Below are 115343 nucleotides of genomic sequence, written 5' to 3' on the forward strand. Positions count from 1 at the left end.
ACCGCGTCCACACCCGGCATCGCAAGCGCCGCGCTCGCATCAATCCCCGTCACCTTCGCATGCGCATGCGGAGACCGGACAAAGGCCGCGTGACCCATCCCCGGAAGAACCATGTCGTCCGTATAACGGCCCTTGCCGGTTATGAAGCGCTTGTCTTCCTTGCGAAGCGCACGTGCGCCAATCCCCTCTATCGCCATCTTCTCTCTCCCAAAACCTAAATCCGGAAACCCTCACCGGCCATCAGCGCCCGCTCCTCCAGAGCTGCTCCGGCCTGCCGGTCCCCGCGTCGCAAAAACCCGGAAAAACCGTGCTCAGAACAAACCCAAAGACCCTATTCGGCCGCCTGCGCCATACCCGCCATCTGGTCCGACGCCGCCTTGATCGCCTTCACAATGTTGTGGTAGCCCGTGCACCGGCAGATGTTGCCCTCAAGCTCATCACGGATCGTCGCCTCGTCCAGGTTGCCCGCACCGTGACGGTTGATCATATCAACCGCGCTCATGATCATCCCCGGCGTGCAGAAACCGCACTGAAGACCGTGATGCTCACGGAAGGCTGCCTGAACAGGATGAAGCGAAGCCGCAGACCCGATCCCCTCAAGCGTCACAACCTCAGAACCGGCCGCCTGCGCAGCCAGCATCGTGCACGACTTGACCGCCTTCCCGTCAACATGAACAACACACGCACCGCACTGCGACGTGTCACACCCAACATGCGTCCCAGTCAGACCCCGGACATCACGGATGAAAGATACAAGCAACGTCCGGTCCTCAACATCAGCGGATACAGACTTGCCATTCAAAACAAGCGATACAGTCGACATAAATTCATCTCCCTCGTCAAAGCAGCAATGCGTGGTTGCGTCCTGTTTGTTTTCCTTAAGCGCCCCTCGCCAGTTCTTGTGGCAAGACCATCATCAAATCAATCTGTTGCACGTGGGTCAACTTGCAAGGGCCAGCACCAGAATAAGCACTCCCAAAAGCGCCAGGCCCCAGACCAACGGTCCGCCAAAGGCATTGCGCCCCGCGGCAACCTCCAGATTTTCCTCCGCCTTTTGCAACGTTTCCTCGACCGCGTGCTCGGCCTCCTCGATGGCGTGAAGAACTTCTCCCGGCGCCTCTTCGATCGCTATTCTCTTGGCTTCTTCCGCGACACCGGCATCAAGTTCGTCATCCGCCGAAGCGTCTTCCACCGTAGCGTTTTCCACGCTCGGTTCAGGAGTGCCTCCGACCATTTCGGTAAACTTGCTGAAGAAGTCTTCCGCCATCTTTTTCGCGCTTGAATCCACCAGGCGGCTGCCGAGCTGTGCCAGCTTGCCGCCGACCTGGGCCTTGGCTTCGTAGGTGAGCACGGTTTCCTCACCCTCTTCCGACAGCTTGACGTCCGCCGAGCCCTTGGCAAACCCGGCAACGCCGCCCTTTCCTTCACCCACGATCGTGTAGCTCTCCGGCGCGTTGATGTTCTCGAGCGTCACGGCGCCCTTGAACTTGGCCTTGACCGGTCCGATCTTCGCTGTCACCGAAGCGTTCATTTCCGTGTCGGATGTCTTTTCCAGGCTCTCACAGCCGGGTATGCACGCCTTCAGAACTTCGGGATCATTCAGAGCCTGCCAGACAGCTTCTCTTTTTGCCGGAATACGGTGCGTGCCGTTCATGTCCATCGTGTTTCTCCCTTTCTGCCTTGGCGCAGCCGCAACAGTGGCCGATCGCGCCTGGCGCGTGCAAGCAGTACGCGGATCAGCTCGCATCGCTATGAGAGCCTGCATTGCTTCGAATTTCAATCACTTATCGAGCGAATTACGGAAAAGGCGGCCGCGCGCGCACCGCCTGGCACACCAATCGCCTGCAATCGAAACGAATTCACCGGGATTCTGATTGTCTCAATTCATCCCGTCGCCAGACCCGGACCTTTTGCGCCACTGATGAAGCTGTCCAGGTCCGAACTGGGAAGCGGCTTTGCAAAGAAATATCCCTGAAGAAAGTCACACTGCAATTCCTGCATGATCTTCCTCTGGTCGGCCGTTTCGACACCTTCCGCCGTTATGCTCAAATCGAGTGCCTTGGCGACGGCGATAATCGACCTGACAACCGCCAATGCGTCCGGGTCCTGCTCCATGTTCATGATGAAGCTGCGGTCGATCTTGATCCCGTCCAGCGGCAATTTGCGGAGATAGCTGAAGGACGAATATCCCGTTCCGAAATCATCTATCACCACTTTCGCGCCCTTGTTCCTCAGCCAGGTCAGGAGAGAAAGGGTAACCTGATCGTTGTTCACGAAGAGGCCTTCGGTGACTTCAAACACCAGCCGGTCGAAACCCAGACCGGCCGCAGCCGCGGCGTCCTCGATATCCTTGTAGATCCGGCTGGCCTGCACCTGCCTCGGAGACAGGTTGACATTCAATCTGACGCGATTGGAAAGACCGCGCAGCCCGCTGAATTCTTCAAAGGCGGACCGGAACATCCAGGCGCCGATTTCGATGATCAGCCCGCTTGTCTCCGCGGCCTCGATCATGCGGGTGGTGTTCAACGTCCCGCCCGATGCGGTGCGAAAGCGCATGAGGGCCTCGAACGAAGCAATGCTCTGGTCCGACGCCTGCATGATCGGCTGGTAGTTGAGCGAGAACTCTGCCTGCGCTCCCTTGCCTGTGAGAAGAGAGGCGAGCCGCAATCGCTCGAGCGCCGCTTCCTGCATCAGCGGGTGGAAAACCGCGTGATTTGTAAGCCCTTTCTGCCGGACATCATTCAGCGCAATCGAGGCATGACGCACGATGTCCTCGGCACTGCGCCCGGCCTCGTCCGCCTTTGCGATCCCGCATCTGAGTTTCAGCGAAATCTGGTTTTCGTCGATTGCAATCGGTTCCTGGAAGGCGTCCTCGATCCTTGTGACGATGTCCGGTATTCGGACGCTTGCGCCCCCTTTCAGAAGGATAAGGAATTCGTCCTTTTCCTTTCGAGCAATCGCCAGCGCATCTGGAAATGTCTGCGAAAGCCGGTTCCCGGTCTGTTTCAGAACTGCTCCGGCCTTTTCGTCTCCAATACCATCGACGATGAACCGGAAACGCTGGATGTCACAATGAAGCACAAGCAGAGCGCGTTCGGCGGCGGCCTGGCTCTGGAACGCCTCGACAAAGCCGGAAAAAGTCGATTGTCCGGTGGTGCGATCGACGTAGGCAAGGTTGCGAATATGTTCCAGTAGACCGGTCTTCTCGTAGCCCAGGGCGACATTGGACATGAACAGGCGAATAATCTCCGGTCCGATCTTCTCATGCAGGACCGCAAGCGGCATGCCTATGTAGAGCGCTCCGGACAGTCCGTTTCTGGTGACGAGCGGCAGCGCTACGCCGCGGGAGGTCGAATACTCGGTCCTGTTGGCAATGCACTCCGATACGCATTTGCGCACGAGATCTTCACCGATGACATCGAGTGGCAGATCAAGTTTGTCTTCAAACGCGCCCGAAGCAGCCAGAACACGTGCGCCGGACATGCCGACGGCCCCGGGCTGGGGAAAGGATTCCAATCCGCACAAAAGTCCGTCGATCGGTTCTTCGGCCAGTTCCGAAAAATTCTGGAGGACAACCGTCGCGAATTCGCCCAGTGCATTTTTCTCGACAATGGCGGACAGCTGCGCATTCAGTTTCTTGAGCCGTTGCCGGTTGGTCTCCAGCGAGAGAACCAGTTTGTAGCCACGCAACGCCGTCACAATCGCCGTGATGAGCTTCGTACGCGAAAGTTCCGCCTTTTCCGCGTAGCCATCGACGTCGAATTTCATGATCACGTCTGTCTGCGGAGCGTAACCCGGTTGCCCCGTCCGCAAGATCAGACGCGTGAAAGTGTTGCCAAGCTCCGATCTGATCCAGCTGACCAGAGCCAGACCGGCCGTGTCGTTCTCCATCACGACGTCGATCAGCGCAACGGCGATATCTTCGTGTTCCGCCAGTATCTCGCGCGCTTCCTGCGCGGACAAGGCGTGTAACAACTGGAATGGACGGTCCTCGAAGTCGCAGCCATCAACAGCGATCCTGGTCACATCGTGAACGTCTGGATCATCATCCACAACAAGGATCTTCCAGGGAGACCTTTCTTCCCGGTGCGCCTGCATTCTGGAGGGTGCCAGAAAATCCATGCTCATCTACGGCACCTGTATTCCTGTTTCCGGCTTGCCCGGCTCCGGTGTCCTGAAGGGGATCTCGATTGAGAACTCCGTGCCAGAGCCGACCTTTGAGACGACCGACATCGATCCGTTCAGGGCCTCGGTGACCAACTGGTAGCAAATGGCCATTCCCAGCCCGGAGCTTCCCTTGCCGAATTTGGTCGTGAAAAACGGCTCAAAGACCTTCTTGAGATTTTTCTCTGGTATTCCCACGCCGAAGTCCTTGCAGCTCAACAGGACTTTTTTCCCGCCCCGATGGTTCAGCACACTTGTTTGAATTTTGATGTCCCCTGTGTTTTGGCCTTCGTATCCATGCTTGATCGCGTTCTCCACGAGATTGGAGAGCACCTGACTGACCGCGCCGGGATATGCTTCGATGACGACATCGGCCTTCAGGTTCAGATCAAGGCTGAATGACGTTTTTTTCAGAGTCGGTTGGAGAGTTGCAAGTGTCTCGCGAACAATATGATCGAAATTGAACGCACGCTTTTTCTCACTCTGTCGGTCGACGGCGACCTGGCGGAAATTTCCGACCAGTTCCCGCGCCCGTCCAAGAGTTTTTTCAATGATATCGGCAGTGTCGCTTATGCGCTGAATCTCTTTTTCAAGAGCTTCCTTGCTCAGTGATTGCTGATCGAGTTCAGTTTTCAGATGGTCCGTGGAATCGTTGATCGTCGTCGCTGCCATGAGCGCATTCCCCAGCGGCGTGTTCAATTCATGCGAGACGCCGGCCACCAGAGCGCCGAGAGCGGCGAGATTGTCCGCCTGTATGAGCTCTTCCTGCACGAGTTTGAGCTGCTCGGTGCGGCGTGCAACCAGTTCTTCCAGATTGGTCTGGTACTCCTGGATCTTCTGCAGGTCGTGATGCCTGCGCTGGACCATCGATTGCAGGCTTGACGAAAGAATGCCGATTTCATCCTCCCGACCCGGCATGAGGACCGTGTCCGGGGGATGCTCAATCAGCCGCGGCGTCGAGAGATAGGCAACAATGTCCGTGAGAGGACGTCCGATCAGCCGCTTGAAAACCGTCCTGATGACAAACGTGAGCAAGAGCAGATAAACAACGATAGCCGCGACAATGTAACCGACCGTTGCAAAGATCTCCTGCGAAATCGTGTTTCTGTCGAGCAGGATGAAGACTTGTCCGATCGCATCCTTGTGCAGGATCGTGCTCGGCGATTGCAGGGTATAGGAGAGCGCTTCCGCGCGGCGTATCCCGGCAACGGGGTCGCCGAAGTTTCCCGTATCGGGTGTCTCGACCCAGACGCGCTCCACCACTTCAAGACTTTCCAGGCCTCGGATCAGTTGAAGCGTTGCTTCGGCGTTGACTGTCCAGATGGCTCTTTCGAACGGACGTTTCGTGGCTTCAAAGAAGGCCTCTGTCACACGGATCGCCCGCGCATGCGATGCATCCCACGTGATCTTTGTCAAAACCCCTATGAAGATGATACCGAGCAGCGCGAACAACCCGAGCGTATAGAGAATAAACGTCCGGGACAAACTGACCCGGCCCGTTTTCTTCGGGGCATATGGCAACGACGCACTGCCGCTAACAGTCAAGACGCCTACCTCTAACCTGGACGTGACGCTGTCTGGAATTGGAATTTGGCGCCGGCCCGGTCGTGCACCCGCTTTCGCAGGAAAATCACAACTCGCACAGCCTGGCCTCGCCCCAACCACCAATTACAGATTTTGCTTAGGTTTTCTAAATTTTCCATAAAAATCAATTGTAAATTAAAACAGTTTAACCTGTCTTTTCTACATATCCAGACTTTCCCCGATAGAAATAGCGGCAACCTACTTTTCGAGTAACGCCGGACTATTGGTACTTCTTTCAAAATGGCATGAAAGCAATCGTTTTTTACAAATGCCATTGAACAAAAATAATAAAAAACACTCAGGAAGATGAAATTTATCTGAGTGATTTTCTGAGTAAATCATGTATACTTTATGCAAGGTCTTGCTCAAGGCCCGATGCTATTGAGCGTTTGCTTCGATCAGCCGAGTAGGCACGATGAAAGAAGACGACGGACTTCGCTTCGAACTGCCAGACAAGTCTCTAACGGCCCTGCCGACCGGGGCGGTCAAGGACACGGTCGAGCGTTTGGGGCACAAAATCGTACTTGGCGGGTATCCTGTCGGCGATGTTCTTCCCAAGGAGGACGAACTCGTTGCAACGCTCGATGTGTCCCGGACTGTCATTCGCGAAGCCGTCAAGGTGCTTTGCGGCAAGGGACTGGTCCGCACGGCACGGCGCTACGGCTCCAGGGTCAGTCCCTTCACGGACTGGAACCTACTGGACCCGGACGTCATACGCTGGCACAAGCCCGACTGCCCGATGACCCCGACGATCCATGCCGATGCGATGCAGTTGAGATCCATCTTCGAGCCGGAGGCCGCAGCACTTGCAGCGATACACGGGTCGAACGATCAGCATGACAGGATCCTGCAGGCAGCACGAAAGATACATACGGATTACGGAGAAGAGGCAATGCTTGGCGCGACATTCGCCTTTCACTCCACGATCCTGCAGGCCACCGGAAACCTGATGCTCGCGCATTTTCAGAACGTGATCCATGCGATTCTCGTGTCATCGCGCACCACGGACGATAACGCTTCGCCGGAAGACCCCGTTCCCAGGGAGCACCACATCGCGGTCGCCCAGGCGATCAGGTCGCATGAGCCGGAGGTGGCAAGGCAACGAATGCGGGATCTTCTCGCCAAGCATTGATTGCACGCCAATCCGGCCCGAGACAGTCCCGACAGAGACCTGCTGCACATTCCAACAAAGAAAGAGGGCGTCGCGCCCACGCCTTCCACGTGGAGCCCGGGACACTCGGTTCCGCCGTCCAAACCATCGATGTTCGGGATCGGGTCAGGTTGACACCAGCGTGCGAACCAATCCGCTTTCAGGATCTTCCAGCGCATCGATCACGTCAAAATGGTGTTTGCCGGGTTCAGCATGAAACCGCGTCCCTGGCCACGCTTCAGACAAGAGCCTTGATTGACGCACGAATTCGGGACGCTCCTGCGCTCCAACCCAGGCGGTTACGGGACAATCCGTTATTTTCGCCCGCAGTGCCGGGCTCTCTTCGGCCGCACCCGTCTCGGTCAGGGAAAACGATGCGTTCATCTGGGTTCTGCGCAATGGCCTCAAGTCATGAAGCCCACTGATCGAGACGATAGTTTCAAGTCGTTCCAGGGTTCTCTCATCAAGCGGCGTGTCGTCGCAGACCATTCGGGTCACCAGATGTCCACCCGCCGAATGACCGGCGAGACGAACCGGTCCGTCACAACGCTGTGCTGCAAACATTACCGCTGCACCGATCTGTTTGGTGATGTCGCCGATCCTGACGGTTGGTGCCAGGTCATAGCTGGGCAGACAGACGGTCCAGCCCTGTCTTAGCGCACCTGTCGCGAACTGCGACCAGAAACTCTTGTCAAAGCGAAGCCAGTAGCCACCGTGAACAAAGATCACCAGCCCACGCGACGTGCCCTGCGGAAAAAAGAGATCAAGTTTCTGGCGATCCGAAACACCGTAGGCCGCGTCCAGCGACGAATCCGGCCACCCTGCCCTGAAGTCCCTTGCTGCCCGCGCCCACCTGTCCGGGTACCCGGCTGCGCCGGGGATATGGGCCCCGTTGGCATAAGCGTCGTCCCAGTCCTTGATATCCGCATCCGTCATGAAAAGTCCTGCATGCAATGAATCGCCCGGCTGCATGGTTGCACAAAAAATGTCTTTCGTAGAAGGCAGCGTTGCCTCTCCGGCTTGTCAAGCAAGGTATCACCGGCCTAACGTCGCTCCACAACTTCAATGCCGGACAACAGTCGATCCATGATGCAGCGCTGCTCCAACCGCGTCCCGAATCTTTCACACTACCTGACCAGGAACACAGCGCGGTGGCCGCAACGCCCCGCACTTCACTGGAAAGACAGGACTTGGGGCTGGGCTGAACTGGATCAGCGGGTGTCCGCACTCTGCTGCGCTTTGCACAATGACCTCGGTATTGCGAAGGGCGATGCAATCCTGGTTCAGGCGCAAAACTCGAACCAGATGGTCGAAACCATGCTTGCCGCATTTCGACTGGGCGCCGTCTGGGTTCCCTGCAATTTTCGCCAGGCACCGGGCGAAACCGCCTTTGCCAGCCTCAAGTCCAACGCGAGGGTATTCGTCTGCGACGCCGAATTCAGGGATCAGGCCGAAGCGGTCAGACTGGAAAGACCGGACCTCAAAGGCGTTGTCACAATCGGCGAAACCGACTTCGGGCTCGACTATGAAGGCCTGGTTTCCGCGCATGCCGGCTCCCAATTCGTCAATGAACCCGTTGCCTATGACGACCCCTGCTGGCTCTTCTTTACTTCTGGATCCACCGGACGTCCCAAGGCGGTTGTCCTGACCCACGGCCAGATCGGCTTTGTCGTCGTCAACTATCTGGCCGATCTCATGCCCGGAACGGGAGAACAGGATGCCTCGCTGGTCATTGCTCCGCTTTCCCACGGGGCCGGCCTTCAGTTGATTGCTCAGCTTCCGGTCGGAACGGCTCATGTGCTGATGCCCGGCGGCGGCTTTAGTCCGGCCGTCGCGTTTGAACTGATCGAACAGCACCGGGTAAGCAACCTCTTCACCGTTCCAACGATCGTCAAACGCCTGGTGGAAGACCCAGCCGTGGACCGCTACGATCATTCGAGCCTGCGTCACGTGATTTACGCTGGTGCGCCGATGTACCGGGAAGACCAGAAAAACGCGCTTGAGAAACTTGGAAACGTGCTGGTTCAGTATTACGGCCTTGGAGAAGTGACCGGAAACATCACGGTCCTGCGCCCGCAGGATCATTCGCTGGAGGATGGACCGCAAGCCCGGGCCGGAACCTGCGGCACGGAGCGCACCGGCATTGAAGTCAGCATTCAGGACGACGACGGCAACCTGCTGCGGCCCGGAGAAACCGGTGAAGTCTGCGTGGTCGGTGCGGCAGTCTGCGCGGGATATCTCGAGGATGAGGCCGCCAACTCGAAATCATTCCGCAATGGCTGGTTCCGCACGGGCGATATCGGCCACATGGATGAAGAACGGTTTCTCTACCTCACCGGACGGGCGTCGGACATGTACATTTCCGGCGGCTCCAACGTCTATCCCAAGGAAATAGAGGAAGTTTTGCTCGCGCATCCGGATGTTTCCGAAGTTGCAATTCTCGGCGTCCCGGACCCTCAATGGGGGGAAATCGGACTGGCCGTTTGCGTTGCAAACACGGGGAAAACCGTAACCGAGGCGGAACTGTCGACATATCTGTCCGGCAAGATCGCCAGATACAAGATGCCCGCGCGCTATCTTTTCATCGAGGAAATGCCGACGAGCGCCTACGGAAAGATCACAAAGAAACTGGTCAGGGAGCATTTGCAGGAAAAGGGCCTGATATGAGACGGGCGGCACCGGAGCGTTTGTCGGACATCAGGCATCCCGGCCCCCGGAACGCGGAAAGACTTCCACACCGGCTCTGCAACGCAGAGAAAGTTTCGATCGGCCTACGGCCAGGCTCGATGCTCCTGGAAGCACTGGCGCACTGGATCGAAGTCCAAGGATATGAGTCCGCCGTCCTTGATCTCGCCGGCCTGGCCCTGTCCCCGTTCGATTACGTCATGCCGGACAGAGCAGTCGATGACCGGCACGCTGCCTGGTACAGCGACACCAGGCACTCAGCCGGAGTTACCCTCTCCGACGCGGTCGCCATCGTTGGACACAGGGACGGCCAGTGTTTCGCGCACATCCATGCATATTGGACACATAAGGGTGAGGAACACCTGGGCCACCTCCTTCCCGAAACGCTGCAGATCGGCGCTGAAGGTGAGGTCAGCGGTTATGGAATAAAGGGCGCACAATTTGTCTCCCGACCGGATCCTGAGACGGAATTCACACTTTTCAGAACCGCCGGGCCGGCGCAAGCCGAACCCGGTTTGCCCGCCAACGCGCTGATTACCACACTTGCCCCCTTCGAAGATCTGCCGGCGAGCGTGCAGAGCCTGAGAAAAAAGCTCGACGTACCCGCGGTCAAGGTTGTGGGACTGGGCAGTCTCGCAGGCGCTTCTTTTGCAGACGCTGCCCCCATGCGCGGGCTCATTTCGGAAATACTTCTGCTGCGGGAATGCCGTGCGCGGAGTGACGGGCTGATCAACCTGCCGATACGGTGTGTCGACCTTGATGGCAACTTGCACGCCGGACATTTGCGCACCGGATCGGCCCCGACACTGATTACTTGCGAGCTCCTTTTAATCGCAGACGCGTGACCTCGACCGCTCATTCATTTACAGCAAGGGCGAAACCCATTTGTGAGCGGCCTGCGTGCGTTGACGCGCGAAACAATGCAAATACGTAGTACCACATACTATATTGAGTTTTCTGCGCATACATTTAAAGCAAAATAATAGTATTTGCTTATATTTTAGGCGTAACTGTTATTTTTAACAAGTCCGTTTCAATATATTTTTATTTACTCATTTTCCTTTTTGACTTGTGAACATGGCGGTGTTTTGAGAATTGACGCCATCGAGTCAAGTACACGACAGAATCTCAAGGTCGTGTCACCCTGATAGGAAACACCAGATGTCAGAAGAAACCGAAGTTTTTGAGTCTCGGCTGCGCTTTGCACATATCGATGACGGGGTTGTGGCCGGTCTCCGGGCTCTTTGGCCCGTAATTGAAGAAAACATCGATGAAATACTGACCGAGTTTTACAACCACCTGCGACAGTTTCCGGAAATGGCCGGAATGGTGGGAGAACAGCAGAACCGCCTGGAAGAGGCGCAGAAGACGCATTGGGAGAAGCTTTTCAATCAGGGCTTCGATCAGGATTACGTTGAAAGCATAAATCGCATCGGACGTGTCCACAGCCGGATCGGTCTGGATCCCAGGTGGTACATCGCAGGTTACAAATTCGTACTCGTCAGGCTGCAGGGTCTGCTTGTCAGGAAGTACCGGTTTTCACCCGCCCGGCTTTCCCGGTCTCTGCAACACGTCACGAGCGCTGTCATGTTGGATCTGGACATGGCGATCTCAACTTATCAGGCGCTTCTCATGGAGGCGCAGGAACGCAGGACGCATGAACTCAACGCCGCAATAGACGTGTTCCAGTCTTCGGTCGCAGAACCGCTTCACCACATCGGGGCCAAAGCAGGCACTGTTGCCGGAGATGCGGCTCAATTGCAGGACGTGTGCGGATCGGCAAAAACGGAAACGGGTTCCGCGAACACGATCTCGCAGGAGACCGGTCTCAACGTTCAGACTGTCGCCTCGGCGACCGAAGAACTGTCAGCATCCATACTGGAAATATCCAAACAGGTTACAGGAGCATCACAAATAGCAAACCAGGCGCGCAGCAACGCCGAAAGCACAAGCGGCGAAGTTGAAAGCCTCTCTGGGGCCGCCCAAAAAATCGGCGATGTGATTGGCCTCATTCAGGCAATTGCCGAACAGACAAACCTGTTGGCGCTGAACGCGACCATCGAAGCCGCTCGCGCGGGTGACGCGGGCAAGGGTTTTGCGGTCGTCGCGGCGGAAGTGAAGGAACTGGCGACGCAAACGTCAAAAGCCACCGAGGAAATCAGTCTTCAGGTCGCTGAAATACAGGGCGCAACCACAAATGCCGTCGACTCCATCGGTACGATTGCGGAGGTCGTCCGCCAGCTTGACGAAATGACCGCATCGATCGCTGCTGCCGTCGAACAGCAAGGGGCGGCCACCGGCGAAATATCCGCGAGTGTGCAGACCGTCGCGGATGGTGCCTCAATTCTTGCAGGAAACATTTCCGGCGTTCAGCAGGCGATCGATTCGGCGGATGCAACAAGCACGACCTTCCTCTCCGCTGCAACGGAGATGGAACAGAGCGTCGAGACGATTTCGTCGGAGATCAGCGGGTTTTTCGACAAGGTCAGGCAGATAGGTTGACGGTAGGCTCGGACGGCTGGCTGCGTGAGTCTTTGAAGCTCTGCTCCCACGGAAATTCACGCAGCACCGGCTCCCGGACCCTGATAGCGGAACACACGCTCCATTGTGGCTCCCTGAAATGATCTGCGTCTTGCCGCGCATCGGTCAGGGTCGATTGAGAAGGCAAGCTCACGCTTGAGCCCCCCAAAAGATCCGGAGTCGGCATCGACGCGCCGATACCCGCAACGGGCATTGTTCACGCAGCCTTCTATCTGACATTCGATGCGTAATCGGAGGTAAACTGGAAGCGGTCAAGTCCTCAGCGAAGGCCGACATTAGCATTCGAGATCAGACCGAGTTCGTAGGCGATCGCAATCATCTGGGTCTTGTTCTGGGCATGCAGTTTGCGATTGAGCGATGCAATGTATCCGGCGACGGTCGATTCCGCGACGCCGAGTATCGTGGCGCATTCCGAAGAGGTCTTGCCGCGGGCCGACCATACCAGGCATTCGATCTCCCTTGTGCTGAGGACAAGCCGTTCGCCAAGATCGCCCATAAGTGCATAAAGACGTGAGAAAATGTGCTGGCTGATCAGATGTAAAGTTGCCATTTCGGCAGGCGACGGCAGCGGCCGATTGCCGGCAAAACCGATGGCACCCCGGCGACCGGTTTTGTCATGGCATCCGAAATAGATGCCCCGTGTCATTCCGTGCTCCAGGAACAGGTTGATCGCCTTGTCTCGCTCATGTGCCGGCCTGTCGATTCCATGCGCTTCGAGGTCATACTCGACAGGAACGTCCGTATTTCGCAACGCGGCGATAATCGGACTGTTTTCCAACAGTTTCAGCCTGTCATAGGCGGTCAGCAAGGCACCGCTCCAGTTGGATGCCACAATGCTGGGCCGAATGTTCTCGTCCGTTACCTGGGGCAGAAACAGAACGACATAACTTGCGAACTTGAGATCCTGAGCAATGCGGCGCAGCTTCGCATACAGCTCAGAAGGATTTTTGACTGCGTTGACGGAGCTGTAAAGCTCGGAAAAGTAGCCCGCATTATCTACAGTTGCATCCGTCACGACAGCTTTCCGGACTGTATTTTTTATCGTCATTTAACTCAATTCCGCCAGCAAACGGGCAAGACTGGCGCGCCTACCCCTTGATGCCGAGTAGCAAGACAAATCTTAGTGTTTTGTTCCAACGTAGTACCGGCCATGGACACTGCAGGGAACGCCGCACCACACACAACTGACAATTGCATGACTTGTTCCGTCGTGTAAAACAAATTGCCCCACAATCAACACGTGGTTGGCCGCACCGGCCACCGTTAGCGAACGCACTTGCATCTCTTCGCGGAACGCAGGAGCACTTGAGCCGTGATGGACAGCACGTCGCCAGGGCGACACCGGCCTCCGCCCCTGCTCAATACCTGGAACGTTATGCGCGAGTGGCAGTGTCGCATTCCGCAGTGTGAAGAACAGTAAGAGAACATTTACCCTTGCAGAACACAATAGGAACAGGTACTGTGTTCTTGATTTGTACCAGCCCCCTATTCGTGGTCAGGGAGAGCCAAAGATGCTCACGCGCAAGCAGTATGAACTGCTCATGTTCATTCACGAACGTCTCAAGGAAACCGGCGTTCCGCCTTCATTTGACGAGATGAAGGATGCACTGGACCTGCGATCCAAATCGGGTATTCATCGCCTGATCACCGCACTTGAGGAACGTGGCTTCATCCGGAGGCTGCCGAATCGGGCTCGTGCAATGGAAGTGGTCCGCCTCCCCGACTCGATCGCGCCGGGCCTGGGAACGCCACGGCCACGCGGCAGCTTCTCGCCTGAGGTCATTGAAGGCTCGCTGGGCAAACAGGAACCGGAGCGCACTGTCCCGGTACAGTCCGACACAGGAACGGAAATTCCCGTCATGGGACGCATTGCGGCAGGTGTCCCCATCGAGGCGATCCAGACGCACAGTCATTCAATCAGCGTTCCGCAAGAGCTTCTGGGAAAAGGCGAGCACTATGCGCTTGAAGTGCGTGGCGACTCGATGATCGAAGCCGGGATCTTGGATGGTGACACGGTCCTCATCCGCAGAACCGAGAGTGCGGACAGCGGCGACATTGTTGTCGCGCTGGTTGACGAAGAAGAAGCTACCTTGAAGCGTTTGCGCAAGAAAGGCGCTTCGATTGCGCTCGAGGCTGCAAACCCGGCCTACGAAACCCGGATCTTCGGTCCAGGCAGGGTGCGCGTTCAAGGACGTCTCGTCGCGCTTTTCAGGCAATATTGAACGGGCAGCAAGCCCTCTCCCCGCCTGTGCCGGTTTCATGAAGCGACACATTGAGGGAACGATGCCGAGATCGCTTACCTCAGCGAAGCCCGCGTAACGGTTCCCTGCCGATGCCAGGGACGGGGAACCTTTTCGATCGCAAATTCGATTCTGGTGATGCCGGTCAGCCCACTCCCCCCGTTGTAGTCTCCTGCAGCGCTTCCTTCGGGTGAAAAGGGAGTGCTTTCCCGGGGCATTACCGAGAGCCAGAGAGATATAGCGCCTCTGTTCTGGCGAAGACGCGTGTCGAATACGAGAGGGGCCGAACATCGACTGGATACGATCAAATCGCTCACGATTAGGTCAGCGTAGCGACAGTCCTGATCCAGCGCTTCCTGTGTCTTTGTCAATGCGATCCTCAGCGGCCTGACCGGTTCCCCGGCATCCCGAAAAGCCTGCATGCGCGCGTATGCTTCCGCAACGCAGCCAAGCTTGTCACACTCAAATTGAGGCGATTTGATCTTGTGCGACTTGATCCTGGACCGAGAAACACCCTCTGCCTGATACCAGGACTCGGTCTGAAAGGTTTCCTGTCGACCGGACCACTTGAGATTTCCACTCTGGTCCCTGACTGCGATGCGATGACCGGATGCCGCGATTTGTACGTCCGGCGGAGATGAGACCTGAACAAGACCCATCCCAAGTGCGAACGGCAACACTGCCATGATGCGGGCCTTGCCCCTGAACAAAAGGAAAGCAAAGAGGGATGTCACGAATGCGAGCATCTCGATCGCCGTGATCCGGGCGATCACGCCGCCACCTCCGTCCAGTTCTGCGACAAAGGTTGCGATCTGCAGAAGAAGGCGCAGCCCGAATGCCATGACAGAAAGCGGGAGCGCCGCCAGGCCGAAAGGCATCAGAACAAACGCGAGAACGCCCATCGGCATGACCAGGAGCGAGAAAACCGGCATTCCGAGCATGTTGCCGACAACACCAAGAGGCGCGACACGGCCGAAATGGTGTGCCGCGATGATCCCCGTCGCCGTGCCGGCCACAAGAGCGGTGACCAGCAGCCCCAGAAGCCATTTGCCGGCTGCTCTGGCGAGACGGGCTTTCCAGTCGCTCTGAAATGACCCGGGCGCAACACCTTGTCCGGAACGGTCGCGCCAGGCTTCATAAACCGCGACCAGACAAATGACCGCCGCAAACGACATCTGAAAACCGGGATGAAACAGGCGTTCCGGTGCCGTAGCCAGAAGCAGGAGCGCCGCAAGCGCAACACTGCGGACCGTCAGTCCCCTGCGACCAACCAGGATGCCCAGAAAGACAAGCGCGATCATGAGGAAAGATCTTTGCGTTGCGATCGCTCCACCCGAGACAAGCAGATAGAATATGGCGGCAAACAGCGCTGAGGCTGCGGCAAACTTGTGAATCGGCTGGCGAAGGCTGAGAGGCGAAAAGAGTGACAGAAGGAACAGGACCGCAGCGTAGGCACCCCCGGCGAAAAGCGCCATGTGGAGACCCGAAATCGCGAGGATGTGTGCCAGTCCGGCCGCACGCAGATCCTCTTGATCACGTTCGGAAATCGCACCGCGGTCACCGACGAGAAGTGCGACCGCAAGAGCGGCTTCCGGAGCGTTCCCGAGATCGGTCCTGATGCGTGCTGCCAGACTGTCTCTGAGAGATTGCACCAGAGCTGCCATACGCAACGCAAAAGCGGCTTCATCCTCCTTGACGACGAGAGGCTCACCAAAGCTGAAACCCGTCGCACCTATTTGGGAGAAATAGGCATGGAAAGAAAAATCGTATCCGCCGGGCGTGACGGGACCGGCGGGTGGAAAAAGACGCCCGCGCACCTGCACCTTGTTGCCAATTGCAGCAGACGCTTCGCGCGGTACCCGGATCCGGATCCGTGCGGGAAAATCGACATCGTTCACCGAGAGGTCGTTGACCGTTTCCACGCCGACAACCAGCCGGACACCGTTCGGCCGCACGAGACGTTCAAGCACACGTCCGCTGAGATCCACCGTCATTTCATGTGCCAGACGCGGCGTCTCGACATAGGCCGAGCGGATCGCGGACAACGTTCCCCCCGCCCAGAAGGCCAGCGCCAACAGGACAAATGGTGTCAGGCCCCTTCTGCGGTGCTCCAGAAAGGCAAATCCCGACAGAGCCAACAGGATAACCGAGAGAAGCTGCCAAGAAGGTTCTGACGGCAACAGCACATAGACCACGATCCCGGCGGCGAAAGAAAAACTCATCCACAGCAGCGCCCGGTTTTCCCAGGCGCTGTCTGGTGCCAAACTGTCGCTGCTTTTTCCAGCAAACGAAAAGAACGTGTGAACGGAGCGCCTGGAAGTGCCCGGGTTGCGGGCTTTGCGCCCAGGTTTTACGACAGGATCAAAGGAACTTGGCGCGTTTTTCAACACGTTTTCGGGTATTTTGACGTTGCTTTCCCCGTCATTGCCCGGCATGGACAAACCATTGGCGCCGAACAGGCGGAAGAAACAGCTCGAGCACTGTTTTGCCCCGTTTTCCTGTGCTAAGACCGCGCCACATTGAAGGCGCACCCCGCGCTGCTCATCTGATAGAGACTTTCAAAAAAAGCACCATGGCACAAGAGATCGTTACGCGCTTCGCGCCTTCCCCTACCGGCTACCTCCACATTGGCGGTGCTCGCACGGCCCTGTTCAACTGGCTTTTCGCCAAACACAACAATGGAAAGATGCTGCTGCGGATCGAGGATACGGACAGGGCGCGATCAACCGAGGAGGCTGTCGACGCCCTGATAGATGGTCTCACGTGGCTCGGGCTGGATTGGGAGGGCGATCCGATCTCGCAGTTCTCGCGCGTCGATCGGCACAAGGAAGCGGTTGCGCAGATGCTTGAAAGCGGCAACGCCTACAAGTGTTACAGCACACCTGAAGAAATCGAGGCCATGCGCGAAAAGGCCCGTGCAGAAGGCCGTCCTCCAAGATATGACGGCACCTGGAGAGACCGGGATCCCTCCGAAGCACCCGAGGGAATTGATCCTGTCGTTCGGCTTCGGGCACCGAGCGAAGGTGAAACGGTCATCGACGATCAGGTACAGGGGCGGGTTGTGATCCCGAACAAGGATCTCGACGATCTCATCCTGCTGCGCTCCGACGGGACCCCGACCTACATGCTCGCAGTCGTGGTCGACGATCACGACATGGGTGTCACACACATCATACGCGGCGTTGATCACCTGACCAACGCGGCCCGGCAGACGCTTATCTTCAAGGCACTGGGCTGGGACACGCCGGAAATGGCGCACATTCCGCTCATTCATGGTCCCGATGGCGCAAAACTGTCGAAGCGGCACGGCGCAACGGGCGCCGAAGCCTATCGCGCCCTTGGCTACCTGCCCCAGGCCATGCGGAACTACCTCGCGCGGCTCGGATGGAGCCATGGCGATGAGGAAATCATGGCGCTTGACGACATGATCAAGTGGTTCGGACTTGACGCGGTTGGACAGTCCGCCGCCCGCTTCGATTTCAAGAAGCTGGAAAACTTGAACGGCCACTATATGCGCTCGACCGACGACGCCGAGCTTCTCGGTCATTGGAAGACATATCTGAACCACGTTGACGAAGGCAGCGCTGTCCTTGCCTGGCTTTCGACAGGTGACAACGAAAAAACCGCGCTTGCCGCGTTGCCCGGCTTGAAGGAACGGGCCAAGACACTTGTAGAACTGACGGAAAGCGCATCTTATCTCTGGCGTCAGAGACCGCTGGACCTGGATGAAAAAGCGTTGAAGATTCTCAATGACGACGCAAAGTCGATCCTTCGCGAGCTGCATTCCGTTCTTGAACCGGTATCGTCCTGGACGGCGGATGCCCTCGAAACTGCGGTTAAGTCCTTTGCCGAACAAAAGGATCTGAAGCTTGGAAAGGTCGCACAGCCCATTCGCGCCGCCCTGACTGGGCGCGGCACGTCACCGGGCATCTACGACGTTCTGGTGGCTCTGGGCAGAGCGGAATCGCTTGCGCGGATCAACGACCAAGCGAACTGATCTCTTTGCCGGCACCTGTGCACCCTGGCAATCCGCAGAAGGTGCGTTCACGCGCGGTCGAGTTGATCCGCGCAGTGGCGGGCCGCCGCTCGGGCGTCTTTGACCAAAGCGTTATACCGGGCTGCTTGCGGCACTGCGGTAAATGGGCTACGCAAGACGCGAAAATTTCTCAAGTGCCGTCCGGTGCGGGCTTTGCGTGATCGCGATCAAGCCTGTCCCGAACTGCACATCAGGATAACACGAAGGGGTTTCTGTATGGCCGAAAACAACGCCAAGCTAAACGTTGGTGGTGGCGACCACGACTTCAACGTTCTTGACGGATCCATCGGGCCGTCAGTGGTGAACATCTCGTCCTTGTACAAGGACACGGGCATGTTCACCTATGACCCCGGTTTCACGTCAACCGCCTCCTGCGAATCCAAGATCACTTACATTGACGGCGACGAAGGTACGCTTCTTTACCGCGGATACCCGATCGAGCAGCTTGCCGATCATGGCGATTTCCTGGAATCCTGCTATTTGCTGCTCTACGGTGAGTTGCCGACAAAGGTTCAAAAAGACGATTTCGTAAATCGTGTGACCTATCACACGATGATCCACGAACAGATGAACCGGTTCTTTTCCGGTTTCCGACGCGACGCCCACCCGATGGCCATCATGGTCGGAACGGTCGGTGCCCTGTCGGCCTTCTATCACGACTCAACGGACATCACCGATCCGCACCAGCGCATGGTCGCTTCGCTTCGCATGATCGCGAAGATGCCGACCATCGCCGCCATGGCTTACAAATATCACATCGGCCAGCCGTTCGTTTACCCGCGCAATGATCTTGGCTACGCGGCCAACTTCCTGCATATGTGCTTTGCAGTGCCGTGCGAGGAGTACAAGGTAAACCCTGTTCTCGCCCGCGCCATGGACCGCATCTTCATCCTTCATGCAGACCACGAGCAGAACGCGTCCACGTCGACCGTTCGCCTTGCCGGCTCCTCCGGTGCGAACCCGTTCGCCTGCATTGCGGCCGGCATTGCCTGCCTCTGGGGGCCCGCGCACGGCGGCGCCAACGAAGCAGCGCTGAACATGCTGTCCGAAATCGGATCGGTCGACAACATCCCCGAATATGTCGAGCGCGCGAAAGACAAGGACGACCCGTTCCGCCTCATGGGTTTCGGGCATCGCGTCTACAAGAACTACGATCCGCGTGCGCGCATCATGCAGAAGACCACGCACGAAGTGCTGGGCGAACTTGGCATCAAGGACGATCCGCTTCTCGACGTCGCGATCGAGCTCGAGAAAATTGCCCTGAACGACGAATATTTCATCGAGAAAAAGCTCTACCCGAACATCGACTTCTATTCGGGCATCACGCTTCGCGCCCTCGGCTTCCCGACAACAATGTTCACAGTGCTGTTTGCGCTGGCACGCACGGTCGGCTGGATCGCGCAGTGGAAGGAAATGGTCGAAGATCCGTCGCAGCGCATTGGCCGCCCGCGCCAGCTCTATACCGGAGCGACCAAGCGCGACTATACGCCAATCGACCAGCGCCGCTAAAGCCAGCGCCTGGGACCCAACGCAATACCCCCGGTTTTCCGGGGGTATTTTGATTCAGGTGGCAGCGACTTCGCAGGCCTGAGCATCCTCGCCTGGAACTTATTGATTTCAATAGCTCAGAAAAATCAGCCGGAGACCCGGAACATTCACTTTTTCATCGCCTCCAGAACGACATCAGCGGCCGCTTCACGCTGACTGTGCCCGTCCGGCAACCGCATCAGGTCGTCCAGGCGCGCCAGTTCCGCCAACTGGGCCTTGCGCTCCGGGCTGTCTTCCAGAAGCAGCCTCAGCTCATCTGCGAGCACCGCGGCCTGAACTTCCTCGTCGAGAAATTCCGGTATCGCCTTGTTTCCGAGAATGATGTTGGGCAGCACGAAAGAATCGAAATTTGCCAGTTTCAGGATGCGATTGAGTTCCTTGAGCCGCCGGAAAAACCAGTCCACACGGTAGGCGACCACCATCGGAACACCGGAAAGTGCAAGCTCAAGCGAAACGGTCCCGGAAGCGGCCAACGCTGCGTGGGCACGGCGAAAAGCGGCGTTCTTGGCCTCGAGGCCGGAAACGATGTCCGGTTTGTGTTTCCAGCTGGCAACACCTTCCCGGATCCTGTCTTCCAGATGCGCGACCGCCGGCAACAACACGTCAACATCCGGCATCTCGTCCTTGATCAAGGCGACCGTGTCTCCGAAATCGGACAGGAGCCGGTTGATCTCGCTGCCGCGGCTGCCCGGCAGTACAAGCAGAACCCGCTTGCCTGTATCGAGCGCGCTTCTTTCACCGGCTGAAGGACGCAATTGTGCAAGGTTTTCGCCCAAGGGGTGGCCGACATAATGGGTGCGCGGCCCGCCGAGCCGCTTGTGTACGTCCGGCTCGAAGGGCAGAAGCGCGAGCAGCTCATCCACATAAGCGCTCATTTTCCGGGCCCGCCCGGGCCGCCAGGCCCACACGGACGGCGACACGTAGCCGACGATCGGGATATGTGGTGCCCGTTTCCTGACCCTTTTGGCGACGCTGTGCGTGAAATCCGGGCTGTCGATAATGACCAGGACGGAAGGATCTTGCGCAACCACGGCGTCGACCGTCTGATAGACACGCCGCACAATCAGCGGCAGGCGTGCAAGAACGGCACTCAGGCCCATGACGGAAACATCCGTCATGTCGAAAAAACTGGTCAGACCGAGCGACGTCATCCGCTCGCCGCCGACGCCGCAGTACCGCACTTTGGAGTTCAGCCTGACATTGATCGCCTTCATCAGCTCCGAACCCAGCTGATCGCCCGACTCCTCACCTGCCACAAGGCAGATCATCGGCGCGGTCTCAGTCATCGACCGGCTCATCCGAGATCAGAGCCCGGTCAATCCCAACCACGAAAAGACCCGCCTCGTCAGCCTTTTTCAGCGTATCGTTCTTGTCGGCAATCAGGGCCCCTTGCGCTTCAACCGCGATCCCGGCAAGACCGGCGGAATGTGCAAGATCGATTGTCCTTGGTCCGACGGTCGGCAGATCGACACGCAGATCCTGGTTGGGCTTGGCCGTCTTGACGAGAACCCCTGCCCGCCCGCGCGCGCGCACACGGCCGCTGGACTTCAATTCGGCACAGCGCTGCAGCATGGCGTCGGTGCCCTCTGCCCCTTCAAGCGCAATTACGCGGTCACCGACAGCGACTGCCGCCTGACCGATATCAAGTTCCCCCAGGCGCCTTGTCGCCTCGAGCGCGAGCTGAAGATCGCGCCAGTCGGCCTTCGAAGGTTTGACCCGCCCGAGAACTCCACTGGATGCCAGGAGCTGCGGTGCTACATCCTTGATACCCACGACGAGAAACCCTTCCTCTTCAAAAAGACGAATGACCTTGGTCAGAAGACTGTCATCTCCACCTGCGAGTGCCCTTATGATGGCCGGCAGTCTTTTCAAGGTGCCGAAATCGGCCAAGAAGGACATGAAGTCGGGCCGTCTGGAAACCCCGCCGATAAGCAGAACTTCTTCGCAGCCGGTCTTGTTCAAGAAGGCATAGAGGCGGCCGATCTCTCCCCATCCGAGCTCCGTATTCGCCTTGCGTCTGGTTGCCTCGTCGGCCTCGCCCTTGATCGCAATCAGACGATAATCACGGCCGGCCGTTTCCAGCGCATCCGCGATCTGCCGCGGAATCACGCCGTTGCCCGCGATCAGGGCCAGGCGTGCAAACTGCGCATCAGCCCTTTCTGACATTGTGTCAGTCTTCATTGCGCGGCGTACAGAACCGCCGGTCTTCCTTCTCGAGGATGAAGTCGGTGACCGTTTTTACGAGCGGCTGGTCCTGCGTATCGGCTGCAAGAGCCTCGGCCCTGCTGCGCAACGTTCCTTCTTCGCTCTCGAACAGGGCACGATAGGCTGCCCTGAGCGCGTGGATCTGCTCACGCGGGAGGCCCTTGCGCTTCAAACCGATCAGGTTGAGACCAGCAAGGCGCGCCCTGTCGCCGATAACGGACCCATAGGGGATAACGTCAAACTCGACGCCGGTCATGCCGCCGACGATTGCCCCGGTCCCGATACGCGACCACTGCCGGATCGCACTGAGCCCGCCCAGTATAACGAAGTTCGCAAGTTCAACGTGGCCTGCCAGCGTCGCATTGTTTGCAAGGATGACATTGTTTCCGACAATACAGTCGTGCCCGACATGGGCGCCCATCATGAAAAGTCCGTTGTCGCCAACCTTTGTGACGCCGCCACCGCCTTCGGTGCCGGGGCTCATCGTGACATGTTCCCGAATCTGGTTGTTCGCACCGATCTCGAGACGTGTCACCTCACCGGAGAACTTCAGGTCCTGAGGCTTGTGACCAATACTGGCAAACGGGAAGATATGAGTTCCGGACCCGACGCTTGTGTGCCCGGCGACGACGGCATGCGCCTCGAGAACCACGCCATCAGCGAGTTCAACGTTCGGTCCGACAATCGAATAAGGACCGATACGGGTTCCCTCGCCGATCACGGCCCCGTCTTCAACGATGGCCGTAGGATGAATATCTGTCATTTTCCCTCACGCATCTATCAGCATCGCGCTGACTTCCGCTTCTGCTACTTTCTTTCCGTCCACCTGGGCGACGGCGTCGAACTTCCAGATATTGGCGCGCTGCTTGATCTTCTTGACGTGAAAATGAACCTGATCGCCAGGTTCAACCGGCTTGCGGAACTTCGCCTTGTCAATGGTCATGAAATAAACAAGTTGCGGCGGTGCGTCATCTCCACGCGCGTGAACGCAAAGTGCACCTGCCGTCTGCGCCATCGCCTCAATGAGCAGAACACCGGGGAAAACCGGCCGTTCGGGAAAGTGACCGGTAAAATGGGGTTCGTTGATCGTGACGTTCTTGATCCCGATACAGCTGTTATCGCCATCCATCTCGATGATCTTGTCGATAAGCAGGAAAGGATACCTGTGCGGCAGAAGCTTCATGATTTTCATGATGTCTGCGCTGGCAAGTGTCTTTTTTTCTTCGTCTTCCATGAGTGCCCCTCGGCGGATTAACTCCGAAACATTCAATACATCGCGGTTTACGGCTCGTTGCCGCGTTCTGCAAGCTTTCTGACGGCGGCGACTTCCCTGAACCACTGTTTCACTGGTTTTGCAGGCGTTCCGCCATAGCGCCCGCCCGGAGCCAGGTCTTCGCTGACCACGCTCACGGCTGCAATCTGGGCTCCCATTCCAATGGTCACGTGGCCGCGCACGCCCGTCTGGCCACCGATCGCCACGAAGTCTTCCAGCGTACAGCTGCCGGAAAGGCCGACCTGAGAAACCAGAACGCAGTGCCGCCCGACAACCACGTTGTGGCCAATCTGCACCTGGTTGTCGATCTTCGTGCCTTCCCCGATCACCGTGTCCCGGTTTGCCCCACGGTCGATCGTCGTATTGGCACCGATTTCAACATCGTCCTGCACAATGACCCGTCCCACCTGGGGTACCTTCAAATGCCCCTGCGGTCCCATTGCATACCCGAACCCGTCCTGGCCGCAGCAGACGCCAGGATGAAGCGTGACGCGGTTTCCAAGAACGGAATGCTGGACAGTGCAATTGGGTCCGACGACACAGTCGCGGCCGATTTTCACGCCGAAGCCGATAACCGCATTCGACCGAATAACCGATCCGGATCCAATATCGGCTCCAGCTCCCACGACGGCGCCCGCCTCGATTGTTACGTTGTCTTCAAGCGTTGCCGTCGGATCGACGACCGCCCTTTCGGAGACACCCGAACTTCCAGCTTCTGTTGGAGACATCGCATCGGGAAAAAGCTTTGCAAGAACCTTCGCCCAGGACCGATAAGCGTCCTCGCAGATCAGTACGGCAACATTTTCCGGCACCTTGTCCTTGTGCCGCTTACCGACAAGACAGGCCGCTGCACCCGTTGTCTCCAGTTGCTTCAGATACGCGGTGTTGTCAAAAAAGACCAGAGCACCGGGTCCCGCATCCTCCAGCGGCGCAACATCCGAGATCTCCAGACCGTCTTCGCCGCGATAGATTTCCGCATCCGCCCATTCGGCAACCGTCTTGAGCACAATGGACTGAGGAAATTCGAAGAACCTGGGCTCGGACATAGTTTGATCCTTGTTGCAAGCCAACAAAAAAGGCCGCCGTTTTGACCCGGCGGCCGTTTTCTAACGCAATTGACCGCGATTTAGAAGCGGGTCCCGCCGCTCAATCTGAACAGCTGTGTCTTATCCGAATCTTCCTTCACGAGCGGATACGCGAAGTCAGCGCGGATGGGACCGAACGGCGATCTCCAGCGAACGCCTGCGCCGACCGATGCACGGATCGCCAGATCGTTGGAATCGATCCTGCCACCGTTGTTCTCAACCAGATTGACAAGATCGCTGTCGGCATCCCAGAGCGAACCCGCATCGGCGAACACCGCGCCGCTCAGGCCGAGTTCCTTCGGGATGATCGGGAACGGGAACGTGCCTTCCGCTGTCGCGGCAAAGAAGAACCGGCCGCCAATGGCATCATCCGTCGTCGCATCACGAGGACCGATACCCTGGTTCTCAAAGCCACGGACCAGGTTGCCGCCAAGCATGAACTGCTCGGAGACGCGCAGACGCTCGTCGCCAAGCGCCATGATGTTTCCGCCGCGGATCTGCAGGCTGCCGACCAGACCGTAGTCGGCCAGGATTTCCTTGTAGGCGCGGGCCTGGGCTTCCGTCTTGATGTAGAAGCTGTCGCCGCCAAGACCGGCAAACTGCTGTCCGAAGGAGGCAAAGACACCGTCCGTCGGGTCAAGGTTCCGGTCAAGCGTATTATAGCGCAAATCGTAACCGACCAGCGATGTCAGGTAGGTTCCCAGCGAGTCACAGACCGCAAGCGACAGATTGTTGGTGTTACAATTGTTGATGTTTGTCGACTGGCTGTCGGGATCGGAGTTGTCTTCCTGGAAGATGTTGTAGAACAGACGAAGCGTAAGTTCCTCTTCGCGAAGCGGAAGCGTGAAACCGAAACCGCCGCCGGTTCTTTCCTGATCGAAGGAACGGTAATCGTTCGCGTCGTCCACACGGCGATAGACGTCGACGTCAAAGGCAACCCGGCGTCCCATGAAGAACGGTTCCACGAAGCGGAACTCATAGGACTGCGTATCGGTGCCGCCGCCGATGGAAAGTTTCACGAACTGGCCTCGGCCGAGGAAGTTCTTTTCGGTAAGCGACACATCGCCCACAATACCGTCAACGGTCGAGTATCCGACGCCGAATGAGATTTCTCCGGTCGGCTTTTCTTCCACGCGGACATTCACGACAACACGGTCGGGCGCGCTGCCCTGCTGCGTCGTGATCGACACATTCTCGAAGAATCCGAGATTGCGCAAACGTCTTTCCGCCTTGTCGACGAGCGCCCTGTTGAAAGCATCGCCTTCAACGATATCGAACTCGCGGCGGATCACATATTCACGTGTCCGGTCATTGCCGACGATGTTGATGCGTTCAATGTAGGCGCGCGGACCTTCCTCGATGTAGTAAATCAGGGAGATCGTGTTGTCGTCGTAGTTGCGCGACCCTCTCGGACGCACGCGCGCGAACGCGTATCCTTCTTCTGAAACACGCAGGGTGATTTCTTCGACGGACTGCTCGACCCGCAAGGAATTGAAGGTCTGGCCGCTGCGCGTCCTCACAAGCTTGCGCAGGTCCTCGGGATCGACCTCGGCAATGGTCGAAACCAACTCGACGTCGCCAATCTTGTAACGCTCGCCTTCATCAACCGTGAAGGTGACATAGAAAATGTTCTGTTCGCGGTCCAGGTCAGCGCTCACCGAAACGATCCGGAAGTCCGCATAACCCTTCTGATTGTAGTATCTGCGAAGCAATTCCTCGTCGGCCGCCAGGCGGTCGGGATCGTAGGTGTCCGTGCTGCGCAGGAAACTCAGCAGACCCGTTTCACGTGTCCGGATAACGTCACGCAGCCGGCCGTCGCTGAACGCCTTGTTGCCGATAAAGCTGATGCGCTCGACACCGGTCTTGGCACCCTCATTGATTTCAAAAACCAGATCGACACGATTCTGTCCGCGATCAATGATCTTCGGCTCTACGGAAGCGCCGAAGCGTCCGGACCGGCGGTAGGATTCCAGAATATTCTGAACGTCTGTCTGGACACGTGCTCGCGAAAGCGTTGTCCGGGGCTGAGAACGGACCGCGGTTTCAAGGGCATCATCCTTGATCTTGCGGTTCCCCTCGAACGACACTCTGTTGATGATCGGATTTTCCGAAACCGTGACGATGACCGTATTGCCGCGCGGGGTGATATCAACCGTGGCAAACAGACCTGTCGCATACAGGGCTTTCAGGGATTCATCCACATCGAAGGCGCTGTAGGAGCGGCCTGGAACGATCGTCATGTAGCTGATGACCGTTTCATCCTCGACGCGTGTGTTGCCCTGCACTTGAATGCTTCTGGCAACGGCCGCCTCGGCAACCGAAACGAAGGACATTGGCCCTGCCAGCTGCGGCACGACCGACCCTACCGAAAATACGGCTGCCGCCAAACACACGGCCCGTATAAGTCTCTGCAATCGCTGCATTATTGCGCTATGCCTTTTTTATAGTACCCCATCCAAGAAACTGCGCTCACCCCTGCGGATTCTTGGAACCGACGAACGTTGTATAGGTTTTTACCGATAACGCAACCGCACTTCGCGCCTGAAAGCGATTTAGTCTGAAGACGTTGCGCCAATGTCACGGCTGCTAGGAATCGTTTGATACGAGACGCAAAATATCCCTCCACGTTACGAAGACCATTAGCATTAATACCAAGCCCAATCCGATGCGGAAGCCGACATCCTGCACGCGTTCGCTCAAGGGCTTCCCGCGCAGGGCTTCCGCGGCGAAGAAAACAAGATGACCGCCGTCCAGGATCGGGACAGGAGCCAGATTGATCAGACCGATGCTGACAGACAGAACCGCAGCAAGCGAAATCAGCGGTATCAGGCCATGCTCGGCAACTTTGCCCGAAATCTCGGCAACACGGATCGGACCGCCAAGCTGATCCGCGGACTGACGCTGCGTGATCACACCCCAGATATAACTGACGGTGCCATCCATGATCCGGTAGGTTTCCTTTGCGCCCTCGACCACGGCTCCGACGGGACCGTACTGGATGCTTATGACATTCTCCGGATCGGCACTGCCCCGCAGGCCGATGTCTCCGGCCATCTGGCGCTCGCCAAGAAACACTTCCTTTTCCTTGGCATCAGGCGTAACCGTCAGAGATACAAGATCGTTTCCACGCTCAACCTCGAAAACGAGCGGATTGTTCGCATTCATCAGGACGATCTGGCGCATCTCTCCAAATGTGTGGATGTCCCTGCCGTCGATCTGCTTGACGACATCCCCGGCCACGATACCGCCTCGTTCCGCCGCGCCGCCCGGAAACACTTCCTCGACGACAGGAACAAGTCCCTGCTTGCCGGCAGACATGAACAAAGAAGCAAAAATGACGATCGCAAGGAGAAAGTTCGCAAGCGGGCCAGCAGCGACAATCGCCGCGCGTTGCCAGACAGGCTTTGCGATGAACGCGGTTTTGCGCTCCTCATCGCTCATGTTTGCAATCATTTCGCGGCTTGGAACACTGGCAGCGTTTTCATCACCGGCGAATTTGACGTAGCCGCCGAGCGGGATCATGCACAGTTTCCAGCGCGTTCCCTTCTTGTCGTACCAGCCGAAGATTTCGCGTCCGAACCCGACAGCGAACGCGTCCACCTTCACGTTGCACCAGCGCGCGACCGCGAAGTGCCCGAGTTCATGGAAAAACACCACGATCGTCAGGACAAACAGGAAGGGAATGATCGTTCCGACAACGAGGGAATAAGCAGATACTAAGAGATCCATTCAGGGGTCCGATCTAAACGCAACGAGGCACTTATTGCATCACATTATTAATAAGAGAATTACGGCGCGTTAATGGTAAGACACTTTTTTCCAGCAGCATCAATGCCATGACGTCCGGCTCTCGACCCATTCTAAGGTCTTTTGCCGCGCTTCGGAATCCAGTGCGAGGACGTCTTCAACACTTTTTGAAGGCTTTAGCGAATCCGAAGCGGATAAACGTTCCAAAACGGCATCGATCGCGGCCGGTATGTCCAGAAAGCCGATACGCCCGCCAAGAAATGCATCGACGGCGACCTCGTCCGCCGCATTGAGCGCCGCCGGAGCCGCCCCGCCCGTTTCCAGCGCATTGAGGGCAATTCCGAGACAGGGAAAGCGCTCCGTGTCGGGAGCTTCGAATGTCATGGTACCCAATTCCGCGAGGTTCAGGCGCTTGACCGGCACAGGCATGCGTCTTGGAAACGACAGGCAATGCGCGATCGGTGTACGCATGTCCGGGCTTCCGAGCTGAGCCAGAAGCGAACCATCCTTGTATTGCACAAGTCCGTGGATCGTGGACTGCGGATGGACCAGAACATCCAGCTGATCATTCGAAACAGGGAAAAGGTGTGATGCTTCAATGACCTCCAGGCCTTTGTTCATCATGGTTGCACTGTCGATCGTAATCCGGGCACCCATGTCCCAGTTGGGGTGCTTGAGGGCTTGCTTCGGCGTGACCGCTTTCATCTTTTCGATGGGCCAGGTCCTGAAGGGTCCACCTGAAGCGGTCAGGATGACCTTCTCGATCTGGTCCGCCTGGTCTTTCTCGAAAACCTGAAAGATCGCATTGTGTTCGCTGTCGACAGGCAGCAGCTCGGCCCCGGACGTCCTGATCCGGTCGACGAAAAGGTCGCCCGCGCATACAAGGCACTCCTTGTTGGCGAGTGCAATACGGCGTCCCGGTCTGATGGCTCTGAATGTGGGCAAAAGACCGGCGGCACCGACGATCGCACCGACAACAAGATCGGCCTCCATATCAACGGCTTCGTCAAGCGCGCCCGGTCCGCTTGCAGCGGTGATGCCTGTTCCCTTCAAGCGTTCTGCAAGCGCTTGGTGGTTCTTGTCTTCCGCCAAAACCGCTGTCGATGCGTTGAGTTTGATGGCCATGTCGGCCAGTGCGTCCGCGTTGCGGTTGGCGACAAGCGCAACGACATCAAAACGATCGGGATTTCTTTCAAGCAGATCGGCAAGGCTTTGACCGATGGACCCCGTCGCTCCGAGAACGGTTATTCTGGTCGGGCCATGCCCGACGTCTGTTTCGGCTTCGGCCGGCAACGAACTCTCCCCACGTTTAACCAAGTCCAAGGCCCGCAATCGGATCCGAAAGTGGCCCGCCGAGAACAACGCCGGCCAGCACGGCAAATATGGCCGCGGCAACAAGTCCGTCGATCCTGTCCATAATGCCGCCGTGGCCGGGTATCAATCGACTGGAGTCCTTCACGTTGAAGCGTCGCTTGATCGCTGACTCGAGCAAATCGCCCGCCTGGGACACCACGGAGAGCACCACTGCGATCACCGCCCAGCCAAACAGCCCCTGCGCATTTGCAAGTGCAGCCACACCTGTTCCAAAAACGGTCGCAAAGATCAGTCCGCCGAGCGCGCCTGACCAGGTCTTCTTTGGAGACACGCGTTCCCAAAGTTTCGGTCCGCCGAGCGCCCTTCCGGTGAAATACGCAAAGATATCGGTCGCCCAGACGACGAACATCAGGAAAAAGGCAAATAGCAATCCATCGCTCCCCGCACGGATTGCAAGCAGCGAAAACAGCGACAGACCGCTAAACAGGACACCTTCCGCACCCCATCGGCCAGTCTGGCCGCCGCCGGCGCAGAGAAACACCGATGCCGCACCCGCAACCAGCACGAGAAGCGAGATCTCGGGCATTCCGATCACCTGCAACACGGTCATCGCGGGAAGTGTTGCAACACTCAAACCCGTCGGAAGGTGTGCCTCGCGCGTCCCGGTAATCGTCATCCACTCCCACAGGAACAGGATGGCGGCCACAAGCACCAGGAGCGCAAAGACAAGGCCGCCCCAGAAAGTGATCAGCAGCACCAGAGGCCCCAGGATGACGGCGGAAATGAGCCGCAGCCGCAAGTCGGACATTTTTCGCGGGTTTGGTCCGGTCTCTTCCATCACGGACGCCGCACATCAGAGCGCTTTGGCATCGACACCGCCATAGCGCCGCTCACGATTGCAAAAGCAGTCAAGGGCTTGGTCGAGCGCGGCCTCGTCAAAATCAGGCCAGTTGAGGTCGCAGAAATAAAACTCGGAATAGGCTGCTTGCCAGAGGAGAAAATTGGAAAGACGAATTTCACCGCTTGTGCGGATGATGAGATCCGGATCCGGCAAGCCGCCCGTGTCCAGATTTTGCGAGAGCGTGTCTTCTGAAATGTCCTCGACGCTCAATTCACCGTCTTTCACACGCTGTGCAATGTGTTGCGTGGCCCGGACAATTTCATCACGTGCGCCGTAATTGAACGCGACAACGAGATCCAGACCGGTGTTCTTGCGTGTTAGGTCCTCGGCCTCCTCCAGCAGGGCCAGTATTCCCGGTTCCAGATCGCTGCGTCCACCGATCACGCGAATTCGGACATTCGCCTCGTGCAGTTCACTGAGATCCCGTTGAACAAAACGTTTCAGCAATCCCATCAGGAATGAAACTTCTGTTGCCGGACGGTTCCAGTTTTCAGATGAGAAACTGTAGATGGTGACAACCCTGATGCCGACTTTGCCCGCATGCCGGATGGTCTTCCTGAGAGCTTCAAGGCCCTGACGATGTCCCTCGGTCCGCGGCAGGCCGCGCGACGTCGCCCAACGTCCGTTGCCGTCCATGATAAAGGCGACATGTTCGGGCATCGTTCTGATCGGGCAGCTTTCTGCCGGAGCTTGCGGGTTCGGGCTGACGCTCATGGGCTCCCCCTGCTCACAGGTCCAATCACCGCTCAGACCTGTGAAATTTCCTGTTCTTTTCTTTCCAGCATGCCGTCGACCTCACCGATCATCTGATCGGTCAGTTTCTGGACTTCGTCGGATGCGGCCCTGCTGTCATCCTGGGAGATTTCGCCGTCTTTTTCTGCCTTCTTGGCATCGTCCATGCCGTCCCGGCGAACATGTCTGATCGCGACTTTCGCCTGTTCGGCGTATTTGTGGGCGACCTTGATGAGCTCCTGGCGGCGCTCCTGATTGAGTTCGGGAATGGGAAGGCGGAGCAACTGACCGTCGACAACCGGGTTCAATCCAAGGTTCGATTCCCTGATTGCCTTTTCGACTGCGGCGACCATGCTCTTGTCCCACACCTGAACCGCAACCATGCGCGGCTCGGGAACGGACACTGTGGCCACCTGGTTGATCGGCATGGCCTGGCCATAGGCATCGACGGAAACTGGATCCAGCATGGACGCTGACGCACGGCCTGTGCGAAGGCCGGCAAAATCGGTTTTCAGCACCGAGAGAGCACCTTGCATCCGGCGCTTCAAATCGTCCAGATCGACACCTTCTACCGACATTTTGTCCTCACTGTTGTTTTATGCGTGGCTAAATGGAGTCTCAGCGCGCGCCAACATGGCACAAACGCGCTGAAACACAAGAGCATGAAGAAAAGATCAGGCTGAAAAGTGTCAGTCACCCACGACTGTGTAAGTGCCCGTTTCCTGAAGCACGCTTACAAGAGCGCCGGGTGTATGAATTGAAAAAACGATGACCGGGATAGAGTTGTCGCGCGCCAGAGCAATCGCCGTTGTGTCCATCACTTTCAGATTACGTGTGATGACCTCTTCATAGCCCAGTGTCACATACCGCTCGGCGTCCGGGTTCTCCTTGGGATCATCCGAGTAGACACCATCCACTTGTGTCCCTTTCAGAAAAGCGTCGCATTTCATCTCTGCCGCACGCAGCGCTGCCCCGCTATCGGTCGTGAAGAAAGGGTTGCCGGTCCCGCCGGCAAAAATGATCACGTCGCCGTCTTCCATGTAACGGTCGGCAACGCGTTGCGAGAACGTCTCGCAGATCGAGGGAACAGCGACGGCCGACAGGACGCGTGCATTGACCTTCAGGCGCCTCAGGGCGTCTGCAAGGGTCAGGCTGTTCATGATGGTGGCAAGCATGCCCATATGGTCGCCCGTGACCCGGTTGCCGCCTTTTGCCGCAACAGCAACACCGCGGAAGATGTTACCGCCGCCGACAACGACGCCGACCTGGGCGCCGAGAGCAACGGCATCGGCGATTTCCTTTGCGATTCTCTGTACAATGGCCGGGTCAATTCCGAAAGCCTGCGATCCCATCAGGGCCTCACCGGAAAGTTTCAGAAGGATCCGTTTCCAACGCAAAGAATTCGTCATGGTTACACCTGGGCTAGAATTGTCTTTCTAAAAAAAAAGCGCCGGTCTTGCCGGCGCTTTCGTGAGCTTATTGCCCGGTGGCTGCCGCCACCTCCGCGGCAAAGTCCTGCTCTTCCTTCTCGATCCCCTCACCTAGGGCAAGGCGGACGAAACCGGTAAGCTTGACTTCGGTCCCGAGTTCTTTCGCGAGCGCCTCAACAGCCTGCTCAACCGTCTGATCCGGATTGATGACAAAGGCCTGTTTGACGAGCGTAACTTCCTCGTAGAATTTGCGCAAACGTCCTTCCACCATCTTTTCGATGATGTTGTCAGGCTTTCCGGATTCGCGCGCCTGCTCTGAGAAAACAGCCTTCTCGCGTTCGACGACCGTCGGGTCCAGCTCTTCGGTGTTCAGAGCAAGAGGGCTTGTCGCTGCAACGTGCATCGCGATCTGACGGCCAAGGCCATCGAGTTTTGCCGTATCTGCAGACGATTCAAGCGCAACCAGCACGCCGATTTTGCCAAGTCCCTCGGCAACCTTGCCGTGGACATAGGTTGAAACGACACCTTCATTGACCGAAAGCAACGCGGAACGACGAAGGGTCATGTTCTCGCCGATGGTTGCAATCGCATCGGTGATCGCGTCGGCAACGGACTTGCCGTCGAGATTGGCAGCAGCCAGTGCTTCCACCGTTCCGTCGGTTGTGGTCGCAACTTTGGCAACCTTGGCAACCAGTTCCTGAAAGCCTTCGTTGCGCGCAACGAAATCGGTCTCGGAGTTCAGCTCGATAACGGCAGCCTTGGTGCCGTCGGTTGCAACACCAACAAGACCTTCAGCGGCAACGCGTCCGGCTTTCTTTGCAGCCTTGGCCAGGCCTTTGGTGCGCAGCCAGTCGACAGCCGCCTCCATGTCACCGCCAGATTCATTCAAAGCGGTCTTGCAGTCCATCATGCCAGCGCCGGATTTCTCACGGAGCTCTTTTACCATCGCAGCGGTAATGCTCATCGATTGCCTCGTGGATGGGGGTTTCAGATAAGACACGGTTTAGCTGATTGCTGCCCGCATCTTTATGACGGAACTGCACCAAAGTGCAGCCCGTCTTGCGAATTCAACATGTATTCCGCCGCGCTGATACGCGGCAGCACCGGATCAGGCTTGCGCCGCAGCCGGCTCACCTTCAGCCGGAGCTTCTTCCGCGGCCGGAGCTTCTTCTGCAGCGGGCGCTGCTTCTGCTGCCGGAGCTTCCTCGGCGGGTGCCGCTTCTTCCGCAGCTTCAACCAAAGCCTCTTCGACAGGCGCTTCTTCCGACGCGCCGAGATCCATGCCGGCAGCACCCTGCGCACGGGAAATCCCGTCGATCGCAGCACGCGCGATCAGATCGCAGTAGAGCGAAATGGCACGGCCTGCATCGTCGTTACCCGGCACCGGATAGGTGATGCCGTCCGGATTGGAGTTGGAATCGAGGATCGCAGCCACCGGAATACCAAGACGGCGTGCTTCCTGGATTGCGATTGCCTCGCGGTTGGTGTCGACCACGAAGATAAGATCCGGGATACCGCCCATGTCCTTGATACCGCCCAGGTTCCGCTCGAGCTTTTCACGCTCGCGGTCCATGAACAGGCGCTCTTTCTTCGTCAGGGCGTTGGCCGCATCCGAAGACAGCGTTTCTTCCAGCTTGCGAAGACGCTGGATGGACTGGGAAATGGTTTTCCAGTTGGTCAGCATGCCGCCGAGCCAGCGGGCGTTGACGAAATACTGCGCGGAGTTGCGCGCAGAAGACGCAACAGCTTCCTGGGCCTGACGCTTGGTTCCGACGATCAGAACGCGGCCACCGCCGGCAACCGTGTCGGAAACAGCCTTCAGTGCCTGGTGCAAAAGCGGCACCGTCTGCGACAGATCCATGATGTGAACATCGTTGCGTACACCAAAGATGTACTGACCCATGCGCGGGTTCCAACGGTGTTTCTGGTGACCAAAGTGAACGCCGGCTTCGAGCAGCTGACGCATGGTGAAATCGGGCAAAGCCATGGCCCTTAATCTCCTGAGTTTTCCGGTTTAACCTCCGCAAGAGGAGTTTGGGCCGGAGGAAGTCTCCTGTCGGCCACCGGATGGACCCCGATAAGCTCAGGTTCCGCCCCTTGCGTGTGGAATGCGCGCCTTATAGTTGGCAGCGAAATTTATTTCAAGACCAAAACAGGCATTTCTTTCCAACTTTCGGGCGATCTTGGCAGGTGTCTGGAGGCGGACGGGTTTTGGTCGGGCACAAGCCGGATTGCCGTTTGAACGGATGGCTTCCGCCACAGGGCTTCACAGCCCCGGGGCATCTTTGGAAAACCTGATGAAATCGCAGAATGAAATGGCGCTAGTCCAGGCTGCCGCCCTGCGCTGACCCGACGGACCAATGATCGGGATTCACGCGCACGAAAATCTGGGCCCTCTGGCGCTCAGTGACTTCGGCATTTTCAGCCGAATCCTCGACGCTGCGCAATGCAAGCGCGAGCGATCCCACCTGTTGTGCCTGGACCACCACTTCGGACTGGAACAGTGTCAGTTCGAGTGTCGCGGTCCTGTTGGGCGGCAGGTTTTTTTCGTCCTGTTCTCCGGCCGTGGTGCTGTCGATCGCAAGAACACGAATATTCTCCAGGATCGTCTCGCTTGTCACACCGACGCCTTCGAGTTCTCGCGTCAGAATCAGATCGACCTTGTCCCCCGGCAGAATGAAACCGCCCGCCGAGGTTTCCTGTCCGACAAGGACCGCGATGGCACGCTTTCCCTTTGGCAACATGGTGGCCATGTATCCCTTGTCGGTCTGGATCAGCCGCTCGCCGCGGATGGGTTCACCAGAAAAAATTGCGGTCCTGGCAATGCTGCCGATAACATCCTGGCTCGCCTCCGCACCCTTTACCTTTGTCATGACTCCCGCTGGAACAGCATTCTTCGGCCATTCAACCCAGGCGAAGTCCTGGTCCGAGATCTTGCCGCCCTGGGGAATATCCTTCGCGGCAACGAGCACCTTGGCGTGCTCGACCGGCGGGGGTGGCGGCGGCGCCGCCACAGCCACTTCGGTATCCTTGACGAAATGAAACGCCTGATAGCCTGCGCCAAGGGATACAAGTAGTACAAATATCCTAGCGAGTTTCGTCCACAATTTGCATAGTCCCGGCACAGTTCATGATTATTGGAACCAAGAATACATGGAAAAACCGCAGATCATAAGCAATTACGAAGGAAAAATCCCAGTACTATTAACAGTCTGCGAAGATATTTTGTCACGTTCAAAACATTAAGAAATCAAATCACAAATTTTCTTAAAGTTTTCTGCTTTTTGTTTCAAATTTGCTTAGTCGCCTTAAGAACCAGCGGCGTGGCTGTGCGCGCCTTGAAGCCGACGAATGCCGGCGCCAGGGCGCACAGTTCCGTCCGGCGCAAAACACACCCTCAGGATCGAAACGCGCTGGACGTCAGGCCATCTGCACGTCCGTCACGCCAGGCACTGCCTTGAGCGCGCCTGCGATTTCAGGCGACAGCCTGAACCGGCCCGGCAGCTTCACTTCAACCTCACGCGAGCCGTTTTCAAGAAGCACGATCACCGTCACGTCCCCCTCACCTCTGACGGTAAGCTGTCGTGCCAGGCTCTGTATCGGGCGTTCGTCGCGCACGAAGACGCGCATGCTTTTCTGCAGACGCGCAGCAACCTTGTCGATCGGATCAACCTGTTCGACCCGCAAAGACGGCTCCTCGTCCCTCATGTCGGCGCCGACGAGAACGACGACCGAGCGTCCAGGCTGCAACACGTCCCGGAACTGTTCGAGCTTTTCACGAAACAACAGGGCCTCGTACTGGCCGCTCGCATCGGAGAGACGCGCAATCCCCATTCTTGTCCCGGTGCGCGTCTTGCGCTCCTGAAGCGAAATCACCGTACCTGCGAGCCTTCCGTGAGACGCCCCCTGCTTGACTGCATCTGCAAACTGCGTCCAGGGCTGCGCCCGCATCTTGTCCAGCACCTTTGCATATTCGTCGATCGGGTGCGCTGACAGATAAAATCCGATCGCTGCATGTTCGCGCTGAAGCTTCTCGTCATTCGTCCAACTGAGCACCTCGTCGAGCTGCAACGGCTCTTCACTGTCGCTGCCGCCGAACAGTTCGTCCTGTCCGAGCGTCCGGTTCTCCTCGGTTCGTTGGGCCAGTCCCATGATACGGTCGATCCCCTCGAACACGCGTGCACGGTCCGGTTCGAGTTCGTCGAACGCGCCGGCGGCAACAAGGTTTTCCAGTGTCCGCTTGTTGAGGAATTTCGGCGAGATCCGGCGCGCGAAATCGCCAAGACTTTTGAACGGTGTATCTCCCCGCGCCTCGACGATATGTTCCACGGCCTGTTCACCGACGCCCTTGATCGCGCCCATCGCATACAGGATCTTTCCGTCCGAAACATCAAAAACCACACCGCTGCGGTTGATCGACGGCGGCACGATGTCAATCTTCATGCGCCGCGCTTCCTGACGGAAATCACCCAGCTTGTCGGTGTTGCCGAGATCAAGCGTCATCGAAGCAGCCATGAACTCGACCGGATGGTTCGCCTTGAGCCAAGCCGTGTGATAGGAAACCAGCGCGTAGGCAGCCGCGTGCGATTTGTTGAAGCCGTAATTCGCGAATTTGGCCACAAGATCGAAAATCGTCCCCGCCTGTGCCTTGTTGATGCCGCGCTCAACCGCACCATCCACGAAACGCGCCCGTTGCACTTCCATTTCAGCCGCGATTTTCTTGCCCATCGCGCGCCGCAGCAAATCGGCCTCGCCGAGCGAATACCCGGACAGGACCTGCGCGATCTGCATGACCTGTTCCTGGTAGACGATGATCCCGTTCGTCTCCATCAGGATCGGTTCGAGCAGCGGATGCAGGCAGTCCGGGTCCTGTTCGCCGTGTTTGACGGCGTTATAGACAGGGATGTTCTCCATCGGGCCGGGACGGTAGAGCGCAACAAGCGCAATGATGTCTTCGAAGCGGTCCGGCTTCATGCCCGCAATTGCCCGGCGCATGCCCTGGCTTTCCAGCTGGAACACACCGAATGTTTCACCACGTGCAAGCAACTCGTAGGTCCCGGTGTCGTCGATCGGGAGCCCGGCAACATCGACGGTCACACCGCGCCGTTCGATCAATGCAACGGCCGTATCGATCACCGTCAGTGTTTTCAGGCCCAGAAAGTCGAACTTCACCAGTCCGGCATCCTCGACCATCTTCATGTTGAACTGCGCGACCGGCATGTCGGAACGCGGATCGCGATAAAGCGGGACCAGTTGTTCGAGCGGCCGGTCGCCGATCACGACCCCGGCTGCGTGTGTCGATGCGTGCCTGTAAAGCCCCTCAAGCTTCTGGGCCATGGAGAGCAGTCTTTCGACGATCTCCTCTTCCCGTGCCGCCTCGCTCAACCGTGGTTCGTCGGCAATCGCCTGCGCAAGCGTCACGGGATTGGCCGGGTTCGCCGGGACCAGCTTGCAGAGCCGGTCAACCTGTCCGTAGGGCATCTGGAGAACACGGCCAACGTCTCTCAGGACGGCGCGCGCCTGCAGCGATCCGAAGGTGATGATCTGCGCAACCTGCTGACGCCCGTACTTTTCCTGAACATAGCGAATGACTTCTTCGCGCCTGCTCTGGCAGAAATCGATGTCAAAGTCAGGCATCGAGACGCGCTCGGGATTGAGAAAGCGCTCGAAAAGCAGCGAGAAACGCATCGGATCGAGGTCGGTAATGGTCAGCGACCATGCAACGAGCGAACCGGCACCGGAGCCACGGCCCGGCCCCACCGGAATGTCCTTCGCCTTCGCCCATTTGATGAAATCGGCAACAATCAGGAAGTATCCCGGAAACTTCATGCGTTCGATAATGCCGGTTTCGTAATCGAGACGCTCCCAGTAGTCCTTCTCTTCCAGCCCCGGAGCCAGGCCATGCTCGTCGAGGCGCGCGCGCAGCCCTTCCCGGGCCTGGCGTTTGAGCTCGTCCGCCTCGGCCTGTTCGGCACTTTCCGGATCCGCATCCGCACCGGCGAAACGCGGCAGGATCGGCGCGCGGCGCTCCGGCCTGAAACTGCACCGCTGTGCGATTTCAATGGTTGCGGAGAGCGCCTCGGGCAAATCGGAAAAAAGGGCGCACATCTCCGCGCGGCTCTTGAAATAATGTTCCGGTGTCAGGCGTCTGCGGTCTTCTTCGATGAGAACGCGGCCCTCTGATATACAGATCAGCGCATCATGCGCCTCATAGTCTTCGCGTTTCGCAAAGAAAGCCTCGTTCGTCGCGACCACCGGCAGGCCGTATTCATAGGCAAGATCCAGGAACGCGTCTTCCGTTTTGCGCTGTTCTTCCAGCCCATGCCGTTGCAATTCAACATAGCAGCGGGCCGGAAACGCATTTGCAAGCATCTCAAGCCGGGTTCGTGCGATCTGTTTCTGTCCGTGCAAAAGTGCCGCGCCGACCGGGCCGAGGTGCCCGCCAGTGAGAACAATCAGGTCCTGCGATTTTGAAAAAAGATACTCGGCAGTAACGTGTGGCTTCAGTCCGGTCTCGGTATCGAGGAACGCCCGCGAGGTCAGTTCCATCAGATTTCCGTAACCCGCTTCCGTCATCGCAATCAGAACGACGTCGGCAAGGGGCAACTCCCCCCGGCGCGCGCCTTCAAGCCCGTCGTCGAAGAAGATGGAAAGCTGACAAGCCGTGATTGGCTGAATGCCTGTGCCCCACGCTTTCGCGGAAAACTCCTGGGCACCGAAAAGGTTGTTTGTGTCCGCAATGGCGAGAGCTGGCTGGTTATCGTCCTTCGCCAGTTCAAGAAGTTTCTTGATCGGCAGGGCACCCTCGAGAAGTGACAGCGCGGAGTGTACCCTCAGATGTACGTAACCGGGGCCGTCCGAGCCGGAACCGTGCGCCCCTGACGCGTTTTCAGACTGTTGGTTTCGACCTTCTGTCGCGGACATGCCGAGGCTCTTTTCTGCTGCTGGAATCAGAGCCTAGTCAATCGTGTCTTTCTGCTGCTGTCGAGACGCTGTCCGAGTTGTGCCCGTTCTTCTTCGCCGGCACATCGCTCATACCTGGAACCCGAGGCAGACCCCTTTTGTGCAGCGCCTGAAACAGGGTCGGTCAGAGTGTCATCTGAGAGGATCAGGCAGCGGTGAAAAGGACATCGCCCCAGACGGCGAGCGTTGTGCAGAAGCAGACCAGGGAAGCAAAAGCTGCAAAATCACGAGCGATATGGATCATAACGTCCTCCAATGCCTTACTCTTGAATGAAGGGACTATGTTCCATTTTTGTTCCCATTGCAAGCTCTTTTTGTTCACGCCCTTCGCCATCGGTGTGCCACATTTTTAAACAGCATGTATTTGATTTGTTCTAAGGGCTGCAAACACGGCAGAACAGCGCACCCGAGACTGTCAGCTAATCGCCTTGAGCTCTTTCACCAGCCCGTCTTCGAGCGTGATCGCCCGGTCCATGCGCCCTGCAAGTTCAAGGTTGTGCGTCGCGAACAGCGTCGCCACCCCCGAGGCACGAACCAGTGCCGAAAGCGCCTCGAACACGTAATTCGCCGTGTTGGGATCAAGGTTGCCCGTCGGTTCGTCGAGCAACAGGATCCGCGGGGCATTCGCAACCGCCCTTGCCACCGCGACACGCTGCTGCTCTCCACCGGAAAGTTCCGACGGTCTGTGACTCCCCCGGTCACCGAGCCGCAGATAGGCCAGCAGTTCATCGGCCCGTTCAGCTGCAACGCTTTTTGCAAGTCCGCGGATCATTTGCGGCATCATGACATTCTCCTGCGCGGTGAATTCCGGCAGGAGATGATGAAACTGGTAGACAAAACCTATGTCGTTTCGCCTGATCGCAGTTCGCTCGTCGTCGGACAGGTCCGAGCAGTTGACCGGTCCGAGAAACACATCGCCCTCATCGGGACGCTCCAGCAGGCCTGCAAGATGAAGCAGCGTCGACTTTCCCGTACCGGAGGGCGCTACAAGGGCGACCATTTCGCCCGCTTCAATCCTGAGGTTGGCCCCTTTGAGGATATGCAGCTTTTTCTCGCCTTCGTCAAAGCTTCTGACGATGCCTGAGAGTTCCAGAGCCGCAGGCGCGTCATTGGAACCCGGTTCCCTGTTCACGGCCATGTCCATGTCGCTGTCCTCACTCATATCTGAGCGCTTCAACAGGATCGAGACGGGCCGCGCGCCACGCCGGATAAAGCGTCGCAAGCAGCGACAGGGCAAGCGCCATCAGCAGCACGGTGATCGTTTCACCGCTGTCTATCTCCGCCGGAAGCTTTGACAGGAAATAGAGGGTCGGGTCGAAGAGCTGTGTCGACGTGAGCCATGAAACGAACTGCCGGATGCTTTCGATGTTGAGGCAGACGATCAGCCCCAGGAAAAAACCGGCAATCGTGCCGACACAACCGATACTCGCGCCCGTGATCAGGAAAATCCTCATGATGGCGCCTCTGGTTGCACCCATGGTGCGCAGGATGGCGATATCCCTGCCCTTGTCTTTCACCAGCATGATCAGGCCGGAGATGATATTCAGCGCGGCAACGAGAACGATCAGCGTCAGAATGATGAACATCACGTTGCGTTCCACCTCAAGCGCAGAGAAAAATGTCGCGTTTCGCTGTGTCCAGTCCGTAACCAATGTGGGCCGCGCCGCGCCCTCCTCAAGGGCGTTGCGCATCACGCCGACATTGTCCGGATCAACAACATAGATCTCGATCCCGGTCGCGCGGTCCCCCATGTTGAAATAGGCCTGCGCCTCTTCGAGCGGCATGAACAGGAAGGTCGCATCGTATTCGCTCATGCCGATCTCGAAAATGGCCGAGACCGGATACGCCTTGACGCGCGGCGTGACCCCCATAGGCGTAACGCTGCCCCTGGGCGAAATGATCGTGATGTTGTCCCCGACGGTGAGACCGAGCTGTTGCGCCATCCGGGTGCCGATGACGACCCCCTCACCGGCATCGAATCCGTCGATTGTCCCGGGGCTGATATTGTCCGCAACAAGCGGCATCCGGCGCAGATCGCTTTCGTAAACACCACGAACCAGAGCACCAAGATTGCCGGCAGGGCCGGACACCAGGGCCTGTCCTTCGATGAACGGAAACGCGGCAACGACGTCGGGAACGCCCTCCAACCGCTCCGAAACCGCATCGTAATCGTTCAGAGGCATGTCGATCGGCTGCACAAGCATGTGGCCGTTGATGCCGAGGATCTTGTCAAGAAGTTCAGACCGGAACCCGTTCATCACGGCCATGACGATAATCAGCGTGGCAACGCCGAGCATGATCCCCGCGAACGAAAAGCCGGCGATCACGGAAATGAATGTCTCGCGACGTCTTGACCGCAAGTAACGGCCCGCGATCATCCATTCGAAGGTGGAAAAAGGCCGGGTCGGAGTTGCAGCCGTCTGGCTTTCGCCAACATCCGCCATGTCTGCTGTCGTCATGTTTCATCCACTTCAGCAATGCCCAACCGGCCGCGAAAGCCGCAGCCGAATCCCCATTCAAAGGATCACCGCACCGGCTCAGTCCGTCAATGCCGACGTCAGCTTGTTGAGAGCGGCTTCCGGGGTCATCATTTCCTTTTCCCCAGTTGAGCGTTCCTTGACTTCCAGAAGCCCGTCCTTGAGCCCCCTCGGCCCCGCAACCACGTGGTAGGGCAGACCGATCAGATCCATCGTTGCGAATTTTGCACCCGCACGCGTATCGGTGTCGTCGTAAAGAACTTCCAGGCCGGCAGCCTCGAGTTTGGCATAAAGGTCTTCAGACACGGTATCCGTCAGATCGTCACCCGGCTTCAGATTGACCAGTCCGACATGGAACGGTGCAACGGACTTCGGCCAGATGATTCCGTTGTCGTCATGATTCGCTTCAATCAGAGCGCCAAGAAGGCGGGACACCCCAACTCCGTAGGATCCCATGTGAACAGGCACCTCGGTGCCTTCGGACGTCGCCACCTTCGCGCCCATCGCATCGGAATACTTGGTGCCGAAGTAAAAGATGTGCCCGACTTCAATGCCGCGCGCCGAAACGCGATCAGCTTCGTCGAGCGCCTCAAACGCAACCGCGTCATGCATCTCGTCGGTCGCCGCATAAGGTGTCGTCCACTGCGTCACGATGGGCGTGAGATCGGAAAGGAAATCGGTGCCCTCTTCCGGTATCGCCATCTCGAGCAACGACTTGTCACAATAGACTTCGCTCTCGCCCGTGTCGGCGAGGATGATGAACTCGTGGCTCATGTCGCCGCCGATCGGGCCGGTATCGGCCTTCATGGGGATCGCCTTCAATCCCATGCGATCGAAGGTCCGCAGGTAGGCCACGAACATGCGATTATAGGCATGCCGCGCCGATTCCTTGTCGAGATCGAAGGAATAGGCGTCTTTCATCAGAAACTCACGTCCCCGCATGACCCCGAATCGCGGCCGCACCTCGTCCCGGAACTTCCACTGAATATGGTAGAGATTCAAAGGCAGATCCTTGTAGGAGCGCACATAGCCGCGGAAGATGTCTGTAATCATCTCCTCGTTGGTCGGCCCGAAAAGCATGTCGCGCTCGTGCCGGTCCGTGATGCGCAGCATCTCCTTGCCATACGCGTCATAGCGGCCACTCTCCCGCCACAGATCGGCAGACTGTATCGTCGGCATCAGCAGCTGTATGGCACCCGCGCGCGCCTGCTCTTCCTCGACGATACGCTCGATCTTGCGGAGCACCTTCAAGCCAAGCGGCAGCCAGGAATAGATGCCGGCGGATTGCTGGCGGATCATGCCTGCACGCAGCATCAGGCGGTGCGAGACAATCTCGGCCTCTTTGGGTGTCTCTTTCAGGATCGGCAGAAAGTATCTGGACAGACGCATCAGGTTCTCTCGAATTGGCGGATAGCTCGAATTATGCGCAGTCAAACCGCATGCCGCGCCTAAAAACAAGTCCCTTGGCAGAAGCGCACCCGCTTTTGCAATCTTTGCTTTATCGAATGGACAAATCCGTGGCGGATCCGTCGGTTTGCCACCTTAATTGACCGGCCTATTCAGGCAACTGGTGAACCAATTCCCATGTAGATGAATTAGGCAAGCAAAAAAAATAGGCTCTTTACGACAAACAGGTGACAAGCGTGAATTGTTCCGGTAGGTTCCATTTCAATAACAACAAGATGCTTCAGCAGAAATGCTAGGATGCTCAAGGACATCGCGGTCTGAGTCTTGGGAGGAAGGACCTTCTGGCGCATCGCAAGATCCGCAGCCGCCCAGCCAGGTTATAAAACAACCGGCCAGGGAACGGGGGTCAGTTTAGACGCGGAACTCATCAAAGGCAGAGCTCGCTCTGCCTTTTTCTTTTGTGGTCAGATCGGTTTGGATGCGCCCGCTGCAAATGCCGGCGTTCGCCCATGTGCATCCACAACCTCCTCGATCAAAAATACGTTTGCGCTTTATTCGTGCATGGGCGCCAACATGTTTAACCAAAGGTTGACGTGTGGCGGAACTTATCTATAAATCTTACGTAAATTGAATTGATAATTATAACAATGTGGGAGGAATTGATGATACGCGATCTTATTAAACCGGTTGTGTTGCTGACAGCGGGCATGCTCTTGAGCGCACCTGCTCTCGCAGCACCGGTCAATGGGACAGGCCTGGTAACACCTGACGTTATTTTTGGCAGCGGCAACGCAAATGGGTCCTTCACAGGCGTGAATACCAACAACGTCGAACTGGGGCTTCGCGGCAAGGTGCGCTATAACAGTGCGGGCCTGCCTGAAAACACGTTCAATTACGATGGCGACCGCACGTATACGTTCTCGCCTGCCGACAGCAACGCGCCTGCAAATCGCTCTGCGTTCAATTTCGAATGGTCGATCAACTCGGATGTTTCGGGCACCGGTTCCCGCAACTTGACTGATCTGACATACCTCTTGCAGGTTGACACGGATCCGGGCGCGGGAACGAATTTCGAGTCTTTCGACCCCATCAATCAGCTCTTTGCGGACCACGCGCTTGGAAACAACTCGACGGCAAACGGTGCCGGAGTTTCCAACCTCTTGCTGTATTCCGCGATCGTCGGAAACTACAACGTCGCGCAGAACTCCTGGAACCTGGGTTTCAGCCTTCTTTTCCCCGGCATCGTCGATCCGCAGGCTGAGGGCCTTTACACCATCAACCTGTCCGCTGCGTTGAACGGCAACACGCTGGCGTCAACCTCGATCGACATTCTGTATGGCGTCACGCCCGTCCCGGTTCCGGCCGCACTGCCGCTTCTGGCCGCAGGGCTGGGCCTCTTGGGCTACATGGGCACGCGCAGAAGACGACAGATGTAAGGCCTGACGAAGCCAGGCGAACAATTCGACCAAAAGCAAACGGCCCTCTCGGAGGGCCGTTTTTTTGGTTTCGAAACAGATGCAATATCGCGTATGAGCGCCCGCTTAACCTGTCCGCGTGCTGGGCGGCCTGAACAACGGGATGTCCTCAAGCCCGAACCCGGACTGGCGCAGCGCCAGATAGGCGCAGAACACCACGGATGCGATCAGTGTCGTCAGCACGATGACTTTCAAGAACTGCGGTTTGTGCGGCGCGCTTGGTTCACTTCCGGGCACGACTTCCCCGGCTTCTTCCTGCGTCCGGTGAAGCCCGAAGGGAAGAATCGCAAACAGGATGATCCACCAGATCATGAAAAATATGGCGAGGCCAAACGCGATCGACATGGCTTAAGCCTCTTCCAACTCGGTCAGTGTACCGAGAAAATCCTTCGGGTGCAGAAACAGGACCGGCTTGCCATGCGCACCTATCTTCGGCTCGCCATCGCCAAGCACGCGTGCGCCGTCCGAGACAAGCTTGTCACGCGCGGCAATGATGTCGTCCACCTCGTAGCAGACATGGTGAATCCCACCCGAGGGGTTCTTCTCCAGGAACTTCGCGATGGGGGAATTTTCGCCCAGTGGTTCGAGCAATTCGATCTTGGTGTTCGGAAGATTGATGAAAACGGTACTCACACCGTGATCAGGCTGTTCTTCCTTTGCCGAAACCGAAGCGCCGAGCGTATCCCGGTAAACGGCTGTCGCCGCCTCGATATCCGAGACCGCTATGGCAACATGGTTCAGTCGTCCGATCATTTCCGCTCCTTCACGCAGGCGCAGTCCTGTGACTGCACGCTTGATTATAGTTGGGTCACCATAACCTTGCAGAGCGTCTTTTTGCCCCACACGTCCAGGATCTCCGATCGTGCCGCGCGCCGTGCTGCTTCGCCGACCAGGTCCTTGTCCTTGCGCCGCGCCTTTGGAATGCTTGTCACGGCACCGACGATGGCCTTGATGACAATGTCTTCCATCGGCTCGCCATCGTCATCCGTATCCGGCAGGCCGAGCAGAGCGATGTCAGGATCGCTCAACAAGTCACCGGCCCGATTGACGACAAGCGACACGATGGCAGCTCCGGCAAAGGAGAGCTTGCGCCGTTCCTTCACGCCGGTTACCTCCGGATCGTCAAGAACACTTCCATCCTTGACCAAGATGCCTGAAGGGGCCTCATCGATAACGGCCGCCCTGCCCTCATTCAGGCAAATGATGTCCCCGTTCTTCCCGCGCACGACTTCCGGAACACCAAGTTCCCTTGCAAACGCGGCATGCGTGGCAAGATGCAACGGTTCACCATGAACGGGAAGCACGACTTTCGGGTTGAGCACTTTGTATAGCTGTTCCAGTTCGCCCCGGCGCGGATGGCCGGAAACATGCACGAGCGCATCCTTGTCCGTGACAATCTTGATGTCGTTGTCAGCAAGATTATTGAGCACTTCGGCAACAGCCTTCTCGTTTCCCGGAATTGTGCGTGAAGAGAAGATGACCGTATCGTCCCGGGACAGCGCCACGTTACGATGATCTCCCGCAGCAATGCGGGCGAGCGCTGCCCGGCTCTCGCCCTGCGATCCGGTACACAGGAGAACCGTCTTGTTTCGCGGCAGGTATCCGAACGCTTCCTCGTCATGAAATTGCGGCAGGCCATCCATGTAACCGAGTTCGCTTGCCACGGCGATCACCCGGTGCATCGATCGTCCGACGATCACAACATCGCGCCCATTGGCGGCCGCCGCTTCCGCAACGGCCCTTATCCGGGCAACGTTGGATGCGAAAGTCGTCACGGCCACGCGCTGTTTTGCCCCCGCAATGACCTTCTTGAGTTCAGCAGCAACATCCCGTTCGCTCGGACTGATGCCGTCGCGCACTGCATTGGTGCTGTCGCAGACAAGAGCCATCACGCCTTCGCGCCCGATTTCGGCAAGACGGTCGAGATCGATAGGCAACCCGACACCAGGTGTCGGATCGATTTTCCAGTCGCCCGTATGTAGAACCAGGCCGGCAGGTGTCCGGATTGCCAGGGCACAGGGTTCGGGGATCGAGTGCGCCATCGCGACGAATTCGACATCGAACGGACCGATCTTGTGCCGCTCCCCCTGCTTGACGACCGTGACCGGAACCTCTTCCGCGCCCGGTTCGCTCTCTGCCTTGGCGGCCAGAAGGCCGGCGGTAAACGCTGTTGCGTAGACCGGAACCTTCAAGAACGGCCACAAATGCAGAATGCCGCCGTAGTGATCCTCGTGCGCATGGGTAATGACCATGCCTGCAATGTTGTCGACCTCGTCCTCGAGAAACTTGATGTCGGGGAGGATAACGTCGATCCCGGGCAGATCAGGCCCTGCAAAACTCACCCCGCAATCGACGATGAGCCATGTTCGGTCGTCTTCCGGACCATAGCCGTAGAGCCCGAGATTCATCCCGATTTCACCGACGCCGCCAAGCGGCAGGAACACGATTTCGTTCTTCTTGTTATTGGCCGAAGCCATGGATTGCTCCTTTAAATCCTTGAGCAGGCGGTTCACCGGAATTCAGTCTCCGGGAAAGAAAACATCACCTGCATAGATGGTGCGCACACCGCCGTCATCCTGCTTGAGGACAAGATGGCCGCGCGCATCCAGATCGGCAAAAATGCCGGAAATTTCTTCTCTGGCCGTTTTGACGGAAATCTCTTTGCCCAGATGGGCTGCCCGATTGAGCCAGTTCTTTCGGGTCGTTTCAAATCCGCGCCGTTGTCCCCAACCGACCAGTTGCGATGAAAAGGACTGGGCGAGTGCCTCGAACATGCGCTCGGCCGACACATTGAACCCCAGGCTCCTGAGATCGGTCGCCTGGTACATTGTAAGCGGCGGATGGGAGATGCAATTGACCCCGAAACCGATAACGACCGCCTGACGCCCATCGGAGAGAAGTTCCGCCTCAAGCAGAATGCCGGACAGCTTCGCTCCATCGACCAATAGGTCATTCGGCCATTTCAGCTGCACCAGATGGAGTGTTCCGGCCGCTTTGTCAACTGCATCGGCAAGAGCGACCGCAGCGACGAGCGGCAGTTCACCGATCCTCTCGGCCGGTTTCGGATCGATCAGCAGAAGGCTCGCGAACAGGTTGCCGACGGGCGACGACCAGTCCCGTCCCCTGCGTCCCCGGCCCTCTGTCTGTTCTCCAGCACGGATCCAGAGGTTGCCGGCATGTCCTGCACGGGCACGTTCGAAACAGAGCGCGTTGGTCGACCCGACACTCTCCTTCTCTTCAAACAGAAAGTCCGGCGCACCCGGCACCGGACGTTCGGAAAAATCCTGTGTCATGAAGCCCGTCAGAACAGCGACTGCGCGGCTGCGCTTGCAGCATTGACGACCTGTCCCGGCGCCAGCCAGAACAGTACGACGAAGACGCTCGACAGGCCAAGCACAACGCGCAGCTCCATCGGCATGGCCTCGAAGCCTTCAACGGGCTCGTCAAAGAACATCACCTTGACGATCCGAAGATAGTAATACGCACCGACCACGGACATGAGAACGCCGATAATCGCCAGCGGGTAAAGGCCTGCCTCCACAGCGGCAACGAAAACGTACCACTTGCCGAAGAACCCGACGAGCGGCGGAATTCCTGCAAGCGAGAACATCAGCAGCGCCAGAAGGATCGCCATCGGCAGGTTTGTCTGCGACAGGCCGGACAGGTCCTCGATCTCTTCGACCATACCGTCCTTGCGCCGCATCGACAGGATGCAGGCAAACACGCCGAGCGTCATGCCGAGATAGGCGATCATGTAGAAAATGACGCCTTCAACACCTGTCTGTGTGCCGGCGGAAAGCCCGACCAGGGCGTAGCCCATGTGACCGATGGAGGAATAGGCCATCAGTCGTTTCAGGTTCCGCTGCCCGATGGCTGCGAAGGCACCAAGAGCCATGGAAGCAATCGACACGAAGACGACGATTTGCTGCCAGTCGCTGGTGACCGGTTGGAAGGCCTCGATCACGATCCGGACCATCATCCCCATTGCCGCGACCTTGGGAGCAGCGGCAAGGAACGCTGTAACCGGTGTCGGTGCGCCTTCGTAGACATCAGGCGTCCACATGTGAAACGGCACAGCCGAAATCTTGAAGGCGAGACCTGCCAGGATGAAGGTAAGGCCGATCACGAGGCCAATCGACGCCCCGTCATGCGCCAGCACCTCGGCAATCGCCGCGAAGGAAATCTGACCCGTAAAGCCGTAGACCAGAGACATCCCGTAAAGCAGCATGCCTGAAGACAGCGCGCCCAGAACGAAGTATTTCAGGCCGGCCTCAGTGGATCGCACGCTGTCCCTGTTGATCGCTGCGACCACGTAGAGCGCCAGGCTCTGCAGCTCCAGACCCATGTAAAGTGCGATCATGTCGTTCGCCGACAGCATCAGCATCATGCCGAGCGTGGCCAGAACGATGAGGATCGGATATTCGAAGTGATCGAAGGACTGGCTCTTGGCGTAGGCCCACGACATGGCAATGGCGAAGAACGACCCCGCCAGGACCAGCAGCTTCAGGAGATAGGCGAAATCGTCGAGCACGAACGAGCCGCCAAAGGTTTCCCCGAAACTCGGCACCAGCATGAGCACCAGGAAACCGGTTCCGAGCAGGCCCATGGCCCCGCCGAAGACAACGTAGCTGACACCCTTTCCACCGAACGCTCCGATCATCAGAAGCACCATCGCTCCGACGGCAAGGATGATCTCCGGCAAGACCGGCATGAGATCTGGCAATTGGCTCACATCTGACATAGCTCTGTCTCGTCCTCGAAACCTAGTTCGCCGCCGCAGCGGCGGCTGCATGCTGGGTTACCCCGGCCGCTTCAAGCGCTGCAGTGTACTGATTGATAAGATTGTCCACCGAGCCCTGCGTCACATCGAGGATCGCCATCGGATAGAAGCCGAAGAAAATGGTCAGGATGATCATCGGGAACAGGATCACCTTTTCCCTCAGGTTCAGATCCAGCATCGACTTGAGGCTCTCCTTCTCCAGCGCGCCGAAAACAACGCGGCGGTAGAGATAGAGCGCATAGGCCGCCGACAGGATCACGCCGGTGGTGGCAAAGAAGGCAACCCAGGTATTGACCTGGAAGGCGCCCATGAGCGTCAGGATCTCACCGACGAACCCTGATGTTCCAGGCAGGCCGACATTTGCCATCGTGAAGATCAGGAAGGCAACCGCGTATTTGGGCATCCGGTTCACAAGGCCGCCATAGGCGGAGATCTCGCGCGTGTGCATCCGGTCGTAGATCACCCCGACGCACAGGAAGAGCGCCCCGGAAACGATGCCATGGGACAGCATCTGGAAAATGCCACCCTGCACGCCCTGCTCCGTCATCGTGAAGATGCCCATGGTGACGTAACCCATATGCGCGACGGACGAGTAGGCGATCAGCTTCTTGATGTCCTCCTGGGCAAGCGCGACCAGGGAGGTGTAGATGATTGCAACCACGGACAAGGTGAACACGAACGGTGCGAACATGTCCGATGCGATCGGGAACATCGGCAGCGAGAACCGCAGGAAGCCGTAGCCGCCGAGTTTCAGGAGAATACCCGCCAGGATGACCGAGCCGGCCGTGGGAGCCTCAACGTGCGCGTCCGGCAGCCAGGTGTGCACCGGCCACATCGGCATCTTCACGGCAAAGGAGGCAAAGAACGCCAGCCAGAGCCAGGTCTGCATCCCGCTCGGGAATGTGTGTGCCAGGAGCTTCTCGATATCGGTCGTGCCAGCGTTCCAGTACATCGCCATGATGGCGATCAGCATCAGGACCGAGCCGAGCAGCGTATAGAGGAAGAACTTGTAAGACGCGTAGACGCGGCGCTTTCCGCCCCAGACACCGATGATCAGGAACATCGGAATGAGGCCGGCCTCGAAGAAGATGTAGAACACGAACAGATCAAGTGCGCAGAAGACGCCGATCATCAGCGTTTCCAGCACCAGGAACGCGATCATGTATTCCTTGACCCGCTTCTGAACACTCTCCCAGGAAGCGAGAATGCAGAACGGCATCAGGAACGTCGTCAGGATCACGAACAGCACCGAAATCCCGTCAACGCCCATCTTGTAGCTGATGTCGCCGCCGAGCCAGTCGCGGTTTTCCACGAACTGGAAGCCCGGATTGGAATAGTCGAAATTGCCCCAGATGAACAGCGACAGCAGGAACGTCACACCGGTCGTGACAAGGGCCACCATCCGGATGTTGCGTTTGCTGCCCTCGTCGTCGCCAGGCACGAGGAGGATGAACAGGACGCCGAGCAGCGGCAAGAAGGTCGTGAGTGACAGTATTGGCCAGTCAATCATTAGTGTGCACCCCCGCCGGTGCCAGTACCGGTGAACATTGACCAGGTGATGAGCGCAGCCACACCGATCAGCATCGCAAATGCGTAGTGATAGAGATAGCCCGTCTGAAGCCGGACGACCCAGGACGTGACATTTTGAACCCGCGCCGAAATGCCATCGGGTCCAAAGCCGTCGATCACGGTCCCGTCACCCTTCTTCCAGAGCGCACGGCCGATCCACATGGACGGACGGACAAAAAGGAAATCGTACAATTCGTCGAAGTACCATTTGTTGAGCAGGAACTTGTAAAGACCCTGGTGCCGTTCAGCGAGCTTTTTCGGCATCTCGGGCGACCGGATGTAGAACTGGTACGCCACAAGGAAACCGATCACCATCATGACAAAGGGCGAGACCCTGACCCAGGCCGGTACATCATGCATGGCATGCAGAACGTGGAGATCGCCGAAAGCCGGCAAGGCGCCGTTCCAGAACGCTGTATAGGCGTCTTCGGAGTAGAAGAACGAATTGTAGAAGACCATTCCCGCGAGGACCGCCCCTATTGAAAGAACGAACAGGGGCACGGTCATCACCAACGGCGATTCATGAACATGTTTCATCACGTCAACCGGTGCGCGCGGTTTGCCGTGGAAGGTCATGAAAGTCAGGCGCCAGGAGTAGAACGAGGTAAGCGCGGCGGCGATGACGGTCAGCCAGAAGCCGTAAAGCGCCATCGGATTGGCGTGCTCCCCACCGGCGCCGGCAAAGGCTGCCTCGATGATCCCGTCCTTGGAGACGAAACCGGCGAACCCGATATGCGTGAACGGAATGCCGACGCCGGTCAGGGCCAGCGTGCCGATCATCATCGTCCAGTAGGTAATCGGGATATGTTTCCTGAGCCCGCCCATCTTGCGCATGTCCTGTTCGTCGGACACCGCGTGGATCACCGAACCGGCACACAGGAACAGGAGCGCCTTGAAGAAGGCGTGCGTGAACAGGTGGAAGATGCCGATCGAATAGGCACCAACGCCAAGGGCGACGAACATGTAACCGAGCTGCGAACAGGTCGAATAGGCAATCACCCGCTTGATGTCGTTCTGAACCAGTCCGACAGTCGCGGCAAAGAATGCCGTCGTCGCTCCGAAGAAGACGATCACGGTCAGCGCCGTCTGCGACAGCTCCATCAACGGCGACAGGCGCGCCACCATGAAGACACCGGCGGTCACCATTGTCGCGGCATGGATGAGGGCGGAAACCGGCGTCGGGCCTTCCATCGCGTCCGGCAACCAGGTGTGCAGCAGGAACTGCGCCGACTTGCCCATCGCGCCCATGAACAATAGCAGGCACACGATGGTCATCGCGCCTTGCGGATCGAGCTGGTACCCGAGGAAGGTCATGACCGGCTCCTGGCCCTCGATGAAGGACGGAGCGTCATTGAAGATGGTCGTGAATTCGATGCTCTGGAAAAGATAGAACACGCCGAAAATGCCGAGTGCGAAACCAAAATCGCCGACACGGTTGACGACGAACGCCTTGATGGCCGCCGCGTTTGCGGACGGTTTCTTGTACCAGAAGCCGATCAGCAGGTACGACGCGAGGCCCACGCCTTCCCAGCCGAAGAACATCTGAAGCAGGTTGTCGGCGGTGACCAGCGACAGCATCGCGAAAGTGAACAGCGACAGATAGGCAAAGAAACGCGGCCGGTGCGGATCGTGATGCATGTAGCCGATGGAATAGACATGCACCAGCGCTGAGACCGTGTTGACAACGACCAGCATGACAGCTGTCAGCGTGTCGACGCGAATGGACCAGGCCACTTTCAGATCGCCCGCATCGATCCAGCGGAACAGTTCGACGATCTGCAGCTCCGAACCGCCAAGCCAGAAGCCGAAGAAGGTTATCCAGGACAGGATCGCTGCCAGTATGACCAGGCCGCTCGTGATGTACTCACAGGCCTTGTCCCCGATGGCGCGACCGAAGAGGCCGGCAATCAGGAAGCCGATGAGCGGCAGGAACAGGATTGCGGAATACATCAGGTCCTACCCCTTCATCACATTAACGTCTTCCACGGCGATGGAGCCGCGGTTTCGGTGGAACACCACCAGGATCGCCAGCCCGATCGCGGCCTCGGCGGCAGCGACGGTCAAAACCAGCATCGTGAAGATCTGCCCCATCAGGTCGCCGAGGAACGAGGAGAAGGCGACAAAGTTGATGTTGACCGAAAGCAGCAGCAATTCGATCGACATCAGAATGACAATCACGTTCTTTCTGTTCAGAAAAATCCCGAAAATCCCGATTGTGAACAGGATCGCCGCGACCGAAAGATAATGCGACAGACCGATTTCCATGGGCGCCTCGCCGTGCTCCCCTCAATTACCCCAACCGGGAACCGCACGGAGGAGCGTGCCGGCTTCCGGACTATTCTCAAGTGACGCGAAGTCTCCGCGTCAGATTCCCTTGCCCGTCTCCACCTTGCGGACCTCGATGGCAGCCTCACGCGTGCGGCCAACCTGCTCCGGAATGCTTTGACGTTTCACATTTGGTTTGTGGCGCAGCGTCAGAACAATTGCCCCGATCATGGCCACCAGAAGTACCAGGCCCGCCACCTGGAAGAAGAAGATGTATTTCGTGTAGAGAACCGAGCCGATCGCTTCGATATTGGTTGTCTGCGCAAGATCAGGTGTCGGCTCCGCTCCATGACCCAACACACCGGGTGCAATGAACCAGGCCCCCAGCGCCATCAGAAGTTCGACCATGAGGATCAGGCCGACCAGACCGCCGATGGGCAGGTATTGAAGAAAACCCTGCCGCAATTCGACAAAATCAACGTCCAGCATCATGACAACGAACAGGAACAGCACCGCGACGGCGCCCACGTAGACGACCACGAGAAGCATGGCCAGATATTCAGCGCCCAGCAACACGAACAGCCCGGCAGAGTTCACGAAGGCAAGGATCAGGAACAGGACCGACGTGACCGGGTTTCGGGCAGCGATCACCATTAACCCGGACGCCAGCGTGACGCCGGCAAACAGGTAGAAAAAGAGGGCTTTAAGGATCATATCAAAGACCTGCCTGTCGTGTGGCCGAACCGGCCGAAGGTGCGCGGTCCGACCGGATTGCCGGGCCAGCGCCAGAGTGTTCGGTTAGCTCCTAACGGTAAGGAGCATCCATTTCAATGTTGCGTGCAATTTCGCGCTCCCACCGGTCCCCGTTGGCGAGCAGCTTTTCCTTGTCGTAGTAAAGCTCCTCGCGGGTTTCCGTTGCGAACTCGAAATTCGGTCCCTCGACGATCGCGTCCACCGGACAGGCTTCCTGACAGAAGCCGCAATAGATGCACTTGACCATGTCGATATCGTACCGGGTCGTCCGGCGTGTGCCGTCATTGCGGCGCGGCCCCGCTTCGATGGTGATCGCCTGCGCGGGGCAGATCGCCTCGCACAATTTGCAAGCAATGCAGCGTTCTTCACCATTCGGGTAACGGCGCAACGCGTGTTCTCCCCGGAAACGCGGGCTGACGGGCCCCTTCTCGAACGGGTAGTTCACGGTCGGCTTTGGTTTGAAGAAGTACCGCATCGCCAAAAAGAACGCCGACACGAACTCCTGCAGAAACAGCGATTTTGCGGCCTGGTTAAGTCCCATCGCGGTTGTCTCTCCTTGATCAACCAGCCAACTGGCTGGCGGCCCAATAGCCGATAACCGGGAAGCCGATTATCGGAACTCCAAAAATCAGTGCGCCGAGGGGCGCCTTGTACCTGGCAGCGGCGCCACCGTCACCGCCGGCCTGCCTGTTTTTCATTTCCGACGCCTGAAGAATTCCCTTCAGGATCCTGTAGTCGATCCAGCCGACATAGAGCCCGACAACAGCGCCGATCACGCCGGCAAGCGACACGCTCACGCTGCGCCCGGCGCCCAACCGGTTGCCATCAGAACAGCGGCAACCACAACGACCATCGCCAGCGACAGCGGCAGGAACACTTTCCAGCCGAGACGCATGAGCTGGTCATAACGGTAGCGTGGCACCATTGCCTTCACCATGGCGAACATGAAGAACCCGAGAAGGCACTTCAAAATGAACCACACGACGCCCGGAACCCAGGTGAACGGCGCAAAATCAAACGGCGGCAACCAGCCTCCCATGAAGAAGATGGTCATCAGGGCGCACATCAGGCAGATCGCGACGTATTCCCCGAGCATGAACATCATGTACGGCGTGGACCCGTATTCCACCATGAAGCCCGCGACGAGTTCCGATTCCGCTTCCGCAAGATCGAACGGCGGCCGGTTCGTTTCTGCGAGCGCAGACACGAAAAACACCACGAACATCGGGAAGAGCGGCAGCCAGTACCAGTTCAGGAAAGACAGCCACGGCACGCCAAGCATGGTCGCAAGACCTGTCTGCTGCGCCTCGACGATGCCTGAGAGGTTCAAGGTCCCCGCACACAGCAAAACCGTCACGATCACGAAACCGATGGACACTTCGTAGGAAACCATCTGCGCCGCAGACCGGAGCGCCGACAGGAACGGGTATTTCGAGTTGGATGCCCAACCGCCGATGATCACGCCGTAGACTTCAAGGGAAGAGACCGCGAAGACGAAAAGCACGCCGACATTGATGTTGGCAATCACCCATCCGTCAGCAACCGGAATGACAGCCCAGGCCGACAGCGCCAGCAGGACGGAAATCAACGGCGCCAGCAGAAACAGGATCTTGTTGGACCCGTCCGGGATCACCGGTTCCTTGAGCACGAACTTCAACAGATCGGCAAAGCTTTGCAGCAAGCCCCAGGGGCCGACCACGTTCGGACCGCGGCGGATCTGAACGGCGGCCCAGATCTTGCGGTCCGCGTACAAAATGTAGGCGACGATAACCAGAAGCACGACCATAAGCAGAATGCTTTGGAAGGCGATCCAAAGGAACGGCCATCCATAGATCGTCATGAATTCAGCCATATCGGTCCCCTGTCCCTATTCAGCTGCTTCTGCCGCCCGCGATTGGGCGAGCGCCGAACACTCGGCCATCGTCTTGGACGCGCGAGCAATCGGGTTGGTCAAATAAAAGTCGCGGATCACGTTGGCAAATCCGGCGTTGTCCATCTTCGCCGATGCATTCGCCAGCTTCTCCAGATCCGCAGCATCGCCGGGCTCGATCGCGTCGATCCCTGTCAGGTGCGGATGTGCCTCGAACAGTTTCGCGCGCAATTCGGCAAGCGAATCAAATTCGAGCGTCTGGCCGAGATTCGCTGAAAGCGCCCGCAGGATCGCCCAGTCTTCGCGCGCATCTCCAGGAGGAAAGGCGGCACGATCGGCCATTTGCACCCGGCCCTCGGTATTCACGTATATCGCCGATTTCTCGGTATAGGCCGCACCCGGCAGGATCACGTCCGCCCGATGTGCGCCGCGGTCGCCGTGGGTGCCCTGGTAGACCACGAAGGCACCGTCCGGAACCTCGACCTCGTCAACGCCGAGCAGGAACAGCACATCAAGCGCGCCGCCCTCCAGCATCGCGCCTGTGTCCTTGCCGGTTTCGCCCGGCACGAGCCCGATATCGAGCGCACCGACCTGTGAGGCCTCGGTGTGCAGGATATTGAACCCGTTCCAGCCGTCCTTGATAACGCCAAGGGATTTGGCGGCCGCCACAATGTTCGCCAGAACTGCCGCGCCGTCCGGACGGTTCAATGCCCCCTGCCCGACAATGAACATGGGCCGTTCGGCCTTGGCCGGAGCATGGTCGACAAATTGTTTGAGAGTATCCGGTCCCGCACCCAGATAGGTGACCGGATAGGTCAGGTCGGCATTCTCGCCGATGAGACCGATCTGGATATCGCCCTGTGTCCACCTCTTGCGGATGCGGGCATTCAAGACCGGTGCTTCCTGGCGGGGATTGGTGCCGATCAGCATGATCGCGTCGGCCTCTTCAATGCCTGTGATGGACGAATTGAAAATATAGCTGGCGCGGCCGTTCTTCGGGTGCAGCGGCGATCCCGGAAAGCGGCTGTCGATGTTTTCAACACCGAGTTTGCCCATCAGGCTCTTCAGTGCGAACATGTCCTCGACACCGGCCAGTTGGCCGGCAAGTGCACCGATCCTGTCAGCGGTCGTGCCCTTGACCTTGTCCGAAATGAGCTGGAACGCCTCGGACCAGGAAACAGCCTGCAGCTTTCCGTCCTTGCGTGCATACGGACGATCGAGACGTTGCGTCTTCAAACCGTCCCAGATGTAACGCGACTTGTCGGAGATCCACTCCTCGTTGACGTCCTCGTTCAGCCGCGGCATCACGCGCATGACTTCCTTGCCGCGTGAATCGACCCGGATTGCGGAACCGACGGCATCCATGACGTCAACGCTTTCGGTCTTGGTCAGTTCCCACGGACGGGCATGAAACTCGTAAGGCTTGTGGGTCAGCGCGCCAACGGGACAAAGGTCGGCAACATTTCCCTGCATTTCAGAGGAAAGCGCTGCTTCCAGGTAGGTGGTGATTTCGGCGTTCTCGCCGCGCCCGACAAGACCCATATCGGTCACACCGCACACTTCGGTGGTGAAGCGGACGCAACGGGTGCAGTGGATGCAACGCGTCATGATCGTCTTGATGAGCGGGCCGATTTCCTTGTTCTCGACCGCGCGCTTGTTCTCGTGGAAGCGGGAGCCGTCGACACCGTAGGCCATGGCCTGGTCCTGCAGATCGCACTCGCCGCCCTGGTCGCAGATGGGGCAGTCCAGCGGGTGGTTGATCAGCAGGAATTCCATCACGCCCTCGCGGGCCTGCTTGACCATCTCGGATTTGGTTTCAACAACCGGTGGCTCCCCGTTGGGACCCGGGCGCAGGTCCTTCACGCCCATCGCGCAGGATGCAGTCGGTTTCGGCGGTCCGCCCTTTACCTCGACGAGACACATGCGGCAGTTGCCGGCAATCGACAGCCTGTCGTGATAGCAGAAACGCGGAACTTCAGCGCCCGCCTCTTCACAGGCCTGCAGCAGCGTGTAGTCCGCCGGAACTTCCACTTCCTTGCCATCAATGATGAGCTTCGTCATCCGTTGCTCTCCAAATCCCGTTCCGCTTACTCAGCCGCCACCATGGTCGAAGACGCCTTCGACTTGGCGACATAGTCATCGATACGCTGCTCGATGACAGGCCGGAAATTCTTGATCAAACCCTGGATCGGCCACGCTGCCGCGTCACCGAGTGCGCAAATAGTATGGCCTTCGACCTGCTTGGTCACCTTGAAGAGCATGTCGATCTCTTCGTAGGAAGATTCGCCCTTCACCATGCGTTCCATGACACGCCACATCCAGCCCGTACCTTCGCGGCACGGCGTGCACTGGCCGCAGCTTTCGTGCTTGTAGAAGTAGGAAAGCCGCGCGATCGCCTTGATGATGTCCGTCGATTTGTCCATGACGATCACGGCAGCGGTTCCAAGGCCCGAGCCCATGCCGCGCAGTGTGTCGAAGTCCATCGGCGCGTCCTTGATCTCATCCGCCGTACAGCAGGGAACGGACGACCCGCCCGGGATCACTGCAAGCAGATTGTCCCAGCCACCGCGGATTCCGCCGCAATGCTTGTCGATCATTTCTGAGAACGGAACGCCCAGTTCTTCTTCGAAGGTCGCCGGCTGATTGACATGGCCGGATACGCAGAAAAGCTTGGTCCCGGTGTTGTTCGGACGGCCGAGCGCGGAGAACCAGGCAGCCCCCCGGCGCAGGATCGTCGGCGCAACCGCGATCGATTCCACGTTGTTCACCGTCGTCGGGCAACCATAGAGACCGACATTCGCCGGAAACGGCGGTTTCAGACGCGGTTGACCCTTCTTGCCCTCAAGGCTTTCCAGAAGCGCGGTCTCTTCACCGCAAATATAAGCCCCGGCACCGTGGTGCACGTAGATGTCGAAGTCGTAGCCGTTCTTGTTGTTCTTGCCGATGAGGCCCGCGTCATAGGCCTGATCGATCGCCGACTGCAGGCGCTCGCGTTCGCGGATAAATTCGCCGCGAACGTAAATATAGGCTGCAACGGCATTCATGGCGAAACCCGCCACAAGGCAACCTTCGACGAGCGTGTGCGGATCATGCCGCAGGATTTCCCGGTCCTTGCACGTTCCTGGCTCCGACTCGTCCGCATTGACGACGAGATAAGCCGGCCGGCCATCGGACTCCTTGGGCATAAACGACCACTTGAGCCCGGTCGGAAAGCCCGCGCCACCACGGCCACGCAGTCCCGAATCCTTCATTTCCTGAATGATCCAGTCGCGCCCCTTGTCCAGAAGCCCCTTGGTGTTGTCCCACTGGCCGCGCTGTTTCGCACCCTCAAGACCCCAGTCATGCAGACCGTATATATTGGTGAAGATCCGATCCTGATCTTTCAGCATCTCTTCCCCCTAGTCTTCGCTCTTCGAGGAGGCCACTTCGCCGGCTTCCACGCGCTTGGAAAATTCAGTGTCCTCGCCGGCGGCGAGCAGCTTGGCCTGCTCGATCCAGCCGTCCCGTTCAATGCGGCCCTTGAATTTCAGTCGGCTGTCGACCCAGGCAACTTCGGCTGGACCCCACTTTGCGACCTGGTCGAAGTGATAAAATCCCAGCTCATGAAGCGTTGCTTCAAGTTTTGGCCCTACGCCTTTCAATTTCTTGAGATCATCCGCCTTACCGTCGCGCGGCACGGACAGCGTCTCGGGTGCCTTTTCATCCACGGAACCGGACTCGGCAGTTTCCGCCGGGGCTTTCGCCTTTTTGGCAGCAGGCTTGCTTTCTGCAGCCTTCGGCGCCTCCGGTTCTTTCTTTTCAGACGCTTTCGCCTTTGGCGCGGTCTTCTCGGCCGGTGCAGTCTCGGCCTTCGCTTCGGACTTCGCGGCAAAGGCTGCTCTTACCTTTTCTACGGCGTCTTCTGCAGGTGTCGGGACACCGTCATAGTCGTTGCCGCCGGAATTGATCGGCCCTCCGGCAAATGCATGCGAGGCCTTCTCCGCACCGTCGACAACATGCGCGACCGGCAGCGTCCCTTCAGTGGTGTCTTCAAGCTCGGTCAGGCTTGTCAGACCGCCTTCCGCCATTGCGAAGCGGCGGCCGTTCTGCGGTCCGGGCGTGACTTCATTCCCGGCGGCGATATCGTCAATCAGCTTCTCGAAGCTTTCCGGGGTCAGATCCTCATAGGTATCCTTGAAAATCTGAACCATCGGCGCGTTGACGCACGCTCCCAGGCACTCGACCTCTTCCCAGGAAAACATGCCGTCTTCCGAAATCTCGTGCATGTGCTTGGCAATGCGGGATTTGCAGACTTTGATCAGGTCTTCCGATCCGCGCAGCTGGCAAGGGGTTGTTCCGCACACCTGGATGTGCGCCTTCTTCCCGACCGGCTGCAGCTGGAACATTGTGTAGAAGGTTGCGACTTCCAGAACACGGATGTTTGGCATGTCGAGCAGGTCGGCAACATAGCGGATCGCCGGCTCGCTCACCCAGCCGTCATTCTGCTCTTGCGCACGCCACAACAGCGGAATCACCGCCGAGGCCTGACGGCCCGCCGGATACCGGTCAATCAGCTTGTTCGCCCACGAAAGATTCTTTTCCGTGAACTCGAAGCTGTCTGGTTGTTCCGCGGCAAGTCGGCGAACTGCCATGGTGTCATCCCCGTTTTAAAGTGCTGACAGCAGCCGGCATCGCCGCTGCCATGGTCACAATTTGCAGACGATGCAGCCGCATCAGCGGTCGACCTCGCCAAAAACAATATCCATTGAACCCAGAACCGCCGAGACGTCGGCAAGCATATGGCCCCGGCACAGGAAGTCCATGGCCTGCAGATGGGCATATCCGGGTGCCTTGATCTTGCACCGGTACGGCTTGTTGGTGCCGTCGGACACGAGATAGACGCCAAATTCGCCTTTCGGCGCTTCAACGGCGGCGTAAACCTCACCGGCGGGCACGTGGTAGCCTTCGGTATAGAGCTTGAAGTGATGAATCAGCGCTTCCATGGACCGCTTCATCTCACCGCGCTTCGGCGGCACGATCTTGCCGTCGACAGATGAGACAGGACCTGTCTCGACCGTCAGCTTTTCCAGACACTGCTTCATGATCCGGATCGACTGGCGCATTTCTTCCATGCGGATCAGGTAGCGGTCGTAGCAGTCGCCGTTCTTGCCGATCGGGATATCGAACTCCAGGTCCGAATAACACTCATATGGCTGCGACTTGCGCAGATCCCATGCAGCGCCGGAGCCGCGTACCATGACCCCGGAAAAGCCCCAGGCCCAGGCGTCATCCAGATCGACAACGCCGATATCGACGTTACGCTGCTTGAAGATGCGGTTGTCTGTCAGAAGACCTTCAATGTCGTCGAGTGTCTGCAGAAACGGATCGCAGAAGTCCCAGATGTCATCGAGAAGATCGCGCGGCAGATCCTGATGCACCCCGCCCGGGCGGACATAGGCCGCATGCATGCGCGCCCCGCAGGCGCGCTCGTAGAACACCATCAGCTCTTCGCGCGGCTCGAAGCCCCACAGGGGAGGCGTGAGCGCACCAACATCCATTGCCTGCGTCGTGACGTTCAGCAAATGCGAAAGGATACGGCCGATTTCGGAATAGAGCACACGCACAAGCTGGCCGCGCTTCGGCACCTCGATATCCAGCAGCCGCTCCACGGCCATCGCGAACGCATGTTCCTGGTTCATGGGCGCGACGTAGTCGAGGCGGTCGAAATAGGGCACGGCCTGAAGATAGGTCTTCTGTTCGATCAGCTTCTCGGTCCCACGGTGCAAAAGACCGATGTGCGGGTCGACACGGGTGACCACCTCGCCGTCGAGCTCCAGAACCAGACGCAGAACACCGTGCGCTGCCGGGTGCTGCGGGCCGAAGTTGATATTGAAATTTCTGACCTGAGCCTCAGCCATCTGGACCAGCCTTAGTTCGTCGTTGCTTTTTCATCGCCCGGAAGCACGTAATCGGTGCCCTCCCAGGGAGAAAGAAAGTCGAATGAGCGCATTTCCTGGTTGAGGCGCACCGGCTCGTAGACCACCCGCTTCTTTTCATCGTCATAACGCACTTCGACAAAACCGGTTACGGGAAAATCCTTGCGCAGCGGATGACCGTCGAAGCCGTAATCCGTCAGGATCCGGCGCAGATCGGGATGCCCGGTGAACAGAATCCCATACATGTCATAGGCTTCGCGCTCGAACCATTCAGCACCGGGAAAAAGCGGCGTGAGTGAAGCCACCTGCGTGTTTTCGTCGGTCGCCAGCTTGACGCGGATGCGCTGGTTCTGGACGGGCGACAGGAAGTGATAAACGACATCGAACCGCTTTTCGCGCGCAGGATAATCCACGCCGCAGATATCGGTCAGGTTCACGAACTTGCACGAACTGTTGTCACGCAGGAACCGCACCACATCCAGAATATCCGTCGCGTTCACCGTCAGCGTGATTTCACCATACTGCAGTTGCCAGGAGACGAGGGACTCACCCAGGCCAAGCTCGATATGCTCAGCGAGTTCCGTTAGCGTCTCGTCCATCGTGTTCAACCTCGCTCATCAGGCGTTTTCTGCAAGAGCAATCAACACCCGCCCACCAAAACTCAGCCGCGGAAAGCGGCTGGATTTACTAGCGTTCAATCGTTCCGGTTCGCCGGATCTTTTTCTGCAGAAGCAGGACACCGTAAAGTAGCGCCTCTGCGGTCGGAGGACAGCCCGGCACATAAATGTCTACCGGAACCACGCGATCACAGCCACGGACCACGGAATAGGAATAATGGTAATAACCGCCGCCATTCGCGCATGATCCCATAGAGATCACATAGCGCGGTTCGGGCATCTGGTCGTACACCTTGCGCAGGGCCGGCGCCATCTTGTTCGTCAGCGTTCCGGCAACGATCATCACGTCTGACTGGCGGGGCGACGCACGCGGCGCGAAACCGAAGCGTTCGGCGTCGTATCGCGGCATCGACATCTGCATCATCTCAACAGCGCAGCACGCCAGACCGAAAGTCATCCACATCAGCGAACCCGTGCGCGCCCATTGAATGAGGTTGTCGGTCGACGTGACAAGAAAGCCCTTGTCGGCGAGTTCATTATTCACTTCCAGGAAGAACGCGTCGTCTTCGCCGACAGGTTTTCCGGTGTTGGGATCGATGATGCCTTTCGGCTTCGGAGCAACAAGCGGATCGGTCGTGGTCAGTCCCATTCCAACGCTCCTTTTTTCCACTCGTAGATGAAGCCGACGGTCAGAACGCCAAGAAACACCATCATGGACCAGAACCCGTACCAGCCAAGTTCGCCGAAAACGGTCGACCACGGAAACAGGAAGGCGACTTCGAGGTCGAAAATGATGAACAGGATCGCGACGAGGTAAAACCGCACGTCAAACTTCATGCGCGCGTCATCGAATGCGTTGAAGCCGCACTCATACGCGGAGAGCTTTTCCGGATCCGGGTTCTTGTATGCCAGAAGGAAAGGAGAAATCAGCAGGGCGAGCCCGATAACGAGCGCAATGCCGATGAACACGACGATCGGGACATATTCCCGCAAGAGTTCTTCCATATCTTTCGCGTCCTTGCATCTGGAGTGGATCGAAGCTTGATCCTGAGTCAGGGCCCTCACCCATCGCCTGGAACACTGCCAAGTCGACCTGCACCCTCCAGTCGTTGAAACCAACATGCGAGCGCACGCTTATCTTACGACTTGTTGCAGCGCAAGACCCCTGTGTGGTCAAAGTCTTGCCATACTCGAAACAAATTCCCGGCGACCCCTGCCACCACCTGCATTTTAGCCGGTTTGTCCCGCCGGTAAAACTTTGCGTACGCGGAGCGCAATTATGCCGCACCCACCTTGGAATACCAGCCAAAACAAGAATCGGATTCAAGCCCAAAACGACTGGCGATTTGTGTCGAGGCGGACTTTTCGGATCAAATTCAGGTCAATTGAGAGATTTGCACGGGATCGGGCGGACGCAAAGAACGCGCACGCGCCCCGACGGCCACATTTAAGCTAGGAATTTTTCACACTGGAAGGGGACCGTGAGTGGCGCGAGTGACGGGGCTCGAACCCGCGACCTCCGGCGTGACAGGCCGGCACTCTAACCAACTGAGCTACACCCGCACATTCACGGTATATCGCCACGTCTCCTGCCTGGTACCGCAGTACCTTGAAGAGAGTGGCGCGAGTGACGGGGCTCGAACCCGCGACCTCCGGCGTGACAGGCCGGCACTCTAACCAACTGAGCTACACCCGCTTCGCTCGGCAACAGCGTGTTGCCGTGAAGTGGCGCTGATGTACGGCGGCTGAGATGCGAAGTCAAGCGTCCACGTGTGCGAAACATGTCGTTTTTGCGAAAGCTGACCAAAACCCGCATCGATGCGCGTCGGTCAGTATCACCGACATGTGGATAAACCTGCTAAGTGAAGGGTTGCCTGTGAGCAAATTGCATCTGGCAATAATCTTGGAACACATTGACGAAAAACGAATTTCCCGATCACGGATGCAATTTCCAGGTACGAGAATCAGCCGCGTCTTTGCACCGGAATGCAGGAGCGAAGTTTCCCGTTCCCGATTATTGCACGAGCGCGACTCCCGAACCCGGACAGTTTTGCTGCCAAAGTTCAAAGGTGCTTCTATTTCCGGAAGTGTGTCGGCCTAGGTACAGCCAACCAACTTTTCAAAGGTGGGGCTTTCGTCCCCACCTGCCACCATCGCCGATACACAGGGTCTCGGCTCAATCACTCGTGAAGGTGTAATTTACATTTTTGTCTGCACAGTCGCTGTATTCCGCCGTTATCCCGGGAACCGTGTCAGTCTTGCATTTCTTTGTTCCGTCCGTGAATTGCCAGATGACCGCGACGGATCCTTCTGTGCCCGTGTCCACGTCAAAGTGGACGTTCATGTGCACGTCATAAGCGCTACCTGAAGTCTTGAAGTGAATGTAATTGTTCTGCCCTGCTTTAATAGTGGCGGGAACGCTTTGTATATTCACTTGCTGATGGTTTTTAACGTGCCCATTTGTGAAGTCAAAACTGGTGTTGTTAAACACATGAAGCTTGTGTTCCTCGGAGGCGATCGCAAGAGATGTAAATCCAACAATCAAGCCAATTCCAGCCGCGATAGTACGCATGGCGTCTACCTTCCTTTTGTTTGAGAGCATTTCCGTAAAACAAAATCTTAGGTTGCATATTTGCGGCTTGAAGGCAACAGAAACGATCAAAAACGCCCGGAATTCCGCCATTTTTTTCCGGCCGGCTCAACGAATTACAACCGTGTGCAGCCCCTAAGTCTCGGGGTTATTTTGGTTTTCTCGAGAAAATTTTCGAAAGTAAGAACGGGAATCCATTTGAACGAACGGGTACGCCGATGTCGGTTGGCCAGCGCTATGCACGGATCCATCTGCAAGCCGATCATGTATGGACAGTTTTTTCGCTCTTTTCCTACACAAAGAAAAAATAGCGTTCTGCGCTTTGGCAATCACAAGGTTGCGCAAGCACCATGACCATGAAAGCACTTTCGCAAAGTGGGTGATCTAACGGCTGAAGCCGCTGGCAGGCGGAAAACCCCGTGAACGTCCCACCCAGCATGCCCGGGTCGACCAAACCGGATTGAGGCCTGTCGGCACACCGACCGAACAGGGGCCGTGAAACTGTCATTTGAAGAGAATGGTGGGCGATGAGAGACTCGAACTCCCGACATCTTCGGTGTAAACGAAGCGCTCTACCAACTGAGCTAATCGCCCTCAACGAGGTGAGACGCCTTTTAGGTGGTCCCTCCTCTCTTGGCAAGTACATTTTCAAAGAATTTTGTCTCTGTTTTTCTGGCTGTGGATGATTTGCGGATCTTGAATTCACAACGGGCTCCTGTGAAACAGGTTCCTTGAAACCCTTTCAGAATCAGAGATGTACAAAGGACAAGGGAGCCGGGTCATCAGACTGCCAGCCTCACGCATGAACCGGTCGACAAGCCAGGAGACAGCGCCGTTTTCTAGCGAAATCGATATGCGAATTTCAGCATTTCGGTCAGACCCTGCTGCGGGTTGTCGTCAGCGAGGCCATTCTGGGCGAAAAACCGGGCCAATCGCGCAATTCCGTGATGATCATCCGGCCCTCTTGGAGGGGCCTGCTCCATGAGTTTCGCAGCAATGATCCAGGACATGGTCCGGCGATACCGGGTCTTGTTGGCTGAAAACTCAGGGTTGCTGGCCGCGCGTTCGAACAGGCCCCCCATGCCTGGTTCACGGCATCATTGATCGCTTCTATGCGAATGAACCCCGCCTTGTTGGGGCTACGCGCCTTGTTCAGCAGGTGATCGATATTGTAGCCGGCCAGATCCTTGCGCGTTGCCTTCAGGCCGTAGACCTGGTTCACGAAACCAAGCCAAGCGTTCTGGTAGGAGGAATATCCCGCCCTCACCCAGACGCTGGTGTTTTCATCGGGATTTCCCGGTTTTCCGACGATCGCGACATTCTTCAGGCTGCGCCGCCCCGCCTTCTCCGTTTCGACCTCTTCGTCGAATTCATTCAGAAAAAAAAAGACGACCGAGGCAATCCGGGTGCTCGACCTGCACCTGTACCAGCGGGTTACGGACCCAGGCATCAAACAATGCCCTTTGTCGTCGCGCGATCAATGCCTGCAAGCTCATGGGTTACCACCACATGTTCATGATCTTTGGGACGTCCAGCCTATACCGAAAACGTCATAACAGACACGGACCAGGCCCGGATAGCGGCATTGAATACAAAAACCCCGCCCCCGAAATACGGGAACGGGGCTTTCAAGAAAGATCGCGCGTGTGAACTTATGCGTTCACAGCGTCTTTCAGGCCTTTGCCGGCCTTGAACTTCGGCGTCTTGGAAGCCGGGATCTGGATCGTTTCGCCAGTCCGCGGATTGCGGCCTTCAGTTGCAGCACGTGCGGAAACGGTGAAGTTGCCGAAGCCGATGATGCGCACTTCGTCGCCGCTTTTCAGCGTTTCCGTGACTGCTTCAAAAGTTGCGTCAACTGCTTCACCCGCCTGCGCCTTGGTGAGGCCGGTCTTTTCTGCAACAGCTGCGACCAGATCGTTCTTATTCATAGCAGATACCTTTCTAAGAAACGGCAGAGTGCCGACGATTCCTGTCAGCGCCGTTGCGCGAAATTCGGGCGAATTGACACGAAACGCAAGTGGTTTTTTCGCAGAAAACCGCCATTTCTACCGATTATTCAAAAGAAAAGCCCCGGAATCTCCGGGGCTCGTCGTTTTGTGCGGTGCAAACCGGGTTTTAGTGCGCCAAAACGCCCGACTTGTCCTTGTCCGATTCACTCGCCTTCGCGGCGGCTTCAGCGGCGCTTTCATCCCATTCGATCGGGTCAGGCAGACGAACAAGCGCGTTTTTCAACACCTCTTCCATACCGGAAACCGGGATGATCTCGAGGGAATTTTTCACCGAATCCGGTATGTCCGCCAGATCCTTCGCATTGTCTTCCGGGATCATCACAAGTTTGATCCCTCCGCGCAGAGCCGCCAGAAGCTTTTCCTTCAGACCGCCGATCGGCAGGACCCTGCCACGCAGCGTGATCTCACCGGTCATGGCAACATCCCTGCGTACCGGGATGCCGGTCATGGTCGAGATAACCGCCGTCGCCATGGCGATACCTGCAGACGGTCCGTCCTTCGGGGTCGCCCCTTCAGGCACGTGCACGTGGATGTCCTTCTTGTCGAAAAGCGGCGGTTCGATGCCGAAGTCGACAGCCCGCGAGCGAACATAAGATGCCGCCGCAGAGATGGATTCCTTCATGACGTCTTTCAGGTTGCCGGTGACGGTCATCTTGCCCTTGCCGGGCATCATGACCCCTTCGATCGTCAGGAGCTCACCACCGACTTCCGTCCATGCAAGACCCGTGACAACACCAACCTGGTCTTCCAGTTCGGCTTCACCATAGCGATACCGCGGCACACCGAGGTAATCCTCGACAACCTCGGGCGTCACCGTGATGCTTTCCTTGTCGCTCATCAGGATATCCTTGACCGCCTTTCGGGCCAGGGTCGCCATTTCACGTTCAAGGTTACGAACACCGGCTTCACGGGTGTAGCGGCGCACGACAAATTGCAGCGCGTCGTCTTCAATCGCGAATTCGCCTTCCCGAAGGCCATGATCCTTTTCGGCTTTCGGGATCAGGTGACGGCGGCAGATTTCGACCTTTTCCTCTTCCGTGTAACCGGCGATCCGGATGATCTCCATCCGGTCCATCAGGGGCCCGGGAATGTTGAGCGTGTTTGCCGTGGTGACGAACATCACGTCGGACAGGTCGTATTCGACCTCCAGGTAGTGATCCATGAAGGACGAGTTCTGTTCCGGATCGAGCACCTCAAGCAGCGCCGAAGACGGATCACCGCGGAAGTCCATGCCCATCTTGTCGATTTCGTCGAGCAGGAACAGCGGGTTGGACTTCTTCGCCTTCTTCATCGACTGGATGACTTTGCCCGGCATGGAGCCGATATAGGTCCGGCGGTGTCCCCTGATCTCAGCCTCGTCACGCACGCCGCCGAGCGACATGCGCACGAACTCACGTCCGGTCGCCTTCGCGATCGACTTGCCAAGAGACGTCTTGCCGACGCCTGGAGGTCCGACGAGGCAGAGGATTGGGCCGCGCAGCTTGTTGGCACGGCTCTGGACCGCGAGATACTCGACGATCCGCTCCTTGACCTTGTCCAGACCGTAGTGATCGGTGTCGAGAACCTTCTCGGCAAGCGCAAGATCGTGCTTCACCTTGGATTTCTTGTTCCAGGGAATGCCGATCAGCCAGTCCAGATAGTTGCGGACAACCGTCGCCTCCGCAGACATCGGACTCATCTGCTTGAGCTTCTTGATTTCCGCAGCCGCGCGCTCGCGCGCTTCCTTGGTCAGCTTGGTTTTCTTGATCTTTTCTTCAAGTTCGGCGACCTCGTCGCGGCCATCCTCGCTGTCGCCGAGTTCTTTCTGAATGGCCTTCATCTGCTCATTCAGATAGTACTCGCGCTGCGTCTTCTCCATCTGGCGCTTGACGCGCGAACGGATGCGCTTTTCCACCTGCAGAACGGAGATTTCACTCTCCATCATGCCCAGAACGCGCTCAAGACGCTCGGCAACCGAGACCACGCCGAGAATTTCCTGTTTCTCGGGGATCTTGATGGCAAGGTGGGAGGCGATCGTGTCTGCGAGTTTAGAATAGTCGTCGATCTGGTTTACGGCACCCAGAACCTCCGGCGACACTTTCTTGTTCAGCTTCACGTAGTTCTCGAACTCCGAAACGACGGAGCGAGCCAGGGCTTCGACTTCGATGTTTTCGCCATCGCGCTCGGGCAGAACCGTGGCGGAGGCTTCGAAATAGTCTGTCCGGTCAGTGTACTGGCCGATTTGCGCGCGCGCGCCACCTTCAACGAGCACCTTCACGGTGTTGTCGGGCAGTTTCAGGAGCTGCAGCACGGTCGCGAGCGTGCCGACATCGTATATCTGATCCGAATTCGGATCATCGTCGGCTGCATTCTTCTGGGTCGCCAGAAGAATGTGCTTGTCGGTCGTCATGACCTCTTCGAGCGCTTTGATCGATTTTTCACGGCCGACAAAGAGCGGAACGATCATGTGCGGAAACACGACAATGTCGCGAAGTGGCAGAACGGGATAGACAGAAGTGCTGTCTGCGTCGGTGGCGCGGATTTCTGCGTCGCTCATTTTTTTTCCTTTCTCAGCGTGTTCCGGCCCCATTCAAGAAAGCAACCGAAACACTGAAAAACGGCTTTCGGAAAAGTTTCCGACAGGCCGAACCGCAGCACCCCAAGCGAGCGTCCTGCAATTCGCACGAGCCGTCGTCAGTCCTATTAGGTGGACACCAGCACTGCCGGTGTCAAGGCAGGTTCTGTTCCCAAATCGGTCTAGTCTGTTGACGACCCGCACATCCGGTGGAAAACGTTTCGGCAGTTCGGGACCAATTTGCAGAAAACAAAATGCCGCTCGTTCGGAGCGGCATTTTTTTATCGTTTTATGGTGCAGGAAGACATGTTGTCAGGCGCTGGTTGCTGACGTTTCTTCCCGGTCTTCGTAGATGTAAAGCGGTCTTGCCTCGCCTTTGACAACCTCCGGCGAAATGACGACTTCCTTGACACCCTTGAGGCCCGGAAGCTCGTACATGGTATCCAGCAGGATGGATTCCAGGATCGACCGCAAACCGCGCGCGCCTGTCTTTCGCTCGATCGCCTTGCGTGCAATCGCCTTCAAGGCCTCGTCGTGGAATGCAAGTTCAACCTGTTCCATCTCGAACAGACGCTGATACTGCTTGACGAGCGCGTTTTTCGGCTCGGTCAGGATCGTGACCAGTGCATCTTCGTCGAGATCTTCCAGCGTCGCGATAACGGGAAGACGGCCCACAAATTCCGGAATCAGACCGAATTTCAGAAGATCTTCCGGTTCCAGTTCCGCAAACAATTCACCGATACGCCGGTCTTCGGGCGCTTCGACGCGTGCCTGGAAACCAATCGACGTCTGCGTGCCGCGATCAGAGATGATCTTGTCGAGCCCTGCGAACGCGCCACCGCAGATGAACAGGATGTTGGTCGTGTCCACCTGCAGGAATTCCTGCTGCGGGTGCTTACGGCCTCCCTGCGGCGGAACGGACGCGACCGTTCCTTCCATGATCTTCAGGAGGGCCTGCTGCACGCCTTCGCCGGAAACGTCACGCGTAATCGACGGATTGTCGGCCTTGCGGCTGATCTTGTCGACCTCATCGATATAGACGATGCCGCGCTGCGCCCGCTCGACATTGTAGTCGGCAGACTGAAGCAGCTTGAGGATGATGTTTTCGACATCTTCACCGACATAACCGGCTTCCGTCAGCGTGGTCGCATCGGCCATCGTGAACGGCACATCGAGGATGCGCGCGAGCGTCTGCGCCAGAAGCGTTTTGCCGCAGCCGGTCGGTCCGACGAGCAGAATGTTGGATTTTGCCAGTTCCACATCGTTGTTCTTCGACGCGTGGTTGAGGCGTTTGTAGTGGTTGTGAACGGCAACCGACAGGACCTTCTTCGCGCTGCCCTGCCCGATGACGTAATCATCCAGGACATCACGAATTTCCTGAGGGGTTGGGATACCGTCCCGTGACTTCACCAGTGAGGACTTGTTTTCCTCACGGATGATATCCATGCACAGCTCGACACATTCATCGCAAATGAAAACAGTCGGGCCGGCGATCAGCTTGCGAACTTCGTGCTGGCTTTTGCCGCAGAAGGAGCAGTAGAGCGTATTCTTTGAATCGCTGCCGCTGGCCTTGGTCATGTAGTCAACCTCGCGTTTGTGGGGCCTATCCCCATGTCGTTCCCGCCACGGCCAAATCGCGACGGGACCGGTTTGAAGGCGCCCGTCAAGGGCGCTGCTTCGCAATATAAGTCATCATGCTTCACCAATAAAAATCAATATAGGTTTAAGGTGAAGATGAAAACCCGGCATTAATCTGCCCGATAGCGATCTTTCGGCAGAATTCCGCATCCTTGCTTAAGACCGCCTTAGCAGACTTAGCTCTCCGCTTCACCGCCGAGGGTGGTGCGATCGCTGATCACATTGTCTACGATACCGAATTCCTTGGCCTTTTCGGCGGTCATGAAGTTGTCGCGCTCGAGCGCTTCTTCAACCTGATCAAGGCTCTGACCGGTGTGCTTCACGTAGATTTCATTGAGCCGGCGCTTCATCGCCAGGATTTCCTGTGCATGAAGCATGATGTCGGCTGCCTGTCCTCTGAAGCCGCCGGAAGGCTGATGCACCATCACGCGGGCATTGGGCAGAATGAATCGCATGTCCTTCTGGCCGGCGGCCAGCAGCAGTGACCCCATCGAGGCCGCCTGGCCGATGCAGAGCGTCGATACCGCCGGGCGGATGAATTGCATCGTGTCGTAGATCGCAAGACCGGAGGTGACCAGACCGCCCGGCGAATTGATGTAGATTGCGATTTCTTTGGTCGGGTTATCGGCTTCCAGATACAGAAGCTGCGCGCTTACCAGGGTTGCCATGTGATCCTCAACCGGACCGGTGAGGAAAATGATGCGCTCCTTCAGCAGGCGCGAAAAGATATCGAAGGCCCTCTCGCCGCGATTCGTCTGCTCGACGACCATCGGCACGAGAGTGTTCATGTAGATATCGACAGGATCCTTCATACCTCATCCATATGCTTGAGATGATGTCCGGTGACACCGGACTGGACACAGGCCCTTGAAGCGCATCGATCAGGGGCCCGACTCGAAAAAAGCGACAACCCGTATATATGGGATGTCGCCCTTAACGCAAATTCATGGCAGATGCGACATGAAGGCAAGGTTAAAGCCGCTGCCGCATCTGGGGATATCAGGCCGGTGCTCAGGCGTCGTCTTCGTCTTCGGCAACCAGCTTTTCAAGCTCTTCCTTGGTAACCGTCTTGTCGGTGACCTTGGCGAGTTCAAGCATGAAGTCGACGACTTTTTCCTCGTAGATCGGAGCACGTAGCGAGGCCAGCGCCTGCTGGTTGTTCTTGTAGTATTCGAACACCTGCTGCTCCTGGCCCGGGAACTGGCGGACGCGGTCATAAAGCGCACGCTGCAGTTCTTCGTCCGTTACCTGGATGTCGTTCTTTTCGCCGATTTCGGAAAGAACCAGGCCGAGACGCACGCGCCGCTCGGCGATCTTGCGGTATTCCGCCTTCGCTTCTTCCTCGGTCGTGTCTTCGTCCTCGAAGGTCTTTTCGTTGCGCTTCATGTCGTCCTCGACCTGGCGCCAGACGATCTCGAACTCGGAATCCAGAAGTTTCTCGGGAAGTTCGAAGGAATAGTGCTCGTCGAGCTTGTCGAGCAGCTGGCGCTTGACGCGCTGACGGGTCATCTGGCCAAACTGGCTCTCGATCTGACCGCGAACGATTTCTTTCAGCTTGTCCAGCGACTCAAGGCCGAGACCGGTTGCGAATTCATCGTCGATCGTGACTTCACCCGGTGCCGCGACTTCCTTCACTTCGACATCGAAGGTCGCAGCCTTGCCGGCAAGGTGCGCCGCCGGATAGTCCTCGGGGAAGCTCACTTCAACCACTTTTGTGTCGCCTGCCTTCAGACCGACAAGCTGCTCCTCGAAGCCCGGGATGAACTGACCGGAGCCGAGTACCAGCTGACCGTTTTCGTCTGCACCGCCGTCAAAGGGTTCGCCGTCGATCTTGCCCAGGTAAGACATGGTCACCCGGTCGCCGTCTTCGGCCGCACCGTCCTTGGTGTCGAACGGCGTGTTGTTCTTGGCGATGTCGGCCACCTGCGTGTCGACTTCCTCATCCGCGATCTCGACGACCGGACGCTCGATTTCAAAACCGGCAAAGTCGACAATTTCGAAGACCGGAAGCACGTCGTAGGTCATTTTGAACGACAGATCGGCATCTCCGGCCATGATCTTCTCGGCTTCTTCTTCCGGAAGATCGATTTCAGGCGTCAAAGCCGGGCGCTCGGAGCGCTCTTCGACAGCTTTCTGGGTGGTTTCCTGGATGGTGTTCGACAGGATTTCCGCCATGGCCTGACGGCCATACATCTTTTTCAGGTGCGCGACAGGCACTTTGCCCGGACGGAAACCTTTGATGTTGGCCTTGGACTTCAGGTCCGCCATGTAGTCTTCGAGCTTGGTGGCAAGATCACCAGCCGGAATATCGATTTTGAGCTCTCGCTTGAGGCCCTCGGAGAGGGTTTCGGTTACCTGCATGGGTTTTTTCGTCCTCGGTCCCGAGCGGCAATTCGCTCCGGAGGTTTTGTTTTAAATCCCGTGTGCCGCACCGCCTGCACCTTCCTTTTTTCGAAAGCGTTCCAATAGCGGCGCCTCACCCCGAAGCGGACTCCGGGGCGCACGATGGGAGCGCGATAAAGCGTGGGGCCGAAAGTGTCAAGGGCAGACAGCCGAAATTGCCCGCAATTGCCCCCGATTCAGCGCGCGGTTTCGATGCGGAACAAAGCCCCCCGCGCACGGTGGCACAAGACCTTCGCAAGCCGCCGTTCGATGCTGATCGTCACAAGGAAAGCGGCGGCGGCTGATGACGGGTCGGGTTCATGGCTTCGACTTCGACGCGATACAGCTTGTTGCCCTTTCCGCCTGAATACATGAGCGCGTCGGTGAAGGGATTGTGCGACTCGGGCTGAACGATATCGTGGCCATGCGTATAAATCTGACCGATGAGCATATGTCCCACCTCGTGGCAAAGCGTGTGCGCCAGACCATTCACACCCGTGAACCGGCCGATCGAACGGTCGCGCATGACGCACATTCCTGAAGCGCTGTTCATCGCTCCCCAGACCGACACCGGCCGCTTGCCTTCTTCCACCGTGCTTCTCATGTTGCGGACAATGAAAAGATTGACCGTCTTGACGTGATCGGCCCCGTGCGGCTGTGAAAAGGTCCTGTCTTTCAAGAATGGCCGCAGATACTTGAATTCGTCCTTCTTGTCGTCAAAGCCATCTCCGCGCACGATTGCACCCAGGTGTTTGCCGATATCCTTGTGCGAAAGCTCCGTTTGCCCTTTCAGATCGAATTCGACATTGCACTGCGGCCGCAGGATCTCCGAATTCGCTATCTTCAGGACCGTCCTGAGCTCGCTCGAAGACACCCGCGATTTCATTCCGGGCCCGTGTTCGACATGAAACACGAACAGCGGCACGACCCGCAAAGGTTTCACGGAGACGTAGATGCGCAAGTGCCTGCCATTCTGAACAAGATCGAGCTTGCAGTTCTTGCAAGGATTCAGCCCCTTGATGGTCAATGTCCGGCCGGTCACGGAGACCTTGACAAGTTCTTCCTTTTTGAACGACCGGACGACGCCGTCCTCACCGAAACCCTTGCTGACAAACTGAACGGGCTCTTCGGAGGAAATTCCGAGCCTGATTGATCTCTCACTTCCGTGCGGAATCATGATCCAGGCACCGTCCCGGTCCACAGGCGTCGAAACCTTCGACGGTCCGAGCACCTGCGCCGGCGCGGGATATGTATCAAACCCGCCCGCCAGATCCGTCGGGCCGTGCACCGGAATCTTGGGCATGTCCTCTGGCGGGACCGGCTTGACCGGATCGGGTTTGTTCGGCTTGTCAGGTTTGTCCGGATCGGGCTTGTCAGGCGTGACCGTCCACTTCTGCTTCGACGCCGGGTCGTTCAGGGCCCGGATCGTTTTCGCGCCCGGATCGACCCGAAAATCGGGAAACTGAAACCCCAGGACATGGCTCTGGAAATCGCCGATCCTCTCCTTGGTGTTCGGCCCGTAAAACCCGTCTTCGACCAACTTGGTTCTTTTCGGATCGAGAAGAAGGTTCAGTTGGGTCTGAACCTTTCTGACATCCGCGATGTTGTTCTGTGCCCGGTATCCGACAGAACGCTCAATCTGTATTCTTGGCAGGCTGCTCATGACTGACTCCAGATGGCGGTTAGCCCCCCACAACCCGAAGCAATATCGTAAAGTTCGCACACTCTTAGTTGAGATCCGCCGCCTTGGAGGTGATGAAGATCACGTCTTGTCGACGCAGCTTTGATTTGGTCCAGGAAAACACCCGGCGCTCAATGCCGCTTTGCAAGGCAGGGGTTTGACCTGCGCTATCTTTGGCTTAGAACAGGAGCACACGATGTCCTCCAACAAACGGATCTGGCGACCGCGCTCCGGTGCTTTCACCGCCCCAGGTGACAAGCCAGTTCTCGTTCTTTCAAGCGCTTAGAGGTAGAAATGGAACAACGCAGTCTGGGTGCAAACGGGCCTGAGATCAGCGCTATCGGGTATGGTGCGATGTCTTTTTCCGACATGTACGGCGCGACCAACGAGGCGGAGAGCCACGCGGTTCTCGACGCCTGCCGCGATCTCGGCGTGACCCATCTGGACACGGCGAACATCTACGGCATGGGCAAATCGGAAAACGCCATCGGGAGCTACCTGAAAGCCAACCCCGGGGCCCGGGACGAGTTCATCATCGCCACCAAGGCGACGATCACCAAGGATGCTGAAGGCAACCGCGCCTTCGACAATTCGGCAGAGCACCTTGAAGCCGAGCTCGACAAGTCCCTGGAGCGGCTGGGTATTGATTGCGTCGACCTTTTTTACGCGCACCGCCGCGACACAAGGTTCACGCCGGAAGAAACGGCGGCAAATCTCGGCCGGCTGGTTGAAAAAGGCAAGACACGCGCAATCGGGCTCTCGGAAATCTCACCCTCCACGCTTCGCCGCGCCATGACCGCGTATCCTGTCGCCGCCGTTCAGTCGGAATATTCGCTGTCCACCCGCGCGCCCGAACTCGGGCTCGTGCAGGCCTGCGCTGAGCTTGGCGTTGCCATGGTCGCCTTTTCGCCGGTCGGACGTTCACTGCTGACCGACCACCCGATACCGGCCGAAAGGATCAGTCAGATCCCCTTTCTGGCCGGCAACCCGCGTTTCATGGAACCCAACCTTTCGGAAAACCTGCGCATCATGGAAGGCTTCCGCAAACTTGCGGCCGACATGGGCACGAATGCGGCCGGTCTTGCCAATGCCTGGCTGCTTGCGCGCGGACCCCATGTCATCCCGATCCCCGGCACGCGCTCGGTCGATCACCTGCGCGAATGCCTTTCCGGCGCGGCCCTGAAACTTACCCAGACCGACCTTGACCGGATCGAAGCCGCCCTGCCCGTCGGCTGGGCCCATGGTGACCGCTATTCCGAACAGCAGTGGATCGGACCTGAGCGGTATTGCTGAGAAAAAGCCACCGCTCGCGGTGCGAAGATCGCAAATGAGATGGGAGCAATAGCGTTTAAGTTGGTGCGGATGGAGGGACTTGAACCCCCACGCCTTGCGGCACCAGAACCTAAATCTGGCGTGTCTGCCAATTTCACCACATCCGCATCGCATCAGGCCAAAGGCCCTGTGCTCAAGGCGGGGCCTCTATAGCACCGCAGGTTTTTCCGTCAAAGGAAAAAGATGGCTTCATCGCAATCCTGCGCCGCGCTTGTCCACAAGCCAGGCAATGGCCGGCCTGAGCGCTGCACCCAGATCCTCCGCGATAAGCCCGGGCCCCATCTTTCTGGCTGCCTCACCGTGAAGCCAGACAGCCTGACACGCAGCCTCGAACGCAGGCACGCCCTGAGCGAGCAGACCCGTAACAATGCCGGCAAGAACGTCGCCGGACCCGGCCGTTGCCAGCCACGGCGGCGCGTTCGCGTTGATCGCAGCGCGCCCATCCGGCGATGCGATCACCGTATCCGGCCCTTTCAGAACGACCGTGGCTCCGGAAAGAACCGCCCCTTGCCGTGCCCGCAAAAGCTTGTCGCCCTCAAATTCCGGAAACAGGCGGGAAAATTCGCCTTCATGCGGCGTCAGCACAACCGGTGCGGAAGATCCGCCTATCTGTTCGAACAGGTGTTCGGGCTTTTCCGCAAAGCTGGTCAGGGCGTCGGCATCCAGCACCAGGGCACGCCCGGTCTTCAAAAGCTGCCCGACGACATCTTGCGTCTGCGGTCCGACGCCGAATCCCGGCCCTATGAGGAGAGCATTCAGCCGCTCATCGGCGAGAAAGTCCGCGATGGCCTCCGCATCTGCCACCTTTTTCAGCATCACTGCCGTCAAGTGGCTCGCATTAACCATCAGGGCATCGGGTGGCGATGCCAGGGTCACAAGCCCTGCTCCCACCCTGAGCGCGGCACCCGCCGACAGCCGGGCAGCGCCGGTCGCGGACATTGGACCGCCGAACACCACGGCGTGGCCCTTGGAATATTTGTGCCCGTTCACAGACGGCATCGGCCACGCGTCGATCCAGAGATCCGGACCGTTTTCAAATGTTTTCGGATCGATCTCGCCAAGCGTTGCCGGTTCGATACCGATATCCGCAACCTTTGTCGACCCGCACAGACCACGGCCGGGAAAGAGAACGTGTCCGGGCTTTTTCCTGAAGAATGTGACGGTCGCCCGCGACTTGAGCGCCTCACCCAGAACTGCGCCGGTGGCCCCACTCAGGCCGGAGGGAAGATCGACGGCGACCACGGGAACAGCGGAACGATTGATCCTGCCGACAAGATCGAGAACAGCTCCGGACAGGGGGCGGTCCAGCCCGGCCCCGAACAGGGCATCGACAACAAGATCGGCAGACCCGAGATCGTCCAGAAGGTCATTTGAAACACCATCGCCGGTCGACACGTATGAAATCGTGTTGCGCATGTTCGAATTCATGCGTGCGAACGCCTCCAGCGCGTCACCCTTGAGCGTGTCCGGCGGCTTCAACAGGCAAAGACTGACACAGTGACCCGACATGGCCAGGCAACGCGCGGCGATAAAGCCGTCCCCCCCGTTGTTGCCAGGTCCACAAATCACCAGGATTTTTGCACCGGCAGGCAGCAACTCGGCCGCCGTTCTTGCAACCGCTTGCCCTGCCCGCTCCATCAGATCTATCCCGGGCACGCCACCTTCGATGGTCAGCCGGTCCGCGCGGCCCATCTCTTCCGGCGTCAGCAGAACCGCAGCCGCTTTTCCACTTTCTGATGTCATGACAAACGCAATCTCCACGCCGGAATGGGCCAGACGGCCCGGTCATCTTTTTATGGAATTTCATCCGCCCGATGACAAGCAACCGATCAGTTGCACATGATTTAATCATTTAGCCTATTTTTTGATCAGCAAACTGCTGATACACAAGAGGTTCCTCGCCCCGCGCAACCCGAATTGCCGCTTTTCTTGGCGGTTTTCCCGGATTTCCATTTTGACGACAGGGACAACGCCCGGTTGGCACACATCGTGCTTAGGCACTGGCATCGGTATTCGCCGGTGCACGGGAGCGCTTGCCTTCAAGTCATCGGCCAAAAACGAGCCTGCCGACATTTCCGGCATGTAATTGGAGAGAGAAACAAGGTGATGAAAAAGATCGAAGCGATCATTAAGCCCTTCAAGCTCGATGAGGTCAAAGAGGCCTTGCAGGAAGTTGGCCTTCAGGGCATCACCGTGACCGAGGCAAAAGGTTTCGGCCGCCAGAAGGGCCATACGGAGCTTTACAGAGGCGCCGAATATGTCGTCGATTTTCTCCCGAAGGTGAAAGTTGAAATCGTCCTCGGTGACGACATGGTCGAAAAAGCAGTTGACGCCATCCGTTCGGCTGCGCAAACAGGGCGCATCGGCGACGGCAAGATTTTCGTTTCGAATATTGAGGAAGCTGTTCGCATCCGTACCGGCGAGTCCGGTATCGACGCCATCTGACCCACCGAATTCCGGCATCCGCCGGTAAACCGAACTCCGGCCTTGTCAAACAGAGATAAATGGAAGCCTCTGAAGGCCCGGACCCAAACCCACCGTTCACAAGATAATCAAAGGGATGGACATAATGACCACTGCCGCTGACGTCCTTAAGGAAATTCAGGAAAAGGACGTGAAATTCGTCGACCTGCGCTTTACCGACCCGCGCGGAAAAATGCAGCACGTCACCATGGACGCTGCTCTTGTCGACGAAGACATGTTTGCAGAAGGCGCAGCATTCGATGGCTCGTCCATCGCTGGCTGGAAGGCCATCAACGAGTCCGACATGATGCTGATCCTCGATCCGGAAACAGTGCACATGGACCCGTTCTTCGCGCAGTCCACCATGGCGATTTTCTGCGACATCATCGACCCGATCACCGGTGAAGGCTACAACCGCGATCCGCGCATGACCGCCAAGAAGGCTGAAGCCTACGTCAAGTCCGGCGGCTTTGGCGACACCATCTATTTCGGCCCGGAAGCTGAATTCTTCATGTTCGACGACGTCCGCTTCACCGCCGACCCGTACAACACGGGCTTCGTCCTGGACAGCTCCGAACTGCCCTCCAACATGGGCTCCGAGTACGAGACCGGCAACCTCGGTCACCGTCCGCGCACCAAGGGCGGCTACTTCCCGGTTCCGCCGGTTGACAGCGCACAGGACATCCGTTCCGAGATGCTCTCCGTCATGGGTGAAATGGGCGTGCCGACTGAAAAGCACCACCACGAAGTGGCCGCTGCTCAGCACGAACTCGGCATGAAGTTCGACACTCTCACCCGCTGCGCAGACAACATGCAGGTCTACAAGTATGTTGTTCACCAGGTCGCACACGCTTACGGCAAGACGTCCACCTTCATGCCGAAGCCGGTTTTCGGCGACAACGGCACGGGCATGCACTGCCACCAGTCGATCTGGAAAGACGGCGACCCGGTCTTTGCCGGCAACCAGTATGCCGACCTGTCCGAGACCTGCCTTTACTACATCGGCGGTGTCCTGAAGCACGCGAAAGCCCTGAACGCTTTCACCAACCCGTCCACCAACTCCTACAAGCGTCTGGTCCCGGGTTACGAAGCACCGGTTCTGCTGGCTTACTCCTCGCGTAACCGGTCCGCGTCCTGCCGCATTCCGTTCACGTCTTCCCCGAAGGCGAAACGCATCGAGGTCCGTTTCCCGGATCCGACGGCAAACCCGTACCTCTGCTTCTCCGCTCTGCTGATGGCTGGCCTCGACGGCATCAAGAACAAGATCCATCCGGGCGACGCAATGGACAAGAACCTCTACGACCTGCCGGCAGAGGAACTGGCCGAGATCCCGACGGTTTGCGGCTCGCTGCGTGAAGCTCTCGAGAGCCTCGATGCAGACCGCGAGTTCCTGAAGTCCGGTGGTGTGTTCGACGACGACCAGATCGACGCCTACATCGAACTGAAGATGGAAGAAGTCGAACGTTTCGAAATGACGCCGCACCCGGTCGAATTCGACATGTACTACTCCGTCTAAGAGCACCCGCTCTTTTCGACACGAAACCCCGGCCGGAAGGCCGGGGTTTTTTGTTTTTCAGCCCGCTTGATTTTCCAGCCAGTCCGCCAGCGAGGGACGGCTGCGTCCCTTGAAGCCCTGCATTGCAGGAGATGCGATCATGGCATTCAGGACCGCTTCCTGCGTTGTTTCGGCCGCCGCCTTGAACAGGAGATCGATTTTATCCTCCTGCAGAACATCGCGCGCGATGAAGTCGCTGTCGTTTGTGTGAGGCAGCCGCTGCGCTGTGGAGAATGCCAGGGCAATATCTCCACTGCCATTGCCGTAGAAGGCACCGAGCCGGCCAAGACCTGCGGCAGCGCGTCTTGCGACCCGCTTCAGTTGGCGGCTTTCCAGGGGCACATCGGTCGCCAGGACGACGATCACCGAGCCTCGCTCAACGATCTGGCCGCCAGCCGGCGGTTGAGGTTTGCGCCCGTCCGGGAGAATGAGGTCACCCGGTTTTCCGAAATTCGCCTGCACAAGGGCACCGAGGGTGAAATTTCTCCGGCCAAGTTCAAAAACGCGCGACGCGGACCCTATGCCGCCCTTGAATCCGAACGCACTGATGCCTGTCCCGGCACCGGCACTGCCCTGATCGAAATCGTCGGAGGCTGCGTCAAGCGCGGCAAAGGCGTCCGTTTCGCTCAGAACCATCGAGTTGATATCACTCAGATACCCGTCATTGCATTCCATGACGACCGGATTGACCGTGCCGCCGGAGCGATCAATGTCGGGGTTTATCGAAAGTTCACGTCTGATCAACGCATTGATACCCGTTCCCACGGCGAATGTGTTGGTCAAGAGGATAGGTGTCTCGAGCGTTCCGAGTTCCTCAACCTGAATGAGGCCGGCGCTCTTGCCGAAGCCGTTGATGACATCAACGCCGGCCGGCAGCTTTTCCAGGAAAAGATTTCCCGGATGCGGCAAAACGGCCGTGAACCCGGTTCTGAAGCTTCCTTGCCGCACCGTTTGGTGTCCGACCGTCACACCGGCCACGTCGGTAATCCGGTTGGCGGCCCCGGGCTGCAGGTCGCCGCACACAAGGCCGTGGGCACGCGCTGGCGAAATTGAATGCGACGACATGGAGAAGTTTCCGTTCTACGAGAATCGATCGCCTCTCATAGAAAGTGATTGTCTGCCGGTAGACAACACCGGAACGTGGCGGCCATCAATGAAACCACGCTTCAGGTCCTGGCCAGTAGGACCTCAAGGCCGATGACAAGCAGCGCGAGAAACAGAAAATAGGCCGCAAAACGTCCGTGATCGGTTCCGTCGATCACGACCTTGCGTAGCAGCGACCCGAACACGTCAAGCAGTGAGACGGTTACCAGGATGATGAGCAGGATTGCAGCTCCTGCCGAATAGTCGAAACCGCGCAGCGACTCCGACAGTGACATTCCGATCCCGCCCGCTCCAACGATGCCAAGAACGGTTGCGGACCGGACATTGGCCTCGAACCTGTAAAGCGAATAGGAAATCCAGAGCGGCAGAACCTGGGGAACCACACCGTAGATGATTTCCTGAATGACTGGAGCACCGGTCGCCTTGATGCCTTCTACGGGACGCGGATCGATCGCTTCGACCGCCTCGGAAAAGAGCTTCGCGAGCGTCCCTGTTGTATGGATCGTGAGCGCCAGCACCCCAGCGAGCGGGCCGAGGCCAACAGCAGCAACAAAAATCAGTGCGAAAACCAGTTCGTTGATCGCGCGGAAGGCATCCATCAAACGCCGGACCGGGAATACGATCCAAAAAGGGGCGATGTTGGACGACGACAACAGGCCAAACGGGATCGCCAGCGCAACAGACAGGAACGAGCCCCACACGGCCATCTGGACCGTTTCGAGCATGAGATCGAAGTAACTGTGCCAATAACGGAAATTCGGCTCCAGAAAGTCCTTCAACAGGAGCGCCATGTTGCCGCCGCCGGTCAGAACCTCACCCAGCCGATGCATGTCTGCGGGCCTGAAACTCCAGACCAGCATGACGAGTAGCCCGCCCCAGATCAGAACATCGAATACTTTTTCCTGCGTTTCGCGGCCGGGAACCTGGAGTTCAGGCTCGGCTTTGTTGATCAGATCGACATTGCTCGGCATGGGACTGCTTCCGTGGGAGGGACGAAAACGATGCAAGAGCTGTGAGTTCTCGCGCCGATCGCTATTCAGATTGCGTTACTTGCGCGGACGGGCAGCGGCCGCGGCGCGGATTTCCTCGATCTTGGCGTTGATTTCCACGATCTTCTTGGTCCGTTCGTCGTCGGAATAGGTGTCGTCACCTTCGATGGACATGCGCTGACGGATCTGGTCCATTTCGTAAAATGGCCACAGCTGTGCATTGGACGAGGGAATGAAAGGTCCCATATCGATCAGGGCAAGGTTTTCACGCGCTTGAGCGACTTCCTCGTCGGTTCCCTGACGGCCGTAGGTCATGAAGAAGTACATGATCTTCGACTTGATCTCGCTGTCCAGTTCCGGGCGCCACGCCATCGGGTCGGAGGCGATCAGCGGCGAGCGCCAGATTTCCTTCAGTTCGGCAAACAGCTCCGGCTTGGCATTCTTGAGACGCGAATACATGCCTGTCGAGGAAGCGACCGCGGCGTCAACCTGTTTTGTTGCAACCGAAATCAGGTTGGTCTCGTGGTTAGCGTTGCGGACAGTCTTGAAGCAGTCCTTCGGGTTCACGCCTTCCTTTGCGAAAACAAAGGTGGAGGGAACCAGGAACCCGGATGTCGAATTCGGATCGCCGATCCCGAAATCGAGGTCCTTGCCGCATTTCATGACGTCTTCATATGTCAGACCGGATTCTTTGTGGGTAATCATGACCGACCAATAGCCGCGATCGCCGGTTGCTTCCGTCGTCTGCGCGAAAATCTCCGCACCGGCACGGTCGACAGCAACCATTGCCGACTTGTTGCCGTACCAGACGACATCGACCATGTCGAAGCGCAAGCCCTCGATGACACCTGCATAGTCTGCGGCAAAGAAGGGCTTGACCGGCATACCGAGCGAAGCTTCCATCGCCTCGAGGAAAGGACCCCATTTTTCCCGTTGCGCTGAACTGGATTCAGTCGACAGGATGCCAAAGAACAATTCTTCCGGATTTTCACGGTCAGCCAGAGCCGGAGAGGCAAGGCCAGCCATGATGGCTGCAGACGCTGCAATACGCGCAAAAAACTTCATGTCATGTCTCCCAGGGGGTGTATCAGGCCGTTGCCGACATTGGCTCGGTCCCGAAGTCGTCGGCATCCGGCAGAACGAGTTCCTCGCTCGCCTCGCCATAGATCTCGCGCAGAAACTGTGTCGTCAGTGCATGGCTCGGACCGTCGAACACGATCTGCCCCGCGCGCATCGCAATCGTGCGCTTGCAGTACCGTCGGGCGTATTCGACCTGGTGCAACGAAACCAGGATCGTCGTTCCATCCTCTTCATTGATCCGCGAAAGGATGCTCATGACACGCTTGGCGGAGGCTGGATCCAGGGACGCGATCGGCTCATCGGCCAGGATGATGTTCGCCCCCTGAACCAGCGTTCGAGCAATCGCCGCACGCTGCTGCTGTCCCCCTGACAGTGTGGCAGCGCGCTGACGCGCTGTCTGATCGATCCCGACCCGATGAAGTGCTCGCATCGCGAGCTGTTTCTCCTCAGCCGTAAAAAGCCCAAGCATGCCACGCCATGTCGGAACCCGGCCCAGCAGACCCGCCAGGACATTCATGAGAACACTGAGCCGGGGAACGAGATTGAACTGTTGGAACACCACGCCAACACCGGTTCTAGTGGAAGCGATGCTCTTTGCGATCTTGCCTCCGTCCTGAACCTTCTTACCAGTCACGGTAATGCTGCAGCAGCCGGGTTCCTTGTCGCCTGCAATCAACCCGCTGACATGCCGGATCAGAGTTGATTTGCCTGACCCTGACGCACCGATAAGCGCGACGAATTCACCTTCGGCAACATCTACGCTCACCTTGTCGAGCGCTCGCGTTCCGCCAAGATAGGTCTTCGATAACTTGTCAATTTCGATCGCGTTCATCGCCACCCCCGCATTGACAGGGTGTTAGCAAATGGAACGCCGATAGAGATGAAGGATATGTGTCAGATTGACGAAACTAGGGTACGGAATGGTTGAAAAATGAACTTTGAGGGCACCGGCACTCGCTGAGACAACCGTGGGAAAAAGCAAAACGAAAGGCCTCCAAAACAGGAGGCCTTCGTTGATGAGGTTGGGTTATCAGCCGGTCTTAGTAGCAAACCTGACGATATCCGACGACCACATAACGGCCGTAGTAGGGGCTCCAGCGGCGCACCGGCTGGTTGTGGCAACGCACGGGATGGTAATGACGGCGCTGTGCCTGCGAGGCAATGATGGCACCAGTTGCAAGACCGATGATCGCACCGGCAGCGACTGCACCGGCCCGGTTCCCGGCGTGTGCCTCGGTCGGGGCAACGGCGACGGCGGCGGTGGCAATTGTTGCGACTGTAACGGCTGCGATGGCAATTTTACGAAACATAACGGGTCCTCTCAACTGGTGTTCAACTGTGTCTCTTTCCTGATGCACCCAAGATAGGACCGTCTCTCTCAGGTCGCTGTGATCACCATCACGTAAGGTCACATTCGTATAATTTCTCGAAATTACCGGTATAGTCGGCAACGAAAACCAATGCAGGAATGAAGAAATGTGGGTGATATTGGCGGTTTCCATCCAGATGCTTTCAGGGCCGAATGTCTGGCCTGTCCTGGACGAGGGCACGTTCGTCTCCGAGGCCGAATGCCAGGCCGTCCTGGACGAAGCCGTTCCCCGCACCCTTTCCGAACAGATGCGCATTGCCTGGGAACAGGGAGAACTGAAATACGTCTGTATCAGGGTCCGTGAACCGGCCTCGCCTGCGAACTGACCTCGGCCAGTGCGGCCGTCTGCTGCCTTGGCAAAACCCGAACCGTTTCCAATCGGATTTTTCTGACCCGTGCAATTTACAACGCACCGGTCTCGCGCTAGAGCACGTCCGCAGAAGAAACAGACCGCAAGACTGACTGGTACGGACGACACAATGAGCGAATTCAAATCGGATTTCCTGAACGTTCTCTCCGAACGAGGCTTCATTCATCAGATATCCGATGCAAAGGGTCTCGATGAACTATGCGCCAGGGAAACGGTTACGGCCTATATCGGGTTCGATTGCACGGCACCCAGCCTGCATGCCGGATCGCTCGTCCCCATCATGATGCTGCACTGGTTCCAGCAAACGGGTCACCGGCCCATTGCCCTGATGGGTGGAGGCACAACCCGCGTCGGAGATCCGTCGGGAAAGGACGAAAGCCGGAAAATCCTTACGGAAGCGGCGATCGAGGAAAACAAGGCCGGTATCCGGAAAGTGTTCGAAAAGCTGCTGCGTTTCGGCGACGGGCCCGGCGACGCCATCATGCTCGACAATGCCGACTGGCTCTTGAAGTTGAACTACGTCGATTTTCTGCGCGACATCGGCCGTCATTTTTCGGTCAACCAGATGATCCAGCGCGACTCGGTCCGCCTGCGTCTGGAACGAGAGCAGCATCTCTCGTTCCTTGAATTCAACTACATGCTGCTCCAGGGCTACGACTACCTTGAGCTCTACCGGCGCACTGGCTGCCGCCTCCAGATGGGCGGGTCGGACCAGTGGGGCAACATTCTTTCCGGCACCGACCTCGTCCGCAGACTGGCGGAGACGGAAGCTTTCGCCCTCACCTCGCCCCTGCTGACGACGGCCTCCGGCGCGAAGATGGGCAAGACCGCTGCGGGCGCGGTCTGGCTCAACGAAGAACAGCTTTCCGCCTATGACTACTGGCAATACTGGCGCAACACAGAGGACGCCGATGTCGAGCGTTTCCTGAAACTCTTCACGGTACTGCCGATGAACGAGATTGCCCGGCTGGCGGCTCTTCAGGGTTCGGAAATCAACGACGCCAAGAAGATCCTGGCGACGGAAGCAACCGCACTGATCCACGGGCGGGAAAAGGCAGACGAGGCCGCTGAAACCGCGCGCAGGGCCTTTGAAGAAGGCCAGTCCGCCGAAGGCCTGCCGACCGTTGAAATATCCAGAAGCGACCTTGAAGCGGGTATCGGCGTCCTGTCCGCCTTTGTCACGGCCGGTCTTTGCAGTTCCAACGGCGAAGTGCGCAGGAACATCAAGGGCGGCGCGGTCAAGATCAACGACAAGGGCGAGCAGAACGACAAGCGCATGCTGGGCTTGGATGACGTGTCCGATGACGGCATCGTCAAGCTCTCGCTCGGCAAAAAGAAGCATGTTTTGCTGAAACCGGTCTGACGCATCGACCGGCAATAGATCTGGGAACAGGGCCCAGATGCGTCAGTTCTGCTGGAACTCGAACATCTTCCGGAAAATGCCCGGCGCAATCGCCGAGATTGGATTGACAGACAGAACCGGGTCGGACACCGACCCGGACAGACGATAGGTCACGCCAATCAGGCCTTCGCCTGAGTTGCCGCCTAGCGCGAACCCCAGGATCGGTATCTTGGCGAAGAAATTGTTCAAAGCGTAGATCGGCACGAATGTCCCGCTCAGATTGAGCGTCTGTTCCTTCAGGTTCACCGTTCCACTGACAGTGCCGCCAAGGACATTTCCCTGCAGCGCGCCGCGCAGGATCGTCATGATGTCGCCGTCGCGGGTGAAGTTGATATCCATCGTATCGAAATTCGCTGATCCGTCCGATGTCCTGGCCGTGACAATCCGGGCATCCGGATCCGGGTTGGACTGTTCCCGTTCCCTGATGCTCTTGATCGCCGGGTCTTCGGTGATCCTAAGCGAACGCACCTTGAAATCGCCGGCCCAGCTGTCCTCGTCGGCCATGGCAACACTGATGACGCCGCGGCCGCCTTCCATCCGCTCATAGAAGTCGAGGAACTTGAGCGTCGCGCCGGTATCGGCGAACTGGCCGGTCGCAAGCTGGCTGCCCCCCTGTTCAACGATCTTGAACTCAAGATCGGAGCGGCCGTTGATTTTCCCGCTCAGGTCGGCGGTTCGAATACCCTGGGGCCCGGTTTCGACCTTTCCCGAAACCCCCTTGAGTGTCTGCTTGTTGAAACCGGTCACGCTCTGGAGCGAGACAGCGATGCGCGCACCTTCGGAGAAATCCCCGGCCCCCTGGCTGCCGCCGGGGCTTGTCAGGCTCTGAATTAGCCCGCGCCCGTCAAAAACAGAACCGGAGAAGATGATGTCGTAGCGGCCGTTCGCCGCGCGCTGAATCTCGACATCGGCGTCGTCGCCCGGCCGCAGTTTGAACGTGCCGAAGGAAGCGTCGATCAACTCTCCGGTCTTGGAAAGCTGCATTGATCCGGCAATGCTGGCGCCTTCAGAGGTCAGCCTGAAATCCCGCACCAGTTGCTTTTCATCCGTCTCGATGAGTTTGAACGTTGCTGTTGCCGGCACCCCTCTGGCCTTTTCCCAGCCAAGCGCTTCGAGCACAACGGTGGACTTGGTCAGATCAACGGAGAATTCCTGGCCATCGCTCAGGCCCGTTACGCTCAGGACTAGGTCGCCGTCAAGGAAGGCGGTAAGGTCTATGCCTTTCTCCTTAAGCTTCGCTGCAGTCACGGAAACAACGACATCCTGCTTGCTGGCGATGCCGGATTCACCGAGCGGCACAACGAGATCGATATCCGCATTCAGGCCATCGAGAACGCCGCTTCCCGTAATTGCAACCTGTTCCGGCGTTGCATCGATCTGAACATCCGCGTTTGCGATTGTCCGCCCCAGTATCGGATTCTCGTCAGTGAAGTCATCGAGTTCCCCGGTCACGCGCCATTGGACATCGTCAAGGCCGATCCCCTTGGCGAGCGGGAAGCGCGCGACAACGTCAATGCTGCCCTCGCCACTCTCGCCACCGGTCTTGAGCCCTGCCCGGTCGATGACATTCAATGGATTGCTGTTTGCCACCGCCGCAAGTTCGCCAATGCCGCCTTCCACCTGTGCTTCGACTTTCGCGGTCTTTCCCTCCCGCTGCGGCAAATTATAGATTTCAAAGACACTCTCCGGCACCGTGACCTGGCCGCCTGCGGCGGTCTCGGCCACGCCCCCGCCTGAGCGGACGGTCAGCACTTCGCCCGCCACCTTTAAGGAACCGGTCAAGCCCGATACTTGCGGCAGGTCTCCAAACGGTGTCACCGCACCGCCACTGAACGTGGCGTCCATGAGCATGTCGTCGCCCGACCAGCCGGCGTCAGGGTCCCTATGATTGAACGCCGGGGGACGGATCGCGGCGCTATAGGTGAAGTCCTCGATCAGGCCTTCCTTGATGTTGTCCGCAACCCACCTGCGGGCGGGAGGAACAAGCGTGATCGGCCACACCTGCTTTGCCATGGCAATGGGTATGTTCTCGCCGGAAGCGGCGATCGCGACATAGGGGCCGTCTTTTGTAATCTCGATGGTCGCAACCAGTTGCGCGATCGCTTTTCCGGATTTCGCGATGAAACGGTCCACCGATATCAAACGGTCGAGCGGATTGAACCTTGCCCTGATCTTTACACCGTCCAGCATTTGCGGCGCTTCGCGTATATCGGCCGAGCCGAACTGCGGAAAGTCCGATGCCAGACCGATTTGCCACGCATTGCTTCCTTCTTCTCCAGGCTCTACCTGACCGGAAAAAAAGATCCGCGTGTTTCCACGGATCACATGGGACTTGGTGATTTCAATCGCGTCCTGTCCCGCCTTGAAGAGCAGCGAAAGCGCGGCATCATCGAACGCAACAAGTGTTTTTCCAAGCTGGAACCAGCCGTTCTGAACGCGCGCGACCGCGTTGGCGTTCAGGAAATTGCCCTCACCGTCAAGCCTCGTTTCAACCTTTGCGGATGCGGGCAGTCCGAAACCCTTGCCTTGCCTGTCGAGCGTGGCCGGACCCAGCAACTCGGCAAGCGTAATGCCATTGACCACAATTCCGATGTTTTTTTCAGACGCGTCTTCCGGTGCGCTGCGCACCAGCTGGAGGCGCCACGTTGACACGTTGCCCGACACCTTCGCGTTCGCCCGGATGACACGGCGGTCGCTGCGCACAACGTCGGCATCGATCCCGTCAAACCGCCTGGGCTTGGCACCGGTGAGCTCGAACGTTCCGTTGCGGATCGAAACGTGTCTCAATCCCCGGCGGGCAAACTGATCATCCACGACGTCGCTCAAGCGATCGACCGCTTCCATCAGAGGGCCGATCTCCGGCAGCTTCGCGGGGCCTCCCTTGAGAGCCACGCTGACGTGCGGCTGTGTGAGTTGCAGAGACGAAAACCGGAGCTTGCCGCCAAGCAGCGCATCCGGATCAAGAGGAACGACCAGCTTTGGAAAACGGATTGTGACGGGAGCCGGTCCGTCGATTTCCAGGGCTGCTCCTTCAAGGATGATTTCGATACCGTCCTGTGCCGTGAAATCGACACTGCCTTGCTGCACGGCCAGTTCCACCGGACCGCGCGTCCCCTGGGAGGCAAGCACACTTCCCAGAAACGGGATCCGGACCGGGCCCGAAGCAAACAGCACGGCCAGACCGGCGGCCACGCAAACGAAAAGACCCAGAGCAGCCAGCCAGTAGCGTCTGCGAACGGATTTTCGCTCCGTTTTCTTCAAGTCACTGCCGCCAGATCTTCCCAACAAATTCGGTCCATTCTCCTGACTTGTGCAAGCCGACAGGCGCTGCCGAGATGCGCACCTGTAAATACCTGTTCTAGCGCGCATTGAACGAGTCGCAACGCGACCTATGATAATTCGAAAGTCGGAACAAAATCGACTGCTGCTTGCGAGCCGGCTACCGGTTCCGGGAAGAACGCACAAATTATGACAGAAGGATGACAAGATGCAGGAACTCGCCATCGGAGATGCGGCACCGGACTTCGACCTTGATGCTGATGGAGGTGGTCGGATCTCTCTGGGTGAACTCCAGGGAAAACCTGTCGTTCTTTATTTCTACCCGAAGGACAACACGCCGGGCTGCACAAAGGAAGCAATTGCCTTTACAGAATTGATTGAGGACTTCGCGAAACTCGGCGTGACGATTGTCGGCGTATCACCAGACTCGGCCAAGAAACACGACAATTTCATCGCCAAACACAATCTTGCGGTGCGCCTCGGCGCGGACACCGAAACGCACACGGCGGAGGCCTATGGTGTGTGGGTGGAAAAGTCCATGTATGGCAAGAAGTACATGGGTGTGGAACGCGCGACCTTTCTGATAGACAAGGTCGGAAAAATCGCCCAGGTCTGGAGAAAGGTCAAAGTGCCCGGACACGCGGAAGCTGTCCTTGACGCTGCCAAGGCGCTCTGACCGAAGCCGATCCAATCGAAGACGCAACCGGAACACCGATGAACCCTGACAAATCGCCTCCGACGCTAGTTGCCGGCGCCAAAGCCATCGTGTCGGCTTCGGATGTGTCGGAAAAGGTCAGGCTGGCTTATCTGGTGTCGAAAGCGTGGTTCAGCAGGGATCTGGCCCTTGGTACTCCTTCCAGGGACGGACACATGCCGGATCGCCCTGGACGCCCTTCGAGACCGGAGCTGTTGGCCCCGCGCGACATGCCAAAGCGGAAGCTGACCGGGAAGGCAGGCCGTCTCGCGCTGCTCCATTCTTTGGCGCACATTGAACTGAATGCCGTCGACCTGACATGGGACCTTGTCGGACGCTTCGCACATATTCGACTGCCGCGCACCTACTACGATGATTGGGTGCGTGTCGGTCTGGAAGAGGCGAAGCACTTTTCGATGCTCCAGGACAGGCTCTCCAGGCTTGATGCCGCCTATGGCGATCTTCCCGCTCACGATGGTCTCTGGCAGGCAGCCCAGGACACCGGGCATGACCTTGCCGCACGGCTTGCAATCATTCCTCTTGTGCTGGAGGCGCGTGGTCTCGACATCACGCCGCCGATGATGGAGAAGGCCCGAAAGTCTGGAGACGAGGACACTGCGAAGTGCCTTGAAGTCATCTACAGGGACGAAAAGAACCACGTTGCATTCGGTGCAAAGTGGTTTCGATTCTTGTGCGACAGGCAGGGAATCACCCCTGAACCGGCATTCCATGCATTGGTCAGAAAGCACTTTCGTGGCAATTTGAAACCGCCATTTAATGATCGCGCAAGATCGGAAGCAGGGCTAACCCCCGGATTTTACAAGCCTCTCGCCCCAATAACAGGTTAGAAATAATCCGGTTGCAGACGATTTATTAACCTTACCAAATTCTAATCAACCTCAGTTCTTTTGCAGAATGCAGACAGTGACTGAGTGAACATGCAACAATGTCAGAAATCGCAGCGACCGCTGAACGGGCCAAGAATGGCGACGCACCACGCGTCAGTGAACCGGGTCGCGAAGTCAACCACATACAGCGTGCGCCCCATGCATCTGATTTGCGGGGCGCTGGCATGCGTCGCCGTCACATTAGGTGTTAGCGGAACGGCGGCATATTATCTGATGCGCAGTGATGTGATGGCGGAAGCGAGTGCAGAACGAACCGAACTCGTGCTCGAATATCAGGATCACATCGACCGGTTGAGAGCCGAAATCGAAAAACTCACAAGCCGTCAGATGGTCGACCGCGAAACTGTCGAAATCCAGGTCATGGACGTGCTGCGTCGCCAGCAGGATCTCAACCAGCGTCACGCGATCGTCGCGGATCTTGTTGCACGGGCGGAAAGTGTCGGCATTTACCTGAGCAACGACAAGCCCCTGCCCCCGCCGAAACCATCACTCGATGCGCGCGAGCTTGCAACCATCGGCACGAACGACAAGTCTGCAATCGGCGGCGAGAGCGAATTGATCGAAGAACCGGTCAAGGCACTCGGACTGCGCGAAACAACCACCAGAAGCGTTGATCCGCTTTCGATCCTTCAAAAAACGGCACCACTGCCTGGCGCGCAGACCACCGTAAAAAAAAACACTGAAAAAAGGGCCGCGCTTGACGCCGTGAAGGAAGACATTTCCGAGATGGATGTCGAAAGCACGGCAGCCGTTGACACGATCACGGTTGCGACGGAAAGCCGGATCGAGGAGATCCTGAACATCACCAGTTCGATCGCACCGTCAATGAAGGCGGCGCTGCGCGAGAACAGTTCGATCGGCGGCCCGTTCACACCCATCTCCCACAAGACCTTTCCCGAGCGCCTGAGACGCGCGGACAACGCGCTTGAAACGCTGCGCCGTGTGAAGTTTGCCGCGCTTCGGCTCCCAGTGAAACGGCCCGTCCGCAACGGCACCATTTCGAGCAACTACGGCCCGCGGGTCGATCCGTTCCTGAAACGTCTGGCCATGCATACCGGCATCGATTTCAAGGCACCATACGGCGCACGGGTCTACGCAACAGCACCCGGCACAGTAACGGGTGCCAGGTGGAAAGGCGGATACGGCAAAATGGTCGAAATCAGGCATGCCAACGGCTTCGTGACGCGTTACGCGCATCTCAGCCGAATGCATGTAGCGGAAGGAGACCACGTGCTTGCCGGCGATCTGATCGGCAACATCGGCTCGACGGGCCGATCAACCGGTCCCCACCTTCACTACGAGATCCGCCGTCATGACAAGCCTTATAACCCGGGCGCATTTCTGACAGCCGGCAGCAAGCTGACCGAACTGTCTCTATGAAAAACGGGGCAACTCGCCCCGTTCTGCCTGATGGTTCTTGCTCAAATCAGTCGATGTCGTCGACTTCAACCGGGTCACCGCCGAAGACACGCTGCGCCAGTGCGGCCTCCATGAACTTGTCGAGATCCCCGTCTAGCACGTCACCTGGCGACGTGCTTTCCACTCCGGTTCGCAGGTCTTTCACAAGCTGGTAAGGCTGCAGGACGTAGGAGCGGATCTGGTGTCCCCAACCGATATCGGTCTTGGACGCAGCCTCCGCGTTCGCCGCTTCCTCACGCTTTTTCAGTTCCGCCTCATAGAGCCGGGCCTTAAGCATGCCCCAGGCCGTCGCCCGGTTCTTGTGCTGTGATCTCTCGGACTGGCACTGGACGACGATTCCGGTCGGCTGGTGCGTAATACGGACCGCCGAGTCCGTGGTGTTGACGTGCTGCCCGCCCGCACCGGAGGCACGATAGGTATCGATCCGGCAATCACTTTCGTTGACGTCGATCTCGATCGAATCGTCGATCACCGGATAAACCCAGGCGCTTGAAAAACTGGTGTGGCGGCGCGCATTGCTGTCGTAGGGCGAAATGCGGACAAGGCGATGAACGCCCGACTCCGTTTTCAGCCAGCCATAGGCGTTTTCACCCTTGATCAACAGCGTCGCGGACTTGATGCCGGCTTCCTCGCCGTCACTATAGGCAGGCACTTCCACCTTGAAACCGTGCTTCTCCGCCCATCTCCGGTACATCCGCAGAAGCATCGACGCCCAGTCCTGGCTTTCCGTGCCACCGGCACCGGAGTTGATCTCCAGATAGGCATCGTTTCCGTCGGCCTCGCCCGACAGGAGCGAGTTCAGCTGCAACTGGTTGACCTTGTCCTTCAGGCCGCGCAGGGCATCTTCGGCATCCTCGATGACGTCCTTGTCATCTTCCATCTCACCGAGTTCGATCAGCTCGATATTGTCCGCAAGATCCTGCTCAAGGCCCCTGACCCCGGTAATCCCGTCGTCAAGCTGCTGGCGTTCGCGCATGAGTTTCTGCGCTTTTGCTGGATCGTTCCATAGGTCGGGGTCCTCTGAGAGGGCGTTCAGTTCCTCCAGACGGACAAGAGCCTGATCCCAGTCAAAGATGCCTCCTCAGCAGGCTTATGGCCTGCTTGATTTCATCAACGATCGCTTCCATCTCGGCGCGCATCGGATACCTCGCTGTAGTGTGAGACGGCCCGGTTTTCCTGAACAGGACCGGGCCGTGAATTGGAGCGGGACATTAGCCGCGCAGATTGACAGTGTAAACCGCCAATGGGCGACGTGCCCCTATTGCGGAAACCGGCCGGTTGCCGGACGTGTCAGTAGAGACCTCCGGTGCCGACCGTCACTGCTTGCTGCGCCTCCGGCGAGACGGCAGTCGGGACACCGAGCTGACTTTGGAAGTCGATGATCGCGTAGCTGTCATTCGGTGTCATGCCGGGCTTGAAGGCCTCCAGGATCGCACCGGGGGCGCCGGGAGACGCACGTCCGCCGGTCCGCCGATTGATGGCAATGAGTTGCAGGCCACGCGGAACCCGGAACTCTACCGGCGGTTTTTCGGCAAGCGCCTTTTTCACAAAGTCGGTGAAGATCGGAGCGGCCACCTGACCCCCGGTCGCGCCGCGGCCCATGGGTTTGGGATTGTCGAAGCCAACGAACACGCCAACCGCCAGATCCGGCGTGAAGCCCATGAACCAGGCGTCCTTCTCGTCATTGGTCGTCCCGGTCTTGCCGGCGACCGGACGCTCGACGGCACGCACCGACGTGGCTGTGCCGCGCTGAACGACACCTTCCATCATCGACGTGATCTGATAGGCGGTCATGGGATCAAGAACCTGCTCCCTGTCGTCGATCAGGATCGGTTCCTGCTGACCTTCCCAGGCATTTTGCGTGCAGCCATCGCAGATGCGGCTGTCGTGCTTGTAGATCGTGCGTCCGTAGCGATCCTGTATCCGGTCAATCAGCGTCGGGCGAACCTTGCGTCCGCCATTTGCAATCGTCGCATAAGCCGTCGTCATTCTGAGGACCGTGGTTTCCCCCGCCCCCAGTGACATGGACAGAACCGGCAACATGTTGTCGTAGATGCCGAACCTCTTTGAGTATTCGGCAACAAGAGGCATTCCCATGTCCTGGGCGAGCCGCACGGTCATCACGTTTCTGGACAGCTCGATGCCCGTCCGGAGCGTGGAGGGTCCGTAGAACTTGCCGCCGTAGTTTTGCGGCCGCCATGTACCAAGACCCGGCCCCTGGCTGATTTCCAGCGGCGCATCCATGATCACCGAGGACGGCGTGTAACCATTGTCCAGTGCCGCCGCGTAGAGGAACGGTTTGAAGGACGATCCTGGCTGGCGGTATGCCTGTGTGGCCCGGTTGAATTCGCTCTGGGCGAAGCTGAAGCCGCCGACAAGCGCAAGCACGCGGCCCGTATAGGGATCCATGGCGACAAGCGCACCTGAGACTTTAGGGATCTGCCGCAATTCGAACGTACCGGGCGCCACCTGGCTTTCCTGGACGTAGACCACGTCACCGGGGGCAAGCACATCGGACACGGAACCCGGAGTGCGTCCGTTGACGCGCGCCCACTTCATCGTCTCCAGAAACAGCGGGCCGCTCTTGCGCTCTTCGGAGAGCTTGCCGCTGACCAGCTTGTCCGGCTGGACACCGACCGTGGCCTGTTCACCCCCGCTCTCCAGGACAACTGCGAGCGTCCATTCGGGAATGTCGCTGAGACCTTCGATCTTGCCGAGGTCGACACCCCAATCTGCACCGAGCGCGATCCGGTCGATCGGTCCGTTCCAGCTGCCGCGTTTGCGATCGAAATCGATGAGACCGTCCATGAGCGACTTGCGCGCCATTGTCTGCAATTCGGGGTCAAGCGTAGAACGAACCGACAAACCGCCTTCGTACAGGCGCTTGGTTCCGAATATCTCGGCAACTTCCCGGCGCACTTCTTCCGTGAAGTATTCGGCGGCAAACAGGCGGGACCCGGATTTGCGCGGTTTGACATCAATCGGTTTCTTCTTCGCAGCTTCGCCTTCTTCAAAGCTGACATAACCGTCGGCCACCATGCGATCGAGCACATAGTTGCGGCGCGCGATCGCGCGGTCGGTATGCCTGAACGGATGGTAGTTGTTGGGCGCCTTGAGCAACGCGGCCATGTAGGCGACTTCATCAAGTTCCAGCTCGTGAACCGACTTGTCGTAGTAAATCAGCGCGGCAGCGGCGATGCCATAGGCACCCAGGCCGAAGAAGTTCTCGTTGAGATAAAGTTCGAGAATTTCGTCTTTCGTGTAGGCCTGCTCAATGCGCAGGGACAGAATGGCTTCCTTGATTTTCCGGACAATCGACAGATCGTTTGTCAGCAGGAAGTTCTTCGCAACCTGCTGCGTGATCGTCGACGCGCCTTCCGGACGGCGTCCGGAACCGTAATTCTGTACGAAGCGGACAGCTGCGCGGGCAATGCCTTCAGGGTCGACGCCGATATGCGAGTAGAAATTCTTGTCTTCCGCGGATATGAAGGCCTGCTTCACCCGATCTGGCATGGCCTGTATCGGCAGGAACATGCGCCGCTCCGTGGCATATTCGGCCATGAGACTGCCGTCAGCCGCATGCACGCGTGTCATGACAGGCGGCTCATAGTTCTTGAGGGCCGTGTAGTCCGGCAGATCCTCATCAAGGTGCTGCAGATACATCCAGACACCCGCGGCGATCAAAAGAGCCAGCGCCGCGCCGATGCCGAACAGGTAGCCAAAAAATTTAACCAAGAATTTCATACTGCGGGCTCGTCTTTCCCCGTCATTGCTGCTTGTCGCTCTTTAGCACGGAAACCCTGACAGGGCACTCTCCGGCGCCGATTGTCACAATTACCTGACCGATACCTCTTGCACCAATATGGCGATGCTGAGGCAATTGCCATACAAGGCGCTCAATTTACGTGACAATTCACCATCGTCACTGCGAAACCGTTCCCTTCTGCCGGGCGAGCCTCGGTCTGAAGAAGCCGTGTATCGCGTCGCTCATGGCGTTCGCCATGCGCTCCCGCCACTCCTCGGTATTCAGAAGTTTTTCGTCGTGTTCGTTGGAAAGATATCCCAGTTCGACCAGAACAGACGGCACATCATGTGCCTTCAGAACCCTGAAACCTGCGGATCGGTGCGGGTTTTTGATCAGCCGGACGGCACTCTTGAGTTCGGTCACAAGTATCTTGGCAAAGTAATTCGAAAAGGACCTTGTCTCGCGTTTGGCAAGATCGAGCAGAATGTCGGTGACATCCGTCGGCTCTTCGTCCAATTCGACGCCGGCAATGATGTCGGACATGTTTTCGACCTCGGCCAATTCAGCGGAAAGCTGATCCGATGCCTTGTCTGACAACGTGTAAACGGTCGCTCCGCGTGCGAATTTTCTGCCGCGCCGAACCGAATCGGCATGAATGGAGATAAAGAGATCGGCTTCGAGTTCATGCCCGATCTGCACGCGCCTGGAGAGAGAAATGAAGGTGTCGTCCTCACGCGTCAGATGCACGTCATAAAGTCCGCTTTTCTCCAGTTTATCCTTCAGAAGATTCGCGAAATTCAGAACGATCGCCTTTTCGAGCGTGCCGCCCACACCCGTTGCCCCGTTGTCGATACCGCCATGACCGGGGTCCAGCACGATCAGGGGTTTGCCGCTCCGTTTGGCGTCGCCGCCCAGGCGATCCGTTTTTGGCACGGTCTTGGCGGCCTTCGCCTTACCCTTGGTACGCGAGCTCAGGACAAATGCGTCAAAGTCGTCCGGCGTGGACTTCACCAGGTCGATCACCAGTCTTGCAGGCTGGTCGTCAACAGCGGGCAGAAAGAAGGTCTTGTCGACGCTCACAGGTCCGCTCAAATCCATGACAATGCGTGACTTGCCTGGAGCGAAAAGCCCGAATCGCCACGTCGTGACCATGCCGCGTCCGTCTGTCCCGGCACCGTCCGGCAACTGGAAGTCAACTTCCGGCAGGTCGACGATCAGACGGAAAGGCTGCGCGAGTCCCGATATTTCCGGTTTGATCTGGGTGTCGAGGTCCAGGACGAATCGGGTACGCTCATCATCGCCTGCAACCCTCGCTCCAATGACCTTGGCCGGCGCCGCATGTGCACAAAATGTGTGCACGCCCCCCAGCAGGATCAAAAAAGTGAAAAAAAACAGAGCGGTCGCCGACTGGACAAGTTCATTCACCCTCGTCAAGGCCACGGCTTGAAGCTCCACCTCAGGTTTCGGCGCGTTTTTCTTCACAATTTCTCCGGCCAGGTCATGCATATTCTGTTTGTTTCTGTTCTCGGCTGCACTGTTTTATGCTGAGCACGGGCTCAGGAAAAGTGTTTGCGCGTTTCACATTGCTTGCAAAGCAGAGCGGCGGATCGTAAAAGTACCTTACGGATTTCGGTTCATGACCGATACCTTTCCCGGTGGCGTTAAAGGGTAGCTATCCACAACACCATCGAAAATCGTGGTCTCATTGCGAGGGAACAGAGGCCGTTCCATCGCGAAAAAAGACAGACCCGATGATAGAGGAACAGGTAGCGGCCCCCTTTGAATACGACCTGTATTGCAGTTTTGTGGCCTGAATTGGAAACAGCGCCCGATGCAGTGCAGACAGCGGAAAACAAAGGTGAACTTTTCCGGACCGGTTGCAGATGTAGCGGCACTCCCCTCCCTGTCATACCGGAAAAGGTACAAAGACTTAACTCAAGGGCCTGCGTTGCCCCGAAGGACCCGCGCGATGCACACAGTGATCAAAACGAGACAAGGCTCCGCTTTCGCGGCCGGTTTCGCCGATCAGACGACCGCGCCGGGCGCAGACGCCCTTCTCATTCTTAGCAAAAACAATACGGCAGCTTCTCTCCTTTCGGGCGAAGCGCGCGCGCTATGCGCGCTTAGCACTGCTGCCGTGGAGACGTTCAATAATGGCAAACAAAATGCTGATCGACGCGGGCCACCCGGAGGAGACCCGGGTCGTCGTCGTACGTGGCAATCGTGTTGAAGAATTCGACTTTGAGGCGGCAAACAGGAAGCAGCTACGCGGTAACATTTATCTAGCGAAGGTAACCAGGGTCGAACCGTCCCTGCAGGCCGCCTTCGTTGAGTATGGCGGAAACCGGCACGGTTTCCTGGCGTTTAGCGAAATTCATCCGGATTATTACCAGATCCCGGTCGCGGACCGTGAAGCGCTGCTGGCAGCGGAAGCTGCCGAGCGTCAAAAGGACGATCAGGACGCCGAAGAGAAGCCCAAGCGCCGGCGCAAGTCCCGTGCGGCCAAGAACGAGTCCACCGAAACTGTTGCCAGCGAAAAGGTCGAGGCTGATGAAACGCCCGACGCAGCGGCTGCGGGCGAAGGCGCGACTGGTGAAGACCCTGCACCCGAAGGTGCGGAGGCCTCCGGAGAGGAAACTCCGGAAACGGCGGCCGAAGCGCAGGATACGGCGGATACCGACAGCGTGAGCGACGATGCCGCTCCGGCCTCCGATGAAGAGGGTTCGGAAGAGCTTTCAGCAAGGTCTTCCGGCGAATTGGCCGGCAACGATTCTTCTGACGAGGCTGCGGAGCCTGCCGAAGAAACCGACAACGACGAAGAGGCAGACGACGGGTCAGACGACGATGACGACGTTGTCGCCGAAGCGGATGCGGAAGAAGAAACCGAAAAGCCGGTCAGGGCACGCAGCCGCCGGCGGCGGCGGAGCCGCGATGATGACGACGACGCCGAAAGCGAAGACGAGATGGTCGAGTCCGTCGGCGCGGAAGATGCCATGGAAGAGGTGCCGGAACGGTCCGTTCCGCTGCGCAAGCAATACAAGATCCAGGAAGTCATCAAGCGCCGCCAGATCATTCTGGTTCAGGTCGTCAAGGAAGAACGCGGCAACAAGGGTGCTGCGCTGACAACCTACCTGTCCCTTGCCGGACGTTATTCTGTCCTGATGCCGAACACTGCGCGCGGCGGTGGCATTTCCAGAAAAATCACGCAGCCGACCGACCGCAAGCGCCTCAAGAAGATTGCTTCGGAGCTCGATGTGCCCGAAGGCATGGGCGTTATCCTGCGCACGGCCGGTGCGAGCAGGACAAAGGCCGAAATCAAGCGGGATTTCGAATACCTGATGCGCCTTTGGGAAAATGTCCGGGAGCTGACGCTCAAGTCGAGCGCGCCAAGTCTCGTCTACGAGGAAGGCAGTCTGGTCAAGCGGTCGATACGCGACCTCTACAACAAGGACATAAACGAAGTTCTTGTTTCGGGCGACGACGGCTACCGCGAAGCCAAGGACTTCATGCGGATGCTCATGCCGAGCCACGCGAAGAATGTGCAACCCTATCGCGATCCGTCACCGCTCTTCATTCGCTACGGCGTCGAACCCCAGCTCGATGCAATGTTCTCGCCACAGGTCACGCTGAGATCGGGCGGATACATTGTCATCAACCAGACCGAGGCGCTTGTCTCCATTGATGTGAACTCCGGCAAATCGACGCGAGAGCACAATATCGAGGACACGGCGCTCCAGACAAACCTGGAAGCAGCGGAGGAAGTCACGCGCCAGTTGCGCCTCCGGGACCTGGCCGGGCTTGTCGTGATTGACTTCATCGACATGGAAGAGTCGAAGAACAATCGCGCGGTTGAACGGAAACTGAAAGACTGCCTCAAGAACGATCGTGCGCGCATTCAGGTCGGCCGGATCTCGCATTTCGGGTTGCTGGAAATGTCGCGCCAGCGGATCCGTACCGGCGTGCTGGAGAGTTCGACGACACCCTGCCCCCACTGTCAGGGTACCGGCATGATCCGTTCGGTGGAATCGGTTGCCCTGCACGTGCTTCGTTCGATCGAAGACAACCTCCTGAAGGGCGCTTCGCATAATCTCATCATTCGCACAACGACGCAGGTCGCGCTCTACATACTGAACCAGAAGCGCTCGAACCTGTCCGATCTTGAAGCCCGGTTTGCCGTTGAGATCGAAGTCAACGCGGATGAAATGGTCAACGGACAGCTCTACGTTCTGGAACGCGGTGCGCCGATAGATCGCGACCGGGTCCCGGCGCCGGCACCAACTGTGCATCCCGACACGGTTGAGATCATTGACGAGGACACCGACCAGCCGGTCATCGAGGAACAGGCGCAGGACGAGGAAGGCGGGGATCGCCGCCGCCGCCGTCGCAGAAAGCGCCGCAGGGGTGGGTCCGACAACGCTCAGGACAATTCCGAAGGCCAGCAGAGCGCGACCCCGGCGGACGAGTCCGAAAAGGAAGATCAGGCAGCGTTGGACGCTGCGTCCGAGGACGAAGACGGGGAATCCGATGAGCCGAGGCGGAAGCGCCGGCGCGGACGCCGCGGCGGACGGCGCGGACGCCGGAACGGTGAAGGTTCGGAGTTCCAGAACGACGAACAGGTCGAGGCGAACGCTGAAAACCAGGCGGAAGCCGGGGCCGTGGAAGACGGTGTTGAAAACGATGCCGCCGAGCCGGACGCCCCTGAAGCAGCCGAAACGGAAGAGACCGGCTCAGACGCCGGCAACACGGACGCCGTCGCCGGCGAAGACGCATCGCCTTCCGACTCCGACGGTGTTCAAGCCGAAGCGGATACGGAAAACGCTGACGCCAATGGAGCGGCCGCCGACATGAGCGATGCCCCGGCGGATGAGCCTGCGGTTCAGGCGGACGACAATACGTCCCAGGAGGACATCGTTGTCGAAACGCCAACCTCTGAACAGCCCGTCCCGAACGAAACAGCGGGCGAGGAAACACCAGCCAAACCGTCAGCGCCCGCAGAACCGGTCGTGACGAGCGAAACATCCGCAGACGAAGAGGAAGACAAGCCAAAACGCGTTGGTTGGTGGCAGCGCGGCAGGTCGTTCTTCTGATCGTTCTTCAGGTGCAGATTTGGAAAAGGCGGCCGGTGGCCGCCTTTTTTTGATTCCGCATGAGCGCGGTGCGCCAGAAACGTCATCGATAATGTTCAGTCGAGGAAGTCCGACAGGCGAACCAACGCTTCTTTCATGTGTTCGTGCGCTCCGGCGAATGAAAACCTCAAAAACGCGTGTCCATTCAACGGATCAAAATCAACGCCTGGTGTGGCCGCAATCCCGGTTTGGTGCAACAGCTTGCGAGCGAAATCGAGACTGTCGCGGCTGTATCTGCTGATATCGGCATAAACATAGAAGGCGCCGTCCACGGGCAACAGTCTGTCCAGCCCAACCTTTGGCAAACCATCCAGCAGGAGCGTCCGGTTGCTGACATAGCCGGCTTTGACCGCTTCCAGTTCCTGAACCGAACCCAGGGCCGCCGTTGCCGCAATCTGAGAAGCTTCCGGAGCCGAAATGTAGAGGTTCTGGGCAAGCCGCTCCACCGGCCGAACCAGTTGCTCCGGCAGAACCATCCAGCCGATGCGCCAGCCCGTCATGCAGTAGTATTTCGAGAAGCTGTTGATGACGATGGCATTGTCCGAGATCTCAAGGGCGGTTTTCTGATCTTCCGCATAGTCGAGGCCGTGGTAGATCTCGTCTGAAATGAACCAGATCCCGTGCGCATCGCAGTAGCGGACCAGGTCGGCAAGCGCATCGCCGGCCATCATTGTCCCCGTCGGATTGGCCGGGCTTGCGACAAGCACTCCCTTGATCGGCCCGTCCTTTTGTGCCTCCTCCAGATGCTCCGGTGTCAGGCACCAGCGCGTTTCCGGGCCGACGGCAAGTTCGACCGGCACCAGCCCGAGCGCCTTCAGAATGTTGCGATAGGCCGGGTAACCCGGCACAGTCAGAACGACCCGGTCGCCGGCATCGAAGGCGGCAAGGAAGGCCAGGTTGAAGCCAGCCGAAGAGCCTGTCGTCACCGTGATCCTGTCTTCGGGCACCTCAACACCGTAGTCACGCCGGTAATGCTGTGCCAGTGCGGTACGCAGCGGCCTGATCCCGAGCGCTTCCGTATATCCCAGGCGTCCGTGCTCGAGCGCCGTTCGCGCAGCCTGAAGTGCCGCTTTCGGTGCCGGTGCAGAAGGTTGCCCGACCTCCATGTGAATGATGGAACGGCCCTCTGCCTCCAGTTTTGCCGCTTCGGCAAGGACATCCATGGCAATGAATGGCGACACATCACTGCGCGTGGAAGGGCGAAAAAAATCATTTGTCATGTCTGGTCTGGGCGTCCGGCACTTTTCCTGTCAGGACCGTATTGCGGATTTTGCGCGTCGAGGCAATGCTCTGATCGTGCCTGATGGCAAGTTGGCGAAACCCTCGCTTCCAACCTTTACGATTTGTCATGTTGGAATTCTTGACCGGAACACGACACCTCCATAACTTCGCCACACGCCCGACTATCCATAGAAAAGTCAGATAGCTTTCAAAAAAGACGAGCTGCACGAAATGCCCGTTACACGACGAACAACCAGGAAGACCCTACAGCGTTCGCTACGCAAGACCGTTGCCAGCCTGTGTTCAGCCGCGATTGCAATTCCGCTTGTCATTACACCAGCCCATTCGCAGGGCGGCAGAGTTCCGATCGTACGGGATGCGGAAACGGAAGCCCTTCTGAAAGACTATGCCAAACCGATTTTCAAGGTCGCGGGGATCGGCCAGTCCGAGCCCGAGATCATCCTTGTCAACAACAAGTCCTTCAATGCGTTCGTTCCTGACTCGCGCAGGATGTTCATCAATATCGGTGTGCTCATGGACGCGGAAACCCCCAATGAGGTCATTGGGGTCATCGCCCACGAAACAGGTCATATTGCCGGACGGCATCTTGTGAGACTTCGCGCTGCCGCATCAAATGCGCAGATAATCGCCGTGATCGGCATGCTGCTGGGCGCCGGCGCCGCGGCAGCCGGTGCCGCAGCCGGATCCGGACGCGCTGCATCAGGTGGTGCCGCAGCAGCCCTGAGCGCACCTGAAGTCGGCAAGAGATCGCTGCTGGCCTATCAGCGCGGAGAAGAAGCCGCCGCAGACCGCGCCGCGCTCAGATATCTCAACGCGACCGGGCAAAGCGCGCGCGGCATGTTGAAGACGTTTCAGCGCATGTCCGAGCAACAGCTTTTTTCGAGCCAGTTCGCCGATCCCTATGCACAAAGCCACCCGATGGCCCAGGAGCGCTACAGCGGGTTGCTGCGAGAAGCCCAGAAATCGAAATATTTCGACCAGCCGGACGACTATGTGCTGCAGTACCGTCACGAGCAGGTCCGTGCCAAGCTGTTCGCGTTTTCAAGCCATCCTTCCGCAACGCTGCGCGCCTATCCGCGCAGCAACAAAAGCCCTGCCGCCCAATATGCGCGGGCGATCGCCGCGATGAAGAGCCGCGGGAAAGGCGCGGTCAAGGAAATCGACGCGCTGATCCGCACACAGCCGAACAATCCCCACTACTACGAACTCAAGGGCCAGGCGTTTATGGAGGGCGGCGACCCGAGGAGTGCAATAGCACCTTTCCGCAAAGCCCTCTCCTTCAAGCCCAACGAACCGCAGTTCCTCGTCTGGCTCGGTTACGCGCTCGTCGGCGCCAACAATCCGGCATATCTGCCGGAGGCGGAACGCGTTCTGAAGCGGGCGATCGCGCTGGACGAAAACTCGGGCGTTGCCTATAGCCAGCTTGCGATTGCCCACGGCCGCCAGGGAGAGCGTGCGGAGGCCGACCTGGCCACGGCAAAGGGTTTGATGGTGCGCGGCGATTTCGGTGCAGCCAAGCGATATGCGGCCCGTGCTCAAAAAAGTTTGAAGCGCGGATCGCCGGCATGGGTTCAAGCGGACGACATTGTGGCGTACAAACCTCCTGATGTAGGGAATCGCCGGTAGCATCGGGATGACGGGTGCCGGCGAAGATCCCCTTGGCACCGCCAGAGGAGTTTTTGATGATTAACCCCCTCTCACATACGCACCGGCTTCTGTCGGCAGCGTTCCTGCGTATTGCGTCCGCTGCGGCGCTGATCCTGGCACTCATGGCCGGGTCGGTTGCGGCACAGGATCTCAGCCGCAGCGACGTGGAGAATATTGTCCGCGAATATCTTCTGGAAAACCCGGAAATCATTGCCGAGGCATTCAACGAACTTCAGCGCCGTGAACAGGCAGCAGAAGAAGCGGCCCGGCTGCAGGCGCTGAACGACAGTGCGGATGTCCTGTTCAACTCGACCCGGCAGGTCGTTCTCGGCAATCCGGAAGGGTCTGTAACCCTTGTCGAGTTCTTCGACTACAATTGCGGTTACTGCAAGCGCGCCTATGGCGATATGGTCCGGCTCATTGACGAGAACCCCGAACTCAAGGTCGTCCTGAAGGAATTCCCGGTACTCGGCCAGGGGTCGGTTGAAGCGGCCCAGGTAGCTGTCGCGGTCAATTCCATCGCACCGGAGAAATACGGCGAATTCCACGAGGCACTGCTGATGAGCCGTGGCCAGGCCAATCTGTCCAGTGCGATCGCCGCTGCGACCGAAATCGGACTGTCGGAAGCTGAACTGCAGGCGGCCCTTGCGACCGACGAAGCCGGTCAGACGATCGAGGAGGTCTACACGCTGGCAAACCGTCTCGGCCTGACAGGCACACCGTCATATGTTGTCGGCAGTGAAGTTGTCATGGGCGCGGTCGGCTACGAACAGCTGCGGTCGAAAATCGAAGCGTTGAAGGATTGTGACCAGGCCACATGCTGAGCGATCACCGCTCAAGACTGTTGGAAACTGAATGGTCGAAAAATCAATGAACCTTCGGGGCTTTTCCTGACACAATTGAATCCCTATAAGAAGTTGGGCTCGTATTCGGTCGAATACGGGCCAAACAATTATTTCCGCTGCATTACGGCGGGACAAAAAGTGCGGATGGAACGGGCTTCTACCAGGACTTCACCTTGTAAAAGTCAGGAACGGCCAGGAACTCGACACTTACGTGTGGGACCTGCGACCGGGCTGCCCGGAGCTCATGCTTTTTGTGGATCGAGTACGAGAGCCAAATGATATGATGCGTAACGATAACAAGAAATTCGACACGGCCCTGATCCGCGATCTCGCGGTCCTGCTGGACGAGACAAATCTCTCCGAGATTGAACTGGAACAGGGCGACACCCGGATCCGCGTCGCCCGGCAGATGTCGATAAATGCTCCCGTCAACGTCGCAGCGCCGGCCGTGGCCGCCGCTCCCGTAGCTGCGGAACCTGTCGCCAGGACAGTAGAAGCGGTCGAGGAAAAACCCGCCCAGGCCGGATCCTCAGTGACCTCGCCCATGGTCGGTACGGCCTATCTATCACCGGAACCGGGGGCGGCCCCCTTCATCCAGGTGGGCGACAAGGTGAGCGAAGGTCAGACGATCCTGATCATCGAAGCCATGAAGACGATGAACAACATACCCTCGACAAAATCCGGCACTGTGAAACAGATCCTGGTTGACGATGCGCAGCCGGTGGAATTCGGCGAGCCGCTCATCGTCGTCGAGTAAGGAGCCGCCAGGGTCATGTTCTCCAAAATTCTCATCGCCAATCGGGGCGAAATCGCGCTGCGAATTCTTCGCGCCTGCAAAGAGCTGGGCATTTCAACCGTTGCGGTTCATTCCACTGCGGATGCCGATGCCATGCATGTCCGCCTTGCCGACGAAAGCGTCTGCATCGGACCGCCTGCGGCTCGTGACAGCTACCTCAACATCCCGCAGTTGCTGGCTGCGTGCGAAATTACCGGCGCGGATGCCGTTCATCCCGGCTACGGATTCCTGTCGGAAAACGCGCGTTTTGCCGAGATCCTCGAAGCACACAACATCGAATTCATCGGACCGACCGCTGAACACATCCGCATCATGGGCGACAAGATCCAGGCAAAGCAGACGGCCAAGGACCTTGGCATTCCCGTCGTGCCCGGATCGGACGGTGAAGTCACGGCCAGTGACGATGCCCATGCGATTGCACGCGAGATCGGCTATCCGGTTCTCGTGAAGGCAGCCGCCGGCGGTGGTGGACGCGGCATGAAGGTCGCGCAGACGGAAGCCGATCTGGATACCGCCCTTTCAACCGCCCGTTCCGAGGCCAAGGCTGCTTTCGGCGACGACGCGCTTTACATGGAAAAATACCTCGGCAAGCCGCGGCACATCGAGATCCAGGTTCTGGGAGACGGCAAGGGCAACGCGGTCCATCTTGGCGAACGCGATTGCTCCCTGCAGCGACGGCACCAGAAGGTGCTGGAAGAAGCCCCCTCGCCCAGCCTCAACGCCGAACAGCGCGAACGCATTGGCGAGATCGTCGCAAACGCCATGCGCAAGTTGAAGTACCGCGGTGTTGGGACGGTCGAGTTTCTCTATGAGAACGGCGAATTCTATTTCATCGAAATGAACACCCGTCTCCAGGTTGAACATCCCGTTACGGAAATGATCACCGGTATCGACCTCGTCAACGAGCAGATCCGCATCGCCGCCGGCGGCGACCTGGACATGTCCCAGGACGACATCAGCTTCGAAGGCCACGCGATCGAATGCCGGATCAATGCAGAAGATCCCGTCACATTCGCGCCTTCCCCCGGGACGATCACCTATTACCACCCGCCGGGCGGACTGGGGGTCCGGGTCGATTCAGGCGTTTATCAGGGCTACAAGATCCCGCCCTACTATGACAGTCTGATCGGCAAGCTCATCGTGCACGGGCGAAATCGCGTTGAATGCATGATGCGTTTGCGGCGTTGCCTCGACGAATTTGTCGTTGACGAAATCAAGTCGACTATTCCGCTGTTTCGCGATTTGGTGGACAATCAGGCGATCGCGAACGGTCAGTACGACATTCACTGGCTGGAAAAATACCTGGCTGACAAGTCGAACTGACCGGGCACAATAGCGGAGCATCAGTCTTCGCACCTGGAAAGCGAGACCACGCATGGCTGGTTACAAAGACGACATTGTCATGGAAATAACACCGCAGGTGCTGCTGAAGGCTTATGCCTGCGGACTGTTTCCAATGGCAGAATCGGCGGATGATCCCGGCTTGTTCTGGCTCGAGCCGGAACAGCGAGGCATCTTGCCATTCCACGCTTTCCACCTACCCCGCCGTCTCAAACGCACCATCCGCAACGACATATTCGAAATCAGGGTAAGCACCGATTTCCAGCGCGTTATTGACGGCTGCGCAGAACCCATGCCGGGACGCCAGAAAACCTGGATCAACCGCGAGATCCGCCGTCTCTACGGCGAGCTTTTCGACATGGGCTATTGCCACACGGTCGAGGCGTGGCAGGAAGGTGACCTGGTTGGCGGATTGTACGGCGTGAGCCTGAACGGGGCTTTCTTCGGTGAAAGCATGTTCACATTCAAGACCGATGCGTCGAAAGTCTGCCTGGCCCACCTGGTGGCCCGCCTCATTGTCGGTGGCTATTCCCTTCTCGACACCCAGTTCGTGACGGATCATCTCAGCAAGTTCGGCACGCTGGAGGTGACGCAATCGGACTACAACGACCGCCTGTCGGAAGCCCTGAAACTGGAAACGGACTTCTACGCCCTGCCCTCGCTCGCCACGGGGCATGAGGTCCTGGCCGTTCTGGAAAACAACCGGACACTTTAAGCCGTTTTCGAATATGTTCGGCGCAACCCAGGAACAGCAACCAGCGCGCGCACACCAGGTTGTAGGTATTCGGCGAGAAATTTGCTAGGTTTCCCTTTAGTAAACGTCAGTTTAGGGAAGCGTCATGGCGGGGGAAACGAAGCAAACCGGCAACAACAACGGGCTCGGAAGACCTTCAACTGCAACAAGCGCAAAAGAAGAACGGCGTCCGTATTCAGGCCGGGATCCACATGGTCCGGAGACTGCGAGCCTGAGCGCGTCGGCAGACATTCCTCCTCCCCAGCCTTCGGCGCAATCCGGCCTCGTAAGTGACATCAAGAAGGCGACGAAAACCGTCACGGACTACATGGCGACGGCCGGACGGACATCTGATCCTGACAACACGATTGTCGATGTGAAGTTCAACAAGGATCTTGAAACGCTCCGGGACCTGCATTCCTTCCTGATCCGGGAAGCCAAATCCCTCCCTGAAGACTTTTCGCTCGGCATGCTGAACACGCTCAAGGCAGGCGGTCCCAACGACAAGGGCCGCAGCCCGACCACCGAGGAATGGAAGGCGATCGAAAAGAAGACCCAGCTTCTTTTCGCTCAATTGACCGACACCGACAGAAAGAAGTTCCTGGCCTCCCAGATGCCGAATTTCCTGCCGAGGATCGCTGTCTGGCTCGTCGCGGTCTCGATCGGGTCGATGATCATGTCGGTGGTGATGGCCGAACTGACCCTTTTCAGCGTCGGCATCAACGGCGCTTTCATGGTCTTTTTCTTTCTGCTCTGGCTGATGTCTCTCGGAGCGATTGGTGCCGCTGCGTTCATCGGTTTCAATGCGATCTCCGTGAGCAGCGACATCACGTTTGATATTTCCGATTCCCGGTTCATCATTCAGCGGATTGTCCTGGGCGCACTGTTCGCCCTGTTCTTCACCCTGCCCTTCGGCTTCCACGAATTCATCAGCTTTGCCAGGAGCCTCAGCACCGCCGCGCTGAACCGCGCAACCGTGCCGACACAGTCCGAACTCGCCTTTACCAATCAGTCCCTGCTTTTGATCATGCCCTTCGTGCTTGGATACAGCACCTCGCTGGTCATCCTGATCCTCAACCGGTTGATCTCATCGGCAAGCACGCTGTTTGGTGCAGGCGAAACCAAGGCCAAAGCGGCTTCCGCGCCGGACGGACGATAGCAGCTACGAAAAAGCCCCGCGAAAGCGGGGCTTGGAGAAAAACCGGTCTCAGGCAGCCTCAGCTGCCCGGGGTCCAGGCCTCATAGTCACCTGTCACTTCCGGACGTTTTTCCGGTGTCAGAATGGAACCATGCGGCCGGTAGGCTTCAGGTGTTCCCGTCGGATTGGTCTTGTGCGCCTGCTGCCAGTGCTTGGGATGGTAGGTTTCATCCGACGGCGGTGTGTCGACGCGGTGATGCATCCAGCCATGCCAGCCCGGAGGGATCGATGAAGCTTCGGCCAGGCCGTTGTAAATCACCCAGCGTTTCTTGCCGCCGCGCTCTTTGTAGTACTTGTTGCCGGCTTCATCCTCGCCAACGAATTCGCCCTTGCGCCATGTGAAAAAGCGCGTGCCCATCGTCTGGCTGTTCCACCAGGTGAAGATTTCAAGCAGAAGTGTCTTCATGGCCCTTGAAAGGTCCCTTCAGGATGTATGTCCTTGTACCTGCCCGTTCCAGGCAGCAGCAATTTCGCGGAATATGGCCCTAACCGGCGCGTGTGTCCAGTGCCGCGCTGCCGCATGGCATCAGAAACCAGTCCTTTCGATTGTGCTGCCGGGTTTCTGGGGCGATGCGAAGCTGCCACCAAAGCAAGCCGGACGGGAACCAGGTGTTGCTAGTGGAGTTTGAGGTCCTTGGACTTCACGTATTCCGCGTTTCGGATGTGCCTTGCCGCGGCAGAGTGTTTCGCAGTGGTGCCGCCCTTTTTGACGCCTGCAAACACTTCTTCCTTCTTTTCCGGCTCCACCTTCGGTGCCCTGTCGAATTCCTCTTCGACCACCTCTTCCACCTCGGCCCGTTTCTGGATCGCGATCTTGTGGTGGAGACGTGCGCCGGCAAGGGACTGCATCTTCTCCGCCTGCTCGTCCAGCGTCTTTTGAATGCCGTAGATATTGTAGAACCCGGAATGTTCCAGGATCATCGGTCTCTCATCGGCCATCAGCCATTGGAGGCGCTTGCAAAGCGTGGACGGTGACACCGGTTTGACCAGGACATGATGCGCGCCCGCTCTCAGGGCCTTGTCCACGAGCGGTCGTGTGCCGTGCGCGGTAATGAAGAGAATCGGTACGTAGCAGAGCGGCTCCATGTGCCGGTGCCTGACGAGGCGCAGGAACTGGTAGCCGGAGGTCGGCTCCATGCGCCAGTCCGTGAGAATCACATTCGGCGGCTCCGCGAGACTCGCCTCGAGTGCATCGTCGACCGAATCAAACACCCGGACACGCGACACCTTGAAGCTCAGAAGAATCGATCGGAGAATCGTTTGCATCGGCTTGCTGTCTTCAACAACGACAGCGTCGATATCCTCCATCGCAAGTCCGTAGGCTGCGTGATGCTTCATGAATTGCGGGGTCCTCTCCTGGCAATTCCCGCACTTAATCAAAGCCGGCTTAAACCGGACTGAAGCCGCCGCGCGCCATTTTCGTCAAATTTTCATAAAAGCGGGGTTATCGTCATCCACAGCGAAGTTCGAAGGCGCTTTCAAAGCTCAGGCATGGCGTTTGCAAGCACAAATTTCCCTGCGTTCCCTTTGTCCTCGCCTTGCTCCCCACAATCCACACTGCCACACAATATTTTGCGTTTGCCCACAAGGACGGCACAAGCTGTTGTCACTCACGCCTTGACCTTAAGAATTCATTTACATTAGTTTTTCATTATTGCGATGTGCGTAATCGGGAGCTCTTTCCGGGCCCCTCGGTCATCCAGCAACCCTAAAGTAGCCGCGTACCTTTTCCGTGTTCTTGAACGAATCCGGGAGGCGGGTTTTTGCGTGCCGAATTCAGGGAGCATATCGTGACAAACCTGTTGATGACTACTATATATAGTAGACCCAGACGCAGTTAACGCTACATACAGGAATTGCCTGTAGGCATGTGAGGTGGCATCCGGCGAGAAGGCAGACGATTTCGTCGCGGCGGATGAGATGCGGAATGAGCCGGTTCGGGGCGAACTGGCTGGGGACATAAGGGGACTTTGAGAATGCGGATCGAGCGGCGCTATACCAAGGAAGGCCAATCGCCTTACGCCGACATTGAATTTAGGACGGCAACGAGCGAAATCCGGAACCCGGACGGCTCGATTGTGTTCCGTCTTGAGGACATTCAGGTCCCTGCGCAGTTTTCGCAGGTCGCCTCGGATATCCTGGCTCAGAAATATTTCCGCAAGGCCGGCGTCCCGGCAAAACTGAAGCCCGTTGAAGAGAACACGGTTCCGTCCTGGCTGTGGCGCCACGAAGCCGACGAGGACGCCATGAGCGACCTCGCCGAGGACCAGCGCTACAATTCGGAAATCGACGGCAGGCAGGTATTCGACCGTCTCGCCGGCACCTGGACCTACTGGGGCTGGAAGGGCGGCTATTTCGATCAGGAATCGGACGCCCAGGCGTTTTACGACGAACTGCGGTACATGCTGGCAACCCAAAAGGTCGCGCCGAACTCCCCGCAATGGTTCAACACCGGTCTGCATTGGGCCTACGGCATCGACGGCCCGAGCCAGGGACACTTTTATGTCGACTACCAGTCCGGCAAGCTGACGAAATCAAAGACGGCCTACGAGCATCCCCAGCCGCATGCCTGCTTCATCCAGTCCGTTCAGGATGACCTTGTGAACGACGGCGGCATCATGGACCTCTGGGTCCGCGAAGCGCGTCTCTTCAAATACGGCTCCGGTACCGGTTCCAACTTCTCGTTTGTCCGCTCTGAAGGCGAAAGACTGTCAGGCGGCGGCAAGTCGTCGGGACTGATGAGCTTCCTGAAAATCGGCGACCGGGCAGCAGGTGCGATCAAGTCCGGCGGCACGACGCGCCGCGCTGCGAAAATGGTCGTGGTTGATGTCGATCACCCCGATATCGAGGAATACGTCAACTGGAAGGTCAAGGAAGAGCAGAAGGTCGCGGCACTCGTCACCGGCTCCAAGATCTGCCAGAAGCACCTGTCCGCGATCATGCGCGCCTGCGTCAACTGCGAGGCGGACAATGGCGACTGCTTCGATCCGGCCAAGAATCCGGCCCTGAAACGCGAGATCCGCGCTGCCAAGAAGATGATGGTTCCGGAGAACTACATCCAGCGCGTCATCCAGTTCGCAAGGCAGGGTTTCACCAAGATCGAGTTCCCGACCTACAACACCGATTGGGACTCCGAAGCCTATCTGACCGTTGCCGGACAGAACTCCAACAACTCCGTCCGCGTCACGGACGGCTTCCTGTCCGCCGTTATCGATGACGGCGAATGGGACCTGACGGCCCGCCGCACCGGCGAAACACTGAAAACGGTCAAGGCGAAGGAACTCTGGGAACAGATCGGTTACGCCGCCTGGGCGTCCGCCGATCCGGGCCTGCAGTACCACACCACGATCAACGACTGGCATACCTGCCTCGCGGACGGCGAGATCCGGGCTTCCAACCCGTGCTCGGAATACATGTTCCTGGACGACACGGCCTGTAACCTGGCATCCCTGAACCTGATGCAGTTCCGCAACGAAGACAGGTCCTTTGCCATCGACAACTACGAGCACGCCGTCCGCCTGTGGACGATCGTTCTCGAAATCTCGGTCCTGATGGCGCAGTTCCCGTCGAAGGAAATCGCGGAACTTTCCTACAAGTTCCGCACCCTCGGGCTCGGCTATGCCAATATCGGCGGCCTGCTGATGACATCCGGCATCTCCTACGATTCCGATGAAGGCCGTGCCCTGTGTGGCGCTCTGACCGCCGTCATGACCGGTGTTGCCTACGCAACCTCCGCGGAAATGGCCGGCGAACTGGGCTCCTTCCCCGGTTACAAGAAAAACGCCAGGCACATGCTGAAGGTGATCCGCAATCACCGCCGCGCGGCCCATGGCGAAACGACAGGCTACGAGGGTCTCAACACGCCGCCCGTTGCGCTTGACCACGCGAACTGCCCGAATAAGGAAATCGTCGAGCGGGCGAAAAAGGCCTGGGACCGCGCTCTGGAGCTCGGCGAAAAGAACGGCTACCGCAACGCGCAGTCGACCGTGATCGCGCCGACAGGGACCATCGGCCTTGTCATGGACTGCGACACGACCGGCATCGAGCCTGACTTCGCCCTGGTGAAGTTCAAGAAACTCGCCGGCGGCGGCTATTTCAAGATCATCAACCGCGCCGTTCCCGAGGCTCTGCGCGTGCTTGGCTATTCGGAAAGCGAAATCGGTGAAATCGAAGCCTATGCGGTCGGTCACGGTTCGATCGATCAGGCCCCTGGTATCAACCCGGCAAGCCTCTCCGCGAAAGGCTTTACCGAGGAAAGCCTCGGAAAGCTCAAGGATGGCATGAAGTCGGCCTTCGACATCAAGTTCGTCTTCAACCGCTGGACCCTCGGCGATGACCAGCTGAAATCGCTTGGCGTCTCCGACGAACAGCTGGAAGACACCGAATTCGATCTGCTCTCCTTCCTTGGATACTCCAAGGCGGACATCGAAGCGGCGAACACGCATGTCTGCGGCGCGATGACCCTGGAGGGCGCGCCCTTCCTGAAGGAAGAGCACTACCCGGTCTTCGACTGCGCCAACCCGTGCGGCCGTATTGGCAAGCGCTTCCTCTCGGTGGAAAGCCACATCCGCATGATGGCGGCGGCCCAGCCTTTCATCTCCGGCGCGATCTCCAAGACGATCAACATGCCGAACGATGCAACGGTCGAGGACTGCAAGGAAGCCTACATGCTTTCCTGGAAACTCGCCCTCAAAGCGAATGCGCTCTATCGCGACGGCTCCAAGCTGTCACAGCCGTTGAACGCGCAGCTTCTGGCCGACGACGAGGAAGAGCAGGACGAGGCGATCGAGGACATTGCCGCCAAGCCGCAGGCCGCCAAGGCCGAAGTCGTGGCGGAGCGGATTGTCGAGCGCATCGTCGAGCGGGTTGTCCGTGAACAGGAAAAACTGCCGACACGGCGCAAGGGCTACACCCAGAAGGCCAAGATCGGCGGGCACACCGTGTTCCTGCGCACGGGTGAATATCACGACGGCCGCCTCGGTGAGATCTTCCTGGACATGAACAAGGAAGGCTCCGCGCTGCGTGCCTTCATCAACAACTTCGCCATCTCCGTTTCGCTCGGCCTCCAGTATGGCGTGCCGCTCGAGGAATATGTCGACGCGTTCACCTTCACCAAGTTCGAGCCG

General features: G+C 58.0%; 91 protein-coding genes and 4 tRNA genes (1 of these 95 running past the window's edge). 24 read left to right on the forward strand and 71 right to left on the reverse strand.

Annotated elements, in window-relative coordinates; translation table 11 throughout:
• The 5 genes from RBB49_RS15150 to RBB49_RS15170 all read right to left on the reverse strand — a co-directional run.
• The coding region (locus tag RBB49_RS15150; protein WP_306143693.1) for a hypothetical protein at window positions 1-197 on the reverse strand (197 nt) is incomplete at its 3' end.
• Between the two features lie 134 nt (window positions 198-331).
• Window positions 332-823: a (2Fe-2S)-binding protein gene (locus RBB49_RS15155; RefSeq protein ID WP_306143695.1), complete on the reverse strand. Its 492-nt coding sequence runs from the start codon at window positions 821-823 to the stop codon at window positions 332-334.
• A gap of 117 nt (window positions 824-940) precedes the next feature.
• Window positions 941-1660 carry a carbon monoxide dehydrogenase subunit G gene (locus RBB49_RS15160; protein ID WP_306143696.1) on the reverse strand — a complete coding sequence of 240 codons (720 nt, stop codon included), beginning with the start codon at window positions 1658-1660 and terminating at the stop codon, window positions 941-943.
• Between the two features lie 224 nt (window positions 1661-1884).
• Window positions 1885-4128 carry a bifunctional diguanylate cyclase/phosphodiesterase gene (locus RBB49_RS15165; RefSeq protein ID WP_306143697.1) on the reverse strand — a complete coding sequence of 748 codons (2244 nt, stop codon included), beginning with the start codon at window positions 4126-4128 and terminating at the stop codon, window positions 1885-1887.
• Window positions 4129-5649, reverse strand: a complete 1521-nt coding sequence (locus RBB49_RS15170; RefSeq protein WP_306143698.1) for a sensor histidine kinase — start codon at window positions 5647-5649, stop codon at window positions 4129-4131.
• A 514-nt stretch (window positions 5650-6163) separates the two neighbouring features.
• On the opposite strand from RBB49_RS15170, the gene RBB49_RS15175 reads away from it, so the two are divergent.
• Window positions 6164-6880: a FadR/GntR family transcriptional regulator gene (locus tag RBB49_RS15175; RefSeq protein ID WP_306143699.1), complete on the forward strand. Its 717-nt coding sequence runs from the start codon at window positions 6164-6166 to the stop codon at window positions 6878-6880.
• A 144-nt stretch (window positions 6881-7024) separates the two neighbouring features.
• Here the strand turns inward: RBB49_RS15175 and RBB49_RS15180 are convergent, their stop codons facing one another.
• Window positions 7025-7834 carry an alpha/beta hydrolase gene (locus tag RBB49_RS15180; protein ID WP_306143700.1) on the reverse strand — a complete coding sequence of 270 codons (810 nt, stop codon included), beginning with the start codon at window positions 7832-7834 and terminating at the stop codon, window positions 7025-7027.
• A 129-nt stretch (window positions 7835-7963) separates the two neighbouring features.
• On the opposite strand from RBB49_RS15180, the gene RBB49_RS15185 reads away from it, so the two are divergent.
• The 3 genes from RBB49_RS15185 to RBB49_RS15195 all read left to right on the forward strand — a co-directional run bounded on the left by RBB49_RS15185 (window position 7964) and on the right by RBB49_RS15195 (window position 12085).
• Complete coding sequence (locus tag RBB49_RS15185; RefSeq protein ID WP_306143701.1) at window positions 7964-9565, forward strand: acyl-CoA synthetase; 1602 nt, start codon at window positions 7964-7966, stop codon at window positions 9563-9565.
• 119 nt (window positions 9566-9684) lie between these two features.
• Window positions 9685-10428: a hypothetical protein gene (locus RBB49_RS15190; RefSeq protein ID WP_306143702.1), complete on the forward strand. Its 744-nt coding sequence runs from the start codon at window positions 9685-9687 to the stop codon at window positions 10426-10428.
• Window positions 10429-10744: 316 nt separating this feature from the next.
• The gene (locus tag RBB49_RS15195; RefSeq protein ID WP_306143703.1) at window positions 10745-12085 is read left to right on the forward strand and encodes a globin-coupled sensor protein; all 1341 of its coding nucleotides are present in this window, start codon (window positions 10745-10747) and stop codon (window positions 12083-12085) included.
• A 298-nt stretch (window positions 12086-12383) separates the two neighbouring features.
• On the opposite strand, the gene RBB49_RS15200 is transcribed toward RBB49_RS15195, so the two are convergent.
• Window positions 12384-13139 (reverse strand): LuxR family transcriptional regulator, encoded by a 756-nt coding sequence (locus RBB49_RS15200; RefSeq protein ID WP_306143704.1) that lies wholly within the window; start codon window positions 13137-13139, stop codon window positions 12384-12386.
• A 496-nt stretch (window positions 13140-13635) separates the two neighbouring features.
• Between RBB49_RS15200 and lexA the strand changes: the two genes are divergently transcribed.
• A complete protein-coding gene (gene lexA / locus RBB49_RS15205) occupies window positions 13636-14346 on the forward strand; it encodes a transcriptional repressor LexA (protein WP_306143705.1) in 711 nt (236 codons plus the stop codon).
• Window positions 14347-14420: 74 nt separating this feature from the next.
• On the opposite strand, the gene RBB49_RS15210 is transcribed toward lexA, so the two are convergent.
• Window positions 14421-16586, reverse strand: a complete 2166-nt coding sequence (locus RBB49_RS15210; protein WP_306143706.1) for a ComEC/Rec2 family competence protein — start codon at window positions 16584-16586, stop codon at window positions 14421-14423.
• Window positions 16587-16936: 350 nt separating this feature from the next.
• Between RBB49_RS15210 and gltX the strand changes: the two genes are divergently transcribed.
• Both gltX and gltA read left to right on the forward strand, forming a co-directional pair.
• Window positions 16937-18361 (forward strand): glutamate--tRNA ligase, encoded by a 1425-nt coding sequence (gene gltX, locus RBB49_RS15215; RefSeq protein WP_306143707.1) that lies wholly within the window; start codon window positions 16937-16939, stop codon window positions 18359-18361.
• 255 nt (window positions 18362-18616) lie between these two features.
• Window positions 18617-19909 (forward strand): citrate synthase, encoded by a 1293-nt coding sequence (gltA, locus tag RBB49_RS15220; RefSeq protein ID WP_306143708.1) that lies wholly within the window; start codon window positions 18617-18619, stop codon window positions 19907-19909.
• 146 nt (window positions 19910-20055) lie between these two features.
• Here the strand turns inward: gltA and lpxB are convergent, their stop codons facing one another.
• From lpxB to proS, 19 genes are all read right to left on the reverse strand, one after another.
• The gene (gene lpxB / locus RBB49_RS15225; protein WP_306143710.1) at window positions 20056-21234 is read right to left on the reverse strand and encodes a lipid-A-disaccharide synthase; all 1179 of its coding nucleotides are present in this window, start codon (window positions 21232-21234) and stop codon (window positions 20056-20058) included.
• Window positions 21227-22114 (reverse strand): LpxI family protein, encoded by an 888-nt coding sequence (locus RBB49_RS15230; RefSeq protein WP_306143711.1) that lies wholly within the window; start codon window positions 22112-22114, stop codon window positions 21227-21229. The genes lpxB and RBB49_RS15230 overlap by 8 nt, the downstream gene beginning before the upstream one ends.
• 4 nt (window positions 22115-22118) lie before the next feature.
• A complete protein-coding gene (gene lpxA / locus RBB49_RS15235) occupies window positions 22119-22916 on the reverse strand; it encodes an acyl-ACP--UDP-N-acetylglucosamine O-acyltransferase (RefSeq protein ID WP_306143712.1) in 798 nt (265 codons plus the stop codon).
• A 6-nt stretch (window positions 22917-22922) separates the two neighbouring features.
• Window positions 22923-23387 (reverse strand): 3-hydroxyacyl-ACP dehydratase FabZ, encoded by a 465-nt coding sequence (gene fabZ, locus RBB49_RS15240; RefSeq protein WP_306143713.1) that lies wholly within the window; start codon window positions 23385-23387, stop codon window positions 22923-22925.
• 47 nt (window positions 23388-23434) lie between these two features.
• Complete coding sequence (lpxD, locus tag RBB49_RS15245) at window positions 23435-24472, reverse strand: UDP-3-O-(3-hydroxymyristoyl)glucosamine N-acyltransferase (protein ID WP_306143714.1); 1038 nt, start codon at window positions 24470-24472, stop codon at window positions 23435-23437.
• A gap of 80 nt (window positions 24473-24552) precedes the next feature.
• A complete protein-coding gene (gene bamA / locus RBB49_RS15250; RefSeq protein WP_306143715.1) occupies window positions 24553-26934 on the reverse strand; it encodes an outer membrane protein assembly factor BamA in 2382 nt (793 codons plus the stop codon).
• Window positions 26935-27097: 163 nt separating this feature from the next.
• Window positions 27098-28240, reverse strand: a complete 1143-nt coding sequence (gene rseP, locus RBB49_RS15255) for an RIP metalloprotease RseP (protein ID WP_306143716.1) — start codon at window positions 28238-28240, stop codon at window positions 27098-27100.
• 99 nt (window positions 28241-28339) lie between these two features.
• Entirely contained in the window at window positions 28340-29551 is a 1212-nt protein-coding gene (locus RBB49_RS15260) for a 1-deoxy-D-xylulose-5-phosphate reductoisomerase (protein ID WP_306143717.1), read from the reverse strand.
• A 16-nt stretch (window positions 29552-29567) separates the two neighbouring features.
• On the reverse strand, window positions 29568-30380 hold the full coding sequence (locus tag RBB49_RS15265) for a phosphatidate cytidylyltransferase (RefSeq protein WP_306143718.1): 813 nt from the start codon (window positions 30378-30380) through the stop codon (window positions 29568-29570).
• 45 nt (window positions 30381-30425) lie between these two features.
• Complete coding sequence (locus RBB49_RS15270) at window positions 30426-31187, reverse strand: isoprenyl transferase (RefSeq protein WP_306143719.1); 762 nt, start codon at window positions 31185-31187, stop codon at window positions 30426-30428.
• A gap of 32 nt (window positions 31188-31219) precedes the next feature.
• Window positions 31220-31783 carry a ribosome recycling factor gene (gene frr, locus RBB49_RS15275; RefSeq protein WP_306143720.1) on the reverse strand — a complete coding sequence of 188 codons (564 nt, stop codon included), beginning with the start codon at window positions 31781-31783 and terminating at the stop codon, window positions 31220-31222.
• Between the two features lie 111 nt (window positions 31784-31894).
• Entirely contained in the window at window positions 31895-32614 is a 720-nt protein-coding gene (gene pyrH, locus RBB49_RS15280; protein ID WP_306143721.1) for a UMP kinase, read from the reverse strand.
• 67 nt (window positions 32615-32681) lie between these two features.
• A complete protein-coding gene (gene tsf, locus RBB49_RS15285) occupies window positions 32682-33599 on the reverse strand; it encodes a translation elongation factor Ts (RefSeq protein WP_306143722.1) in 918 nt (305 codons plus the stop codon).
• 144 nt (window positions 33600-33743) lie between these two features.
• Window positions 33744-34622: a 30S ribosomal protein S2 gene (rpsB, locus tag RBB49_RS15290; protein WP_306143723.1), complete on the reverse strand. Its 879-nt coding sequence runs from the start codon at window positions 34620-34622 to the stop codon at window positions 33744-33746.
• Window positions 34623-34956: 334 nt separating this feature from the next.
• The gene (cpaB, locus tag RBB49_RS15295) at window positions 34957-35760 is read right to left on the reverse strand and encodes a Flp pilus assembly protein CpaB (protein ID WP_306143724.1); all 804 of its coding nucleotides are present in this window, start codon (window positions 35758-35760) and stop codon (window positions 34957-34959) included.
• A 295-nt stretch (window positions 35761-36055) separates the two neighbouring features.
• Window positions 36056-39559, reverse strand: coding sequence for a DNA polymerase III subunit alpha (dnaE, locus tag RBB49_RS15300; protein WP_306143725.1), 3504 nt, complete (start codon window positions 39557-39559; stop codon window positions 36056-36058).
• A 454-nt stretch (window positions 39560-40013) separates the two neighbouring features.
• Window positions 40014-40742, reverse strand: a complete 729-nt coding sequence (locus tag RBB49_RS15305; protein WP_306143913.1) for an ABC transporter ATP-binding protein — start codon at window positions 40740-40742, stop codon at window positions 40014-40016.
• A 10-nt stretch (window positions 40743-40752) separates the two neighbouring features.
• Window positions 40753-42057 (reverse strand): lipoprotein-releasing ABC transporter permease subunit, encoded by a 1305-nt coding sequence (locus RBB49_RS15310; protein WP_306143726.1) that lies wholly within the window; start codon window positions 42055-42057, stop codon window positions 40753-40755.
• A gap of 78 nt (window positions 42058-42135) precedes the next feature.
• A complete protein-coding gene (proS, locus tag RBB49_RS15315; protein ID WP_306143727.1) occupies window positions 42136-43464 on the reverse strand; it encodes a proline--tRNA ligase in 1329 nt (442 codons plus the stop codon).
• A gap of 680 nt (window positions 43465-44144) precedes the next feature.
• Here proS and RBB49_RS15320 point away from each other — a divergent pair.
• On the forward strand, window positions 44145-44918 hold the full coding sequence (locus RBB49_RS15320) for a PEP-CTERM sorting domain-containing protein (RefSeq protein ID WP_306143728.1): 774 nt from the start codon (window positions 44145-44147) through the stop codon (window positions 44916-44918).
• A gap of 105 nt (window positions 44919-45023) precedes the next feature.
• Here the strand turns inward: RBB49_RS15320 and RBB49_RS15325 are convergent, their stop codons facing one another.
• The 30 genes from RBB49_RS15325 to RBB49_RS15470 all read right to left on the reverse strand — a co-directional run bounded on the left by RBB49_RS15325 (window position 45024) and on the right by RBB49_RS15470 (window position 75562).
• Complete coding sequence (locus tag RBB49_RS15325; protein ID WP_306143729.1) at window positions 45024-45302, reverse strand: DUF1467 family protein; 279 nt, start codon at window positions 45300-45302, stop codon at window positions 45024-45026.
• 3 nt (window positions 45303-45305) lie between these two features.
• Window positions 45306-45710 (reverse strand): methylmalonyl-CoA epimerase, encoded by a 405-nt coding sequence (gene mce, locus RBB49_RS15330; protein ID WP_306143730.1) that lies wholly within the window; start codon window positions 45708-45710, stop codon window positions 45306-45308.
• A 44-nt stretch (window positions 45711-45754) separates the two neighbouring features.
• On the reverse strand, window positions 45755-47434 hold the full coding sequence (locus tag RBB49_RS15335) for a ribonuclease J (protein WP_306143731.1): 1680 nt from the start codon (window positions 47432-47434) through the stop codon (window positions 45755-45757).
• A 42-nt stretch (window positions 47435-47476) separates the two neighbouring features.
• On the reverse strand, window positions 47477-48250 hold the full coding sequence (locus tag RBB49_RS15340; protein WP_306143732.1) for a biotin--[acetyl-CoA-carboxylase] ligase: 774 nt from the start codon (window positions 48248-48250) through the stop codon (window positions 47477-47479).
• A gap of 8 nt (window positions 48251-48258) precedes the next feature.
• Window positions 48259-49698 (reverse strand): NADH-quinone oxidoreductase subunit NuoN, encoded by a 1440-nt coding sequence (gene nuoN / locus RBB49_RS15345; RefSeq protein WP_306143733.1) that lies wholly within the window; start codon window positions 49696-49698, stop codon window positions 48259-48261.
• A 22-nt stretch (window positions 49699-49720) separates the two neighbouring features.
• Window positions 49721-51247, reverse strand: coding sequence for an NADH-quinone oxidoreductase subunit M (locus RBB49_RS15350; RefSeq protein ID WP_306143734.1), 1527 nt, complete (start codon window positions 51245-51247; stop codon window positions 49721-49723).
• Window positions 51247-53256, reverse strand: coding sequence for an NADH-quinone oxidoreductase subunit L (gene nuoL / locus RBB49_RS15355; RefSeq protein ID WP_306143735.1), 2010 nt, complete (start codon window positions 53254-53256; stop codon window positions 51247-51249). Before nuoL ends, RBB49_RS15350 begins: the two co-directional genes overlap by 1 nt.
• A gap of 6 nt (window positions 53257-53262) precedes the next feature.
• Window positions 53263-53571 (reverse strand): NADH-quinone oxidoreductase subunit NuoK, encoded by a 309-nt coding sequence (gene nuoK, locus RBB49_RS15360; RefSeq protein ID WP_029063407.1) that lies wholly within the window; start codon window positions 53569-53571, stop codon window positions 53263-53265.
• Window positions 53572-53670: 99 nt separating this feature from the next.
• On the reverse strand, window positions 53671-54285 hold the full coding sequence (locus RBB49_RS15365; protein WP_306143736.1) for an NADH-quinone oxidoreductase subunit J: 615 nt from the start codon (window positions 54283-54285) through the stop codon (window positions 53671-53673).
• Window positions 54286-54376: 91 nt separating this feature from the next.
• Window positions 54377-54865: an NADH-quinone oxidoreductase subunit NuoI gene (gene nuoI / locus RBB49_RS15370; RefSeq protein ID WP_306143737.1), complete on the reverse strand. Its 489-nt coding sequence runs from the start codon at window positions 54863-54865 to the stop codon at window positions 54377-54379.
• Between the two features lie 19 nt (window positions 54866-54884).
• A complete protein-coding gene (locus RBB49_RS15375; RefSeq protein WP_306143738.1) occupies window positions 54885-55121 on the reverse strand; it encodes a hypothetical protein in 237 nt (78 codons plus the stop codon).
• Window positions 55118-56176 (reverse strand): NADH-quinone oxidoreductase subunit NuoH, encoded by a 1059-nt coding sequence (gene nuoH, locus RBB49_RS15380; RefSeq protein WP_306143739.1) that lies wholly within the window; start codon window positions 56174-56176, stop codon window positions 55118-55120. Before nuoH ends, RBB49_RS15375 begins: the two co-directional genes overlap by 4 nt.
• Window positions 56177-56191: 15 nt before the next feature.
• The gene (nuoG, locus tag RBB49_RS15385; protein WP_306143740.1) at window positions 56192-58255 is read right to left on the reverse strand and encodes an NADH-quinone oxidoreductase subunit NuoG; all 2064 of its coding nucleotides are present in this window, start codon (window positions 58253-58255) and stop codon (window positions 56192-56194) included.
• Window positions 58256-58281: 26 nt separating this feature from the next.
• Window positions 58282-59583, reverse strand: a complete 1302-nt coding sequence (gene nuoF, locus RBB49_RS15390; protein WP_306143741.1) for an NADH-quinone oxidoreductase subunit NuoF — start codon at window positions 59581-59583, stop codon at window positions 58282-58284.
• 9 nt (window positions 59584-59592) lie between these two features.
• Window positions 59593-60825 (reverse strand): NADH-quinone oxidoreductase subunit E, encoded by a 1233-nt coding sequence (locus RBB49_RS15395; RefSeq protein WP_306143742.1) that lies wholly within the window; start codon window positions 60823-60825, stop codon window positions 59593-59595.
• Window positions 60826-60906: 81 nt separating this feature from the next.
• Window positions 60907-62091, reverse strand: a complete 1185-nt coding sequence (locus tag RBB49_RS15400) for an NADH-quinone oxidoreductase subunit D (protein WP_306143743.1) — start codon at window positions 62089-62091, stop codon at window positions 60907-60909.
• Window positions 62092-62102: 11 nt separating this feature from the next.
• Window positions 62103-62708 carry an NADH-quinone oxidoreductase subunit C gene (locus tag RBB49_RS15405; RefSeq protein WP_306143744.1) on the reverse strand — a complete coding sequence of 202 codons (606 nt, stop codon included), beginning with the start codon at window positions 62706-62708 and terminating at the stop codon, window positions 62103-62105.
• Window positions 62709-62796: 88 nt separating this feature from the next.
• Window positions 62797-63375 carry an NADH-quinone oxidoreductase subunit B family protein gene (locus tag RBB49_RS15410; RefSeq protein WP_306143745.1) on the reverse strand — a complete coding sequence of 193 codons (579 nt, stop codon included), beginning with the start codon at window positions 63373-63375 and terminating at the stop codon, window positions 62797-62799.
• Window positions 63366-63731, reverse strand: coding sequence for an NADH-quinone oxidoreductase subunit A (locus tag RBB49_RS15415; RefSeq protein ID WP_306143746.1), 366 nt, complete (start codon window positions 63729-63731; stop codon window positions 63366-63368). The genes RBB49_RS15410 and RBB49_RS15415 overlap by 10 nt, the downstream gene beginning before the upstream one ends.
• A 481-nt stretch (window positions 63732-64212) precedes the next feature.
• Window positions 64213-64289: transfer RNA gene (locus RBB49_RS15420), tRNA-Asp, on the reverse strand.
• 56 nt (window positions 64290-64345) lie between these two features.
• Window positions 64346-64422 (reverse strand) — tRNA-Asp (locus RBB49_RS15425).
• 480 nt (window positions 64423-64902) lie between these two features.
• Complete coding sequence (locus RBB49_RS15430) at window positions 64903-65298, reverse strand: hypothetical protein (protein ID WP_306143747.1); 396 nt, start codon at window positions 65296-65298, stop codon at window positions 64903-64905.
• Window positions 65299-65834: 536 nt separating this feature from the next.
• Window positions 65835-65910, reverse strand: a tRNA-Val gene (locus RBB49_RS15435).
• A 280-nt stretch (window positions 65911-66190) separates the two neighbouring features.
• Complete coding sequence (locus RBB49_RS15440) at window positions 66191-66766, reverse strand: hypothetical protein (RefSeq protein WP_306143748.1); 576 nt, start codon at window positions 66764-66766, stop codon at window positions 66191-66193.
• A gap of 202 nt (window positions 66767-66968) precedes the next feature.
• Window positions 66969-67244, reverse strand: a complete 276-nt coding sequence (locus RBB49_RS15445) for an HU family DNA-binding protein (protein WP_306143749.1) — start codon at window positions 67242-67244, stop codon at window positions 66969-66971.
• A 187-nt stretch (window positions 67245-67431) separates the two neighbouring features.
• Window positions 67432-69861 carry an endopeptidase La gene (gene lon, locus RBB49_RS15450; protein WP_306143750.1) on the reverse strand — a complete coding sequence of 810 codons (2430 nt, stop codon included), beginning with the start codon at window positions 69859-69861 and terminating at the stop codon, window positions 67432-67434.
• Between the two features lie 330 nt (window positions 69862-70191).
• Entirely contained in the window at window positions 70192-71457 is a 1266-nt protein-coding gene (gene clpX, locus RBB49_RS15455; RefSeq protein ID WP_306143751.1) for an ATP-dependent Clp protease ATP-binding subunit ClpX, read from the reverse strand.
• 236 nt (window positions 71458-71693) lie between these two features.
• Window positions 71694-72329 carry an ATP-dependent Clp protease proteolytic subunit gene (locus RBB49_RS15460; RefSeq protein WP_306143752.1) on the reverse strand — a complete coding sequence of 212 codons (636 nt, stop codon included), beginning with the start codon at window positions 72327-72329 and terminating at the stop codon, window positions 71694-71696.
• A gap of 199 nt (window positions 72330-72528) precedes the next feature.
• Window positions 72529-73878 (reverse strand): trigger factor, encoded by a 1350-nt coding sequence (gene tig / locus RBB49_RS15465; protein WP_306143753.1) that lies wholly within the window; start codon window positions 73876-73878, stop codon window positions 72529-72531.
• 301 nt (window positions 73879-74179) lie between these two features.
• The gene (locus RBB49_RS15470; RefSeq protein ID WP_306143754.1) at window positions 74180-75562 is read right to left on the reverse strand and encodes a hypothetical protein; all 1383 of its coding nucleotides are present in this window, start codon (window positions 75560-75562) and stop codon (window positions 74180-74182) included.
• Window positions 75563-75874: 312 nt separating this feature from the next.
• On the opposite strand from RBB49_RS15470, the gene RBB49_RS15475 reads away from it, so the two are divergent.
• Window positions 75875-76873 carry an aldo/keto reductase gene (locus RBB49_RS15475; RefSeq protein ID WP_306143755.1) on the forward strand — a complete coding sequence of 333 codons (999 nt, stop codon included), beginning with the start codon at window positions 75875-75877 and terminating at the stop codon, window positions 76871-76873.
• 61 nt (window positions 76874-76934) lie between these two features.
• On the opposite strand, the gene RBB49_RS15480 is transcribed toward RBB49_RS15475, so the two are convergent.
• Together RBB49_RS15480 and RBB49_RS15485 are read right to left on the reverse strand one after the other, a co-directional pair.
• Window positions 76935-77019 (reverse strand) — tRNA-Leu (locus RBB49_RS15480).
• Window positions 77020-77101: 82 nt separating this feature from the next.
• Window positions 77102-78655, reverse strand: a complete 1554-nt coding sequence (locus RBB49_RS15485; RefSeq protein WP_306143756.1) for an NAD(P)H-hydrate dehydratase — start codon at window positions 78653-78655, stop codon at window positions 77102-77104.
• A gap of 363 nt (window positions 78656-79018) precedes the next feature.
• Between RBB49_RS15485 and RBB49_RS15490 the strand changes: the two genes are divergently transcribed.
• Both RBB49_RS15490 and glnA read left to right on the forward strand, forming a co-directional pair.
• Window positions 79019-79357, forward strand: a complete 339-nt coding sequence (locus RBB49_RS15490) for a P-II family nitrogen regulator (RefSeq protein ID WP_006934743.1) — start codon at window positions 79019-79021, stop codon at window positions 79355-79357.
• A gap of 124 nt (window positions 79358-79481) precedes the next feature.
• Window positions 79482-80891: a type I glutamate--ammonia ligase gene (glnA, locus tag RBB49_RS15495; RefSeq protein WP_306143757.1), complete on the forward strand. Its 1410-nt coding sequence runs from the start codon at window positions 79482-79484 to the stop codon at window positions 80889-80891.
• 57 nt (window positions 80892-80948) lie between these two features.
• Here the strand turns inward: glnA and RBB49_RS15500 are convergent, their stop codons facing one another.
• The 5 genes from RBB49_RS15500 to RBB49_RS15520 form a co-directional block, all read right to left on the reverse strand.
• On the reverse strand, window positions 80949-81995 hold the full coding sequence (locus tag RBB49_RS15500; RefSeq protein WP_306143758.1) for a P1 family peptidase: 1047 nt from the start codon (window positions 81993-81995) through the stop codon (window positions 80949-80951).
• Window positions 81996-82096: 101 nt separating this feature from the next.
• Window positions 82097-83005 (reverse strand): phosphonate ABC transporter, permease protein PhnE, encoded by a 909-nt coding sequence (phnE, locus tag RBB49_RS15505; protein WP_306143760.1) that lies wholly within the window; start codon window positions 83003-83005, stop codon window positions 82097-82099.
• A 75-nt stretch (window positions 83006-83080) separates the two neighbouring features.
• Window positions 83081-84088: a phosphonate ABC transporter substrate-binding protein gene (phnD, locus tag RBB49_RS15510; protein ID WP_306143761.1), complete on the reverse strand. Its 1008-nt coding sequence runs from the start codon at window positions 84086-84088 to the stop codon at window positions 83081-83083.
• A 22-nt stretch (window positions 84089-84110) separates the two neighbouring features.
• Window positions 84111-84935 (reverse strand): phosphonate ABC transporter ATP-binding protein, encoded by an 825-nt coding sequence (gene phnC / locus RBB49_RS15515; protein WP_306143762.1) that lies wholly within the window; start codon window positions 84933-84935, stop codon window positions 84111-84113.
• A 208-nt stretch (window positions 84936-85143) separates the two neighbouring features.
• Window positions 85144-85413, reverse strand: coding sequence for a tyrosyl-tRNA synthetase (locus tag RBB49_RS15520; protein ID WP_306143763.1), 270 nt, complete (start codon window positions 85411-85413; stop codon window positions 85144-85146).
• A 166-nt stretch (window positions 85414-85579) separates the two neighbouring features.
• Here RBB49_RS15520 and RBB49_RS15525 point away from each other — a divergent pair, with 166 nt between their 5' ends.
• Both RBB49_RS15525 and tyrS read left to right on the forward strand, forming a co-directional pair.
• Window positions 85580-85798 carry a hypothetical protein gene (locus tag RBB49_RS15525; protein WP_306143764.1) on the forward strand — a complete coding sequence of 73 codons (219 nt, stop codon included), beginning with the start codon at window positions 85580-85582 and terminating at the stop codon, window positions 85796-85798.
• A gap of 153 nt (window positions 85799-85951) precedes the next feature.
• Window positions 85952-87205 carry a tyrosine--tRNA ligase gene (gene tyrS, locus RBB49_RS15530; RefSeq protein WP_306143765.1) on the forward strand — a complete coding sequence of 418 codons (1254 nt, stop codon included), beginning with the start codon at window positions 85952-85954 and terminating at the stop codon, window positions 87203-87205.
• A gap of 42 nt (window positions 87206-87247) precedes the next feature.
• Here tyrS and RBB49_RS15535 read toward each other — a convergent pair whose 3' ends face one another.
• Complete coding sequence (locus RBB49_RS15535; protein WP_306143766.1) at window positions 87248-90505, reverse strand: AsmA-like C-terminal domain-containing protein; 3258 nt, start codon at window positions 90503-90505, stop codon at window positions 87248-87250.
• Between the two features lie 226 nt (window positions 90506-90731).
• Between RBB49_RS15535 and bcp the strand changes: the two genes are divergently transcribed.
• The 3 genes from bcp to RBB49_RS15550 all read left to right on the forward strand — a co-directional run bounded on the left by bcp (window position 90732) and on the right by RBB49_RS15550 (window position 93505).
• Window positions 90732-91199 carry a thioredoxin-dependent thiol peroxidase gene (gene bcp / locus RBB49_RS15540; protein ID WP_306143767.1) on the forward strand — a complete coding sequence of 156 codons (468 nt, stop codon included), beginning with the start codon at window positions 90732-90734 and terminating at the stop codon, window positions 91197-91199.
• A gap of 38 nt (window positions 91200-91237) precedes the next feature.
• Window positions 91238-92065: a ferritin-like domain-containing protein gene (locus RBB49_RS15545; RefSeq protein ID WP_306143768.1), complete on the forward strand. Its 828-nt coding sequence runs from the start codon at window positions 91238-91240 to the stop codon at window positions 92063-92065.
• 288 nt (window positions 92066-92353) lie between these two features.
• Window positions 92354-93505, forward strand: a complete 1152-nt coding sequence (locus RBB49_RS15550; protein ID WP_306143769.1) for a M23 family metallopeptidase — start codon at window positions 92354-92356, stop codon at window positions 93503-93505.
• A 46-nt stretch (window positions 93506-93551) separates the two neighbouring features.
• On the opposite strand, the gene prfB is transcribed toward RBB49_RS15550, so the two are convergent.
• From prfB to RBB49_RS15565, 3 genes are all read right to left on the reverse strand, one after another.
• Window positions 93552-94683, reverse strand: a protein-coding gene (gene prfB, locus RBB49_RS15555; protein ID WP_306143770.1) for a peptide chain release factor 2 whose coding sequence is annotated in 2 segments (ribosomal slippage) — window positions 93552-94613 and window positions 94615-94683 — 1131 coding nt in all. Because the reading frame shifts where the segments join, the coding sequence is not laid out codon by codon here.
• 151 nt (window positions 94684-94834) lie between these two features.
• The gene (locus RBB49_RS15560) at window positions 94835-97279 is read right to left on the reverse strand and encodes a penicillin-binding protein 1A (RefSeq protein WP_306143914.1); all 2445 of its coding nucleotides are present in this window, start codon (window positions 97277-97279) and stop codon (window positions 94835-94837) included.
• Between the two features lie 187 nt (window positions 97280-97466).
• Window positions 97467-98729: an N-acetylmuramoyl-L-alanine amidase gene (locus tag RBB49_RS15565; RefSeq protein ID WP_306143771.1), complete on the reverse strand. Its 1263-nt coding sequence runs from the start codon at window positions 98727-98729 to the stop codon at window positions 97467-97469.
• Window positions 98730-99442: 713 nt separating this feature from the next.
• Between RBB49_RS15565 and RBB49_RS15570 the strand changes: the two genes are divergently transcribed.
• Window positions 99443-102376 (forward strand): Rne/Rng family ribonuclease, encoded by a 2934-nt coding sequence (locus tag RBB49_RS15570; RefSeq protein ID WP_306143772.1) that lies wholly within the window; start codon window positions 99443-99445, stop codon window positions 102374-102376.
• A gap of 95 nt (window positions 102377-102471) precedes the next feature.
• Here the strand turns inward: RBB49_RS15570 and RBB49_RS15575 are convergent, their stop codons facing one another.
• Window positions 102472-103635, reverse strand: coding sequence for a pyridoxal phosphate-dependent aminotransferase (locus RBB49_RS15575; protein ID WP_306143773.1), 1164 nt, complete (start codon window positions 103633-103635; stop codon window positions 102472-102474).
• A 232-nt stretch (window positions 103636-103867) separates the two neighbouring features.
• Between RBB49_RS15575 and RBB49_RS15580 the strand changes: the two genes are divergently transcribed.
• From RBB49_RS15580 to RBB49_RS15605, 6 genes are all read left to right on the forward strand, one after another.
• Window positions 103868-105283, forward strand: a complete 1416-nt coding sequence (locus RBB49_RS15580; RefSeq protein ID WP_306143774.1) for a M48 family metalloprotease — start codon at window positions 103868-103870, stop codon at window positions 105281-105283.
• Window positions 105284-105339: 56 nt separating this feature from the next.
• Window positions 105340-106128: a DsbA family protein gene (locus tag RBB49_RS15585; protein WP_306143775.1), complete on the forward strand. Its 789-nt coding sequence runs from the start codon at window positions 105340-105342 to the stop codon at window positions 106126-106128.
• Window positions 106129-106432: 304 nt separating this feature from the next.
• On the forward strand, window positions 106433-106906 hold the full coding sequence (gene accB, locus RBB49_RS15590; RefSeq protein ID WP_306143915.1) for an acetyl-CoA carboxylase biotin carboxyl carrier protein: 474 nt from the start codon (window positions 106433-106435) through the stop codon (window positions 106904-106906).
• A gap of 15 nt (window positions 106907-106921) precedes the next feature.
• Complete coding sequence (gene accC, locus RBB49_RS15595) at window positions 106922-108268, forward strand: acetyl-CoA carboxylase biotin carboxylase subunit (protein WP_306143776.1); 1347 nt, start codon at window positions 106922-106924, stop codon at window positions 108266-108268.
• Window positions 108269-108320: 52 nt separating this feature from the next.
• Window positions 108321-109001, forward strand: coding sequence for a leucyl/phenylalanyl-tRNA--protein transferase (aat, locus tag RBB49_RS15600; RefSeq protein ID WP_306143777.1), 681 nt, complete (start codon window positions 108321-108323; stop codon window positions 108999-109001).
• A 124-nt stretch (window positions 109002-109125) separates the two neighbouring features.
• Entirely contained in the window at window positions 109126-110178 is a 1053-nt protein-coding gene (locus tag RBB49_RS15605) for a hypothetical protein (protein WP_306143778.1), read from the forward strand.
• 58 nt (window positions 110179-110236) lie between these two features.
• On the opposite strand, the gene RBB49_RS15610 is transcribed toward RBB49_RS15605, so the two are convergent.
• Both RBB49_RS15610 and RBB49_RS15615 read right to left on the reverse strand, forming a co-directional pair.
• A complete protein-coding gene (locus tag RBB49_RS15610; protein WP_306143779.1) occupies window positions 110237-110623 on the reverse strand; it encodes an NADH:ubiquinone oxidoreductase subunit NDUFA12 in 387 nt (128 codons plus the stop codon).
• Window positions 110624-110832: 209 nt separating this feature from the next.
• Entirely contained in the window at window positions 110833-111555 is a 723-nt protein-coding gene (locus RBB49_RS15615) for a response regulator (protein WP_306143780.1), read from the reverse strand.
• A 638-nt stretch (window positions 111556-112193) separates the two neighbouring features.
• Between RBB49_RS15615 and RBB49_RS15620 the strand changes: the two genes are divergently transcribed.
• Window positions 112194-115343, forward strand: partial view of a vitamin B12-dependent ribonucleotide reductase gene (locus RBB49_RS15620; RefSeq protein WP_306143781.1) — the 5' portion only. 537 nt of this gene lie beyond the right edge of the window; the window shows 3150 of its 3687 coding nt (coding positions 1-3150); it begins with the start codon at window positions 112194-112196; its stop codon lies off the right edge, out of view.

It is taken from the genome of Roseibium sp. MMSF_3412, from assembly GCF_030733265.1.
Taxonomy (GTDB): domain Bacteria; phylum Pseudomonadota; class Alphaproteobacteria; order Rhizobiales; family Stappiaceae; genus Roseibium.

What these genes read in the sequence shown, in the direction of transcription:
- RBB49_RS15155 (WP_306143695.1), bottom strand. Translation starts at nt 823, where the DNA reads ATGTCGACTGTATCGCTTGTTTTGAATGGCAAGTCTGTATCCGCTGAT.
- RBB49_RS15160 (WP_306143696.1), bottom strand. Translation starts at nt 1,660, where the DNA reads ATGGACATGAACGGCACGCACCGTATTCCGGCAAAAAGAGAAGCTGTC.
- RBB49_RS15165 (WP_306143697.1), bottom strand. Translation starts at nt 4,128, where the DNA reads ATGAGCATGGATTTTCTGGCACCCTCCAGAATGCAGGCGCACCGGGAA.
- RBB49_RS15175 (WP_306143699.1), top strand. Translation starts at nt 6,164, where the DNA reads ATGAAAGAAGACGACGGACTTCGCTTCGAACTGCCAGACAAGTCTCTA.
- RBB49_RS15180 (WP_306143700.1), bottom strand. Translation starts at nt 7,834, where the DNA reads ATGACGGATGCGGATATCAAGGACTGGGACGACGCTTATGCCAACGGG.
- RBB49_RS15185 (WP_306143701.1), top strand. Translation starts at nt 7,964, where the DNA reads ATGCCGGACAACAGTCGATCCATGATGCAGCGCTGCTCCAACCGCGTC.
- RBB49_RS15190 (WP_306143702.1), top strand. Translation starts at nt 9,685, where the DNA reads ATGCTCCTGGAAGCACTGGCGCACTGGATCGAAGTCCAAGGATATGAG.
- RBB49_RS15195 (WP_306143703.1), top strand. Translation starts at nt 10,745, where the DNA reads ATGTCAGAAGAAACCGAAGTTTTTGAGTCTCGGCTGCGCTTTGCACAT.
- lexA (WP_306143705.1), top strand. Translation starts at nt 13,636, where the DNA reads ATGCTCACGCGCAAGCAGTATGAACTGCTCATGTTCATTCACGAACGT.
- RBB49_RS15210 (WP_306143706.1), bottom strand. Translation starts at nt 16,586, where the DNA reads ATGAGTTTTTCTTTCGCCGCCGGGATCGTGGTCTATGTGCTGTTGCCG.
- gltX (WP_306143707.1), top strand. Translation starts at nt 16,937, where the DNA reads ATGGCACAAGAGATCGTTACGCGCTTCGCGCCTTCCCCTACCGGCTAC.
- gltA (WP_306143708.1), top strand. Translation starts at nt 18,617, where the DNA reads ATGGCCGAAAACAACGCCAAGCTAAACGTTGGTGGTGGCGACCACGAC.
- lpxB (WP_306143710.1), bottom strand. Translation starts at nt 21,234, where the DNA reads ATGACTGAGACCGCGCCGATGATCTGCCTTGTGGCAGGTGAGGAGTCG.
- RBB49_RS15230 (WP_306143711.1), bottom strand. Translation starts at nt 22,114, where the DNA reads ATGTCAGAAAGGGCTGATGCGCAGTTTGCACGCCTGGCCCTGATCGCG.
- lpxA (WP_306143712.1), bottom strand. Translation starts at nt 22,916, where the DNA reads ATGACAGATATTCATCCTACGGCCATCGTTGAAGACGGGGCCGTGATC.
- fabZ (WP_306143713.1), bottom strand. Translation starts at nt 23,387, where the DNA reads ATGGAAGACGAAGAAAAAAAGACACTTGCCAGCGCAGACATCATGAAA.
- lpxD (WP_306143714.1), bottom strand. Translation starts at nt 24,472, where the DNA reads ATGTCCGAGCCCAGGTTCTTCGAATTTCCTCAGTCCATTGTGCTCAAG.
- bamA (WP_306143715.1), bottom strand. Translation starts at nt 26,934, where the DNA reads ATGCAGCGATTGCAGAGACTTATACGGGCCGTGTGTTTGGCGGCAGCC.
- rseP (WP_306143716.1), bottom strand. Translation starts at nt 28,240, where the DNA reads ATGGATCTCTTAGTATCTGCTTATTCCCTCGTTGTCGGAACGATCATT.
- RBB49_RS15265 (WP_306143718.1), bottom strand. Translation starts at nt 30,380, where the DNA reads ATGTCCGACTTGCGGCTGCGGCTCATTTCCGCCGTCATCCTGGGGCCT.
- RBB49_RS15270 (WP_306143719.1), bottom strand. Translation starts at nt 31,187, where the DNA reads ATGAGCGTCAGCCCGAACCCGCAAGCTCCGGCAGAAAGCTGCCCGATC.
- frr (WP_306143720.1), bottom strand. Translation starts at nt 31,783, where the DNA reads ATGTCGGTAGAAGGTGTCGATCTGGACGATTTGAAGCGCCGGATGCAA.
- pyrH (WP_306143721.1), bottom strand. Translation starts at nt 32,614, where the DNA reads ATGACGAATTCTTTGCGTTGGAAACGGATCCTTCTGAAACTTTCCGGT.
- tsf (WP_306143722.1), bottom strand. Translation starts at nt 33,599, where the DNA reads ATGAGCATTACCGCTGCGATGGTAAAAGAGCTCCGTGAGAAATCCGGC.
- rpsB (WP_306143723.1), bottom strand. Translation starts at nt 34,622, where the DNA reads ATGGCTTTGCCCGATTTCACCATGCGTCAGCTGCTCGAAGCCGGCGTT.
- dnaE (WP_306143725.1), bottom strand. Translation starts at nt 39,559, where the DNA reads ATGTCCGCGACAGAAGGTCGAAACCAACAGTCTGAAAACGCGTCAGGG.
- RBB49_RS15305 (WP_306143913.1), bottom strand. Translation starts at nt 40,742, where the DNA reads ATGGACATGGCCGTGAACAGGGAACCGGGTTCCAATGACGCGCCTGCG.
- RBB49_RS15310 (WP_306143726.1), bottom strand. Translation starts at nt 42,057, where the DNA reads ATGACGACAGCAGACATGGCGGATGTTGGCGAAAGCCAGACGGCTGCA.
- proS (WP_306143727.1), bottom strand. Translation starts at nt 43,464, where the DNA reads ATGCGTCTGTCCAGATACTTTCTGCCGATCCTGAAAGAGACACCCAAA.
- RBB49_RS15320 (WP_306143728.1), top strand. Translation starts at nt 44,145, where the DNA reads ATGATACGCGATCTTATTAAACCGGTTGTGTTGCTGACAGCGGGCATG.
- RBB49_RS15325 (WP_306143729.1), bottom strand. Translation starts at nt 45,302, where the DNA reads ATGTCGATCGCGTTTGGCCTCGCCATATTTTTCATGATCTGGTGGATC.
- mce (WP_306143730.1), bottom strand. Translation starts at nt 45,710, where the DNA reads ATGATCGGACGACTGAACCATGTTGCCATAGCGGTCTCGGATATCGAG.
- RBB49_RS15335 (WP_306143731.1), bottom strand. Translation starts at nt 47,434, where the DNA reads ATGGCTTCGGCCAATAACAAGAAGAACGAAATCGTGTTCCTGCCGCTT.
- RBB49_RS15340 (WP_306143732.1), bottom strand. Translation starts at nt 48,250, where the DNA reads ATGACACAGGATTTTTCCGAACGTCCGGTGCCGGGTGCGCCGGACTTT.
- nuoN (WP_306143733.1), bottom strand. Translation starts at nt 49,698, where the DNA reads ATGTCAGATGTGAGCCAATTGCCAGATCTCATGCCGGTCTTGCCGGAG.
- RBB49_RS15350 (WP_306143734.1), bottom strand. Translation starts at nt 51,247, where the DNA reads ATGATTGACTGGCCAATACTGTCACTCACGACCTTCTTGCCGCTGCTC.
- nuoL (WP_306143735.1), bottom strand. Translation starts at nt 53,256, where the DNA reads ATGTATTCCGCAATCCTGTTCCTGCCGCTCATCGGCTTCCTGATTGCC.
- nuoK (WP_029063407.1), bottom strand. Translation starts at nt 53,571, where the DNA reads ATGGAAATCGGTCTGTCGCATTATCTTTCGGTCGCGGCGATCCTGTTC.
- RBB49_RS15365 (WP_306143736.1), bottom strand. Translation starts at nt 54,285, where the DNA reads ATGATCCTTAAAGCCCTCTTTTTCTACCTGTTTGCCGGCGTCACGCTG.
- nuoI (WP_306143737.1), bottom strand. Translation starts at nt 54,865, where the DNA reads ATGGGACTTAACCAGGCCGCAAAATCGCTGTTTCTGCAGGAGTTCGTG.
- nuoH (WP_306143739.1), bottom strand. Translation starts at nt 56,176, where the DNA reads ATGGCTGAATTCATGACGATCTATGGATGGCCGTTCCTTTGGATCGCC.
- nuoG (WP_306143740.1), bottom strand. Translation starts at nt 58,255, where the DNA reads ATGACGAAGCTCATCATTGATGGCAAGGAAGTGGAAGTTCCGGCGGAC.
- nuoF (WP_306143741.1), bottom strand. Translation starts at nt 59,583, where the DNA reads ATGCTGAAAGATCAGGATCGGATCTTCACCAATATATACGGTCTGCAT.
- RBB49_RS15395 (WP_306143742.1), bottom strand. Translation starts at nt 60,825, where the DNA reads ATGGCAGTTCGCCGACTTGCCGCGGAACAACCAGACAGCTTCGAGTTC.
- RBB49_RS15400 (WP_306143743.1), bottom strand. Translation starts at nt 62,091, where the DNA reads ATGGCTGAGGCTCAGGTCAGAAATTTCAATATCAACTTCGGCCCGCAG.
- RBB49_RS15405 (WP_306143744.1), bottom strand. Translation starts at nt 62,708, where the DNA reads ATGGACGAGACGCTAACGGAACTCGCTGAGCATATCGAGCTTGGCCTG.
- RBB49_RS15410 (WP_306143745.1), bottom strand. Translation starts at nt 63,375, where the DNA reads ATGGGACTGACCACGACCGATCCGCTTGTTGCTCCGAAGCCGAAAGGC.
- RBB49_RS15415 (WP_306143746.1), bottom strand. Translation starts at nt 63,731, where the DNA reads ATGGAAGAACTCTTGCGGGAATATGTCCCGATCGTCGTGTTCATCGGC.
- RBB49_RS15430 (WP_306143747.1), bottom strand. Translation starts at nt 65,298, where the DNA reads ATGCGTACTATCGCGGCTGGAATTGGCTTGATTGTTGGATTTACATCT.
- RBB49_RS15440 (WP_306143748.1), bottom strand. Translation starts at nt 66,766, where the DNA reads ATGCCTGGGTCCGTAACCCGCTGGTACAGGTGCAGGTCGAGCACCCGG.
- RBB49_RS15445 (WP_306143749.1), bottom strand. Translation starts at nt 67,244, where the DNA reads ATGAATAAGAACGATCTGGTCGCAGCTGTTGCAGAAAAGACCGGCCTC.
- lon (WP_306143750.1), bottom strand. Translation starts at nt 69,861, where the DNA reads ATGAGCGACGCAGAAATCCGCGCCACCGACGCAGACAGCACTTCTGTC.
- clpX (WP_306143751.1), bottom strand. Translation starts at nt 71,457, where the DNA reads ATGACCAAGGCCAGCGGCAGCGATTCAAAGAATACGCTCTACTGCTCC.
- RBB49_RS15460 (WP_306143752.1), bottom strand. Translation starts at nt 72,329, where the DNA reads ATGAAGGATCCTGTCGATATCTACATGAACACTCTCGTGCCGATGGTC.
- tig (WP_306143753.1), bottom strand. Translation starts at nt 73,878, where the DNA reads ATGCAGGTAACCGAAACCCTCTCCGAGGGCCTCAAGCGAGAGCTCAAA.
- RBB49_RS15470 (WP_306143754.1), bottom strand. Translation starts at nt 75,562, where the DNA reads ATGAGCAGCCTGCCAAGAATACAGATTGAGCGTTCTGTCGGATACCGG.
- RBB49_RS15475 (WP_306143755.1), top strand. Translation starts at nt 75,875, where the DNA reads ATGGAACAACGCAGTCTGGGTGCAAACGGGCCTGAGATCAGCGCTATC.
- RBB49_RS15485 (WP_306143756.1), bottom strand. Translation starts at nt 78,655, where the DNA reads ATGACATCAGAAAGTGGAAAAGCGGCTGCGGTTCTGCTGACGCCGGAA.
- RBB49_RS15490 (WP_006934743.1), top strand. Translation starts at nt 79,019, where the DNA reads ATGAAAAAGATCGAAGCGATCATTAAGCCCTTCAAGCTCGATGAGGTC.
- glnA (WP_306143757.1), top strand. Translation starts at nt 79,482, where the DNA reads ATGACCACTGCCGCTGACGTCCTTAAGGAAATTCAGGAAAAGGACGTG.
- RBB49_RS15500 (WP_306143758.1), bottom strand. Translation starts at nt 81,995, where the DNA reads ATGTCGTCGCATTCAATTTCGCCAGCGCGTGCCCACGGCCTTGTGTGC.
- phnE (WP_306143760.1), bottom strand. Translation starts at nt 83,005, where the DNA reads ATGCCGAGCAATGTCGATCTGATCAACAAAGCCGAGCCTGAACTCCAG.
- phnD (WP_306143761.1), bottom strand. Translation starts at nt 84,088, where the DNA reads ATGAAGTTTTTTGCGCGTATTGCAGCGTCTGCAGCCATCATGGCTGGC.
- phnC (WP_306143762.1), bottom strand. Translation starts at nt 84,935, where the DNA reads ATGAACGCGATCGAAATTGACAAGTTATCGAAGACCTATCTTGGCGGA.
- RBB49_RS15520 (WP_306143763.1), bottom strand. Translation starts at nt 85,413, where the DNA reads ATGTTTCGTAAAATTGCCATCGCAGCCGTTACAGTCGCAACAATTGCC.
- RBB49_RS15525 (WP_306143764.1), top strand. Translation starts at nt 85,580, where the DNA reads ATGTGGGTGATATTGGCGGTTTCCATCCAGATGCTTTCAGGGCCGAAT.
- tyrS (WP_306143765.1), top strand. Translation starts at nt 85,952, where the DNA reads ATGAGCGAATTCAAATCGGATTTCCTGAACGTTCTCTCCGAACGAGGC.
- bcp (WP_306143767.1), top strand. Translation starts at nt 90,732, where the DNA reads ATGCAGGAACTCGCCATCGGAGATGCGGCACCGGACTTCGACCTTGAT.
- RBB49_RS15545 (WP_306143768.1), top strand. Translation starts at nt 91,238, where the DNA reads ATGAACCCTGACAAATCGCCTCCGACGCTAGTTGCCGGCGCCAAAGCC.
- RBB49_RS15550 (WP_306143769.1), top strand. Translation starts at nt 92,354, where the DNA reads ATGGCGGAAGCGAGTGCAGAACGAACCGAACTCGTGCTCGAATATCAG.
- RBB49_RS15570 (WP_306143772.1), top strand. Translation starts at nt 99,443, where the DNA reads ATGGCAAACAAAATGCTGATCGACGCGGGCCACCCGGAGGAGACCCGG.
- RBB49_RS15575 (WP_306143773.1), bottom strand. Translation starts at nt 103,635, where the DNA reads ATGACAAATGATTTTTTTCGCCCTTCCACGCGCAGTGATGTGTCGCCA.
- RBB49_RS15580 (WP_306143774.1), top strand. Translation starts at nt 103,868, where the DNA reads ATGCCCGTTACACGACGAACAACCAGGAAGACCCTACAGCGTTCGCTA.
- RBB49_RS15585 (WP_306143775.1), top strand. Translation starts at nt 105,340, where the DNA reads ATGATTAACCCCCTCTCACATACGCACCGGCTTCTGTCGGCAGCGTTC.
- accB (WP_306143915.1), top strand. Translation starts at nt 106,433, where the DNA reads ATGCGTAACGATAACAAGAAATTCGACACGGCCCTGATCCGCGATCTC.
- accC (WP_306143776.1), top strand. Translation starts at nt 106,922, where the DNA reads ATGTTCTCCAAAATTCTCATCGCCAATCGGGGCGAAATCGCGCTGCGA.
- aat (WP_306143777.1), top strand. Translation starts at nt 108,321, where the DNA reads ATGGCTGGTTACAAAGACGACATTGTCATGGAAATAACACCGCAGGTG.
- RBB49_RS15605 (WP_306143778.1), top strand. Translation starts at nt 109,126, where the DNA reads ATGGCGGGGGAAACGAAGCAAACCGGCAACAACAACGGGCTCGGAAGA.
- RBB49_RS15610 (WP_306143779.1), bottom strand. Translation starts at nt 110,623, where the DNA reads ATGAAGACACTTCTGCTTGAAATCTTCACCTGGTGGAACAGCCAGACG.
- RBB49_RS15615 (WP_306143780.1), bottom strand. Translation starts at nt 111,555, where the DNA reads ATGAAGCATCACGCAGCCTACGGACTTGCGATGGAGGATATCGACGCT.